106 protein-coding genes, 2 tRNA genes, 1 pseudogene and 2 riboswitches (1 of these 111 cut by a window edge) are annotated in these 113293 nt (G+C 65.8%); of the genes and pseudogenes, 48 read left to right on the top strand and 61 right to left on the bottom strand.

Annotation, left to right across the window (positions count from 1 at the left end; genetic code table 11):
• The 4 genes in view from G4Z14_RS10290 to G4Z14_RS10275 are tightly spaced (at most 1 nt apart) and all read right to left on the bottom strand, a layout consistent with a single transcriptional unit that may run on beyond the window.
• A protein-coding gene (locus G4Z14_RS10290; protein ID WP_164625378.1) for an FkbM family methyltransferase crosses the window boundary here: on the bottom strand, window positions 1–261 show its start. It extends 417 nt beyond the left edge of the window; the window shows 261 of its 678 coding nt (coding positions 1–261); the start codon lies at window positions 259–261; its stop codon lies beyond the left edge, outside the window.
• Entirely contained in the window at window positions 261–740 is a 480-nt protein-coding gene (locus G4Z14_RS10285) for a DUF6446 family protein (RefSeq protein WP_164625376.1), read from the bottom strand. The genes G4Z14_RS10290 and G4Z14_RS10285 overlap by 1 nt, the downstream gene beginning before the upstream one ends.
• A gap of 1 nt (window position 741) precedes the next feature.
• Window positions 742–1410, bottom strand: coding sequence for an FkbM family methyltransferase (locus tag G4Z14_RS10280; protein WP_164625374.1), 669 nt, complete (start codon window positions 1408–1410; stop codon window positions 742–744).
• Window positions 1407–2333 (bottom strand): glycine--tRNA ligase subunit alpha, encoded by a 927-nt coding sequence (locus G4Z14_RS10275; RefSeq protein WP_164625372.1) that lies wholly within the window; start codon window positions 2331–2333, stop codon window positions 1407–1409. The genes G4Z14_RS10280 and G4Z14_RS10275 overlap by 4 nt, the downstream gene beginning before the upstream one ends.
• Before the next feature lie 165 nt (window positions 2334–2498).
• Between G4Z14_RS10275 and G4Z14_RS10270 the strand changes: the two genes are divergently transcribed.
• Entirely contained in the window at window positions 2499–4226 is a 1728-nt protein-coding gene (locus G4Z14_RS10270; protein WP_164625370.1) for a peptidoglycan-binding protein, read from the top strand.
• Window position 4227: 1 nt separating this feature from the next.
• Here the strand turns inward: G4Z14_RS10270 and G4Z14_RS10265 are convergent, their stop codons facing one another.
• The 6 genes from G4Z14_RS10265 to G4Z14_RS10240 all read right to left on the bottom strand — a co-directional run bounded on the left by G4Z14_RS10265 (window position 4228) and on the right by G4Z14_RS10240 (window position 12541).
• Complete coding sequence (locus G4Z14_RS10265; RefSeq protein WP_164625368.1) at window positions 4228–5676, bottom strand: TrkH family potassium uptake protein; 1449 nt, start codon at window positions 5674–5676, stop codon at window positions 4228–4230.
• Window positions 5677–5865: 189 nt separating this feature from the next.
• Window positions 5866–6954, bottom strand: a complete 1089-nt coding sequence (gene folE2, locus G4Z14_RS10260) for a GTP cyclohydrolase FolE2 (protein ID WP_164625366.1) — start codon at window positions 6952–6954, stop codon at window positions 5866–5868.
• Between the two features lie 175 nt (window positions 6955–7129).
• Window positions 7130–8311, bottom strand: coding sequence for an O-succinylhomoserine sulfhydrylase (gene metZ, locus G4Z14_RS10255; RefSeq protein WP_164625364.1), 1182 nt, complete (start codon window positions 8309–8311; stop codon window positions 7130–7132).
• A 49-nt stretch (window positions 8312–8360) separates the two neighbouring features.
• Window positions 8361–8438, bottom strand: a riboswitch (SAM riboswitch).
• A 137-nt stretch (window positions 8439–8575) separates the two neighbouring features.
• Entirely contained in the window at window positions 8576–10510 is a 1935-nt protein-coding gene (locus G4Z14_RS10250; protein ID WP_164625362.1) for an ABC transporter permease, read from the bottom strand.
• The gene (locus tag G4Z14_RS10245) at window positions 10507–11520 is read right to left on the bottom strand and encodes a quaternary amine ABC transporter ATP-binding protein (RefSeq protein ID WP_164625360.1); all 1014 of its coding nucleotides are present in this window, start codon (window positions 11518–11520) and stop codon (window positions 10507–10509) included. The genes G4Z14_RS10250 and G4Z14_RS10245 overlap by 4 nt, the downstream gene beginning before the upstream one ends.
• Before the next feature lie 76 nt (window positions 11521–11596).
• Complete coding sequence (locus tag G4Z14_RS10240) at window positions 11597–12541, bottom strand: ABC transporter substrate-binding protein (RefSeq protein ID WP_164625358.1); 945 nt, start codon at window positions 12539–12541, stop codon at window positions 11597–11599.
• Between the two features lie 176 nt (window positions 12542–12717).
• Here G4Z14_RS10240 and G4Z14_RS10235 point away from each other — a divergent pair, with 176 nt between their 5' ends.
• The gene (locus tag G4Z14_RS10235; RefSeq protein ID WP_164625356.1) at window positions 12718–13422 is read left to right on the top strand and encodes a response regulator; all 705 of its coding nucleotides are present in this window, start codon (window positions 12718–12720) and stop codon (window positions 13420–13422) included.
• Here G4Z14_RS10235 and G4Z14_RS10230 read toward each other — a convergent pair.
• On the bottom strand, window positions 13403–16285 hold the full coding sequence (locus G4Z14_RS10230) for an ATP-binding protein (RefSeq protein WP_164625354.1): 2883 nt from the start codon (window positions 16283–16285) through the stop codon (window positions 13403–13405). The two genes, G4Z14_RS10235 and G4Z14_RS10230, sit on opposite strands and share 20 nt — an antisense overlap.
• A 58-nt stretch (window positions 16286–16343) precedes the next feature.
• Between G4Z14_RS10230 and torT the strand changes: the two genes are divergently transcribed.
• Window positions 16344–17402 carry a TMAO reductase system periplasmic protein TorT gene (gene torT, locus G4Z14_RS10225; RefSeq protein WP_164625352.1) on the top strand — a complete coding sequence of 353 codons (1059 nt, stop codon included), beginning with the start codon at window positions 16344–16346 and terminating at the stop codon, window positions 17400–17402.
• A gap of 152 nt (window positions 17403–17554) precedes the next feature.
• Window positions 17555–17632, bottom strand: a riboswitch (SAM riboswitch).
• A gap of 144 nt (window positions 17633–17776) precedes the next feature.
• A complete protein-coding gene (locus G4Z14_RS10220) occupies window positions 17777–18592 on the top strand; it encodes a hypothetical protein (RefSeq protein ID WP_164625350.1) in 816 nt (271 codons plus the stop codon).
• Between the two features lie 285 nt (window positions 18593–18877).
• On the opposite strand, the gene G4Z14_RS10215 is transcribed toward G4Z14_RS10220, so the two are convergent.
• The 6 genes from G4Z14_RS10215 to G4Z14_RS10190 form a co-directional block, all read right to left on the bottom strand.
• On the bottom strand, window positions 18878–20317 hold the full coding sequence (locus tag G4Z14_RS10215; protein WP_164625348.1) for an IS1182 family transposase: 1440 nt from the start codon (window positions 20315–20317) through the stop codon (window positions 18878–18880).
• A gap of 130 nt (window positions 20318–20447) precedes the next feature.
• The gene (ptsP, locus tag G4Z14_RS10210) at window positions 20448–22709 is read right to left on the bottom strand and encodes a phosphoenolpyruvate--protein phosphotransferase (RefSeq protein WP_164625346.1); all 2262 of its coding nucleotides are present in this window, start codon (window positions 22707–22709) and stop codon (window positions 20448–20450) included.
• Between the two features lie 79 nt (window positions 22710–22788).
• Window positions 22789–24693 (bottom strand): elongation factor G, encoded by a 1905-nt coding sequence (locus G4Z14_RS10205; RefSeq protein ID WP_164625344.1) that lies wholly within the window; start codon window positions 24691–24693, stop codon window positions 22789–22791.
• 157 nt (window positions 24694–24850) lie between these two features.
• Window positions 24851–26107 (bottom strand): aspartate kinase, encoded by a 1257-nt coding sequence (locus G4Z14_RS10200; protein ID WP_164625633.1) that lies wholly within the window; start codon window positions 26105–26107, stop codon window positions 24851–24853.
• 117 nt (window positions 26108–26224) lie between these two features.
• Window positions 26225–27076 carry a bestrophin family protein gene (locus G4Z14_RS10195; RefSeq protein ID WP_164625342.1) on the bottom strand — a complete coding sequence of 284 codons (852 nt, stop codon included), beginning with the start codon at window positions 27074–27076 and terminating at the stop codon, window positions 26225–26227.
• 546 nt (window positions 27077–27622) lie between these two features.
• Window positions 27623–28468, bottom strand: coding sequence for a hypothetical protein (locus tag G4Z14_RS10190; RefSeq protein ID WP_164625340.1), 846 nt, complete (start codon window positions 28466–28468; stop codon window positions 27623–27625).
• Between G4Z14_RS10190 and G4Z14_RS19225 the strand changes: the two genes are divergently transcribed.
• Window positions 28374–29036, top strand: coding sequence for a DUF6950 family protein (locus tag G4Z14_RS19225; RefSeq protein WP_407703826.1), 663 nt, complete (start codon window positions 28374–28376; stop codon window positions 29034–29036). The genes G4Z14_RS10190 and G4Z14_RS19225 overlap by 95 nt on opposite strands.
• Here G4Z14_RS19225 and G4Z14_RS10185 read toward each other — a convergent pair.
• The 3 genes and pseudogenes from G4Z14_RS10185 to nagB all read right to left on the bottom strand — a co-directional run.
• Window positions 29028–29414: pseudogene (locus G4Z14_RS10185) on the bottom strand (integrase core domain-containing protein); the annotation flags it as partial. The gene G4Z14_RS19225 and the pseudogene G4Z14_RS10185 overlap by 9 nt on opposite strands.
• Window positions 29415–29664: 250 nt before the next feature.
• Window positions 29665–30045, bottom strand: coding sequence for a putative zinc-binding protein (locus G4Z14_RS10180; protein WP_164625338.1), 381 nt, complete (start codon window positions 30043–30045; stop codon window positions 29665–29667).
• A 116-nt stretch (window positions 30046–30161) separates the two neighbouring features.
• Complete coding sequence (nagB, locus tag G4Z14_RS10175; protein ID WP_164625336.1) at window positions 30162–30944, bottom strand: glucosamine-6-phosphate deaminase; 783 nt, start codon at window positions 30942–30944, stop codon at window positions 30162–30164.
• Between the two features lie 263 nt (window positions 30945–31207).
• Here nagB and G4Z14_RS10170 point away from each other — a divergent pair, with 263 nt between their 5' ends.
• Window positions 31208–32131, top strand: coding sequence for an SMP-30/gluconolactonase/LRE family protein (locus G4Z14_RS10170; protein WP_164625334.1), 924 nt, complete (start codon window positions 31208–31210; stop codon window positions 32129–32131).
• 6 nt (window positions 32132–32137) lie between these two features.
• On the opposite strand, the gene G4Z14_RS10165 is transcribed toward G4Z14_RS10170, so the two are convergent.
• From G4Z14_RS10165 to otnK, 3 genes are read right to left on the bottom strand one after another with little or no spacing between them, the layout of a single operon-like run.
• Window positions 32138–33031, bottom strand: a complete 894-nt coding sequence (locus tag G4Z14_RS10165; RefSeq protein WP_164625332.1) for an NAD(P)-dependent oxidoreductase — start codon at window positions 33029–33031, stop codon at window positions 32138–32140.
• A gap of 21 nt (window positions 33032–33052) precedes the next feature.
• On the bottom strand, window positions 33053–33694 hold the full coding sequence (otnC, locus tag G4Z14_RS10160; RefSeq protein WP_164625330.1) for a 3-oxo-tetronate 4-phosphate decarboxylase: 642 nt from the start codon (window positions 33692–33694) through the stop codon (window positions 33053–33055).
• Complete coding sequence (otnK, locus tag G4Z14_RS10155) at window positions 33687–34970, bottom strand: 3-oxo-tetronate kinase (protein WP_164625328.1); 1284 nt, start codon at window positions 34968–34970, stop codon at window positions 33687–33689. The genes otnC and otnK overlap by 8 nt, the downstream gene beginning before the upstream one ends.
• Before the next feature lie 216 nt (window positions 34971–35186).
• On the opposite strand from otnK, the gene ltnD reads away from it, so the two are divergent.
• Complete coding sequence (gene ltnD, locus G4Z14_RS10150) at window positions 35187–36101, top strand: L-threonate dehydrogenase (RefSeq protein ID WP_164625326.1); 915 nt, start codon at window positions 35187–35189, stop codon at window positions 36099–36101.
• 2 nt (window positions 36102–36103) lie between these two features.
• Window positions 36104–36880, top strand: a complete 777-nt coding sequence (gene otnI / locus G4Z14_RS10145) for a 2-oxo-tetronate isomerase (RefSeq protein WP_164625324.1) — start codon at window positions 36104–36106, stop codon at window positions 36878–36880.
• A gap of 32 nt (window positions 36881–36912) precedes the next feature.
• Here the strand turns inward: otnI and G4Z14_RS10140 are convergent, their stop codons facing one another.
• Window positions 36913–37968 (bottom strand): aldo/keto reductase, encoded by a 1056-nt coding sequence (locus G4Z14_RS10140; protein WP_164625322.1) that lies wholly within the window; start codon window positions 37966–37968, stop codon window positions 36913–36915.
• 24 nt (window positions 37969–37992) lie between these two features.
• On the bottom strand, window positions 37993–38664 hold the full coding sequence (locus tag G4Z14_RS10135; protein ID WP_164625320.1) for an aspartate/glutamate racemase family protein: 672 nt from the start codon (window positions 38662–38664) through the stop codon (window positions 37993–37995).
• A 385-nt stretch (window positions 38665–39049) separates the two neighbouring features.
• On the opposite strand from G4Z14_RS10135, the gene G4Z14_RS10130 reads away from it, so the two are divergent.
• From G4Z14_RS10130 to G4Z14_RS10075, 12 genes are all read left to right on the top strand, one after another.
• The gene (locus G4Z14_RS10130; RefSeq protein ID WP_227751644.1) at window positions 39050–40060 is read left to right on the top strand and encodes an ABC transporter permease; all 1011 of its coding nucleotides are present in this window, start codon (window positions 39050–39052) and stop codon (window positions 40058–40060) included.
• A gap of 80 nt (window positions 40061–40140) precedes the next feature.
• A complete protein-coding gene (locus tag G4Z14_RS10125) occupies window positions 40141–41073 on the top strand; it encodes a sugar-binding protein (RefSeq protein WP_164625318.1) in 933 nt (310 codons plus the stop codon).
• Window positions 41074–41136: 63 nt separating this feature from the next.
• Window positions 41137–42639 (top strand): sugar ABC transporter ATP-binding protein, encoded by a 1503-nt coding sequence (locus tag G4Z14_RS10120; RefSeq protein ID WP_164625315.1) that lies wholly within the window; start codon window positions 41137–41139, stop codon window positions 42637–42639.
• A 42-nt stretch (window positions 42640–42681) separates the two neighbouring features.
• On the top strand, window positions 42682–43578 hold the full coding sequence (locus G4Z14_RS10115; RefSeq protein ID WP_164625313.1) for an NAD-dependent epimerase/dehydratase family protein: 897 nt from the start codon (window positions 42682–42684) through the stop codon (window positions 43576–43578).
• A gap of 56 nt (window positions 43579–43634) precedes the next feature.
• On the top strand, window positions 43635–44660 hold the full coding sequence (locus tag G4Z14_RS10110; RefSeq protein ID WP_321573022.1) for a LacI family DNA-binding transcriptional regulator: 1026 nt from the start codon (window positions 43635–43637) through the stop codon (window positions 44658–44660).
• A gap of 28 nt (window positions 44661–44688) precedes the next feature.
• Window positions 44689–45531, top strand: coding sequence for an SDR family NAD(P)-dependent oxidoreductase (locus G4Z14_RS10105; protein WP_164625311.1), 843 nt, complete (start codon window positions 44689–44691; stop codon window positions 45529–45531).
• A 24-nt stretch (window positions 45532–45555) separates the two neighbouring features.
• Window positions 45556–46692, top strand: coding sequence for a tartrate dehydrogenase (locus tag G4Z14_RS10100; protein ID WP_164625309.1), 1137 nt, complete (start codon window positions 45556–45558; stop codon window positions 46690–46692).
• A gap of 8 nt (window positions 46693–46700) precedes the next feature.
• Window positions 46701–47765 (top strand): D-TA family PLP-dependent enzyme, encoded by a 1065-nt coding sequence (locus G4Z14_RS10095; RefSeq protein ID WP_164625307.1) that lies wholly within the window; start codon window positions 46701–46703, stop codon window positions 47763–47765.
• 49 nt (window positions 47766–47814) lie between these two features.
• Window positions 47815–48216, top strand: coding sequence for a RidA family protein (locus G4Z14_RS10090; protein WP_164625305.1), 402 nt, complete (start codon window positions 47815–47817; stop codon window positions 48214–48216).
• A gap of 65 nt (window positions 48217–48281) precedes the next feature.
• Window positions 48282–49199, top strand: a complete 918-nt coding sequence (locus G4Z14_RS10085; protein ID WP_164625303.1) for a LysR substrate-binding domain-containing protein — start codon at window positions 48282–48284, stop codon at window positions 49197–49199.
• A 116-nt stretch (window positions 49200–49315) separates the two neighbouring features.
• Entirely contained in the window at window positions 49316–50461 is a 1146-nt protein-coding gene (locus G4Z14_RS10080) for an alanine racemase (RefSeq protein WP_164625301.1), read from the top strand.
• 33 nt (window positions 50462–50494) lie between these two features.
• Window positions 50495–51277: an SDR family NAD(P)-dependent oxidoreductase gene (locus tag G4Z14_RS10075; RefSeq protein ID WP_164625299.1), complete on the top strand. Its 783-nt coding sequence runs from the start codon at window positions 50495–50497 to the stop codon at window positions 51275–51277.
• A gap of 20 nt (window positions 51278–51297) precedes the next feature.
• Here the strand turns inward: G4Z14_RS10075 and G4Z14_RS10070 are convergent, their stop codons facing one another.
• Window positions 51298–52440, bottom strand: coding sequence for an amidohydrolase/deacetylase family metallohydrolase (locus G4Z14_RS10070; protein ID WP_164625297.1), 1143 nt, complete (start codon window positions 52438–52440; stop codon window positions 51298–51300).
• Window positions 52441–52470: 30 nt separating this feature from the next.
• Complete coding sequence (locus G4Z14_RS10065; protein WP_164625295.1) at window positions 52471–53916, bottom strand: aldehyde dehydrogenase family protein; 1446 nt, start codon at window positions 53914–53916, stop codon at window positions 52471–52473.
• A gap of 219 nt (window positions 53917–54135) precedes the next feature.
• On the opposite strand from G4Z14_RS10065, the gene G4Z14_RS10060 reads away from it, so the two are divergent.
• Window positions 54136–55668: a M81 family metallopeptidase gene (locus G4Z14_RS10060; RefSeq protein WP_164625294.1), complete on the top strand. Its 1533-nt coding sequence runs from the start codon at window positions 54136–54138 to the stop codon at window positions 55666–55668.
• 117 nt (window positions 55669–55785) lie between these two features.
• Here the strand turns inward: G4Z14_RS10060 and G4Z14_RS10055 are convergent, their stop codons facing one another.
• Genes G4Z14_RS10055 through G4Z14_RS10045 form a run of 3 tightly spaced genes read right to left on the bottom strand, consistent with a single transcriptional unit; the run spans window position 55786 to window position 58724 of the window.
• Window positions 55786–56754 carry an ornithine cyclodeaminase family protein gene (locus G4Z14_RS10055; protein ID WP_164625292.1) on the bottom strand — a complete coding sequence of 323 codons (969 nt, stop codon included), beginning with the start codon at window positions 56752–56754 and terminating at the stop codon, window positions 55786–55788.
• A 12-nt stretch (window positions 56755–56766) separates the two neighbouring features.
• Entirely contained in the window at window positions 56767–57564 is a 798-nt protein-coding gene (locus G4Z14_RS10050) for an SDR family NAD(P)-dependent oxidoreductase (protein ID WP_164625290.1), read from the bottom strand.
• Between the two features lie 20 nt (window positions 57565–57584).
• Window positions 57585–58724 (bottom strand): hypothetical protein, encoded by a 1140-nt coding sequence (locus tag G4Z14_RS10045; protein ID WP_164625288.1) that lies wholly within the window; start codon window positions 58722–58724, stop codon window positions 57585–57587.
• Between the two features lie 221 nt (window positions 58725–58945).
• Between G4Z14_RS10045 and G4Z14_RS10040 the strand changes: the two genes are divergently transcribed.
• The 5 genes from G4Z14_RS10040 to G4Z14_RS10020 all read left to right on the top strand — a co-directional run bounded on the left by G4Z14_RS10040 (window position 58946) and on the right by G4Z14_RS10020 (window position 64207).
• Window positions 58946–59827: an NAD-dependent epimerase/dehydratase family protein gene (locus G4Z14_RS10040; RefSeq protein ID WP_164625286.1), complete on the top strand. Its 882-nt coding sequence runs from the start codon at window positions 58946–58948 to the stop codon at window positions 59825–59827.
• A gap of 239 nt (window positions 59828–60066) precedes the next feature.
• Window positions 60067–61299, top strand: a complete 1233-nt coding sequence (locus tag G4Z14_RS10035) for an extracellular solute-binding protein (RefSeq protein ID WP_164625284.1) — start codon at window positions 60067–60069, stop codon at window positions 61297–61299.
• A gap of 87 nt (window positions 61300–61386) precedes the next feature.
• Window positions 61387–62295 (top strand): carbohydrate ABC transporter permease, encoded by a 909-nt coding sequence (locus tag G4Z14_RS10030; RefSeq protein ID WP_164625282.1) that lies wholly within the window; start codon window positions 61387–61389, stop codon window positions 62293–62295.
• Entirely contained in the window at window positions 62292–63122 is an 831-nt protein-coding gene (locus G4Z14_RS10025) for a carbohydrate ABC transporter permease (RefSeq protein WP_164625280.1), read from the top strand. The genes G4Z14_RS10030 and G4Z14_RS10025 overlap by 4 nt, the downstream gene beginning before the upstream one ends.
• Window positions 63123–63148: 26 nt before the next feature.
• Window positions 63149–64207 (top strand): ABC transporter ATP-binding protein, encoded by a 1059-nt coding sequence (locus G4Z14_RS10020; RefSeq protein ID WP_164625278.1) that lies wholly within the window; start codon window positions 63149–63151, stop codon window positions 64205–64207.
• Window positions 64208–64649: 442 nt separating this feature from the next.
• On the opposite strand, the gene purD is transcribed toward G4Z14_RS10020, so the two are convergent.
• Complete coding sequence (gene purD, locus G4Z14_RS10015) at window positions 64650–65912, bottom strand: phosphoribosylamine--glycine ligase (RefSeq protein WP_164625276.1); 1263 nt, start codon at window positions 65910–65912, stop codon at window positions 64650–64652.
• A gap of 239 nt (window positions 65913–66151) precedes the next feature.
• Here purD and G4Z14_RS10010 point away from each other — a divergent pair, with 239 nt between their 5' ends.
• Window positions 66152–66760: a glycine-rich domain-containing protein gene (locus G4Z14_RS10010; protein WP_164625274.1), complete on the top strand. Its 609-nt coding sequence runs from the start codon at window positions 66152–66154 to the stop codon at window positions 66758–66760.
• 55 nt (window positions 66761–66815) lie between these two features.
• Window positions 66816–68375 (top strand): exodeoxyribonuclease VII large subunit, encoded by a 1560-nt coding sequence (gene xseA / locus G4Z14_RS10005; RefSeq protein WP_164625272.1) that lies wholly within the window; start codon window positions 66816–66818, stop codon window positions 68373–68375.
• 19 nt (window positions 68376–68394) lie between these two features.
• On the opposite strand, the gene G4Z14_RS10000 is transcribed toward xseA, so the two are convergent.
• The 3 genes from G4Z14_RS10000 to G4Z14_RS09990 are packed head-to-tail and all read right to left on the bottom strand — an operon-like array spanning window position 68395 to window position 70207.
• The gene (locus tag G4Z14_RS10000; protein ID WP_164625270.1) at window positions 68395–68799 is read right to left on the bottom strand and encodes a hypothetical protein; all 405 of its coding nucleotides are present in this window, start codon (window positions 68797–68799) and stop codon (window positions 68395–68397) included.
• Window positions 68796–69185 (bottom strand): hypothetical protein, encoded by a 390-nt coding sequence (locus G4Z14_RS09995; RefSeq protein ID WP_164625268.1) that lies wholly within the window; start codon window positions 69183–69185, stop codon window positions 68796–68798. Before G4Z14_RS09995 ends, G4Z14_RS10000 begins: the two co-directional genes overlap by 4 nt.
• Entirely contained in the window at window positions 69182–70207 is a 1026-nt protein-coding gene (locus G4Z14_RS09990; protein ID WP_164625267.1) for an alkane 1-monooxygenase, read from the bottom strand. The genes G4Z14_RS09995 and G4Z14_RS09990 overlap by 4 nt, the downstream gene beginning before the upstream one ends.
• Window positions 70208–70387: 180 nt before the next feature.
• Between G4Z14_RS09990 and ftsY the strand changes: the two genes are divergently transcribed.
• From ftsY to G4Z14_RS09970, 4 genes are all read left to right on the top strand, one after another.
• Window positions 70388–71446 (top strand): signal recognition particle-docking protein FtsY, encoded by a 1059-nt coding sequence (gene ftsY, locus G4Z14_RS09985; protein WP_164625265.1) that lies wholly within the window; start codon window positions 70388–70390, stop codon window positions 71444–71446.
• Window positions 71447–71522: 76 nt separating this feature from the next.
• Window positions 71523–72422 (top strand): EamA family transporter, encoded by a 900-nt coding sequence (locus G4Z14_RS09980; RefSeq protein WP_164625264.1) that lies wholly within the window; start codon window positions 71523–71525, stop codon window positions 72420–72422.
• A gap of 5 nt (window positions 72423–72427) precedes the next feature.
• Window positions 72428–73039 carry an inner membrane-spanning protein YciB gene (locus G4Z14_RS09975; RefSeq protein ID WP_164625262.1) on the top strand — a complete coding sequence of 204 codons (612 nt, stop codon included), beginning with the start codon at window positions 72428–72430 and terminating at the stop codon, window positions 73037–73039.
• Between the two features lie 137 nt (window positions 73040–73176).
• Window positions 73177–73809, top strand: coding sequence for a hypothetical protein (locus G4Z14_RS09970; protein WP_164625260.1), 633 nt, complete (start codon window positions 73177–73179; stop codon window positions 73807–73809).
• A gap of 3 nt (window positions 73810–73812) precedes the next feature.
• On the opposite strand, the gene G4Z14_RS09965 is transcribed toward G4Z14_RS09970, so the two are convergent.
• From G4Z14_RS09965 to G4Z14_RS09955, 3 genes are all read right to left on the bottom strand, one after another.
• The gene (locus G4Z14_RS09965) at window positions 73813–74565 is read right to left on the bottom strand and encodes an EcsC family protein (protein ID WP_164625258.1); all 753 of its coding nucleotides are present in this window, start codon (window positions 74563–74565) and stop codon (window positions 73813–73815) included.
• Between the two features lie 54 nt (window positions 74566–74619).
• Window positions 74620–75111: a GNAT family N-acetyltransferase gene (locus G4Z14_RS09960; protein ID WP_164625256.1), complete on the bottom strand. Its 492-nt coding sequence runs from the start codon at window positions 75109–75111 to the stop codon at window positions 74620–74622.
• A 148-nt stretch (window positions 75112–75259) separates the two neighbouring features.
• Window positions 75260–76189 (bottom strand): LysR family transcriptional regulator, encoded by a 930-nt coding sequence (locus tag G4Z14_RS09955; RefSeq protein WP_164625254.1) that lies wholly within the window; start codon window positions 76187–76189, stop codon window positions 75260–75262.
• Between the two features lie 99 nt (window positions 76190–76288).
• Between G4Z14_RS09955 and speB the strand changes: the two genes are divergently transcribed.
• The 7 genes from speB to betA all read left to right on the top strand — a co-directional run bounded on the left by speB (window position 76289) and on the right by betA (window position 83077).
• Entirely contained in the window at window positions 76289–77260 is a 972-nt protein-coding gene (speB, locus tag G4Z14_RS09950) for an agmatinase (RefSeq protein WP_164625252.1), read from the top strand.
• Window positions 77261–77263: 3 nt separating this feature from the next.
• Window positions 77264–78046: an SDR family NAD(P)-dependent oxidoreductase gene (locus tag G4Z14_RS09945; protein ID WP_227751643.1), complete on the top strand. Its 783-nt coding sequence runs from the start codon at window positions 77264–77266 to the stop codon at window positions 78044–78046.
• Window positions 78043–78747, top strand: a complete 705-nt coding sequence (locus tag G4Z14_RS09940; protein WP_164625250.1) for an SDR family NAD(P)-dependent oxidoreductase — start codon at window positions 78043–78045, stop codon at window positions 78745–78747. Before G4Z14_RS09945 ends, G4Z14_RS09940 begins: the two co-directional genes overlap by 4 nt.
• A complete protein-coding gene (locus G4Z14_RS09935) occupies window positions 78744–79634 on the top strand; it encodes a polysaccharide deacetylase family protein (protein ID WP_164625248.1) in 891 nt (296 codons plus the stop codon). Before G4Z14_RS09940 ends, G4Z14_RS09935 begins: the two co-directional genes overlap by 4 nt.
• A 44-nt stretch (window positions 79635–79678) precedes the next feature.
• Window positions 79679–79849, top strand: coding sequence for a hypothetical protein (locus tag G4Z14_RS09930; protein WP_164625246.1), 171 nt, complete (start codon window positions 79679–79681; stop codon window positions 79847–79849).
• Between the two features lies 1 nt (window position 79850).
• Window positions 79851–81287: a purine-cytosine permease family protein gene (locus G4Z14_RS09925; protein WP_164625244.1), complete on the top strand. Its 1437-nt coding sequence runs from the start codon at window positions 79851–79853 to the stop codon at window positions 81285–81287.
• Window positions 81288–81382: 95 nt separating this feature from the next.
• Window positions 81383–83077 (top strand): choline dehydrogenase, encoded by a 1695-nt coding sequence (gene betA, locus G4Z14_RS09920; RefSeq protein ID WP_164625242.1) that lies wholly within the window; start codon window positions 81383–81385, stop codon window positions 83075–83077.
• Window positions 83078–83129: 52 nt separating this feature from the next.
• Here betA and G4Z14_RS09915 read toward each other — a convergent pair whose 3' ends face one another.
• Window positions 83130–84065, bottom strand: a complete 936-nt coding sequence (locus tag G4Z14_RS09915) for a capsular polysaccharide export protein, LipB/KpsS family (protein ID WP_164625240.1) — start codon at window positions 84063–84065, stop codon at window positions 83130–83132.
• A gap of 149 nt (window positions 84066–84214) precedes the next feature.
• Between G4Z14_RS09915 and G4Z14_RS09910 the strand changes: the two genes are divergently transcribed.
• Together G4Z14_RS09910 and G4Z14_RS09905 are read left to right on the top strand one after the other, a co-directional pair.
• On the top strand, window positions 84215–85387 hold the full coding sequence (locus tag G4Z14_RS09910; protein WP_164625238.1) for a cytochrome P450: 1173 nt from the start codon (window positions 84215–84217) through the stop codon (window positions 85385–85387).
• Between the two features lie 68 nt (window positions 85388–85455).
• Window positions 85456–85959 (top strand): DUF2478 domain-containing protein, encoded by a 504-nt coding sequence (locus G4Z14_RS09905; RefSeq protein WP_164625236.1) that lies wholly within the window; start codon window positions 85456–85458, stop codon window positions 85957–85959.
• Window positions 85960–86091: 132 nt separating this feature from the next.
• Here the strand turns inward: G4Z14_RS09905 and G4Z14_RS09900 are convergent, their stop codons facing one another.
• From G4Z14_RS09900 to coxB, 11 genes are all read right to left on the bottom strand, one after another.
• Complete coding sequence (locus tag G4Z14_RS09900; protein WP_164625234.1) at window positions 86092–87504, bottom strand: FAD-binding oxidoreductase; 1413 nt, start codon at window positions 87502–87504, stop codon at window positions 86092–86094.
• 84 nt (window positions 87505–87588) lie between these two features.
• Window positions 87589–88389 carry an MBL fold metallo-hydrolase gene (locus G4Z14_RS09895; RefSeq protein WP_164625232.1) on the bottom strand — a complete coding sequence of 267 codons (801 nt, stop codon included), beginning with the start codon at window positions 88387–88389 and terminating at the stop codon, window positions 87589–87591.
• 67 nt (window positions 88390–88456) lie between these two features.
• Window positions 88457–89035, bottom strand: a complete 579-nt coding sequence (locus tag G4Z14_RS09890) for a GNAT family N-acetyltransferase (RefSeq protein ID WP_164625230.1) — start codon at window positions 89033–89035, stop codon at window positions 88457–88459.
• Window positions 89035–90294, bottom strand: a complete 1260-nt coding sequence (locus G4Z14_RS09885; protein ID WP_164625228.1) for a M16 family metallopeptidase — start codon at window positions 90292–90294, stop codon at window positions 89035–89037. Before G4Z14_RS09885 ends, G4Z14_RS09890 begins: the two co-directional genes overlap by 1 nt.
• A 285-nt stretch (window positions 90295–90579) precedes the next feature.
• Window positions 90580–91965 carry a threonine synthase gene (gene thrC / locus G4Z14_RS09880; RefSeq protein WP_164625226.1) on the bottom strand — a complete coding sequence of 462 codons (1386 nt, stop codon included), beginning with the start codon at window positions 91963–91965 and terminating at the stop codon, window positions 90580–90582.
• A gap of 9 nt (window positions 91966–91974) precedes the next feature.
• Complete coding sequence (locus G4Z14_RS09875) at window positions 91975–92646, bottom strand: SURF1 family protein (RefSeq protein WP_164625224.1); 672 nt, start codon at window positions 92644–92646, stop codon at window positions 91975–91977.
• Between the two features lie 63 nt (window positions 92647–92709).
• On the bottom strand, window positions 92710–93510 hold the full coding sequence (locus tag G4Z14_RS09870) for a cytochrome c oxidase subunit 3 (RefSeq protein ID WP_164625222.1): 801 nt from the start codon (window positions 93508–93510) through the stop codon (window positions 92710–92712).
• A gap of 27 nt (window positions 93511–93537) precedes the next feature.
• Complete coding sequence (locus G4Z14_RS09865) at window positions 93538–94107, bottom strand: cytochrome c oxidase assembly protein (protein ID WP_164625220.1); 570 nt, start codon at window positions 94105–94107, stop codon at window positions 93538–93540.
• Window positions 94104–94307, bottom strand: a complete 204-nt coding sequence (locus G4Z14_RS09860; RefSeq protein WP_164625186.1) for a hypothetical protein — start codon at window positions 94305–94307, stop codon at window positions 94104–94106. The genes G4Z14_RS09865 and G4Z14_RS09860 overlap by 4 nt, the downstream gene beginning before the upstream one ends.
• A gap of 1 nt (window position 94308) precedes the next feature.
• Complete coding sequence (cyoE, locus tag G4Z14_RS09855; RefSeq protein ID WP_164625218.1) at window positions 94309–95235, bottom strand: heme o synthase; 927 nt, start codon at window positions 95233–95235, stop codon at window positions 94309–94311.
• Between the two features lie 70 nt (window positions 95236–95305).
• Window positions 95306–96142 carry a cytochrome c oxidase subunit II gene (coxB, locus tag G4Z14_RS09850; RefSeq protein ID WP_164625216.1) on the bottom strand — a complete coding sequence of 279 codons (837 nt, stop codon included), beginning with the start codon at window positions 96140–96142 and terminating at the stop codon, window positions 95306–95308.
• 182 nt (window positions 96143–96324) lie between these two features.
• On the opposite strand from coxB, the gene tldD reads away from it, so the two are divergent.
• The gene (gene tldD, locus G4Z14_RS09845; RefSeq protein WP_164625214.1) at window positions 96325–97746 is read left to right on the top strand and encodes a metalloprotease TldD; all 1422 of its coding nucleotides are present in this window, start codon (window positions 96325–96327) and stop codon (window positions 97744–97746) included.
• Between the two features lie 139 nt (window positions 97747–97885).
• Here tldD and G4Z14_RS09840 read toward each other — a convergent pair whose 3' ends face one another.
• Window positions 97886–100201: a Tex family protein gene (locus tag G4Z14_RS09840; RefSeq protein ID WP_164625212.1), complete on the bottom strand. Its 2316-nt coding sequence runs from the start codon at window positions 100199–100201 to the stop codon at window positions 97886–97888.
• A 136-nt stretch (window positions 100202–100337) separates the two neighbouring features.
• Window positions 100338–100414, bottom strand: a tRNA-His gene (locus G4Z14_RS09835).
• Window positions 100415–100590: 176 nt separating this feature from the next.
• On the opposite strand from G4Z14_RS09835, the gene G4Z14_RS09830 reads away from it, so the two are divergent.
• Window positions 100591–100803: a DUF6324 family protein gene (locus G4Z14_RS09830; protein WP_164625211.1), complete on the top strand. Its 213-nt coding sequence runs from the start codon at window positions 100591–100593 to the stop codon at window positions 100801–100803.
• A 57-nt stretch (window positions 100804–100860) separates the two neighbouring features.
• Here the strand turns inward: G4Z14_RS09830 and G4Z14_RS09825 are convergent, their stop codons facing one another.
• Entirely contained in the window at window positions 100861–101334 is a 474-nt protein-coding gene (locus G4Z14_RS09825) for an MmcB family DNA repair protein (protein ID WP_164625209.1), read from the bottom strand.
• Window positions 101335–101450: 116 nt separating this feature from the next.
• On the opposite strand from G4Z14_RS09825, the gene G4Z14_RS09820 reads away from it, so the two are divergent.
• A complete protein-coding gene (locus G4Z14_RS09820) occupies window positions 101451–101876 on the top strand; it encodes a hypothetical protein (RefSeq protein WP_164625207.1) in 426 nt (141 codons plus the stop codon).
• A gap of 297 nt (window positions 101877–102173) precedes the next feature.
• Here the strand turns inward: G4Z14_RS09820 and G4Z14_RS09815 are convergent, their stop codons facing one another.
• The 7 genes from G4Z14_RS09815 to G4Z14_RS09785 all read right to left on the bottom strand — a co-directional run bounded on the left by G4Z14_RS09815 (window position 102174) and on the right by G4Z14_RS09785 (window position 106400).
• The gene (locus tag G4Z14_RS09815) at window positions 102174–102488 is read right to left on the bottom strand and encodes a hypothetical protein (RefSeq protein WP_164625205.1); all 315 of its coding nucleotides are present in this window, start codon (window positions 102486–102488) and stop codon (window positions 102174–102176) included.
• A gap of 69 nt (window positions 102489–102557) precedes the next feature.
• On the bottom strand, window positions 102558–102971 hold the full coding sequence (locus G4Z14_RS09810; RefSeq protein WP_164625203.1) for an META domain-containing protein: 414 nt from the start codon (window positions 102969–102971) through the stop codon (window positions 102558–102560).
• Between the two features lie 92 nt (window positions 102972–103063).
• Window positions 103064–103501 carry a transcription antitermination factor NusB gene (gene nusB, locus G4Z14_RS09805; RefSeq protein WP_164625201.1) on the bottom strand — a complete coding sequence of 146 codons (438 nt, stop codon included), beginning with the start codon at window positions 103499–103501 and terminating at the stop codon, window positions 103064–103066.
• 38 nt (window positions 103502–103539) lie between these two features.
• Complete coding sequence (locus tag G4Z14_RS09800; protein WP_164625199.1) at window positions 103540–104043, bottom strand: 6,7-dimethyl-8-ribityllumazine synthase; 504 nt, start codon at window positions 104041–104043, stop codon at window positions 103540–103542.
• A gap of 3 nt (window positions 104044–104046) precedes the next feature.
• A complete protein-coding gene (gene ribB / locus G4Z14_RS09795) occupies window positions 104047–105141 on the bottom strand; it encodes a 3,4-dihydroxy-2-butanone-4-phosphate synthase (protein WP_164625197.1) in 1095 nt (364 codons plus the stop codon).
• A gap of 91 nt (window positions 105142–105232) precedes the next feature.
• Window positions 105233–105697: a hypothetical protein gene (locus G4Z14_RS09790; RefSeq protein WP_227751642.1), complete on the bottom strand. Its 465-nt coding sequence runs from the start codon at window positions 105695–105697 to the stop codon at window positions 105233–105235.
• Between the two features lie 106 nt (window positions 105698–105803).
• A complete protein-coding gene (locus tag G4Z14_RS09785) occupies window positions 105804–106400 on the bottom strand; it encodes a riboflavin synthase (protein WP_164625193.1) in 597 nt (198 codons plus the stop codon).
• Between the two features lie 165 nt (window positions 106401–106565).
• Between G4Z14_RS09785 and G4Z14_RS09780 the strand changes: the two genes are divergently transcribed.
• The 3 genes from G4Z14_RS09780 to G4Z14_RS09770 all read left to right on the top strand — a co-directional run bounded on the left by G4Z14_RS09780 (window position 106566) and on the right by G4Z14_RS09770 (window position 111172).
• Entirely contained in the window at window positions 106566–107852 is a 1287-nt protein-coding gene (locus tag G4Z14_RS09780; protein ID WP_164625192.1) for a capsule biosynthesis protein, read from the top strand.
• 102 nt (window positions 107853–107954) lie between these two features.
• A complete protein-coding gene (locus G4Z14_RS09775; RefSeq protein WP_164625190.1) occupies window positions 107955–109094 on the top strand; it encodes a polysaccharide biosynthesis/export family protein in 1140 nt (379 codons plus the stop codon).
• A gap of 8 nt (window positions 109095–109102) precedes the next feature.
• Window positions 109103–111172 carry a capsular polysaccharide biosynthesis protein gene (locus G4Z14_RS09770; protein WP_321573021.1) on the top strand — a complete coding sequence of 690 codons (2070 nt, stop codon included), beginning with the start codon at window positions 109103–109105 and terminating at the stop codon, window positions 111170–111172.
• Here G4Z14_RS09770 and G4Z14_RS09765 read toward each other — a convergent pair.
• Window positions 111169–112017 carry a hypothetical protein gene (locus tag G4Z14_RS09765; protein WP_164625188.1) on the bottom strand — a complete coding sequence of 283 codons (849 nt, stop codon included), beginning with the start codon at window positions 112015–112017 and terminating at the stop codon, window positions 111169–111171. The two genes, G4Z14_RS09770 and G4Z14_RS09765, sit on opposite strands and share 4 nt — an antisense overlap.
• Before the next feature lie 145 nt (window positions 112018–112162).
• Here G4Z14_RS09765 and G4Z14_RS09760 point away from each other — a divergent pair.
• Window positions 112163–112252: transfer RNA gene (locus tag G4Z14_RS09760), tRNA-Ser, on the top strand.
• Between the two features lie 285 nt (window positions 112253–112537).
• Here the strand turns inward: G4Z14_RS09760 and G4Z14_RS18885 are convergent.
• Complete coding sequence (locus G4Z14_RS18885) at window positions 112538–112843, bottom strand: DUF4357 domain-containing protein (protein WP_227751657.1); 306 nt, start codon at window positions 112841–112843, stop codon at window positions 112538–112540.
• Window positions 112844–113293 lie beyond the last annotated feature (450 nt).

Below are 113293 nucleotides of genomic sequence, written 5' to 3'. Positions count from 1 at the left end.
CGGGCGGCCCGCCAGCGTTTCGGACAGGCGGCCGAAGGTGTAGGGGTCGGGCTCGAAGGCATGCACCGTGGCCCCGGTCTCGGCCAGCGGGCCGGAGATGGCACCAAGGTTCGCGCCGCAGTCGATCACCACATCACCGGGTTCCAGCATCGACAGAATGCCTTGCATCAGCCCCCGGGCATGGCTTTCGCGGGCGTCCCATTCCTGCGCCTTGCGGGCGCGGCGGGCGCGCTTTTCCTCGGGGCTGTGGTGTTTGGCCATCAGTTGCCCTCCAGCGCACCGGGGCGGAACTGGTGCCAGGCATAGGCCCGGCCATCGGCAAAGACCGCAACCACGCGGTCGACATCCGGGGCGATGCCCGCCTGCGACAGGAAGGCCAGCGCCTCGCCGTTTTCCAGCGCGGCGCCGATTTCGGCAGCGTCGAAGCAATCGAACCACGAGGGCGCGTTCAGGGGCTCGGCGCCTTCATAAGCGCGGTAGGTTTCGGTCAGCATGCCTTGGGTCAGGGGCGTCTTGAAACAGGCGCGGAACCGCAGCGGACTGGAGTCCGCGTCGATGCCCTGAACATCCTCGGCCAGAATGGCCTCCGGCTGGTCGCTCTCGATCGGCGTCAGCACGATCTCGGCGCCGGGGGGGAAGGCGGCTTCGGAATAATAGGCGTATTCCTGCAGGTAATAGACGGCCGCGCCGGTCAAGAGAGCAAACATCACGATCACCACAGCGAGTATCTTGCCTGCCATGTCAGTGCCAATCCCAGTTGATGACGGGTTTGGCCCGCCCCGCGGCCAGACGCTTGAGAGCGGCGGTACGCGAGGCAAGCTGAGGCAGCATGCGTTCATGGGTTTCAACGAAGATCTGGCCGATGCGGTCGGCAACCGGATCGGCCAGCAGCCGTTCGAGAAGCGCCACTTCGGCGCCTTCGATGTCGATCTTCAGGACCGCGACATCGCGGTCAAGGTCGCGCAGGAAGGCGACAAAATCCACCACCTCGACCGTGACGGCATGCGCGGCAGAGACGTTGCGCTTGTCGGCGATCAGCGTGGAGGAGGTCGTGCGCCGGTCGGGCGAGGCAGCGAAATCACGGTGGCGATAAAGCTGAAAACTGCCCGCCTTGTCGCCTGCGGCCGCAGCCACCAGGCGGGCATTCGGCCAGGGCGCGAGCCGCACGGAAAGAAGCCCGAAGGCATGGGGGTCAGGTTCGAAGGCGATGACGTCGGCACCGCTGCGGGCCATTGCCTCGGTAAAGACCCCGACATTTGCCCCAAGATCAATGACCAGATCACCCGGGCGCAGCCCGGCAACGGCCGCATCAAAGGCTGCAAAGGCCGCCCTGCGGGCGCGGGCCTTTTCGCCTGTGAGCTTGCGCATCAGATGCGCCGCCTCGCGCCTGATCCGGGCCAAGACCATCATGCGTCGGCCCCGGCCTCGGTCAGCCGGAAGGCGTCGGCGCATTTCTTGGCCAGCGCGCGGACGCGGCCGATATAGGCCTGGCGTTCGGTGACGGAAATCACGCCGCGGGCGTCGAGCAGGTTGAAGAGGTGGCTCGCCTTGATGGTCTGGTCATAGGCGGGATGCGCCATGATGATGCGCTTGCCGGATTTCGGGTCCTCGGGCGCGAAGGCCAAAAGGCGTTCGCATTCGGCCTCGGCATCCTTGAAGTGCTGGAACAGCATCTCGGTGGTCGCGCCGTCGAAGTTGTGGCGCGAATATTCCTCTTCGGTCTGGCGGAAGATGTCGCCATAGCTCAGCGGAATCGGGCTGGCCGGATCGTTGAACGGCATGTCCATGACGTGATCGACGCCCAGCACATACATCGCCAGCCGCTCCAGCCCGTAGGTCAGCTCGCCCGAGACCGGCTTGCAGTCATGGCCGCCGACCTGCTGGAAATAGGTGAACTGGCTGACTTCCATCCCGTCGCACCAGACCTCCCAGCCTAGGCCCCAGGCGCCCAGCGTCGGGCTTTCCCAGTCATCCTCGACAAAGCGGATGTCATGCAGCGAGGCGTCGATGCCGATCTCGCGCAGGGAGCCAAGGTAAAGCTCCTGCAGGTTGGCGGGCGAGGGTTTGATGATGACCTGATACTGGTAATAGTGCTGCAGGCGGTTGGGGTTTTCGCCATAGCGCCCGTCGGTCGGGCGGCGCGAGGGCTGGACATAGGCCGCCGCCCAGGGCTTTGACCCCAGCGAGCGCAGCGTGGTGGCCGGGTGGAAGGTGCCGGCGCCAACCTCCATGTCATAGGGTTGCAGCACGGCGCAGCCCTGCGCGCCCCAGTAGTTCTGCAGCCTCAGGATGATTTCCTGAAAGGATCGCGGGGCTTTGATCGCGTCAGACATGGCCAGCCTCTTGAAATGTTGCTTCTCCATAGGCAAGAGGCGGCAAAGGGTCAATGCGCCGGGGTGGTTTTCCGCGGGCATTGGGCCTTGCATTCGGGCTTGGCTCTGCGAAAGTCAGCCGGATTTGTCGAGGGCAAGGCGCGGGTGCCGCATGCTGGGGGAATGATGGTTTTCTTTCGTTTGGTGACGGTGCGGGCGCTGACCCTGACTACGGCTCTTGTCAGCGCGACCCTTGCAGCGGCGCAGGAGCAGGCCTGGGTGCAGATCGAAAGCTACCCGTCCGAAGAAACCGCCCGCTCGCGCGCCGCGGCCTATGCCGGCGAATTCCCGAATGTGCAGGTGTTTTCCGGCGGTGCCTGGCATGCCATCGTGCTTGGCCCCTATGCCCCGGAGGAGGCCGCAGGTGCGCTGACCGAGTTGCGCCGCGCCGGTCGAGTGCCGGGCGATGCCTTCGTGACCGATGGGGCAAAGTTCGAGGCCCCGGATCTCATGGCCGCCCCTGTCGCCCCCGAGGCCACGGCAGAACCGGAGGTGGTCGTCGCCCCGACTGAGGTGGCCGACGAGACTGTGCCAGAGGCCCGCGCCTCGGAAGCCGCGCTGTCCCGGGACGACCGCATGGCACTGCAACAGGCGCTGCAGTGGTATGGCTTTTACGACAGCGCCATTGACGGCGCCTTCGGGTCCGGCACCCGCAATTCGATGGCGGCCTGGCAGGAGGCCAGCGGGTTCGAGCCGACCGGCATCCTGACCAGCCACCAGCGCGCGACGCTGGTGGCCAACCATGCCGCCGATCTGGCCGAGTTCGGCTTTGAAACCGTGACCGAGCCAGAGGCCGGCATCGAGATCACCCTGCCGCTGGCTTTGGTGGCATTTGACCATTACGAACCTCCCTTCGTGCATTTCGGCGAAAAAGATGGCTCTGGCCTGCGGGTGATGTTGATTTCCGAACCTGGCGGAGTCGAAGCGCTGGCCGGGCTTTACGACGTCCTGCAGACGCTGGAAGCGGTGCCCGAAACCGGCCCGCGCGAGCGCAAGGAAAAGTCTTTCCGCATCGAGGGTGTCTCGGACAAGGTGCAGAGCCTCGCCTTTGCCGAAACCCGCGACGGCATGGTGAAGGGTTATCTTGCGGTCTGGACTCCGGCCGATGCGGCGCAGATGGAGCGCATCCTGCCGGTGTTGCAGGCCTCGTTCCGCGCCGTGGGTGACAAGGCGCTTGATCCAGGTCTCGTACCGATGGACGAGGCCACGCGGGCCGGGATGCTGTCGGGGCTGGAGTTGCGCCAGCCCAGATCCGTCGCCTCGGGCTTTTTCGTCGATGACATGGGCCATGTGGCCACCAGCCTCGCCAATGTGGCGGGCTGCGCGCGGGTGACGCTGGGACTGGAGACCGAGGCCGAAGTTGCCGCGACGGATGACGCCGCCGGGCTTGCCCTGCTGGCCGCCAGATCGCCGATGGCGCCGCAGGCCGTGGCGCATCTGGCCAGCGCCAGCCCGGTGGCCGGCGTCGAAGTGGCGGTGGCGGGCTATTCCTATGGCGAACGCCTGCCCGCCCCGGTCCTGACTTTTGGCAGCCTTGAGGCCGCCGAGGGTCTGACGGGCGAGCCCGGTTTCCTGCGCATTGTCGCACCCCTGATGGCAGGCGACATGGGCGGGCCGGTGCTGGACGGGGCGGGCAAGGTGCTGGGGATCGCCGTTCCCGTGCCCGAAGGCAGCGCCAGATTGCTGCCGCAGGGCATGGCGCTGGCCGCAGACGGCGGACGCCTTGCCACCCTCTTGCAGGGCGCCGGGATCGTGGCGGCAACGCCGGTCGCCGAAACCGCCGCGCTGTCGCCCGACGCGCTCAACGCCGCCGCCCTTGGCATGACAGTGCAGGTCGCCTGCTGGGAAAACTGATCTAGTCGCGCCAGAATCGGAGCAGGACCAGAAGCAGGATCGTCAGGAGGCCAAGGCGTCCCATGATCATGGTGACGATCATCACCCATTTCGACGCATCGTTGAAATCGACAAAGGTTCCGGTCCGGGCGACCATTGCGCCATAGCCGTAGCCGATATTGCCGATCGAGGTCCAGATCGCAAACAGCGCCGAAACCGGATCGGAGCCGAGCAGCGAAAGCGCCACCGTCATCACCCCGATGATGAGGATATAGCTCGTGACATAGAGGATCAGCGCCCCCGTCACGTCCTGCTCGATCGCCCGTCCGTCATAGCGCACGGTCAGCACCCGGCTGGGCGTGCCGATCAGTTTGATTTGCGTCAGCAGCGTCGCCATCAGGACCTGGACGCGAAACACCGTCAGCGCGCCCGAGCTTGACCCCGAACAGCCGCCGATCACCCCCAGAACCAGCGCGACCGCCATCGAAAAGCCGCCCCAGCCCCCGAAACTGCCCGAGAAGAAGCCGGTGCCCGAGATGATCGAGGCCAGGTTGAAATAGCTTTCGCGAAACGCCGCCTCAAGCGGCATGTCCGATCGCAGGACCTGCCAGACCGTCACCATGCCGACCGAGACCGCGATGATCTTGACATAGCCCCTGACCTGCCGGTCGATCAGCGGCGCCGACAGCGAGCCGTTCAGCATCTGGACAAAGCGAATGTAGGGGAAGCTGGCGAGAACCATGAAAGTTCCCCCGATGTATTCCGGCAGGCCCTGATATTTGGTGAAGGAGATGTCGGTCGGCGAGAACCCACCCGTCGCGATGGTCGCCATGGCGTTGACCGCGGCGTCAAGCGGCTCCATGCCCACCATGCGATAGGCCGCCATGCAGACCAGCGTCAGCCCGAAATAGACGATCACCAGCTGCCGCGCGATGTCGGTGGCGCGCGGCAGGGCCTTCCCGAACGTGTCAAAGCCTTCGGTGCGGAAGTATTGCATGCCGCCAACCCGCAGCACCGGCAGGAAGATCATGGCGACAAAGGCAATGCCCAGCCCGCCAAGCGAGTTCAGCATGCCGCGCCAGAGGTTCATGCCGGGGGGCAGCGTGTCGAGCCCGACGATCACGGTCGATCCGGTGGTGGTGATGCCCGAGACCGCCTCGAAATAGGCGTCGGTGAACGAAAGATGCGGCTCGCCCAGCATGAAGGGCAGCGCGCCGAACAGCGGCACAAAGCCCCAGATCGCCGCGGTCATCAGATAGGCCTGCCGCGCGCTCAACCCAAGGCCAAGCGCGTTCGAGGTCGCCACCGACAACATCAGCCCCACCGCTCCGGTGATGATCGCCGATTGCAGGAAATCCGCGCCATTGTGCAGCCCCGCACGGGCGTCGATGACAGCCGGGGCCAGCATGAGGATGGCCAGCACCACAAGCACACGCCCGACAACGTAGAAGATTGGTCGCAGGTCAATCATGGGCAAGGCATATTGGGTTTGCGCCCGCCCGTCAAAGGGGCGGCGCGTCGAGCCCGTTGCGGGCACTCCTTGCGCGAAGGAACAACCAGCGCCCGCAACCGCCCCCCCAGCGAGGGGGCCGACAGCCCGTCACGGTAACCCGACACCACGCCCAAGCGTGGGGGCACCGCCCGCCGGCAATCGCCGGTTTCAGCCGATGTGGAACAGGCTGGCAAACAGCCGCGGGTCGAGCGAGGTCGTCGCAAAGGTCGGCCCCTCGGTCAGCACCGACACCGCGTCATGGCTGTGCAGGCTTTCCTGATGGCTGGCGACAATGCGGAAATCGCCGATCCGGTCGTCCTTCAGCAGCGTCGCGCAGAAGCTGCGGGCGGCATCCTCGACGAAGATCGGGTTGGCGGCGTTCAGCTCGGCAAAGGCCTGTTCATCCTCGCGCTTCACCATCACCTGCGTTTCGGTCGGCACCGCGTGGCGGGCGATCTCGATCAGGTCTTCGAACCACAGGCATTTCGCGCCGACCAGCTCCACCGAAATCCGCGCCACTGAACGTTGCGAATGCGGCGTGGCCAGCTGGCCGCGCGTCATCCGGGCGTGTTCGGAAAGTTCCAGCGAGCAGGGGCAAGTCGAGGAATAGACAAAATCCAGATGCATCAGATGCTTGCGCTCGCCCGCCACGTCGACGAGTTCCAGCGCGATATCGTAGTACTGCCAGCCCGACAGGCCTGAGCGCAGGCTTTCCACCCGCATCGGGAAGGAAAACCGCATCTGGATGCGGGCATCGAACGAGTCCAGATCGCGTTTGTAATCCTCCAGCGCGTGTTCGATCACGCCAAAGGAAAAATCCTTCTCCGAATGGGCATAGAAGGACCGCATGATGCGGCTCATGTTGATGCCCTTCTTCTCCGCCTCAAGGCTGACGGTGCCGGTCACGCTGGTCTCCAGCACCACCGGATCGCCGTTGCGGGTCTTGAACCGGATCGGCAGGCGGAAATTCGAGATGCCGACATGCTGGATGGTCTGGCGCGCGCCGCGGATCAGGCTTGCCGGCCCGTTCTGCAGATCGGGCAGCGTCTCCTTGTAGCCCGCGTCGGCCTCAAAGTCCTGCGGGTAGTCGCGCGACAGGACCGGATAGCCCTGCCCCACCAGAGCGCCTGCCTGCGGATCAAGCGCCACGATTTCAGCCTCTGATGCCTTGGCCGCCCAAAGCCGCAGGGTCGCAAGGGCCGCCTCGGCATCGGCGCGGCGGGGATGCGTGTCTTTGTCGGACAGATGCAGGTTCATCAGGTTGTCCTTTCGGTTCGGGCGCTGCCGCGCCGTCAATGTCAACAGGAATACGGGCGCGGGGGCGGCCCGGATCAGTCCTCTGCGGGCAGGTCCCCGCAAGACCTGTAATGTAGGGCCCCTGCCCCCCGCAAAGAAGGGGGAAAGGGACAGCTTTCGCAGCGTTTGCGACAGCTCACACCTTGTCGAGCGCCTGTTTCAGGTCGGCGATCAGGTCGCCCGCGTCCTCCAGCCCCACCGACAGCCGGATCAGGCCCGGCGTGATGCCAAGCTTGTCCTTCATCTCCGGCGCAAGGCGCTGGTGGGTCGTGGTCGCCGGATGGGTGGCGATGGTTTTCGCGTCACCCAGGTTGTTGGAGATCGTGGCGATCTGCAAAGCGTTCATGAAGCGGAAGGCCGCGTCTTTGCCGCCCTTGATGTCAAAGGCAATCAGCGTGCCGCCCGACCCCATCTGGTCCATGGCGAGCCTGTGCTGGGGGTGGCTTTCCAGCCCCGGAAAGACCACGCGCGACAGCCGCGCATCGCCTTCCAGCGCGCGGGCCACCGTCAGCGCGCTGTCGGCCATCGCCCGGCAGCGCAGGTCCAGCGTCGCCATGCCGTTCAGGTGCATCCAGGCGGTGAACGGGCTCATGGAGCCGCCGGTATGCTTCATGTAGGTTTCCACCGTCTTGCGGATGAACTCCTCTCGCCCGCAAATCACCCCACCCAGCGCCCGGCCCTGACCGTCGATGTGCTTCGTCGTGGAATAGACCACCACATCGGCGCCCTGATCGACGGCACGGGAAAAGATCGGCGTGGCAAAGACGTTGTCGACGATCACCATGGCCCCGACTGCATGGGCGATGTCGGAGACGCTGCGGATGTCCACCAGCTCCAGCGTCGGGTTCGACATGGATTCGAAGAACACCGCCTTGGTGTCCGGCGTGATGGCTTTGCGCCATTGGTCAAGGTCGGCCCCGTCGACGAAGCTGACCTTGACGCCAAAGCGGGTCAGCACGTCTTCGAGGATGTAAAGGCACGACCCGAACAGCGCCCGGCTGGAGACCACATGATCCCCGGCCTTCAGCATTGACGTGAGCGCACCATTCACCGCCGCCATGCCCGAGGCGCAGGCGAAGGCGGCCTCGGTGCCTTCCAGCGCGGCGATGCGGTCCTCGAACATCCGCACGGTCGGGTTGCCGTAGCGGGCATAGATGAACTCATCCTCCCCGGCCTTGATGAAACGCTGCTCGGCCGCCTCGGCCGACGGGTAGGCAAAGCCCTGCGTCAGGAAGATCGCCTCGGCCATCTCGCCATATTGGCTGCGGCGGATGCCGTCATGCACCAGTTTCGTGCGCGTCTTCCACTCGTTCGTCATCGCAGGCCCCCTTGGCCAAAGAAAAACCCCGAAACCAAGGGGTCCGGGGCTGCGCGCATCCGTTTCCCTTTTAGCGGTTTGTTTAACGTGGCCCGCAATCCGGTTTCAAAGCGCCACGGGGAAGGGATACGCCTGTGGCGGGGAAAGGTCAACCGGGGGGGTGGAGAGGGTGTCAACGGGTTTGCGACTGGCCGCAAGGGGCGGGAAGCGGTCGCTCGCTGCGGGCTGATTGAACGCCTTGATCGACTGCCCCGAGTTCCCCGTCTACACCCCCAAGGCCCGTTTTCTGCCTTCGGACCAACGCGTAATAAGGTGGTCGGTCATCAAACCCATGAAGGCGATGGCAAAACCCAGAACCATCCCCTTGCCAACGTCGGTCGAGGACAGGGCGCGCTGCATCTCCTGACCCAGGTCCTGCGTGCCGATGAATGCGGCGATGATTACCATGAACAGCGAAAACATCACCGACTGGTTCGCGCCAACCAGCATGGTCGGCAGCGCCATTGGCAGGCGCACATTCCAAAGGGTTTGCCGCCGGGTGGCGCCGCTCATCTCGGCGGCTTCGACCAGTTCGGATGGCACGTTGCACAGGCCCTCTATGGTATAGCGCACGATGGGAACGGCGGCGAAAACCACCACGGCGGCCACAACGGCGACGTCATTCACCCCAAAGAGCATGATGACAGGGATCAGGTAGATGAAGCTGGGGAAGGTCTGGGCGGTGTCGCAGATCAGCAGGGTTCGTTCAGCGCGGGCCGGGCTGCGCGCGGCCCAGATGCCAAGCGGCAGGCCGATCGCGGCGGCAATCAGAACTGAAATGCTGACCATGTAGACCGTGACCATCGCGCGGTCCCACCAGCCGGACAGGGCAATGAGCGCGAAATAGCTGACGCATATCAGGGCCGAGCGCAGCCCCCCGACGGCCCAGCCAAGCGCGGCCAGCAGGGTGAGAACGGCGGTGAACGGCAGCCACAGATAGGCATCACGCATCGGGATCAGCACCCATGTGATCAGGAACCAGCGCAGCCATGCGGTCAGCGGAGCGATCAGGCGGATGAGCTGATCCATCGCGGCATCGATCGGGCCTGCGACGGAAAGCGCCTGATTGCGCTCAACTTCGTGGAAGTAGGGCGCAAACCGGGCCAGCATGAAACCGACGGCGCAAAGCCCGATCCAGATGACCAGAAGGCGATTGCGCCGCAGCCACATGGCACTTGGCTCGCCATGTTCAGGCAGGCGGAAAGCCCATGCCTTGGACAACCTGTCCAGTGTGATGGCCAGAAGAACGATGGTCACGCCGATTTCCACCGACAACCCGATCTTCAGCGCCTGCAACAGTTGCAGCAGTTTTTGCCCCAGCCCCGGCATGCCGATGAAGCTGGCCAGCACCACCATTGCCAGACATTGCATGATGACCTGATTGACCCCGATCAGGATCTCGGCGCGCGCAGTGGGAATCCGCACCCGGGACAAGAGCTGCCAGCGCGTCGTGCCGGCCATTTTGCCCGCCTCGATCACCTCCTCGGGCACCTTTTTCAGGCCCAGCAGGGTCATCCGGATCATCGGCGGGACCGAGAAGATGATGGTCACGATGGCCCCGGCCTTGGGACCAACTCCGATGAAAACCACGACCGGGACCATATAGGCAAAATGCGGCAGCGATTGCGCGACGTTCAGAATGGGGTTCAAGATCCGTTCAAACCGGGGCGAGCGCCAGGCCAAAACGCCCAAGGCCAGCCCCAGAAACACCGAGAAAGGGGTCGCCACCACGATCACGGATAGCGTCTCCATTGCCCATTTCCATTGCCCCATCAGCGCAATCCAGACAAAGGTGCCACCCGACAGGGCTGCCAGCCGCCAGCCCTTCAGCGCATAGCCCGCCATGAACGCCGTGGCTGCGATCACCACCCATGGGATCGGGCCGATGTTCGGCCAGCGGCTTTTGCCGTAAAGCAGGTTCGCGGTGACATCCAGAAGCCACTCGACCACGCCGGAAAACGCGCGGGTCAGGGCCATGAGCCCGAGATCGTTCTGCAGGAAATAGAAGGCGGCGTTGATCCAGTCGGCAAAGGGTTGCACAAGCCATTCGGGCGGGCGGATCAGACCTAAAGGCAGGACGGGCTTGCCAAGGGCAAGACCCAGCGCAATGGCGAGCAGGAGCCCGGCCAGACCTATGCCACGGGCCGCGCGGGCCGTCATTTCTCGTCTCCAAGCAACACGTCCAGCGCCTCTTGACGGTTCATCCCGCCAATGACCTTGCCATCCGCGTCGGCCACCGGGATCACCTCGCGGCGCTCGGCCACAAGGCAGCGCGCCAGATCGCGAATGGTTCGGTTCGAGGCAAAGGCCTCACCCTCGGGCGCGGGTATCAGAGAGTGCACCAGCGCACCCGCGCGCACCACGCGCGCGCGGTCAATCTCGGCGGTAAACTTGGCCACATAATCGGTCGCCGGATGCAACACGATCTGGTCGGGCGTGTCGCATTGTTCGATCCGGCCATCCTTCATGATGGCAATCCGGTCGGCCAGGCGCAGGGCCTCATCGAAATCATGGGTGATGAAGATGATGGTCTTGTTCAACAGCCCCTTCAGCCGCAGAAATTCATCCTGCATCTCGCGGCGGATCAGGGGGTCAAGCGCCGAGAAGGGCTCGTCCAGAAACCAGATGTCAGGTTCAATCGCCAGAGAGCGGGCGATACCGACGCGCTGCTGCTGACCGCCCGAAAGCTCGCGCGGGAAATAGGCCTCGCGGCCCTCCAGCCCCACCAGATCCAGCACCTCGCGCGCCCGGGCATAGCGGGCGCGGCGGTCCTGGCCGCGCATTTCCAGCGGAAAGGCCACGTTGTCCAGAACGGTGCGATGCGGCAAAAGGCCAAAGCTCTGAAACACCATCCCCATCTTGCGACGGCGCAGGTCGATCAGTTCGGTTTCGGACAGGCTGGCGATGTCCTGCCCTTCAATCGACACGCTGCCCCCCGTGATCTCGATCAGGCGCGACAGGCAACGCACCAGCGTCGACTTGCCCGAGCCGGACAGGCCCATCACCACCAGCATCTCGCCGCGCCGGATATCAAGATTGACATCCCGCACCGCCTGCACATAGCCCACGGACGAGGTATTCGGATCTGCCTTCAGCCGTGCCAGGTGCCCTGCAGGGTCCGGCCCAAAGATCTTGCTGACGTCGCGGCAGGAGATGGCGGTTTCGGTCACGTCTGGCCCCGTTCTTTCGATGTGTCGACCCACCCGGTCTGAAGCCGGACAGGTCGCAGGTTGCGCCGGTGTGCGATCAGTTCAGCCAGGCTTTCCAGACGTCGGGATTGGCATCCATCCAGGACTTGGCCGCGTCCTCAGGTTCCATACCGTCGATGTCCACCAGCTTGGCCATCTCGGCGATCTGGGCGTTGGTCAGAGTGACCTTGGTCAGCGTGGCGTAGGCGGCGGGCCACTTGTCCTTCATGCCATCCCAGGCCGCGATCTTCAGATAGCCGGTAGCGGGGTTGCCACAGTCATAGGTCTTTTCGGGGAACATGCCGACCTTGGGATCTTCGTTGCAACCGGGCTCCCATTTCGGGAATTCGACGAATTCACCGGGCCAGACCGCCTCGGCAAAGTTCGGGGTCCAGTTGAACACCACGATCGGAGTCTTGGTCTTTTCGGCAGCACCCAGTTCAGCCCAGATGGCGGCCGCCGAGCCTGCGTTGACCACGGCAAAGTTCATGCCCAGGGCGTCAACCTTTTCGGCGTCATGCTTCAGCCAGTCCACCGGACCGCCAAGGAAGCGGCCCTTGTCGCCGGTTTCAGGGGTTGCAAACAGCGCCGCGCAGTCGTTCAGCGCCTTCCAGTCGGGCAGACCGGGGCAGGCTTCCTTGGTCCACATCGGATACCACCAGTCTTCGCGCGTCACGGCGTTATGCGCGCCGGCAGCGTGGATGCCGCCCTTGGCAACGGCCGCGTCGAACGAGGCGCCGAAAGCCCCTTCCCAGACTTCCAGTTCCAGCGACACGTCGCCAAGGCGGACGGCTTCATAGACTGCCTGGCTGTCGGTCGTTACATATTCCACCGCATTGCCCATTGACGCAAAGACATCGCCCACGACATGGCTCATCACGATCTGGCTGGACCAGTTGTGCAAGGGGATGATGATCGGGTCGGTCGAATCTTCGGCAAGGGCCATGGGCGCGAGCAGCGCCAGCACCGCAGTGCCGGCAAGAATTGAACTGACAGATTTCATAGTGCGTTCCCTGTTGTTGAATGGCGCCGAAGCGCAGAGCCTTGCGGAAAGTTGAAATCTTCCCTGCGACTCAAGCCTAGCCACAGGTTATGAATGCGTCAGACCTCGGCGATGAACGGACTGGCATTAATTGTAAAAAATTGTTAACAAGAGGAAACAGTCCGGATGGGGGCCGAATGTCACCAAGACCTGCGCATATCGTGATCGTCGAGGACGAACCGGTGACGCGCAGCGCGCTGGCCAGCTACCTTGAATCCTTTGGCTACAGGGTTTCGGAATGCGACAGCGCGGAAAAGGCCGAGAAGATCCTGTCGCAGGGCAACGCAGATCTTCTGATTGCCGACATCAATCTGGAGGGCAAGGACGGGCTGGAAATCACCCGCGAACAGCGGGCGCGCTCGGAGATCGGCATCATCCTGTTGACGGGCCGCACCGACGACGTTGACCGCATTGTGGGGCTCGAACTCGGGGCGGATGACTATGTCTGCAAACCGTTCAATCGGCGCGAATTGCTGGCGCGGGTCAAGAACCTGTTGCGCCGGACCTCCGCGATGCGCGCCCTGACGCGACGGGTCCTGCATTTCAACGGCTTCACCTTTGATGTCGGCTCGCGGCAAGTGTCCAATCCCGCCGGTGAGCCGATTTCCCTCACTCGGGCGGAATATGAGCTGTTGCGGGTCTTCGTGCTGAACCCCGGCACCGTGATGGACCGCGACCGCCTGATCGCGGCAATTACCCACCGTCAGGACGGCACCAACACCCGCACGATCGACGTGCTGGTGCAGCGGTTGCGCTCAAAGCTGGGTGACGACCCCAAGGCACCACGCATCTTCACGACCTCGCATGGCGAGGGCTATGTCTTCACGGCGCAGCTTGAGTAGGGCGGCGGGTCAGCAACTCCAGTGCGGCGTTGATGTCCCGCGCGGCCAGGTCCAGCGCATCCGGGAGTTCCGAAAGGCTGGCCGCAAGTTCGGTGGACGAGCCTTGTCTGGTCAGCGTCTCGATACGGGCAAGACGAGTGGTCAGGGTCTGCAACTCGAAATTCTCGGCAGCGCCTTTCAATTGGTGGGCGGCGCGCGACAGAGCGAGAGGGTCCTTTGACCGGGCCGCGGCGTCAATGGCGGCAAGGCTTTTGGGCAGGCCCTTCAGGAAAACCCGCGCCAATCCTGCAGCGCGCTCCTCCCCGATATCCTCGGCAAGCGCCTTCAAGGCGTGTTTTTGGGGAACATGCGCGCGCAGGGCGGCGTGCAGGGCTTCGGGCGACAGGGGTTTGGCCAGCACGGCCGACATTCCGGCGGAAAGGTTGTCCTTGATGTCGGCCTCTTGCACATGGGCCGAGATGCCGATGATCGGCAGCGTGGCGATGCGGGAACTCGGGTGCGCCCTGATCTGGCGCGTGGCGGCGGTTCCCGAAAGGCCGGGCAGGTTGACGTCCATCAATATCACATCAAAGCGGCCGTCCTTCAGGACGGGCATGGCCGCTTCGGCCGAGGCCACGACCGTAGCCGCGTGGCCCATGTCTTCCAGATAGGTCTGGATGACCATCTGGTTGATGTCATTGTCCTCGACCACCAACGCGCGCAGTTTTTGCGCCGCAGGTTGAACGGCAGACACAAGCGGAACGGCCGCCAGGTCGGCCAGATCGCCGCGCGCAAACTCTGCCTCCAGCGTGAAGGTGCTTCCCGCTCCGGCCCTGCTTTGCACGGCCAGCTTTGCACCCATCGCATCGGCAAAGCGCTTGCAGATCGCAAGGCCCAGCCCGGTGCCGCCGTATTGCCGCGCGGTCTGGCTGTCTTCCTGCTCGAAGGCGCCGAACACCCGGTCCTGCGCGCCCTCGGCAATGCCTTTGCCCGTGTCGCTGATGGTAAAGGTCAAACGAGGCCGGTCCTTCGGCCCATCAGCAGCAACCGTCAGCCGGATTTCGCCCTGGTCGGTGAACTTGACGGCATTGGACACAAGATTGAACAGGATCTGCCGCAGCTTGCCCATATCGCCTCTGACGGCGTCCGGGATGTCGTCAGCCACGTCCAGATGCATCACCACTCCCTTTTCCTGCGCGCTTGGCGCCATCAGCACGGCAATATCATGCAACAGATCGCCCGGGGAAAAGGTGACCTCTCGCTGCAGGTCTGCCCCGGCTTCGACCTTTGAATAATCCAGAATGTCGTTCAGAATGGTCATCAGCCCCTCGCCCGAAGCATGGGCGGCCTGCAGCTGCCGCTGCTGGCGCGCAGACAGCCCATCCCGGCCCAAAGAGCGCAACAGGCCAAGGACGCCGTTCATCGGGGTGCGGATTTCGTGGCTCATCATCGCCAGAAACTCCGACTTGGCGCGGTCGGCGGCCTCGGCTCTCTTTCGGGCCTCGGCGTGAGCGCTGACCTCGCCGCGCAATTGCTTGGTCTGTTCGGCGACCAGCAACTGCAACTCCCGTCGGTGGCGCTGCAATTCGGCAAGGTTCTGGTCACGCTCGGCGGCAAGGGCACGGTTTTCGATGCCCTGTAGGCGAAAAACCTCGACTGCCGCTTCCATGTCGGCAATCTCGTCGATCCCTTGCGGCACAATTCGGTCAACCGGCTCGCCATGCGCAAGCCGCGCCATGGTGCCCGACAGCACCCCCAGCCGCCGGGTGATATTCCCGCGCACGTAGAACCAGACTACGGCGAGCGAGATCAGCAAGGCGGCGACCGACCCCCAAGCGTATAGCCTCTGGGTCGCGCGGATCGCTCCTGTCGCCTCGTCGCCTGCCTTGACGGCGCGCGCGATGATGACATCGGCCAAGGCCTGTGCCTGCGTGTCAAGCCCCGCCGCCGCAGCACTGACTTCGCCTTGTGCCTCTGCAATCAGGCTGTCCAGATCAAGGATGCCTTTGGTCAGGTTGAACAGATCCTCGGCATTGGGCGGGGGGGCCGAACTGGGTCGGATCGCCTGCAACAGCGAAAGCGCGCGTTCGGCCCGGGTCGGATCGTTTACCGACAGAATGCGCCGGGTGACAATCTCGATGCGCCCCTCCAGAGCCGCCTGCAACTGTCCAAGCTCGGCATGGTTTTGCGCGGTCACGATCCGGTTGAGCAACAGGCCAACCTCCCCGATGTGCGAGCGCATTTCCGACATCAGCCCCTGACGGAAAAGATCCACCTCAATCAGCTTGTCCAGGGTGTTCAGGCGAGTTTCCGTGTCCAGGCCGCTGGCTTCAAGATCATAGAGGTTGGAAATGGCCGCCGCTGTGCCCATCTGGGCATTGGCTACCAGCGTGTCGGCAATCTCCAGAAGCTCGGTCGTGGCCAGCAAACCCGCCCGTAGACGGGCCGCTTGTGCATCGGTCGCGGTGATGCGGTTCTGCACCAGCCGGTCCAGCTGCTCGATGCTGCCGCGCACCTCGGCCTCTGCCCGCGCCAGGCTGCCAAGGGCCGGATTTCCCGTGACGGCATAGCGCGCGACCCGCCCTGTCAGGGCGTCAACCTGGGCAAAGAGATAGGCCGCCCGCTCGCGCCGCGCGGCTTCGGTGGTGACAGCAGCCAGTTCCGGGGCCACCGCAATGATGCGGCTGCTTTCCTCGGTAAAGCCGCGCACCTCCGAGATTGCCGGGATGGCCTCGGTGACGACCGTTGCCTGGTTGCGCGCGACTTCCTGCAACTCGAACCAGCCAAGGACACCGGAAACAGCTGGCAGTCCGGCGATGACCAGAAAGGCCATCAGCAACATGCGCCCAAGGCTTGCACGCGACAGGCTGGACTTGCGAGGCATCTTTCGTGCACCCTGACAGAGTTCTTGCGGCAGAATAGGGGGCAGTGCGGACAAAGGCATGAAGTTTCTGCAATCGCTCTTTCTGGCCGGGCTGGTGACGCTGCCTGGCGCAGTGGCCACGGCGGAAACCTGGGATCTGCAAGTGCCGTCCGTTGCCTTCGACGATGACAGCCCGACTGAAGCCCAGACTTACCAAGCTCTTGATCGTGCTGCGAAACCCTGGCGCCTTTGCGTGATCTATCCACATCTGAAAGATGCGTACTGGCTTAGCGTCAACTACGGCATGGTGGAAGAAGCGCGGCGGCTGGGCGTAACTTTTGACCTTTACGAAGCCGGGGGCTACCCGAATCTGAAGCGCCAGATCGAACAGGTTGAAACCTGTGGCAAGCGCAAGATGGACGCCCTGATCCTTGGCCCGGTGTCCTACGAGGGGCTGACCCCAAGCGTGGTCAGGATTGCCAGACAGATGCCGGTCATCGCGGCTGTGAACGACATGGACGATGCGGGCGTAACGGCGAAATCCAGTGTCTCTTGGCGCGAAATGGGCGCTGCGGCCGGGCGCGAAATTGCCAGGCGGCATCCCAAAGGCAGCGCACCGGTCAGGCTGGCCTGGTTCCCCGGCCCCAAGGGCGCCGGTTGGGTGCAGTTCGTCGATCGCGGATTTATGGAAGCCCTTGCCGAAAGTTCGGCCGAAATTGTCGCCACCCGTTTTGGCGACACCGGGCTGGAGCAACAGGTGCTTCTGGTCGAAGACGTGCTGGATCGGGTGCCCGACATTGACTACCTGGTGGGCAGCGGGCCGATGGCAGAAGCCGCCGTTTCGGTGCTGCGCGCCCGCAGGCTTGGCGGCAGGATCGGGATCGTGTCGACCTATGTCAGCCACGGCGTGTATCGCGGCATCAAACGCGGGCGCATCCTGGCAGCCCCAACCGATTTCGCCGTGCTGCAAGGCCGTCTGGCGGTTGAATTCGCCGTCCGCGCCATCGAGGGCAAACTCACGATCCGCCATGCCGGGCCGAGGATTGTCACACTGACACCCGAGAACATCGACAGCATCGGCACGGCTGAGTCGCTCGCGCCCGCTTCATTCGTGCCGGTGTTCAAGGTTGGATACTGATAGGCGAAGCCCTGCGTCAGGAAGATTGCTTCGGCCATCTCGCCAGACTGGCTGCGGCGGATGCCGTCATGCACCAGCTTGGTGCGCGTTTTCCAGTCATTCGTCATGGCCACCTCCGGCCAAAGAAAAACCCCGAAACCAAGGGGTCCGGGGCGCATCCGTCCGTGTCCCTTTTAGCGGTTTGTTTAACGTGGCCCACAATCCGGTCTCAAAGCGTCACGGGGGAGGGATACGCCTGTGGCGGGGAAAGGTCGACGGGGGGGGCATCAAGTATCCGACTGGCCGCAAGGGGCGAAAGGCGGTCGTTTGCCGCGCCTTGAACGAATGACAGAGATGTGCAGGTACTAGAAATTGCACATCAAAAGGAAATCGGGATGACCGAGCCGATGAACGAGGACCTACGGCGGGTTGTTGAAAGCAACATGGCAAAGTGGGTGCGGGAGAGGATCGAGATCCTGCCGGAAAAGGCGCGCTACCGGGCACACAACGCTGTGCGGTGTCTTTATTGGGCGGGCGGCATCGCGACACTTGAAGACACGAAGTACCGCGAAGGCGAGCGCGGGTACCGCGTGCCCGCGACCTTTATGCTGACACACGCGTTAGAGGAAGCAGTCGCTGCACTTGTGGTGAGCGCGCGAGAGAGTGGATACCGCGAGGTGGCCAGGAAAGTGCGTATCGAGGACCACTACCACAAGACCACGCTTTCTTGGCTCTGTGCCGAGGCCGTCGCAATGGTGAAGGAAAGCGGACCGGCGCTCGCATTCGATTCTGAAAACGACCAGATATTGCTGCGGGTGGAACAGGACGGAGAAACTATCGTCCAGATCGCCACGCTCGGGCTCCTAGAATGGCGCGCTCCGGATGGAACGCAACTTGGATCACTTGCCGACAAAATCATCGAGCGCCATGGGGGCGAGGGAGAGGTGGCAAAGATCGTAAAGGATAATGGGACCGGACGGAACAAACTTATGTACGCCACCGATACCGGGTTCCTTACCGGCCCCCTCGACCTTGAAAATGAGCTGCGCGAACTGGCCAAGACCACTATGGGTGTACTCTGGGCGGCGGTGGACATCGCGGAGCACAAGGGCGAACGTGCACAGATTATTGAAGTAATCCTGAGAACGACTGTCGAACTGAAGAAGGTAGCTTTTCCGCCAGCAGAGAAATGCCCCGCTGAAGCGGGATAAGTCGAGAGGTGGACGAGCAGTTAAGGCGGCAGGCAAGCCTTGCCTGAAAGACAGCAGCATTGTCCCGCAGAGCTGTCGGGCGGCCGGGAGCGGATGCCGCGCACTGGAACGACCGGCCGCTTTGGGCCGAGGCTGTGTGGAAACGCGCTGACGATGGGGGGTAAGCGAGTGGAACATGACAATTCAGACGGCAACCCGCATCGGGGTGTAAAAAGTGCTTACGACCATGCCTCTGGGTGATCTCTGACGGCTACGGTTCGGCCCGACGGCTATCCCCGTCCGTGATCAGCCCTGCATGGCCCGCATCAGCCCCCTGACGCCGAGCAGGGCGACCATTCGTTTGATGTTGTAAGCCAGAACGTTCAGCGCCATCTCGCTGCGGACGTTCTTCAGCCTGCGCGTCAGGAAATGGGTGCCGCCCATCCACGCCTTGATCGTGCCGAACGGGTGCTCGACGGTGCAGCGGCGGAGGGTCATGTAGTCCGGGTCCCGCCCAAGGCGGCCATCCATGTCATCGACCAGATCCTCGCGCTCCCAGCGTGAAATCCGCCGCTCGTTGCCGGTCGTGCAGTGGGTCCGAAGGGGGCAGGTCTTGCATCCGTTGATCCAATATCGCCGTATCGGGATGCTGCGTTCCTCGGTCGTGTAGCGGTAGGTCAGGTCTTCGCCTGCTGGGCAGACATAGACGTCCCGTTCGGCGTCATAGACGAAGTCCGCCTTCACATACATGCCCTTGGCCGCATTACCCGAGGTCGCGGGCCGCGGCACTGTCGTCGTGATCCCTGCCTCATGGCAGGCCAGGATCTCTGGCCCGCTGAAATAACCCTTGTCGGCGATGGCATGCAGGTCGTCCCGTCCAAGGGCGGTCTTGGCCGCGATGGCCATCGGGCTGAGCTGTTCGCGGTCGAAGCCCTGATTGGTGACCTCATGCGCGACGATGAGATGCGTCTCGGTATCGACGGCGCTCTGCACATTGTAGCCGACCAAGCCGCTGTTCCGCGCGCTGGTCGCCATCGCGCGGGCGTCGGGGTCCGTCAGGGAAATCTGGCCGTCCGGCGCGTCGGCCAAAGCCTTGTCCATCTCCTTGAGCCGCGCGATCTCCTGCCGGATGCCGCCATAGCGGCGGGACAGATGTTCCACTTTCTCCGCCCGCGCCGCACCTTCCTCCTGCCGGTCGATGCGAACCATCTCGGTGATGTAGCGTTCGACATCGGCTTCGAGATGGGCAATGCGGCTGGCGATCTTGCCCTTGGTGAAGTTCCTGTCTCGGTTGTTCACCGCCTTGAACTTGCTTCCGTCGATGGCGACGCAATCGCCCTTCAGCGCGCCGATCCGGCGGCAAAGCTCGACGAACTGCGCGCAGACCTTGCGGATACCAACGCCATTATCGCGCCGGAAATCCGCGATGGTCTTGTGATCCGGCACCAGCTTGCCGGTCAGCCACATGAGCTCGACATTGCGCCCCGCCTCGCGCTCCAGCCTGCGGCTCGACGGGATGCGGTTCAGGTAACCGTAGATGAACAGCTTGAGCATCACCGCAGGATGATAGCCGGGCCGTCCAGTCCTCGCGGGGGCCGAACGGGAGAAGCCAAGACGCTGCAGATCGAGCTCTTCGACGAAGAAATCAACAACGCGGACCACGCTATCTTCGCCGATCCAGTCGTCCAGCCGATCAGGAAAAAGCACCGACTGGCCGCGATCAACGCCCTCGATGAAACCCGACATGCCCGCCTCCGCCTGACCTGCCGAAGTCTATCACGGAGAGCAGTTTCCACACAGCCTCGGCCGAAAGCCCATTTCGACCCCCCGCCCCATTTTTGGCCTGCCCCCCGAACAAACCGGGGAAGGTTCCCCGTCATGGCGGCAGCAGGGGGCCCTTGCTTTGCGGTTGCGCCGCGAGCCAGTCCATCAGCCTTGGCCGCGCCGACATCTCGCCGGCCGCGCGGGCCTCTTCGATCACGGCGCGCGCCTCGGCCAGCTTCACCCGGCGCAGGAGCGCCTTGACCGGGCCGATGGAGGCCGGGCGCATCGACAGGCCGCGCAGGCCCATGGCGGCGAAGGCCAGCGCCTCGACCGGGCGGCCGGCGTCCTCGCCGCAGAACGACAGGCGCGTGCCCGAGGCGTTGCAGCGGCTCACCACCTGTTCAAGGAAGGACAGGAACGACAGGTTCAGGCTGTCATAGCGCTTGCGCACCCGTTCATTCTCGCGATCGGCCGCGAAGAAGAACTGCTTCAGGTCATTGCCGCCGATCGAGACGAAATCGGCCAGATCGAAAAACGCTTGCGGCGCATAGGCGAGGCTGGGGGTTTCCAGCATTGCGCCGATTTCCAGCTTTTCCGGCACCGGATGGCCCAACGACCGCTCGCGGTGGATTTCGCGCAGGACATGGGAGCGCGCCTCCTGAAACTCGCCATGTTCGGTGATGAAAGGGAACATGATGGTGAGCGGTCGCCCTTTCGAGGCGCGGATCAGCGCCTGCACCTGCATCCGCAAGACGCCCGGCTTGTCCAGACCCACCCGGATCGCGCGCCAGCCCATCGCCGGGTTGGGCTCATCCTGCGGCTTCATGTAGGGCAGCACCTTGTCCGAGCCGATGTCGAGGGTGCGGAACGCCACCGAGCGGCCCTTAGCGGCATCCATCACCCGGGCGTAAAGCTGCGCGAGTTCGGCGCGCTGCGGCATCTTGTTGCGGATCAGGAATTGCAGCTCGGTGCGGAACAGGCCCACCGCCTCGGCGCCCGAACCTTCAAGGCTGGGCAGATCGGCCATCAGGCCCGCGTTCATGTGCAGCGCTACCGTCACCCCGTCGCGCGTTGTGGCCGGCAGGTCGCGCAAGCTGGCATAGCGCTTCTGCGCCTCGGCCTGCATGGCGATCTTGTCACGGAAACTGCGCGAGACAGTGTCTTCGGGCCGCAGATGCACGATGCCCTGATCGCCGTCGACCAGAATGGCATCGCCGTTCAGCGCCTCGGCAGTGATGTTGCGGGCGTGAATGACCATCGGAATCGCGAGTGCGCGGGCGACGATGGCGGCGTGGCTGCCAACCGAGCCTTCCTCCAGCACCACGCCCTTCAGCTTGCGGCCATAGTCCAGCATCTCCGCCGGACCGATGTTGCGCGCCACCAGAACCGGGTTTTCCGGCATCTGTGCGCCGGTGTCCCTGCCCTGCCCGGTCAGGATGCGCAAGAGCCGGTTCGACAGGTCGTCCAGATCATGCAGGCGTTCGCGCAGATAGGCGTCTTCCACCTGCTCCAGCCGGTTGCGGGCGGCAGATTGTTCCTTTTCCACCGCGGCCTCGGCCGAGAGCCCGCGCTGGATGTCCTCTTCCATCCGGCGCAGCCAGCCGCGCGAATGGGCGAACATCCGGTAAGCCTCCAGCACCGCCTTCTGGTCTTTGTCGAGGCTTTCCGCCGCCAGCAGGTCATCGACCGAGACGCGCAGCACGCTCACCGCGTCGCGGATGCGGTCGATCTCGGTCAGGGGATCGTCGGCCACCGGATTGGTGACGACAACGCGGGGTTCGTGCAGCCAGACCCGGCCTTCGGCGGTGCCTTCCTGCCCGGTGCTGCCGCGAAACATCAGCGGCTGCTTGTGCAGCGCTTGCACGTCGTCACCGGCAAAGGCGCCAAGCTCGGTCATCTCGGCCAGCACCATGGCCACGACATCCAGCGCGTCGATCTCGTCCTCGGCATAGGTCCGCGCGGTTTTCGACTGCACCACCAGCACGCCCAGCTTTTCGCCGACCCGCTGGATCGGCACGCCAAGGAAGCTGGAGTAAATCTCTTCCCCGGTTTCCGGCATGAAGCGGAAACCCTTTTCCGATGGCGCATCCGCCGTGTTCACCGGCTGTCCGGTGCGGGCAACGCGGCCCACCAGCCCCTCGCCCAGCTTCATCCGGGTCTGGTGGACCGATTCGGGGCGCAGCCCTTCGGTGGCGCACAGCTCCAGCGTCTCGGCATCGCGGAAAAGATAGATCGAGCAGACCTCGGTCTTCATGCTGTCGGCAATCAGATGGGTGATGCGGTCCAGCCGCTCCTGCCCCTTGGCGGGGGTGGCCAGCACATCGCGCAGGCGCCGCAAAAGCTTGCGGCTGTCACTTTCGCTGCGTTCGGGCATCCCGGCCCCTCCCGTTCGAGTGGTCTTTTTTCCCTGTATAGGGGCAGGTTGCGCGAAAGGGGAAGTGGGGAAAGCCGCGTCACCCCACCGCAGAGCCCGCCAGATCCTCGCGCCGGGCTTCCTGATAGTGGTCAAAGCTGCTGGTGAACCACGCGGTGCCGCGGGTGGCGGCGGCAAGCGCGGTGAAAAGCGCATCTTCGGCGGCCATCGGCAGCATGATCTGGAACAGATCCCAGCCGGCAGCGCTGTCATGGCCCTCAAAGCCCAGGACCTGCCCTTTCAGCCCCGACACCAGAGGCACCAGCGCCCCGGAGAACACCGAAGGCACATGGATGTCGACTTTCATGATCGGCTGCAACATCACCGTGCCCACTTCTGCCAAGGCCTCGCGCACCGCGTTCTTGCCGGCGGTGCGGAAGGCGTGGTCGGAACTGTCCACCGAATGCGACTTGCCGTCCTTCAGCTCGACCGCGACATCGACGACCGGATAGCCCATCGGCCCCACCACCAGCGCCTCGCGGGCGCCCTCCTCGACCGAAGGGATATAGTTGCGCGGCACCGCCCCGCCCTTGACGGTTTCGACAAAGGCAAAGCCGGCACCGCGGGCCTGCGGGCCGACGGCTATCACCACATCGGCGAATTGCCCGGCGCCGCCCGATTGCTTGCGGTGGCGGTGATGAATTTCGGTGCCGCGCTGGATGGTCTCGCGCAGCGCGGGCGGGATGGGCGATTCGCTGACCGGCACGCCAAAATCGCTGGCCAGCCGGCCAAGGATGCGGCGCAGGTGCAGCGGGCCTTGGGTGCCCAGCACCGGGCGGCCGCTGCCCTCGTCGGAACTCACCACCAGAGCCGGATCGGTCTCGGCCAGACGGTCCAGGGCCGTCAGCAGGCGGGTGTCGTCCTTTTCATGTTCGGGCGTCAGGATGCGGCGATAGGGCGCGGCGTGCCCCTGCCCCCGCAGCGGCCCGGCGGCCTCGGGGGTAAAGACCTGCCCCGCAGCAAGCTGGTCGGATTTCACCGCAAGCCCGATCTGGCCGGGGGCAAGGCTGCCCAGCACGGTCTTGGCATCAAGATCGGTGATCGAGCCGACATCGGCCCCACCAAGCCGCGCGCCCCCCGCGACCGGTCCGCCGATCGCCCGCACCAGCACCACCTTTCCGAGATGCTTGATGACATCGGCAAGCGCCCCCACCGCCTTCGGCCCGCCCAGACGCGCGCCGGTCTCGGCAACCCCCGGCGCGTCATGGCGCAGCGATTTCATCAGCCGGGTGATGCCATGGTGCTTCAGACTGGAGCCAAAGAAGCAGGACACCAGATCATGGTGCTGCGTGGTGCGCGCGGCAATGTCGTAGACCTCGGCCAGCGGCGGCTTGCGGTCCTCGATCAGCTCTTCCATCAGGGTTTCGTCAAAATCGGCATAGCTTTCCAGAAGCTCGGCGCGGGCCTGTTCCTCGCGGTCCTTCACGCTGTCGGGCATGTCGATCAGCACTGAATGCCGCCCGTCCTGAAACTTCCACGCGCGTTCCGACACCAGATCGACAAAGCCGGTGATGGTGCTGCCCTGCCGGATCGGCACCTCGCGCAGCACCAGATGCGCCCGCGACCAGGTTTGCAGGGCCGACACCACCTCGGCGATGCGGCTTTGCGGGTTGTCGATGCGGTTGATGAACAGAAGGCAGGGCAGACCCGCCTCTTCGACCACCCGCAGGAAGGGCGCGGCCAGCACCGCGCTCTCGGCATCGGGCGGCACCGAGATCACCGCGATGTCCGAGGCCGCCAGCGCCGCCGCGGCGGCCCCGAGGTTTTCGGCCCCGCCTGCCATGTCGATCGCGGCCCAGTCCTCACCCATGAAGGCAAAGGACGTGACCGTGGCCACCCCCGGAATGTTCAGCGATTTGCCGCGTTTGTCATCCAGCCCGGCCAGGGCCTGAACGAGGGTCGTCTTGCCGGAATTCGATGGCCCCAGAACGGTGAAGACGCGCACGATAGCTCTCCTTCGCAAGTGACTGCGGAAAGTCTAGCGCGGAACCGCGCGCCGGTCTTGTGCCAAATCAAGCGCCGCTGCGGCTGCGCGCCGCAGGACCGGAAAACGAAAAAGCCCGGCGCGGGGCCGGGCTTTTGCAAAGGGTGGCGGTCAGGCCTCAGGCCTTTTCCAGCTCGAACGTGTCGTGCAGCGCCTGCACCGCGAGTTCCATGTACTTGCGGTCGATCAGCACTGAGATCTTGATTTCCGAGGTGGTGATGACCTTGATGTTCACATTCTCGGCGGCCAGTGCGGCAAACATCTTGGCCGCGACGCCAACCTGAGATCGCATGCCGATGCCCACGACCGAGATCTTGGCCACATCGGTATCGGTCACCAACTTGGCATAGGCGAACTTGCCGGCGGCGGTGGCCTCCTCGATGGCCTTCTTGGCGCGCTCCACCTGATTGGTGGGCAAGCTGAAGGTCATGTCGGTATAGGCGCGCTTGTCGGCCGGATCGTCGAGTTCCGAGATGTTCTGGACGATCATGTCCACGTTCACCCCCGCCTCGGCCAGAGGGCCGAAGATCGCGGCGGCGATGCCGGGGCGGTCCTCAACCTTGACCAGCGTCATCTTCGCTTCGTCGCGGCTGTAGGCGACGCCAGAAACAACTTTCGATTCCATGATTTCGTCCTCGTCGCAGACCAGAGTTCCGGAAGTTTCGTCGGTGTCCTCGAACGAGGACAGCACCCGCAGCCGCACCTTGTAGCGCATGGCGAGTTCGACCGAGCGGGTTTGCAGGACCTTGGCCCCCAGCGAGGCCAGCTCCAGCATTTCCTCGAAGGCGATCTTGTCCAGCTTGCGGGCTTTCGACGTGATGCGCGGGTCGGTGGTATAGACCCCGTCAACATCGGTGTAGATATCGCAGCGTTCCGCGCCAAAGGCGGCGGCAAAGGCGACGGCCGTGGTGTCCGACCCGCCGCGGCCCAGCGTGGTGATGCGGCCCTCGGCGGAAAGGCCCTGGAAGCCCGCAACCACCGCGACCTTGAAGCCCTCGGCGAACTTGGCGTCCATGTTGGCGCGCGGAATGTCGATGAAGCGGGCCGAGCCATGCGCCGAGGTGGTGTTTATCGGCACCTGCCAGCCCTGCCAGCTGCGCGCCGGTACGCCCATTTCCTGCAGGCGCAGCGCCATCAGCCCGGCGGTGACATTCTCTCCGCTCGACACCACGGCGTCATATTCGCGGGCGTCATACAGCGGCGAGGTCTTTTCCACCCAGCCGACCAGCTCGTTGGTCTTGCCCGACATGGCGCTGACGATGACGATGACGTCATAGCCGCGCTCGACTTCGCGTTGCACCTTCTGGGCGGCATTGGCGATGCGGTCGAGATCCGCCACCGACGTGCCGCCGAATTTCATCACCAGAAGCGGCATGGACATCTCCCCAGCCATAAATCCGGCGTTTCTTTAGGGCGGCAGCCCCGCGTGCGCAAGGGCGAATAAAAGGCCCGCCCCGTTGTGCGGGTTCCTTCCGCCAGCGCCGCCGAAAGCTCAATCCAGCCGGAAATCCACCGGCAAAAGCGGCGGCGGCACCGGCTCGCCCAAGGCCTCGGCCAGCGCGATGTCGCAGGTGCGGCAGATCGCGGTCAGCGGCAGCGCGTTGGCGGTGGCGCCGAAGGGATGGGCCAGTTCTTCGGTCACTTCGGCCAGGCCGAAGAACACATAGGCGACGATGGTGACAAAGACCGGCGCCATCCAGCCCGGCCCGTCCAGCAGCGCCAGCGGCAGCAAGAGGCAGTAAAGCCAGGAGGTGCGGAAGATCAGCAGCGAATAGACGTAAGGCAAGGGCGTGGCGCGGATGCGCTCGCAGCCCGCCTGCGCCAGCGTGATCGAGGCCAGCCGCCCCGACAGCGTGCGGGCGCCAAAGCCGTCAAGCCGCCCTTCCGCCCGCGCCGTGGCCAGCACCCGGTTCATCGCCTGCAACGCGGCTTCGGGCGTCGGCCCTTCGCCGGCCTCGCCGCGCAAAGCCCGCCGCAGGCCGTGCAGAAACTGCCGCTGGCCCGCCAGCAGCGCCCGGCGCTCCGCTTCGGCCTCCACAAACACCTCCGCCTCGCGGATCAGCGCCCGGGTGTCGGCCACCAGCCCGCCCCAAAGCCGCCGCGCCTCCCACCAGCGGTCATAGGCGGCGTTGTTGCGAAAGCCGAGAAACAGCGACAGCGCCACGCCGAAAACCGTGAAGGGCACCGCCGAGACATGCGGCATCGCCGTCACCCAACGGTCCAGCGCCACCAACCCCGCCGCCACCAGCGCCACCACGGCCAGAGACGGCGCAATGACCGGCAGCACCGAACCGCGCAGCGCGAACAGTAGTTCCCGAAGTCCCGGCTTGTCACGGATGATCATGCCCGCTGTCCTTGCCCAAAGGCCAAGGGCGGGTCAGGCTACCCTGTTTCCCGTTCCACCCGGCCCGCGCCCGATAGGCCGATCTCGTGCGACCTTCGTCAAGCGGAATCGCGACCCCGAAACATCTCGGTGATGACCGTTGCAGGCGAAGTGGCGCGGCTGGAAGCCGCCGGAACATCCGGAAGCGAGCCGTCCCCGATCTCGAACCGGGGATCCCGGAGGGTCGCTCCAACGCCAAGGCCCGCCGTGATCGGAGTGCGGGTCCCGCCCAGGCAGGCGTCCGTCCGCAAGCGTAAGCAGCCGCAAATCAGGCCCTCGCGGATGGCCAGCATCCCCGCGATGGGCAGCGCATGGGCGAAGACGGACAAGCCGAACCGCCGTCTCCTCCAGCTACGAGTCCCGCCTTATCGACCTCAACACGCCCAGAAGCTGGCGCTATACCCATGAAAGCCAGCAGGCGCTCCACCCCGGCGATCTCGGGTTTGAATATGTCCCGGCCATCCAGGACCGGGAGATCACCTGGGGGCGGGGATGAGGGGGCGGGCATCACCGGCTTTCTGGTGTCAGCGTCACGACATCGGTCACCGTCCGGCAGGAATTGGCGATGCCGTCCACGCATCCTGTTGTTGTCTGCTCGAGGCGCACCGTTCCGTCAGGCTGTGGCGTCGCCGTGTAGCTGCCCGTCCCGGTTCCCGTGACGCCGCTCCCCGAGAACGTGTAGGACACCCTGCCCGACGCCGTGTCGGTCGGGCTGTAGCTGAAGAGGACTGTGCCGCCCTGGAACGTGCCGGAGAGTTCGAACGGCACCTCGAGCGCGGCGACAGATCCGGTGATGTCGACGCCGGGACCTCCCCCGACGGTGCCGCCCTTGGCGGTCCAGCCCTTAGGGCAGAGTGTGTCGAGCAACTGTCGGGCGATCTCGGGCCCGAGATCGCGGATGGCGGCTTCGGCCGTAGTGCCCGTGAAGCTTTTGATCACCTGGCCGTCGGGATGAGAGCGCATCTCGACAACATAGCTTGCCAGTCCGCCCTCGATACTGGTTGCACCGGTGATCATGACCGAAGGGGCGATCAACTGTCCGGGGGTGACCCGCGTGGCCGGATCGAAGGCCTCGCCCTGCTGCAGATCGATCTCGGCCTGAACGTCCCTGCGCCGCTTCCATTCCACGACGATCGCCGGGCAATCTGCGAAAGCACCGTTGGTGTCCAGCATCTGCACGGCATCGACGAGAAGGATCTCTCCGAGACTCGCGCCGAGCACATCGCTTCCCGGATCGCCCGTGCCGGTGAATTCCCCAATGGCAATCGCGGTGGTGCCCTCGGGGGCGGGAACCTGCGCGAGCACCGGCGCCGAAACCGAAACCGACAGGGCGAGCACGGACAGTCTGACCAAGGCAGCCTCCCGGCAGAAAGATGGATCACGGTCAAGCCTAGCTTGGGCGGGCCGGAACGCAAAGCGGATACTCTGCAGCTCGACTGTCCTGCAATCCGATGGAGTACAGCAAATGTCGCACCGTAGTCCCGGCTGGGAACGGCACCTGACCGAGGCCATCGTGGCCGCGCGCGACCGTCCCTTTCGCTGGGGCCGCCACGATTGCGCGACCTTCGCCTTCGACCTGCGCCGCGCCATTGCCGGCAGCCACGACGTCGCGGCGCTCTGGCGAGGGCGCTACACGACGGGACGCAGGGCGGCGTGGGTGATGCGGCGGCTTGGCTGGTCCTCGCTTGAGGCGGCAGGCCGCGATCTTTCTGGGCGAGCCGCTCGCATCCGTCCATCTCGCCCAGCGGGGCGATCTGGTGCTGGCGGGTACCGGCCTCGGCTTCGGTGTCTGCCTCGGCACCCGGGCCGCAGGGATCGCACTCTGTGGCCTTGTCCTTGTGCCGATCACTGCCTGCGCACTGATCCGATCCCCGAGTTTGGACCGCCCGAAGGCAGAGTTTTCCGGCTTCGCTCAGGGTGACGGGCTGGTGACGCCCCCCGATTTCGTCAGCCTGATCGGGACCTTGTTGCCGATCGCGCCGTGTGGCCGTTCCTCGTTGTAGTATCTACGCCAAGCCTCCAGATTTTCTGCCGCATCCGCAAGGGTCAGGAACCAGTGCTGGTTCAGGCACTCCGCGCAGAAGCGGCCATTGAATGCCTCGATGAAGGCGTTGTCGGTGGGCTTGCCCGGTCTCGAGAAGTCGAGCACGGCGCCGCGCTGGTAGGCCCAGAGGTCCATGTCGCGCGAGACGAACTCGCTGCCTTGGTCGACGCGGATCGTCTTGGGATAGCCCGCAGTGCGGCACACCCGGTCGAGGGTCGCGACAACATCTTCCCCACGGTAGCTGTAAACCACATCCGAATTCTCCCGCTGTCCATGGCAGACGTACTCAATCGCCCAATGGCAGGGAACTTCGCGCCCGACGAAATCCTGACGCAACCTGACGCAAAGACGGCTCGTTCAGGGGCCGGAAAGCAAGATCAAGGGACAATAGAGGAAGGCGGCCACCAGCGACCGACAGGGACTCCGTCAAGACAGAACCCGCATCAAAGTTTTGAGAATACGCCGGGCTTTTGCCCGTCTACCTGCTGCGTGGACGCAGAACTGATCAGCCTTGCACCGCCCCTCCGGCAGCAAGGGCCGCGGCCATGCCGATCAACACCCGTTCCGCCTCCTCCGGGTCGAAATCCATCTGGTAACGTTTCCTGACGCCATGATCGGACAGAAGATGATAGTCCGACGGCTCGACACCGTGGCGGGCAAGGCAGTTGCGAACACAGGCCAGGGCACAGCCATCAATGCCGATGATGCGACGCCCGGATTGGGCAAGGCGGACCAGCTTGGGGACATCGCCACCGATACCGGCGATGCAGGACATTTCGGCCAGACCGCGCCGGTCCAGCGCAATCGCCAGATGGTTGGCCATTTGCGCGGCGCTGGAACAGCCAGAGCAGGAATAGACCAGGGGCAGATGATCGCGTGAGGGCATGGCGGGGCTCGGACGGGGTTTGTCCGATCCGAACACGGGTCAGGCACGTTGTCGAATGACATGACGTCGCAGCCGCCTCCCCGGCCGCGCGTCAGGCGGGCCGGCACCTCATGCGATCACTCCCAGAAGCTTGCCTCGCCAAGGGGGTGAACGTGGTGATAATAATCTGTCAGCGTCAGGTCCGATGCGGCCTCCGCATCCAGCACGGCAGTCATGGCGGGGTGCAGTTGCAGCGCGCTCGCCGGGCAGCCCGCCGATACCGGCCCCTCGATCATCGAGGCGACTGCGGCGGCCTTGGACTGTCCGGTTGCCAGCAGGATGCACTGGCGGGCATCAAGGATGGTTCCGATCCCCATGGTCAGCGCATGGCGCGGCATGGCGTCGATCACGCCGAAATGCCCGGCATTGGCCAGCCGGGTGCTGTGCGACAGGGTCTTGATCCGAGTCCGCGACCCAAGGCTCGAGGTCGGCTCATTGAATCCGATATGCCCATTCTGGCCGATGCCCAGAAGCTGCAGGTCGATCCCGCCGCTGGCCGCGATAAGGGCTTCGTAGCGCTGGCATTCGCTTGCAGGATCGGCACAGTCGCCGCGCGGCAAGTGGGTTCTGCCCAGGTCGATGTCGGTCTGGTCGAAGAATATCTCGCGCATGTAGCTGTGGTAGGAACCGGGGTGATCGGGCGCCAGACCGACATATTCGTCAAGATTGAAGGTGGTCGACTGCGCGAAACTGACAGCGCCCTGCCGGCAGGCCTCGCAGAGCTTCCGGTAAAGCGGAAGCATCGTGCCGCCGGTCGCAAGGCCAAGAACCGCATCGGGCTTTTTGCGCACCTGCGCGATGACAAGCTCGGCGGCGCGCGCAACGGCCTTTTCCGCCGTCTCACAGATCAGGACCTTCATGGGATCTCCTTTGCGTCCGCAAGCCCGTCAGATCGGCGGGAAGAAATTGATCCGGCGCTTCGCCGGAAACAGGCCCGGCGGGCAGCCTCGCGCGGCGCTGTGCGGCCGGCCTCCCCGTTGCAGGCTAGTTCACAAGCCGCCGGACCGCCAGATGGGCCGGCGGTGTTGCCCCCGGAACCGGGGACAGGGGTCGGGCTGGAATCGGCATGGCCAAGGTTCGGCGCGCACCGTAAGCTGCGCAGGCCGTTGCGGGGGATGAAAACGTGCGTCCGGACGAAGTCTTGCAGATCGAGGACCGGCGCTTTGCCGCGCTGACGATCGGCTCGGCCCGCCTTGAAGAGCTGTTCCGGGGCTGCCGGTGGGCCGAAGGCCCCGTCTGGTTCGATGATCTCAACTGCCTGCTGTGGAGCGATATTCCCAACAACCGCATCCTGCGCTGGACACCTGACCCGCTGACGGGCGGTGGCGTCTCGGTCTTTCGCCAGCTCTCGAATTTCGCCAATGGCCATAGCCGCGACTTGCAGGGGCGGCTCGTCAGTTGCGAACATGGCACCCGCCGCGTGACCCGCACCGAGGCCGACGGCCGCATCACCGTGCTGGCCGACAGGTTCGAGGGGCGGCGGCTGAATTCGCCCAATGACGTGGTGGTGGCGGGCGATGGCAGCATCTGGTTCACCGATCCGACCTATGGCATCCAGTCCGATTATGAGGGCTTTCGCGCCGATCCCGAACAACCGGTGCGCGGGGTCTACCGGATCGACGGGCATAGCGGCGCGATCCGGCGGGTGGCCGAGGATTTCTTCCAGCCGAACGGACTGGCCTTTTCGCCCGATGGCACGCGGCTTTATGTGGCCGACAGCGGCACGGGGCCGGATGGCAGCCAACCGCGCCACATTCGCGGCTTCGAGGTGCAGGGAGATGGGCTGCGCGGCGGCGGCGTGGTGGCGGTGATCGACCGCGGCGTGCCGGACGGGTTCCGTGTCGACCGGGAGGGCAACCTGTGGTCCAGCGCCGCCGACGGGGTGCAGTGCTTTGCGCCCGACGGCACGCGGCTGGGGCGCATCCTCGTGCCGCAGACGGTTTCGAACCTGACCTTCGGCGGGCCGCGGCGCAACCGGCTGTTCCTGACCGCGACCACCTCGGTCTATGCGATCTATGTACGGACCAACGGCGCACAACGGCCCTGACCGCGATCAGTCCAACCCGTTGGCGCGGGCCACGAAGTCGGACAGGTGCGGAACGAAATCGGTCGGGCCATCGCCGCCTGTCGCCATGGCAAGCGCGAAGGAATTCTTGATCGCGCTGGCCAAGGGAGTTGCCACCGTTGCCGCGTTGGCCATGGCTTCGACATAGCGCATATCCTTGTAGGCGTTGCCGATTGTGAATTTATGCGCCTCGCGGTTGCCCTCCAGCGCATAGCCCATGAAGGTCTGGTAAAAGCCGCAATCCATCCGGCCACCGCGGATCACCTTGTCGAATTCTGCCACCGGGATGCCCACCTTGCGCGACAGCGCCAGCGCCTCGGAATAAAGCGCGGCATAGCCGAGCGAAAGGAAGTTGTTCAGCAGCTTCATCTTGTGACCGTCGCCAACACCGCCGATATGCACGATCTTGGCCGCCCAGGTTGCAATCACCGGGCGAACGCGAGCAAAGATATCGGCCGTTGCGCCAACCATGCAGTCGAGCGTACCTTCCCAGGCTTCCTTTGGCGTGCGGCTGAGCGGCGCATCGACGAAATCGACACCGATTTCGGCCAGTTCGGCCGCCAGCCTCAGCGTCACCGTCGGGTCGGAGGTCGAGCAGTCAACCAGCACCGATCCCTTCGCCAGACCCGGCTTCAGCGCCGAAACGGCCGCGGCCACCTCGGGCGATCCGGTCAGGCACAGGAAGACGATGGAGCTGCCGCGCGCGAGCGCCTCCAGCGAGGCCGCTTCCGTGGCGCCGCGCGCCACCAGATCTTCGACAGGCGCGCGGTTGCGATGCGCGACAACCGCCAGGGGATACCCTTTTTCGACGATGTTCCTGGCCATCCCGTGCCCCATCAGGCCGATTCCGACGAAGCCGATCGTCTCTTTCGCAGCGGTCATGTTCTTTCTCCGGTGGGCTGTTCAGGTCAGGTTGAAGCGGCGGCGCAGGTCGGACACCTGTTCGGGCGTCAGCGTGCGCAGCGCGTGGTTTTGCAGCATGAGGAAGAGCTTGGCGGTTTCCTCCAGCTCCTCCGTGGCGAATTGGGCATTGGCCAGCGAAGTGCCGGCAACCACCGGCCCATGATTGGCCAGCAGGACCGCATGGTGCCGGCTGGCCAGCGCCCTGACCGCATGGGCCAGATCGGGATCGCCGGGCGCGAAATAGGGTACCAGCGGCAGACGCCCCACCCGCATGACGTAATAGGCGGTCAGCGCAGGCAACACATCCTGCGGGTCCACGTCGCGCAGGATGCTGACCGCAGTGGCGTGGCTGGAGTGCAGATGCACCACCGCCGCTGCATCCTTGCGCTCGCCATACATCGAGAAATGCAGGAACGCCTCCTTGGTCGGCGCGTCGCCCGAGACAAGCCGCCCCGTCGCATCGAACCGCGACAGCCGCGCGGGGTCCAGCGCGCCCATCGAGACATTGGTGGGCGTCATCAGCCAGCCGCCATCCGCCAGCCGCACCGAGATGTTGCCGCTGGCCCCCGCGGTCAGGCCCCGGTCGAACAGCGAGGCGCCGACGCGGCAGATCTCGTCCCTTGCGCGGGTTTCCTCAGACATCGACCGGCTCCGGCTCCAGCAGATCCCAGGCCTTCAGGAAGAAATCCGGCGCCCCGAAATTGCCGGACTTCAGCGCAAGGGCAAGGTCCGCGCCGCCTTCGCTGCGCGTCCACGGCACACCCGGCGCGATTTCCGGCCCGATATGCAGGGTGGTGACGCCAAGCGCCGCCACGACCGCACCCGAGGTCTCCCCGCCCGCAATCAGGAAACGGGCAAAGCCTGCGTCGCGCAGGCGGCGGGCAACCTCGGCGAGCGTGGCCTCAATCATCTGGCCTGCCTCGTGCTGACCAAGACGGTGCTGGATGCCGCGCAGCGTGTCGGGCGGGGCGCTGGAATAAATCAGCGGCGTGCTTGCGGCCGGTTGCGCGATGGCCCAGGAGGCAAGCTCTGCCGCCGTGGCACGACCGGCCGCCAGACCTTCGGCATCCACCGCCAGAAGCGGCAGGCCAGCGGCCCGCGCCTGCTCGATCTGGCCCAGTGTCGCCGCCGAGCATGACCCGGCCAGCACCACCGAGCGCCCGGCCGGCGCGGCCATCCGGCGCGGCGCCTGCCACGGCGTCACCTTGCCGGCCGCCACGAAGTTGGCCGCCAGCCCGAGCGCAATTCCCGATCCGCCCGTGACCAGAGCCATCCCCTCGCAAGCCGCGCCGATGGTGCGCAGGTCGGCCTCCGTCAGGGTGTCCACGATCAGGATGCGCTGGCCGATGGCCTGCCGGGCCGCAAACTCCTGTCGCAGCACTTCGGCACCCTGCCAGATCGTGCCGATCTGCACCAGACCGACTGACAGCGCTGTCTGTCTTTGCAGCACCCGAACCAGATTGGAATCCCGCATCGGGTTCAGCGGATGGTCCTTCAGCGGGCTGTCGGACAGCAGTTGATCCCCCACGAAAAGGTGCCCCTTGTAGGTGGTGCGCCCCGCCTCCGGGAAGGAGGGGCAGGCAATGGCAAGCGGGGCTCCGACCACATCCATCAGCGCCGCCGTGACTGGCCCGATGTTGCCCTCATCGGTAGAATCGAAGGTCGAGCAATATTTGAACAGCAGTTGCTCCGCCCCGGCATCCAGCAGAGACCGGGCCGCCGCGCAGGACATGTCGACAGCCATTTCAGCATTAATTGATCTTGATTTCAATGCTATAACGATAGCGTCCGCATCCGGCAACCTTTGGTCCGGCTCCGGCACGCCCATCACCTGCACCGTGCGGAATCCGGCGCGGGTCAGCATCAGGCACAGGTCGGTCGCGCCGGTAATGTCATCTGCAATTGCCCCGATCCGCACCCGGCATTCCTTCCGTCCGATTGAAGACCTGCCAGCCCATGGCGGCACTGTCCCGTCATTTCCTGTCCTGACCGCGCGAACGGCCTCTTGCCTTGGCCGTGGACTCTGCGGTAACGATATTAATGACAACGCTATCATTTGGATGTCGCCCTGGCAAGGCCGCGCCCCGCCAAATGCGCTGGCACAGGCAAAACACTGAAATAGCTAGGAAAAGTGATGGACGACACAATTGACATGCGCGTTTGCGTCCTTGGGTTGGGGTCGATGGGCCTTGGCATGGCGGCGTCGCTTCTGCGCCGCGGATTCACTGTGACGGGGTTTGACCCGAATCCCGACACTCTGAAACGCTTCGCCGAAATCGGCGGAGCCGGCGCGCACAGCCCGTCGGAGGCAGCGCAAGGCGCCGATGTGCTGCTCTGTGTTGTCGTCAACGCAGCCCAGACCGAAGCGGCGCTGTTCGGGCCTGATGGCGCGGTGCCCGCGATGGCAGCGGGGGGCGTCGTGGTGTCCAGCGCCACCATGGCGCCCGACGCGGCGCGCGCTCTGGCGGCGCGCTGTGGCGAACACGGGCTGGCCTATCTTGATGCTCCGATCAGCGGCGGCGCCGTGCGGGCTGCGGCGGGCGAGTTGACCATCATGGCCTCGGGCGCGCCAGAGGTGTTCCGCCGGCTGCAACCCGTGCTGGCGGCTATCGCTGCCAAGGTCTACCAACTGGGCAGCGACGCCGGCACCGGGGCAGCGTTCAAGGTTGTCAATCAGTTGCTGGCGGGCGTTCACATTGCCGCCGCCTGCGAGGCAATCACCTTCGCCAAGGCGATGAATCTCGATATTGCAAAGGTTTACGAGGTCATCACCGCCTCTGCCGGCAATTCCTGGATGTTCGAGAACCGGGTGCCGCACATTCTGGACGGCGATTATGCGCCGCGCAGCGCGATAGACATCTTTACCAAGGATCTCGGCATCGTCTCGGACATCGGCCGTGGCCTGAAGTTTCCGACGCCGATCGCGGCGACTGCGCTCCAGATGTTCGTGATGACGGCGGCGGCCGGCATGGGGCGCGACGATGACGCCTCGGTGGCCCGGATGCTTGCTGGTCTGGCTGGTCTGGACTTGCCGGGGATGAAGCGCTGACCATGCCCCGCTTTGCAGCCAACCTGACCATGATGTTCAACGAACACGGCTTCATGGATCGCTTTGCCGCGGCGGCGCGGGCCGGGTTCGAGGCGGTGGAATACCTGTTCCCCTATGAGTTTGACCCGAACACCATCGCTGCGGCCCTGCAAGCCAACCATCTGACGCAGGCGCTGTTCAATTTGCCGCCGGGCGACTGGTCGCGCGGCGATCGCGGGCTGGCCGCCCTTCCCGACCGCAAGGCAGAGTTCCGCGCCTCGGTCGGCACGGCGCTGCGCTATGCGCGCGCGACCGGGGTGCGGCGGCTTCATGTCATGAGCGGGCTGGCCGACCGGGCGGACCTGCGGGCCATGGCGGCCTATCGCGCCTCGCTCGCCTATCTGTGCGAGGCGGCGGGCGCCGAGGGCCTGCAGGTCTTGATAGAGCCGATCAACGGGCGCGACATGCCTGGGTATTTCCTGAATGATTTCAATGCGGCAGCCGATCTTGTCGGCGATCTCGGCCTGCCGAACCTACGCTTGCAATTTGACATCTATCACCGGCAGATCCTGCATGGCGACGTGTTGACCGGGCTGCGCCAGATGATGCCGATCATCGGCCATGTGCAGATTGCGGCGGTGCCGCTGCGCCATGAGCCCGGCACCGGCGAATTGGCGGATGCGGTGATCCTGGCCGAGCTGGATCGTCTTGGATATAATGGGTTTGTCGGTTGCGAATATCGCCCGGCGGGTGACACCCTGGTCGGTCTTGGCTGGATGGACGCCTGTCGCAAGGGGTGACGCGCCCCGTCCCGGGGCGCGTGCAGGTGCCGTCAGTCGGCGGTATAGTCGCCATGCAGCGCCCAGTCGGCCGGGCTGAAGCGGTCGGCGGCGAAATTGCGCTGGTGCCAATAGGGATAGATCAGCGGCACGCGGCTGATGGCGTTCAGGCTGGCCATCTCGTCAGCGGTCAGCCGCAGCGAGACCGCGCCGAAATTGTCGAGGAATTGAGCCTCACTGCGGCCGCCAACCACCAGCGAGGACACACCGGGACGCGCGAGCAGCCAGGCCAGCGCCACCTGGGCCGCGGAAACGCCCCGGGCAGCACCGATCTCGACCAGGACATCAACGATGGACCACAGCTTTTCCTCGTCGCGGATCGGCGGCTCGGTCCAGCCGGCGAACTGGCGCGAACCTTCGGGGGTGGGCTGGCCGCGGCGGTGCTTGCCGGTCAGCAATCCGGCGGCAAGCGGGCTCCAGACCAGCACGCCAAGGCCTTGATCGACCGAGATCGGCAACAGTTCGTATTCGGCTTCGCGCGCCTCAAGCGTGTAGTGGATCTGCTGCGTCACGAAGCGCGGCCGCCGGTCCCGTTCGGCGGCCATCAGGGATTTCATGACGTGCCAGCCGGAATAATTCGAGCAACCGACGTAGCGAACCTTGCCCTGCTGCACCAGCGTATCCAGCGCCGCCATCTTTTCTTCCACCGGGGTCGTGCCGTCCCATTCGTGCATGTAGTAGATGTCGATGTGCTCGGTGCGCAGGCGCTTCAGGCTGCGCTCGCATTCACGGATCAGGTGGTGGCGGCTGACCCCTTCGTCGTTGGGGCCGTCACCGATGCGCATGCGCGCCTTTGAGGTGACAAGAACCCTGTCGCGGCGCCCCTCCAGCACCTCGCCCAGAGTCTCTTCGGACAGGCCGGTCGAGTACATGTTGGCGGTGTCAAAGACGTTCACGCCATGGTCGATGCACAGGTCGACCAGCCGGCGCGCTTCGGGAACGCCTTGTTGACCGACCATTCCGAAGGCCCCCCTGCCCCCGAAGGTGAAGGTGCCCATCGTGATGACCGATACTTTCAGGCCAGATCGGCCCAGTGTTCTGTATTCCATGACTTTCTCCGTTATATCATATTGTTATTGCGCAAGCGCCTTGGCGATATGGGCCATGCCCAGCGCAGGGCTGGTCAGCACCGGCAAGGAACCGAGATGGTCCTGAACAGAGGTCAAAGCCCGTGCCATCGACGCCTGGGCGAGGACAATCACCTCCGCTTCGCTGGCCAATGCGATCAACTCTTGCGCAACGAGCCGATCATGGCCGTCCGTGTCGCCAGCCCCCAGCCGGGCAAAGGCGCCCTCAGCCAGACGCCGGATCTGGGTGAGGGGGCGCCCCTGATTGGCTGCCGTGCGGGCGATCAGGGCCGAGGTCGGATCGAGCGTCGTGGCCAGCGTGGCCAAGACACCGATGCGCCCCCCGAGGCGCACGGCTTCCTGCGCCATGCCTTCGTCGATGCGGAACAGCGGCACCGGACAGAGTGGGCGGGCGGCTTCGACCGCCGGACCAAGCGACGAGCAGGTGACGACAACCGCCTGCGCGCCGCCATCGACCGCCGAACAGACCATCGCCGCCAACCGGCGGGTCGTTTGCGTGGTCAGGCGGCCATCCCGGATCGTGTCGCCCAGCAGGCTTTCGTCCAGCATGTTCACGGCACTCCAGCCAGGAAGATGCTGCCGGGCAAGGGACTTGAAGGGGTCGATCAGCCCGGCGACGGTGTGGATCATGGCCAGGTTGCGGGGATCGGTGGTCATTGGCGGAGTTCCCGTAGGTCCGGGATTTCGGTTCTGGTCGAAGAACCGGGCCCGAAGCGGTAAAGAGATAACGGCCTGTCGATATGACAGCGCTGCCAAACTGTGTCGAACCTAGGGCGGACCGCAAGCCCGCGCACGCGCTTTTCTTCATGAAATCCGCAGTTTTCGGGCATATTTTCGTGCGTTATGCAAATTTCAGCATGACGCAATTCTGAAATTGCCATGGACAGTTGTGGCGGCAACGCAGAGTAATGACAGCGTTGTCATTTGACCCCGCCAGCGCCGGACGCGACATGCCGCGCCTTTTTTAGGGGCCACGATGAACTGGTGCTTCGGCGGTCGGGACGATTGCCATTTGCCACGCAAGATCGGGAGAGGAGCCTGAATGTCCATGTCTGGCCAGAAATCCGCCACTGCGGAACAGACCCCACAGCGCCTGTGGCACGGGCTGGCGCAGTTGCGTCATGTCCGCGAAGTCAACGTGCTGTTGGCGATGCTGATCGTCGGCGCACTGATCAGCCTCTACACGCCCTATTTCCTGACCACCAACAACCTGATGGGGGTTTTCCGGGCGTTTTCGCTGACCGCGATCATGAGCATCGGCATGGTGATGGTCATCATCACCGGCGGCATAGACCTGTCGGTCGGCTCGGCCATGGGGCTTGCCTCGCTGGTCACGGCTCTGTGCTTTGACGCAGGGTTTGGCACCTCGACCAGCATTGCGGCGGGTGTCGGGGTTGGTGTGACCTTCGGGCTGGCCAACGGGCTTCTCATCACGGCAGTCGGTCTGCCGCCCTTCATCGCCACACTCGGCACGCTGAGCATCGGGCGCGGCATGATGTACATGATTACCCACGGCGTCCCGGTCACGCCGGACACGCCCGAGGCATTCTCGGTGCTGGGTCAGGGCTATGTCGGCCCGGTTCCGGTTCCGGTTGTCATCATGCTGGCGCTGATGGTGGTCTTCGCCCTCGTGATGCGCCGTACCCGGTTCGGCCGCCACGTCTATGCCACGGGCGGCAACGAGCACGCGGCGCGGCTGAGCGGGGTCAAGACCGACCGGGTGAAGCTTGCGGTCTATGTGCTGTCCTCGACCATCGCCTCTCTGGCCGGCATCATCGGCTTTTCGCGCTACCTTTCGGCCGAGCCGGCCTCGGGGTTCGGATCTGAACTCGACGTGATTGCGGCGGCGGCGATCGGCGGCGCAAGCCTTGCCGGCGGCGTGGGCAGTGTCACCGGCGCGGTGATCGGGGCGGCTCTGGTCGGCGTGATCGCCAACGGCGTCGTGCTTTTGAACATCAACACCTATGCGCAACAGGCCATCACCGGCGGCGTGATCCTGATCGCGGTCAGCCTTGATGTGCTGCGCAGCAAACTGACGGGAGGAAACGGCTGAGGCCCGGCAAGCATCAGATCCAACGACGACTGAGACATCACAGGGAGCCCGGCCCCTCAGCCGGGAGTGGAGGAGAAACCATGAATACCCTTTTCAACACCGCGCGCGCCGCCATCGTGACTCTTGCTGCACTGGCTGGCAGCTCGGCTTTCGCACAGGACGTCACCATCGCGGTGGTGCCCAAGGTTGCAGTACCGTTCTTTGACGACTGCAACACCGGCGCCCAAGAGGCTGCCGACCGTCTGGGCGTCAGCTATCAGTGGGTAGTGCCGCAGAACACCCAGGGCGCGACCCAGGTGAAGATCATGGAAGACCTGATTGCGCGCAATGTCACCGGCATCGCGATCTCGGTCAACGAGCCGAAATCAGTCGAAGGCGTCATCCAGCAGGCCATCGACGCCGGCATCAAGGTTGTGACCTTCGACAGTGACAGCGCCGAAAGCGCCCGCAGCCTCTACATCGGCACGATCAACACCGAAGCCGGCGTAACCATGGGCAATTCCATGGCCGAGGCGCTGGGCGGCAAGGGCAAGGTGGCCATCGTGACCGGCCAACTCGGCGCATCGAACCTGAACGAGCGCATCGACGGCGTGAAGAAGGCGCTGGAAGCCTATCCCGAGATCGAGATCGTGGCCATCGAGGGAACCGAGGACGACCTGGCCAAGGCCGTTTCCGTGACCGAAGCGCTCTTGCGCGCCAATCCCGATCTGTCCGGCATCTTCGGCATGAGCCAGGTGGGCGGCCCGGCGGTCGCCAAGGTTCTGGCCCAGAAGGAATTCGCCGATCGCAAGGGCGCGCTGCAGGTCTTTGCCTTCGATGACCTGCCGGACACCGTGCAAGGCGTGAAGGACGGCTTCATCAACGGCATCATGGTGCAGCGTCCGGTGACAATGGGCCGTCTGGCGGTGGAAAGCCTCGTTGCCCAGATCAAGGGCGAGGCCGGCGAGATCAAGGACATCGACACCGGGGTGACGGTCGTCAATGCCGACAATCTGGACAGCTACACCAAGTGATCCCAGGGGTGAGGGGCGCGCGCTGTCGCGCCCCCCATTCCTTTGCGCAGCGCGAGGCCAGAAATGACGCTCTTTCTCGAAATGCACGGCATCTCGAAAACCTTTCCGGGGGTGAAGGCCCTCAACCGGGTCGATCTGCACCTGCGCCTTGGCGAGGTGCATGTTCTCGCCGGCGAAAACGGCGCGGGCAAAAGCACGCTTATGAAGATCATGACCGGGGTCTACCGGGCCGATCCCGGTGGCGCGATCCGGATCGACGGGCAGGACACCGTCATCAAGGATCCCGTCCATGCCCGCGCCTTGGGGATCAGCATCATTTATCAGGAGCTGGCGGTGGTCAACAACATGACCGTTGCCGAGAACATCTACCTGGCGCGCGAGCCGCTTGGGCGGACAGGTCTGATCGACCGGCGCAAGATGAACGCGGATGCCCGCGCGGTGCTGGCCGAACTGGATATCTCGATCGCCCCCGACACCCGGGTCGGCAACCTCAGCATCGGTCAGAAGCAGATGGTCGAGATCGCCCGCGCGATTTCCTATCGCTCGAAACTCATCATCATGGACGAGCCGACCGCCTCGCTCAGCCACCACGAGGCGACGACGCTGACCCGCATGGTCCGCAAGCTGGCGGCGCAGAACATCGGGATCGTCTACATCTCGCACCGGATGGACGAGATCTTCGAGATCGCGGACCGGATCACCGTGCTGCGCGATGGCGAAACGGTAGACAGCCGCCCGGCCGCCGACATGACGCGCGAACTGCTGGTGCGTAAGATGGTGGACCGCGAACTGTCGCAGCTGTTCGGCGCGCATCTCTCGCATGCGACGCACCAAGTGCTGATGTCGGTCCGCGGGCTTGGCCTCAAGCGGCCGACAGCACAGGGCGCACGCGTCAGCGACGTGTCCTTCGATCTGCATCGCGGCGAAATCCTCGGGTTCTTCGGTCTGGTCGGGGCGGGGCGGACCGAAGTGATGGAGATGATCTTCGGCAGCCGCTCGCACGTCGGCACGATTGCCATCGACGGAAAAGAGGTGCGGATTGAAAGCCCCTCGGACGCGATCGGCCACGGCATCGGCTTTGTCACCGAGGACCGCAAGGAACAGGGTCTGGTGCTGGGCATGTCGGTGCGCGAGAATTTCAGCCTGACCCATCTTGCGGAGTACTGCCGGCTGGATGTCGTCAACCGCCGGCGCGAAACCGAAGCCTGCCACGGCTTCGTGCGCAGCCTTGGCATCAAGACGCCGTCGACCGAACAGAAGGTGCTGAACCTTTCGGGCGGCAACCAGCAGAAGGTGGTCATCGCCAAATGGGTGGCGCGGCGGCCGCGCATCCTGATCGTCGACGAGCCCACCCGCGGCATCGACATCGGTGCCAAGGCCGAAGTGCATGCGCTTCTCAACCGGCTTACCTCCGAGGGCATGTCGATCATCGTCGTGTCCTCGGACCTGCCCGAGATTCTGGCGATCAGCGACCGTGTGATCGTCTTGAAGGAAGGCCGGATAAGCGGCATCCTCGGCCGCGATGATGCGACACAGGAACAGGTCATGCTGGCCGCGACGGGCTGACCCCACGGCGCCCTGACCACGAATATCAGACGGAGAACGACAATGACCAAGCGCATCATCTTTACTGGCGGAACGGGCAAGGCCGGGCGGCACATGCTGCCCTATCTGCTGGCCAAGGGCTATTCGATCCTGAACCTTGACCTGAAGCCCTTTGACCATCCCGGCATCAACACGCTGATTACCGACATCACCGACAGCGGGCAGGTGTTCAATGCCCTGACCACGCATTTCGGCTTTGGCGGCTATGACGAGGGCGCCCCGCCCAAGGCCCCCGATGCCATCGTGCATTTCGCCGCCGTGCCACGGGTGATGATCCAGCCCGACAACACGACCTTTGCCGCCAACGCTGTCGGCACCTATAACGTGATCGAAGCCGCGATGAAGCTGGGCGTGCGCAAGGTGATCGTCGCCAGTTCCGAAACCACCTACGGCGTCTGCTTTGCCGAAGGGGACAAGGATTATCACTCCTTCCCGCTGGAGGAGGATTACGACAGCGACCCGATGGACAGCTATGGCCTGTCCAAGGTGGTCAACGAAAAGACCGCCCGCGCCTTTGCGATGCGCTATGGCGCAGACGTCTACGCCCTGCGCATCGGCAATGTGATCGAGCCGCATGAATATGCCGCCAATTTCCCCGGCTATCTCGACAATCCGATGTCGCGCAAGCGCAATGCCTGGAGCTATATCGACGCGCGCGATCTGGGCGAGATCGTGCATCTGTGCATCCAGAAGGACGGGCTGGGCTTTCAGGTGTTCAACGCGGTTAATGACACGATCACGGCCGATCTGCCGACCGAGGAATTCCTGAAGACATACGCGCCGAACACGCCCGTCACCCGTCCGATGGGCCCGCGCGAGGCGCCGCTGTCGAACCGCAAGATCCGCGAGGTTCTGGGGTTCAAGGAAGCGCATGACTGGCGCAACTATGTGAAGCGCTGATCGCAGCGCCAGTGGGCGCGGCCGATCCGGTCGCGCCTTTGAAAAGGGGATGTCGAGTGACCAAGACCAAGCTGCGGCTGCCGGACCGGAAGATAAAGGTCACTCTGCGCGATGTGGCGCTGCGTGCGGATGTGAGCGAATCGACCGTGTCGCGCATCATGCGCGACGAAGGGCTGGTGGCCGAGGCAACGCGTGCCAAGGTCATGGAAAGCGTGCGGGCTCTGGGCTATGTGCCCAACCGGATCGCCGGCTCCCTCGCCTCGCTGGACTCGCATCTTCTGGGCGTCGTGGTGCCATCGCTGTCGAACATCGTTTTCCCGGAGGTGCTGCAAGGCATCAATGCCGCCCTGCGCGACAGCCGGTATCAGGCGGTCATCAGCGTCAGCGACTATGACATGGACCGCGAGGAAACCCTGGTCCGCGGCATTTTGGCCTGGCAACCCAAGGCCATCCTCATCACCGGCTTTGACCATACGCTCACCACACGGCGGATGCTGGACCAAAGCGGCGTCCGAGTGGTCGAGATGATGGAGATCGACAGCGCCCCCATCGACGTGGCGGTGGGCATGTCGCACCGCAAGGCGGGGTATGCCGCGGGCCGCCATCTGGTCGAGCGCGGATATCGCCGCTTCGGCTATGTTGGCCACGACTGGACTTCGGACCGCCGTGCCCGGCACCGCTATGACGGCCTGTCCGAGGCGCTGTCCGAGGCGGGGCTGTCGATCGTGGCCCATGCCATCGCCGACGGCTCCAGTTCGGTCGGCGCGGGCAAACAGCAGACCGCCCAGTTGCGGGCCATGGCCGATGTCGACGTGGCGGTGTTTTCCAACGATGACATGGCGGTTGGCGGCGTGTTTCACTGTCTGGAGGCCGGCCTATCGGTGCCCGGACAGCTGGCGATCTTCGGCTTCAACGGGCTGGAGATGGGGCGGGAACTGCCGCAACCCCTCTCGACCATCCGCTCGAACCGCTTCCTGATCGGGCAGAAGGCGATCGAGGCCATTCTCGGGGTGCCGGAGCGCCCGGCGACCAAGACCACCATCGACACCGGTTTCGAGATATTCCCGGGCGCGACCGCCTGAGGCACGACGACAGCGAAGGAGACTTGCCTTGCATCCGGCACTTGCAAAAGGCGGCGTGGCCGTCATCACCGGCGGGGCCTCCGGCATCGGTCTGGCCGCCGCCCGGCATCTGGCACGGCAGGGAATGCGTGTCTGTCTGGCCGATCTCGGGGCCGAGCGGCTGGAGGCCGCCAAGGCGGCGCTCGTGGCGCAGGGTGCTGCGCGCGACGCGGTGATGACGGTGCCGACCGACATCGGAGACCGGGCGCAGATCGTGGCGCTGGCCGACCGGGTCGGGGCGGATTGGGGGGCGGTCAACCTCGTGATGAACAATGCCGGCATGCAGCCGGGCAGCTCGATCTTCGATGCCGAGGGCAACTGGGAGCGCATCCTCAATGTGAATATGCTGGGCATCATCCGCGGCTCGCAGATCTTTGCGCCGCGGATGATCGCCAGCGGGCAGCCGGGGCTGATCGTCAACACCGGCTCCAAGCAGGGCATCACCACGCCGCCGGGCGATCCGGCCTACAATCTGTCCAAGGCGGGCGTGAAGGTCTTTACCGAGGCTCTGCAACATGCGCTGCGCAATATGCCGGATTGCGACGTCGAGGCGCGGCTGTTCATCCCGGGTTTTGTCTACACACCGCTGACCGCCGCCGGGCGCAACGAAAAGCCCGCCGAAGCATGGACGGCCGATCAGGTGGTGGATTTCCTGTTCGCCTCGGTCGGGCGCGGCGATTTCTACATCCTGTGTCCCGACAACGAGGTCGACCGCAGGACCGACGAAAAGCGCATCCTCTGGTCGGCGGGCGACATTGCCGAAAATCGTCCGCCCCTGTCGCGCTGGCACCCGGAATATGGCGAGTTGTTCAAGGAATGGCTCAAGGCCTGACCGCACCCGCCCGGAGGGAATGACATGACGAAAACCTACCGCATCGCCGCCATTCCGGGCGACGGCATCGGCGTCGAGGTGATTGGGGCCGGTCTTGCGGTGCTAGAGGTGCTGACCGGCAACAGCGGCGGGTTCCGGCTGGAGGTCACGCGGTTCGACTGGGGGTCGGAGCGCTACAGGCGGATCGGTAGCCTGATGCCCGCCGATGGCGCTGCGCAGTTGCTGGCCTTCGATGCCATTCTGTTCGGCGCGGTGGGGGCGCCCGATCTGCCCGATCACCTGACGCTCTGGGGGTTGCGACTGGCGATCTGCCAGCCGCTTGACCAGTATGCCAATGTTCGCCCGACGCGGATCCTGCCGGGCATCCGCAGCCCGCTGGCGCGCGTCGGGCCGGGCGATCTGGATTGGGTGATCGTGCGCGAGAACTCCGAGGGTGAATATGCTGGGCATGGCGGGCGCAGCCATCGCGGCAAACCGCAGGAAGTGGCGACCGAAGTGGCTATCTTCACCCGCGCCGGCGTCACCCGGATCATGCGCTTCGCCTTCGAACTGGCCCGCTCCCGCCCGCGCAAGCGGCTGACCGTGGTCACGAAGTCGAACGCGCAACGCCATGGCCTGCTGTTGTGGGACGAGATCGCCGCCGAGGTGGCACAGGGCTTTCCCGACGTGAGCTGGGACAAGATGCTGGTCGATGCCATGACAGTGCGCATGACCCTGCATCCGCAATCGCTCGATACCATCGTGGCGACGAACCTGCACGCTGACATCCTGTCGGATCTTGCCGCAGCGCTGGCGGGCTCCATCGGCATCGCCCCCACCGCCAACCTCAACCCCGACGGCAGCACGCCCTCGATGTTCGAGCCGATTCACGGCTCGGCCCATGACATTGCTGGCAAGGGCATCGCCAATCCGGTCGCCACCTTCTGGACAGCCGCGATGATGCTGGAGCATCTGGGAGAGCCCGCCGCCGCCGCGCGGCTGATGCGGGCGATCGAGCGTGTGACGGCCGATCCGACGCTGCACACCCCCGATCTCGGCGGCGCCGCCAGCACCCGGCGGGTGAAAGAAGCGGTCATTGCCGCCCTGACCTTGGCCGATCCCGAACCGCCGCCCGGCCAGATCGGCACGCCCCCCGCCCCCGGCCCGCTACCAACCGAATGAGACGCGCCATGTCCGCCCCCCTCGACAGTATCGAAACGCCGGCCTTCGTCGTGGACGAGGCCATCGCCCTGCGCAACATCCGCGCCTTTCAGGATCATTGCGACAAGGTCGGCCTGAAACTGCGCCCGCATATCAAGACCCACAAGCTGATCCGCTTCGCCAAGGCCCAGATCCGCGCCGGCGCCAACGGCATCACCTGCCAGAAGATCGGCGAGGCCGAAGTCATGGCCGACGGCGGTCTGGACGATATCCTGATTACCTACAACATCGTCGGACCGCTCAAGCTGGCGCGGTTGCGCGCCTTGGCAGGGCGCGTGTCCGCCCTTGCCGTGACGGCCGACAGCGAGGCCGTCGTGGCCGGGCTTTCGCAGGCTTTTGCCTTGGCGGCGCGCCCACTGCGCGTTCTGGTGGAATGCGACACCGGCGGCAAGCGCTGTGGCGTCCAGACCCCGGCCGAGGCGCTCGCGCTGGCCCTGCGCATCTCGACGGCACCGGGGCTGCGGTTTGGCGGGTTGATGACCTATCCGGCGGCGGGTCTGGCCGGCACGGCAACCGCCTTCCTGACGGCGGCACGCGAAGCGCTGGTGCGGGCGGGGCTGGACTGCCCGGAGGTCACCTCGGGCGGATCGCCGGACATGTGGACGTCGAACACGGGCCGCGTCCTGACGGAATACCGCGCCGGGACCTACATCTACAACGACCGCTCGCTGGTGCAGCGGGGTGTCTGCACTTGGGATGACTGCGCAGGGCAGGTTCTTGCCACTGTGGTCAGTACCCCTGCCCCGGACCGCGCCGTGATCGACGCCGGATCCAAGGTGCTGAGTTCGGACCTGCTCGGTCTGGCCGATCATGGCCATGTTCTCGGACACCCGGAACTCCGCATCACCGCGCTGAGCGAGGAACATGGCGTCCTCGCGGTCGATCCCGCCCGCCCGCTGGCGATCGGTCAGCGCCTCCGGATCGTTCCGAACCATGTCTGCGTCGTGTCGAACCTGTTCGACCGGATCTGGCTTGCGACCGAGGACGGCGGCCTTGAGCAGGTGGCCGTCGACGCGCGCGGGCGCGTCACCTGACAGGACTTGCGCCGGGATCGGACCCCGGACAACTGGGAAAGGCACGAAAATGACCATCACACGATACGGCTCGGGCGCCGCCGGCGCCGGAAAGCAACCCCTGCCCTTCGCCCGCGCCGTCGAAGCCGATGGCTGGCTTTATGTGTCGGGTCAGGTGGCGATGGAGAACGGCGAGCTTGTCGGCGGCGGCATCGTCGTCCAGTCCCGGCGGGCCATCGAAAACATGATCGCCATCCTGCACGAGGCCGGCTATGGCGTCGACGATGTCGTGAGAATTGGAGTCTGGCTGGATGATCCGCGCGACTTCTGGAGCTTCAACGGCGTCTACGTCGAGTATTTCGGCGACAACCCGCCCGCCCGCGCGGCCGTGCAGGCGCGCATGATGGTGGACTGCAAGATCGAGATCGACTGCATCGCCTTCCGCGCCGACCGCAAGGTCGCAGCACGATAGACAACCGGCCGCCACCTTGATCTACTGCCGTCGGGAGACGCGCGCGAAACCATGGAGTTATCGGGATGGAAAGCCGCTGGCTTGAAGATTTCCTGAGCCTTGTCGACACGCGAAACTTCTCGCGGTCCGCTCAGGTGCGTTACACGACGCAACCCGCCTTCAGCCGGCGGATCAAGAGCCTTGAGGAATGGGTGGGCGCGCAGCTGTTCAACCGGACGACCCAGCCCATCACCTTGACCCTGTCGGGTGAGAGGTTCCGGCCGGTTGCCGAGGATGTGCTGCGCCGGCTGTATCAGGGGCGCGAGGAGGCCCGCCGCATCGGGGACGTGTCCTCGCAGACCATCCGCTTTGCGGCGACGCACAGCCTGTCGCTGAACTTCTTTCCCGGCTGGCTGCGCACATTGGAGCTGCGCAGCCATACGTTCAACACCCGGCTCGACACCAGCCAGTTCAATGACTGCGTCCATCTGCTGCAACGGGGCGAGTGCCACTTCCTGATCACCTACACCCATCCCGTGATCTCGATGCACCTGCCGCCAGAGCATTTCACCTCGAAGATCGTGATGCTGGACAAGCTGGTGCCGGTGACATTGCCTGACACCGAGGGGCAGCCTGTGGATCGCCTGCCCGGCACCGAGGACGACCCGGTGCATTATCTCGCCTATACCGAGGCCTCGGCCATCGGCCGGGTCGTGGAGCACATGATCGCCGGATGCGAGGAACCGCTGCATCTGAACCGGGTCTTCGTCTCGCATATGGCGGCGGTGCTGAAGGCCATGAGTTCGGAAGGCCGCGGCACGGCCTGGCTGCCGGAAAGCCACCTGACGCGGGAATTTGCCGATGGTACACTGGTGCGGGCCGGTGACGAACGCTGGGACATTCCGGTCGCCGTGCGGATGATCCGGTCGCGCGACCCGCTGCCCGACACCGCCGAGGAACTCTGGTCCCTGTTGCTGGGCGAAGAGGATACCGACTGGGGCTGATGCATCAGGGGCATGACGTCTGCCGCAGCTTGCATTGGCCAGCGCGGCGATGGGCGGGCTAGCATCCGGGGAACAGCCCGCAGCTCTCGCGGGGTCATTCCTCGCCGGAGCCCGCGATGACCACTCTTGCCAGCCTTGAAACCCCGAGCCTGATCCTCGATCGGGAAAAGCTGGAGCAGAACGCAGCCCGGATGACCGCAAGGTTTGCCGCCAGCGGGCTTCGGCTTCGGCCGCACATGAAGTCGGCGAAATCCATTGACGTGGCCCGCATTGCGCTGGCCGGGAACTTTGGCGGGATCACGGTCTCTACTCTGAAGGAGGCGGAGTATTTCGCCGACCACGGCATTGACGACATCACCTATGCCGTCAGTCTGGTGCCGGAAAAGCTGCCCCGCGTCGCCCGGCTGATGCGGCGCGGCGTGCGGATCGGCGGCATTACCGACAGCCTGACCATGGCCGAGGCCATTAGCCGCCGCGCCGTTGCCGAGGGCGTCGTAGTCGATCTGATGATCGAGCTTGACTCGGGCGAGCGCCGCGGCGGCCTGACGGCGGGCAGCGCTTCCGTCGTCGATCTGGGTCGGGCGCTGCACGATCTGCCCGGCACAAGGCTGGCGGGCGTTCTGACCCATGCCGGCAATTCCTATCTCTGCCGCAGCCTCGAAGCCCTGCGCGAGGTGGCGGAGCAGGAGCGCCGTGCCGCCGTCACCGCCGCCGCGCAGTTGCGCGCGGCCGGCCTGCCCTGCGAGGTGGTCAGCGTCGGCTCCACCCCGACGGCGACACATGGCCTTTCACATGCGGACCTGACCGAAATGCGCTGTGGCGTCTACATGTTCGGCGATGTGTTCCAGCACGAGATCGGCTCGCATGGGCTTGAGGACATCGCGGTCTCGGTGCTGGCCACCGTGATCGGCCACCGCCCCGACCTTGACGCGGCCCTGATCGACGCCGGTGGGCTTGCCCTGTCGAAAGACCGCAGCACCGGCGCGCCCGGCCTGGCCGAAGACATCGGATTTGGCATGGTCATGGATGAAAGCGGCGCGCGGCGCATCGGGCGGGTGCGGGTCGGCCATGTCTATCAGGAACACGGGATGCTGGTCAGCGACGGTGCGTTCCCCTTCGATCAGTTGCCGGTGGGGGCTCGGGTGCGGGTGCTGCCCAACCACGTCTGCATGACGGCAGCGATGTATGACGGCTACCGCGTGCTTGATCCCGCCGATCCGCGGCGCGTGGGCGATTTCTGGCCGCGCGTCAACGGCTGGTAAGTCGCCCCAACCCCACTAGCAGGAGAGTCAGACATGGGCGTATTCGATCGCCTTCGCCTTGAAGGAAAGACCGCATTCATAACCGGAGGCAGCCGGGGGCTGGGGCGCGAGATCGCCCTGGCGCTGGCCGAAGCCGGGGCCGACATAACCATGGCGGCGCGCAGCGCCGAAAGCCTGGAACAGACCGCCGCCGACATCCGGACGCTGGGTCGCCGGGTGACGACCCTTGTGGCCGACATGGCCGACCCGGCCACCTGCGAGGCCGCCTGCACGCGCGCGCTGGAGGAGACCGGATGTTTCGACATTCTGGTCAACAACATCGGCGGCCGACGGGTGAACCTCGGGCTCGAGGAGATGCCGCTGGATCAGTGGCATCAGCTTCTGGATCTGAACCTGACCTCGACCTTCCTGTGCTGCAAGCACATGGGCGGCGCGATGATCCAGCGCGCAACGGGCGGCCGGATCATCAATCTCGCCTCGATCAACGCGCTGGTGGCCGGGCGCAACATCCAGGGGCGGCATTACGAAGCCGCCAAGGCGGGCGTGCTGATGCTGACCCGGTCTCTGGCCGTCGACTGGGCGAAACACGGCATCACCGTGAATGCGCTCTGCCCCGGCATCTTTGCCACCGAACCGAACCGGATCTGGGCCGAAAAGAACCCCGCGATCATCGAGGCCTATGTCCAGACCATTCCCTTGGGCAAGCTGGGCGACCCCGGCGATCTGGGGCCGTTGGCGGTCTATCTGGCCAGTGACGCCGCCCGCTACATGACTGGAGCAGGGCTGGTGATCGACGGCGGCTATACCTGCCTGTGACCGCCCCGGCGGCGGGGGAATCAACCCTCGCCGCCCTCGGACCACCATTTGCCGCGCAGCACCATGCCGCGGCTGACAAGGCCGGTTTCGGCCACGATCACCTCGCCCGACACATCCACATGTTCGAACCGACCCTCGGCCAGTTCCAGCACGGTCGCATCGCCGGGGGTGCCGGGCTTCAGGCTACCAAGCTCGGGCCGGCGCAGGGCGCGCGCGGGGTTCTGGGTGGTGGCGCGGATCACTTCGGTCAACGACATGCCCAGCGCCATGAATTTCGACATCACCGCCAGCACGTCATGTGCCGGGCCGTCGCAGCACAGCACATGCACATCGGACGAGATCACATCGGGCAGAATGCCCTCGGCCAGCATCGGGCGGGCGGACTTGAAGGCAAATCCGCCAAAGCCGTGGCCAATGTCAAAGATGATGCCGCGGCGGTGCGCCTCAAGGATGTCCTCGCGGATGCGGTTGCCACGGGTGACGGGGGCGTTGGGGAAAGGGCGGAAGCAATGGGTCAGCACATCGCCGGGGCGCAGCGCGTCCAGCACCTCTTTCCGGCCGGGCGGCGGAAAGTCGATATGGGCCATGACCGGCAGGTCCAGCTCTTCGGCCACCTCGATGGCCAGCAGGAGCGGCGCAAGGCCGGAGCTTCCTCCTGCCCGTGCGCCGACCCGGGCCTTGATCCCGACGATCAGGTCAAGATGCTGTTCCGCCAAGGCCAGACATTCGCGGCTGTCCAAGAGCCGCAGATCCTCGCATTCGCCCATCATGACGTTCTTCGAAAAGGCGAAGATGCCGGGGAACGAGATGTTCAGATAGGCGAGGATCCGCGGCGCGGCCGGCTCGACGATGAACTTGCGCAGACCGGCGAAATTGCCAGCCCCGGCGCTACCGGCATCGACAAAGGTGGTGGTGCCACTGCGTTTGGCGATGGTTTCGGCATCAACCCCCAGCGAGGTGCCGCCCCAGTAGACATGGCTGTGCATGTCGATCAGGCCAGGTGTCACGATGCGCCCGGCGACATGGCGCAGCTCGCGCGCTGCCTGTCCCAGATCGGCGCCAAGCGCCGCAACCTTGCCCCCGGCAAAGGCCACATCCATCGTTGCATCAAGGCCCTGATCCGGGTCGATCACCCGGCCGCCCTTCAGTAGCAGGTCATACATGCCATTCTCCTGTCGTCCGGTGGTGGCGTCTCAATAGCGGATGGCGACGTTCTTGGTCTGGACATAGCCCAGCAACGCCTCCTGCCCTTTCTCGCGGCCATAGCCTGACCGTTTCATGCCGCCGAACGGGGTTTCCACCCCGCCGGCCCACCATTCATTGACATAGACCTGCCCCGCCACCAGACGGTCCGCCGTCCAGTGCGCCAATCGCAGGTCGCGCGTGTAGACGCCGGCCGCCAGCCCGTAATCGGTGCCGTTGGCGATGGCGATGGCTTCCTCCGGCGTGTCAAAGGGCAGCACGACCAGCACCGGGCCAAAGAACTCGTCCTGCGCGATGCGCATGTCGGGGCGCACGTCGGCAAAGACCGTAGGCGCCATGAAATGCCCCTTCAGGCCCGGCAGCCGCGCCCCCCCCATGACCAGCGCAGCGCCTTCCGCCACGCCGACTCGGCACAGCGTCTCCACCCGGTCAAGCTGGCGGGCGTTGATGAGCGGACCCATGTCGCAACCCTCGATCCCCGGTCCGACGCTGCGCTTGGCGGCCAATTCGGTAATGCGGCCGACCAGATCATCGTGAATCGAGCGATGCACGATCAGCCGCGCCCCGGCCGAGCAGATCTGGCCGGCATGGTGGAAGATCCCGCGCGTGGCCGAGGCGGCGGTGCGCTCCAGATCGGCATCGGCATAGACGATGGCGCCGGACTTGCCGCCCAGTTCCATCACGCACGGAATCACTCGTTCGGCGGCGGCACGCAGCACGCTCTTTCCGGTTTCGACCGACCCGGTAAAGACGATGTGGTCGATGTCGCGGTGCGAAACCAGCGCGGCCCCGGCTTCGGCTCCGTAGCCGCAGACGATGCTGACCGCGCCTGCCGGCACGCCCGCGCGGTGGCAGGCCTCGGCCAGCAGGAACAGGCTGAGCGGGGAATCCTCGGGCGATTTCAGCACCACCGTGTTGCCGGTGATGATCGCGCAGGCGATCGAGCGCGCCCCGACCGGCAGCGGCCCGTTCCACGGCACGATCTGGGCCGAGACGCCATAGGGTTCGTGCAGCGTGTAATCCAGATAGTCGGCCCCGAGCGGAATCTGCCGGCCTTCCAGCTTGTCGGCAAGGCCCGAGTAATACTGAAGATACCGCTGCGTCAGCGCCACCTCGGCCCGACCGGCGGCCAAAGTCTTGCCGTTATCGCGGCATTCCACCAGCGCGATTTCGTCGGCCAGATCACCCAGATGGCGCGCGACCTCGACCATCAGGTCGCCGCGGCGATGGGGACGCAGGTCGCGCAGCACCCGGCTGTCAAAGCAGCGCCGGGCGGCAGCGACGGCCCGGTCGATGTCGGCAGCGGTGCCGCGCGCCACCTCGGCGATTGGTTCGCCCGTAGCAGGGTCGGTGACGGTGATCCGGGTGCCGTCGCTGCCGTCGGCCCAAGCCCCGCCAATGTAGTTCTGCCAGTAGGGCCGCACCTTATCCGCCATTGGACTTGCTCCTCTCCAGGCGGGAACCGCCTCCTGACCCGAGTAATACCCTGCGGCGCGGCGGTGGCGAATGCCGAAAGCCGATCATGCCATGCCGCAAACGCATGTGCGCCCCCCTTCATGCCCGCGGCGCATCGGTCTAGACCGAGCTTGCATTGGCCGGCCGGAGGGGACGCGGACTATTGTTGCTGCGAAACCAGTTGGACCGGGAATGATTGAATGCCAGAGAACGCCCCCCGCCGTGTAGCGATCCTCGGACTGATGCTGGAGAGCAACCGCTTTGCCCCCGTGATCGGCGAGGAGGATTACCTCAAACGGGTGTATCTTGCCGGGGACGAGATTCTCGAAGACCTCTACAGCCCGGACCCGAAACTGCCGACGGAAATTCGCGGTTTCCGGGCCGAGATGGACAGCCGCGGCGACTGGACGCCGGTGCCGATCCTTGTCGGGCTGGTCGAGGCGGGCGGGCCAATGGACCATGCATTCTTTGAGGCGTCGATGGAGGAAATCCGCAGCCGCCTGACCGCCGCCCTGCCGCTGGATGCCGTCTATATCTCGAACCACGGGGCGATGATCACCACGGCGAACACCGACCCGGACGGCGAAATCTTTGCGCTGGTGCGCCAGATCGTCGGGCCGGATGTCCCGGTGGTGGCGACGCTGGACCTGCATGGCAATGTCTCCGACCGGATGGTGCAAAGCGCCGACGCCATCGTGGCCTATCAGACCAACCCGCATGTCGACATGCTGGAGCGCGGGCGCGACGCGGCGGCGATCCTGCACGAGCTGTTTGCCGGCATGAAACCCGACGTGGTCTTCCTGCGCCTGCCTCTGGTGCCACCCACGGTCACGCTGCTGACTGAGGCGGGGCCCTATGCCGACATCATGAACTTCGGCCAGTCGCTTCTGGATGACAGGATCGTCAATGTCTCGATCCTTGGCGGCTTCGCCTACAGCGACACGCCGAAGAACGGGCTGGCAATCATCGTCACCTCGCGCCAGTGCGACGGCAGCGCGCGGCGGGCGGCCAATGCCATCGCCCGCTATGCCTGGAGCCAGCACGAGCGCTTCGTGCCGCGGCTGACCTCGCTGGACGAAACAGTGCGGCGGGTGCTGGAGGCGGGCGCCGATCCCGCGCGGCCCGCGGTCATACTGGCGGATGTGTCCGACAACCCGGGCGGCGGCGGCAATGGCAACACGATGTGGATACTCGAGGCGCTGCACAAGGCGGGGGCCAAGGGGGTCATCGCAGGGGTCATCACCGATCCGGCCCTTGCGCGCGAGGCGGCGACGCTGGGCCTGGGCGCGCGGTTCCGGGCGGTGTTCAACCGGGTGGAGCCTGACGAATTCTCGCGCCGGTTCGAAGCCGATGCGCGGGTGCTGGCGATCCGCGATGGCGATTGCGTCGGCCGGCGCGGCTTTTATGCCGGCCGCCGGATGAACCTTGGTCAATCGGTTCTGCTGGACCTCGGCGGCATTCAGGTGGTGGTCATTTCGATCCGCACCCAATGCGCGGACCCGATCTTCCTTGAGATGATGGGGCTGGACATCGGCGCGGCGCGGGCGGTGGTCGTCAAGTCGCGCGGGCATTTCCGCGCTGGTTTCGACGAATTCTTCGCGCCCTCGCAGGTGATCGAAGTGGATGTCCCGGGCCTGACCTCGCCAGTGCTGACGCGGTTCGATTTCCGCTCGATGCCGCGCCCGATGTTTCCGATCGACAGCCCGGTGAACTGGACCCCGCCGCAAGACTGAACCTTTCGCGCGCCGATCCGCGCCAGATCCGGCATTGAAAAGCCCCGCCTCCTTTCGGAAGCGGGGCTTTCGCCTTGGCGCCTGGGAGGAATGCGCCGTGGCCGGGCGCGGTCGGGGTCAGTAGTCGACCACGATGCCGCGCCCTGTTGCACGGGCGCGTTGCACCGCGAGATCGGCCACTGCCAGATCCTGCAACGCCACGCCGGTACCGTCGAAGAGCGTGATATCCTCCGGCGAACGCCGGCCGCCGGCCGCGCCGGTCAGCACCTGCCCAAGGGGCGTGAGCTCCGCCTCGCGGATAAGCCCGGCGGCATGGGCGTGCTGGCATTCGCCGATGCTGATGGCCTGCGCCGCCTCGTCCACGAAAATGCGCGCCGCGGCGACAAGGGCCGGATCAAGCTCCTGCTTGCCCTTGGTGTCCGCCCCCATGGCGCTGATATGCGTGCCTGGGCGCACCCAGTCACGCATCAGGATCGGCGCTTGCGACGGCGTCACCGTCACGATGATCTCGGCGGCCCGTGCCACCGCTTCGGGAGTGCTTTCGGCCACACAGTCCAACCCCATGGCGCGAACGGCATCCGCAAACCGCGCGGTGCTTGCGGGCTGCATGTCCCAGGCATGAACCCGCTTGATGCACCTGACCGCCGCCGTGGCGCGCAACTGATGCAGCGATTGCCCGCCGGTGCCGATGATGCCCAGCACCGCGGCGTTTTCCCGCGCCAGACAGCGTGTCGCCAGAGCCGAGGCCGCGCCGGTGCGGATGCCGGTCAGGTGGTTCGCGCTGACAAGCGCCGCGGCACGACCGGTCCCGGGATCGAACAGCAGGGTGGAGGACTGGTGGTTGGACAACCCCCGGCCCAGATTGTGCGGCCAGTATCCCCCGGCCTTGAGACCGAGAAACGGGGCGGAAACATCGCCGCCGGCCTTCACGCCATAGACGGCGTCGGCATGGCCCACCACTTCGCGCACCACCGGATAGTTGCGCGCCTCGCCGCGGGCCATCGCAACAAAGACGCCGGAAACGGCCTCGATCGCGTCTTCGACGCTGACCAGCGTCTGGGCGAGGGTTTCGGAAATTATCAGCATGCCGTGCAGTCCTTATTGCGATTCCAGAATAAACTCGCCGATCATGACGTTCATCCCCGCCAGCAACCCACCATCCACCGGCAGCGCGACCCCAGTGATGTAACCCGCCTCGTCCGAGCCGAGGAACGACACCGCCTTTGCGATGTCCTCCGGTTCGGCGACGCGCCCCATCGGATACCAGCGCGCAAGTTTCTGGAACACCTGCGGGTCTTTCTGCTGGCGGATCGTCCAGGTGATGTTGTCGGTGCGCACGGACCCCGGCAGCACGGCGTTGCAGCGAATGCCGTGGCGGCCGTATTCGGAAGCCACCGATTGCGTGAGGTTGATCAGCCCCGCCTTCGCAGCGCTGTAGGCCGGATTGCCGAAGTAGCGCACCCCGTTGACCGACGCGATATTGACAACCACCCCGGCACCGCGCGCCTGCATCCGCGGCAGCAGCGCGCGCAGGCAGTGATAGGTGCCATTGAGGTTGACGTCGATTTCGCGGTGCCAGGCCTCCAGGCCGATTCCCGCCAGATCTCCGGCATCGGTGAACGCGGCATTGTTGACCAGAAGCGTGATCGGGCCAAGCGCCGCTTCGCATGCGTCGATCGCCACGGCCAGCGCCTGCATGTCGGTGATGTCGGCGCGGGCGGCAAGGGCCTTGCCGCCCGCCGCTTCGATCAGGCGGGCCGTTTCGGCGACCCCGGCGGCATCAAGGTCGATCACGGCGACGGTGGCGCCCTCGCGCGCCAGATGCCGGGCGATGGCGCGGCCGATGCCATGGGCGGCGCCGGTCACAAGGGCAGCGGTGCAGTCATGTCTGGGCAAACTGTTCTCCGATCGGGCTGTCAAAGGGCCGCGGCAATCCAGTCGAGCGACCGGAGGCGCATATGGCCATAGTTGTAGAAGGAAATCCGGTCCGCCCCGGCGGATCGGGCGGAGGCGACGCAGGCTGCCAGCTCCTCCGCCCCGGCCACATGCGGCCAGGTCGGGCGCAGGATGAAGCCAAGCCGCGCGTCGGGGCCGGCCATGGCGCGCACCCCGGCAATATCGGCGGCGATGGGCTTGGGGCCGCGTTGATAAGCGGTCACGTCCAGCCGGCCGGCCGCGCGGGCAAGGGCCGCAAGATCGCTACCCTCGCGCCAGGCCAGCGCGTTGGGCGTCTGGACCGAGGGGATCACCGACACGCCGACATCGGGCGGCAAGGCGGCGCGGATCTCGGCGATCAGGCTGGTGACAGTCTCGGCGCGACAGGCCTGCAAGGCGGCCCAGTCGGCCTCGCGCTGCAGGTCGGGCAAGGTGGCGGTTTCGTCAGCCAGAAAGGCGTCAAGGCTGCGGCGGGCCTGGGCGGCCAGCGCCGCCCCGCCAAGTCCCGCCTGCCGGGCCCGGTCAAGGCAGGCGCGGCAGAAACATGTGCCAAGCAGCGTCTCGGCCGCGGCACGCAGGTCGATCAGTTCGAATTCGTGATGATGGCCGTGGCGGTAGGTCTGGAAACCGGGCGTCTCGACCGTCACCTCGCGCACGCCCGGCTGGGCGGCGGTATCAAGGCACAGCGCGATCAGGTAGCGGCGCACCTCGGGCTGCGAGGGGCAAAGCGCGTTCACAAGCACATCGCCGAACGGGGTCTGGCAGGCGAGGTCGGGATGCGCGGCCCCAAGGCGCGAATTGTGCAGCCCGACAGTCCATGCCGTCACATGCAGGCTGGCGGCGTTGCGCGCCAGACCGGCCAGCGCATCGTATTCCGCGACCATCCCCGCGGCCTTGGGTTGCAGCCGGCCATAGCGCGCAGGGTCGGGGCGGAAATAGACAGTGCCATCCTCGGGGAAGATCACGCGGCCGTTCGGCGCGTGCGGGCGCAGAAACTTGCCGGCATGATAGGCGGTGGCCAGCGCCACCGCGTTCAGCCCGGCGTCGGCCAGACGTGCCGCGACCTCGGCGGTGCCTTCGTCCTGAAGGTCCCAAGGGTAGACGAACATCGCGCGCAACATCGGTTGCCTCCCTTGCCTGAGGTTGCGCGCAATCGGTTTGCGCAGGGCGCAAGCCCCGTTTCCAGCCCCGAAGCTAAGGCGGGCGCGCGGCCGCGGCCAATGCCATGCGGGCATGGCGGCATTCGGGAAACGCATTCGCCCACCGCCCCGGCGCGCGGCTAGGGTGAGGCGTCCACGAGGCGCCCCCTGCGATGGGCAAGCCAGCAAAGGAGAGCCGCAGCATGAAGAACATTGTCGTGACCGGGGGCAGCGGCAAGGGGGGCCGGGCGGTGTGCCGGCATCTGGTCGAGCGCGGCTATACGGTGCTGAATGTCGACATGGCCGCCTCGCCCGATCCGGTCTGCCCGCTTCTGAAGGTGGATCTGACCGATTTCGGGCAGGTGATGGACGCGATGCAGTGGACCGGAGGCAAGGACCATCCGTTCCGCCAGTTTCGCACGCCCGACGCCGTGGTGCATTTTGCCGCGATCCCCGTGCCGGATACCACACCCGAGGAACTGACGTTTCGCAGCAATATCGTGTCGACCTACAATGTCTTTGACGCAGCCCTTCGCGCCGGCGTGACGCGTATCGTCTGGGCCTCGTCGGAAACCACGCTGGGCCTGCCCTTCAGCCCGGCGAACCCGCCCGCCTATGCTCCGGTAGACGAGGATCACCCGATGCGCCCCGAAAGCGCCTATTCGCTGTCCAAGGATCTGGCCGAGGAAATGGCGCGGCAGATGGCGCGCTGGAACCCGGGGACCACCTTCATCGGCCTGCGCCTGTCGAACGTGATGGAGCCGCAAGACTATGCGCGTTTCGCCGGCTGGCAGGACAGCCCGCGTTTCCGCGAATGGAACCTGTGGAGTTATATAGACGCGCGGGACGCCGCGCAGGCAGTGCGCCGGTCCTTGCATGTCGATCTGGAGGGGGCAGAGCATTTCATCATCGCCAACTCCAACACCGTGATGACGCGCGACAGCGCCGATCTTCTGGCCGAGGTTTATCCCGGCCTGCCTATGCGCAGCCCGCTTGCCGGGCGGGCCACGATGCTGAGCATCGACAAGGCCCGGCGGGTGCTTGGCTTTGCCCCCGAGCATGACTGGCCCGGGCCGAACGGCTGAGTGCAAGTCCCCCGCTTCAAGGCGCCCGGCTGCAAGGCCGGGCGCCTCCCATTTTTCGACATTCATATGAAATTTCATTCAATTACAATGCTATGCAGGGGTCACATACCCCCATGCGTTTATTCAATTTCCTTTTGCCCGCTGCCCGGCATCAGAGTGAACCCACCAAGACCGGCCGCAAGAAGCTGGCTTCGAACCCTCACCATACCACTCGCAAACCCAACAGGAGACATCTCCCAATGACCCATCCGTTCCGGACGTCCACGGCGATCCTGGCTCTGAGCCTTGGCATGTTCGGCTTCGTGCCGGCGGCGATGGCCGAGACCATCGTCGATTTCACCGTCGCCGAATACAGCTCGAAGACCGGGCCGTTCTTCCAGGAAGTCGCCGACGCCTTCCAGGCCGAAAACCCCGACATCAAGATCAACATCGAAGTCGTGCCGTGGGACACGCTGTTGCAGCGCCTGACCACCGACGTCGCCGGTGGCAGCGCGCCCGACATCTCGATCATCGGCACCCGCTGGCTCTTGGACTTCGCCTCGCAGGGCGTGGCCGAGCCGGTGGACAGCTACCTGACCCCCGAGTTCAAGAGCACCTTCATCGACACGTTCATGGCGCCGGGCGTAATCGACGGGAAGACCATGGGCCTGCCCGTCGCGGCCTCGGCCCGTGCAATGCTGGTCAACAAGGATCTCTATGACAAGGCCGGGGCCACGCCGCCCAAGACCTGGGACGAATTCTATGAAGCGTCCAAGAAACTTGCCGCCCTGCCCGACACCTTTGCCTTCGGCCTGCAAGGCAAGGAAATCGAGACGGATGCCTATTTCTACTATTCGCTCTGGACGCATGGCGGCGACATCCTGAAAGCCGATGGCACCAGCGGGCTGGACAGCCCGGAGGCGCTGGAGGCGGCAACGCTCTACAAGCGGATGATCGACGAAGGCCTGACCCAGCCCTCACCGACCAACTACACCCGCGAGGACATCTTCAACCTGTTCAAGCAGGGCAAGGTCGGCACGGTGTTCACCTTCCCGATGCTGATCCCGCAGATCAAGGCCGAAGCCCCCGACCTGCACTATGAGGTTCTGCCCTTCCCCGAAGGCAAGGCCAAGGCGACCTATGGTGTGACCGACACGATGATGATGTTCGCCGATTCCGACGCGAAAGCGGAAGCGTGGAAGTTCATCGAATTCGCCTACAAGGACGAATGGCGCGAAAAGTTCGACATGGGCGAAGGCTTCCTGCCTGTCACCAGGAACGTGGCTGCGCTGGATCACTTCACCAAGGACCCGGACGTGGCCGGCTTCGCAGCGGGTCTGCCCTATGCCAAGTTCGCCCCGATCATTGCCAACTGGGAAGAGATCGCCGACGTGACGGTGCGCACCATGCAGCAGATCTATCTGGGCGAGGTTTCGGCGGACGAAGGGCTGAAGGCCGCCGCGGCCGAGATCAACAAGATCCGCGGGCTCTGATCCTGCAGTCAGGGGAGAGCGGCTCCATGCCGCTCTCCCGTTTCCGAATGCGAATGGGTGCCCTGCCCAGGCAGGGTGTGGAGAACGATGGCGAACCGCATCCAGAAATCCGTACCGATGATGATGATCCTGCCCGGCCTTGCGCTGGCGATCGCGATCATCGGCTATCCGATCTTCGATCTGGGCTGGACCTCGATGCACGACGTCAGCCGCTTTGGCAAGCTGACCGGCTTCAACGGCGGGGAGAACTTCGCCGAGGTCTTTGTCGATCCGCTGTTCTGGGAATCGCTGTGGCGCACCGGGATCTGGACCGTCGCGGTCGTCGGCGGAACTCTGGCAATCTCGATGCCGGTGGCGATGATCCTGAACGATGATTTCCATGGCCGGGGTGTGGCGCGCGTCATCATCATGCTGCCCTGGGCCATCTCGCTGACCATGACGGCGGTGGTCTGGCGCTGGGCGCTGAACGGGCGGGCGGGGCTGCTCAATGCCACGCTGATGAATGCCGGCATCATCGACCAGCCGATCGAATGGCTGGCCACCGCCTCGACCGCCTTCGTCGTCGAAATTCTGGTCGGCATTCTGGTGTCGATCCCCTTCACCACGACCATCCTGCTTGGCGGGCTGTCGTCCATGCCGCAGGACGCCTATGAGGCGGCGGTGGTGGACGGGGCCTCGGGCTGGCACCAGTTCCGCTATATCACGCTGCCCCTGATGAAGCCCTTCATCAACATCGCCATCGTGCTGAACGTGATCTACGTCTTCAACTCGCTGCCGATCATCTGGGTGATGACCGAGGGCGGCCCGGCCAATGGCACCGACATCCTCGTGACCTATCTTTACAAGCTCGCGTTCCGCTTTGGCCAGCTGGGCAAGGCGGCGGCGATTTCGCTGGTGATGTTCTTCGTCCTGCTGGCCTTCACCATGCTTTATGTCGCGCTGGTCAGCCGCAACGACCGCGACGATGCCGCACCGGAAGAGGAGGTCAAGGAATGACCACCAAGCTGACCCGCAGCCTGATCTACTGGGCGCTCCTGTCGCCGCTGATGGTGGTGATCCTGTTCCCCTTCGGCGTGATGTTCGTCACCGCTGTGCGCCCGCGCGAAGAGCTGTTCGTCTACCCGCCCACCTGGGGCTTCAGCGAATTCCGCTGGGAGAACTTTTCCGAAATGTGGGTCAAGACCAATTTCGGCGGGGCGCTCTTGAACAGCCTTTATGTCAGCGTCGCGGCCACGGTCGTCGCGCTGGTCCTGTCGATCCCGGCCGCCTATGCCATGTCGCGCTACCGCTTTGCCGGCAAGGGCGCCTACCGCACCTTCCTGCTGATGACGCAGATGATGTCGCCCATCGTTCTGGTCCTAGGGCTGTTCCGGCTGATGATGAGCCTCGGTCTGGTCAACGACCTGAATTCGCTGGTGCTGACCTATGCCGCCTTCAACATGGCCTTCACCATCTGGATGCTGCAAAGCTACTTCAACTCCATCCCACGCGATCTGGAAGAAGCCGCCTGGATGGATGGCGCCAGCCACCTGACCAGCCTTGTGCGCATCTTCCTGCCGCTGGCGGTGCCGGCCATGGTGGTGACGGCGATCTTCACCTTCATCAACAGCTGGAACGAATTCGTGCTGGCGCTGACCATGATGCGCTCGTCCGAGGATTTCACGCTGCCGGTGCAAATCTATGCTCAGGTTGCCGGGCGCTATCAGGTGGAATGGCATCACGTGATGGCCGCCACCGTGCTAGCGACCGTTCCGGTCGCCATCATGTTCTCGTGGCTCCAGCGCTACCTCATCCGGGGCATGGCGTTGGGCGCCGTCAAATGACCAGACTGCTTTACAAGGATTGAACGATGTCCTCTGTCACCATCCGCGGGGTCAAGAAGAAATACGGCGCCATGGCCGTGCTGCACGGGATCGACCTCGAAATCCGCGACCGGGAATTCGTTGTTCTGGTCGGGCCTTCGGGCTGCGGAAAGTCGACCCTGCTGCGCATGATTGCCGGGCTCGAGTCGATTTCCTCGGGCGATATCCTGATCGGCGACCGCGTGGTCAATGACGTGCCGGCCAAGGCGCGCGACATTGCCATGGTGTTCCAGAACTACGCGCTTTACCCGCACATGTCGGTTTATGAAAACATGAGCTTCAGCCTACGCCTGAAGCGGATGGCCAAAGAGATGATCGACCGCAAGGTGCGCGAGGCGGCCGAGATCCTGAACCTGTCGACATACCTCGAGCGCTCGCCGCGGCAGTTGTCAGGCGGACAGCGGCAGCGCGTGGCCATGGGCCGCGCCCTGGTGCGCGACGCCCAGGTGTTCCTGTTCGACGAACCCCTGTCGAACCTCGACGCCAAGCTGCGCGTGGTGATGCGAACCGAGATCAAGGCGCTGCACCAGCGGCTGCAGACCACCTCCGTCTATGTGACGCACGACCAGATCGAAGCCATGACCATGGCCGATCGCATCGTGGTGATGAACGCCGGCAAGATCGAGCAGATCGGCACGCCGCTGGAACTTTACGACACGCCGGCCAACCTGTTCGTGGCCGATTTCATCGGGTCGCCCTCAATGAACTTCCTGCGCGGCACGCTGGAGCCGGGCGCGGTTGTGCTGGCCGACGGCAGCCGCGTGCCGGTGGAGACGACGGGGCGCGGCGCGGCAGGGCAGAAGGTGGTCTTCGGCATCCGCCCCGAGCATCTGTCCCTCTCCTCCGACGGCACCGGCCTTGCCGCCGAAGTCGAAGTGGTGGAACCAACCGGCGCCAATATTCAGGTCTATGCCCGCGTCGCCGGCATGCCGCTCTGCGCGGTCTTCACCGAGCGCCACGATTTCCGCCCGGGCCAGACCATCCATCTGGCATGGCCCGGCCGGAACGCCCATCTGTTCGATGCGGCGTCGGGGCAGCGGCTTTAGCCCGGCCACGCGGGCGAGGCGACCGGAAAGGTCTCTTTGGCAAACCCGGGCGATGGTTCTGGCCACCTCACCCGCGCAGGGGCCACGACATCGGACGGTAGAGCACTGGCCGGCCGCCGCCTTTTTGCCCGATCCGGTCGCCGCGTCCCGTAAGGCCGGATGCGGGACATCCCCTCAAGCACCCGGCACGCCTGTCCTGCCAACGGCGTCACAGCCCGCCGCAAACGCACGGATCGCCGCGACAACCCGGCTTGCCGCCTGTTGTCCCGGACTCGGACCAAAGCGAACCTCATCTTCCCCTTGGGACAAATACTCTCGGGGGTGAGCGCGTCAGCCCGGGGGAGGGGCAGAAGGCCCCCCTTCTTTCCGAGAAGGCTGGCCGCAGGCCAGAGGCGAGACAAGAGCCTTGCCCCGGATCGGCACGATCCGGGGCGCTGTCTGCTCAAAGCGCCCGCCAGCCGATGTCCGAGCGGCAAAAGCCCTCGGGCCAGCGCAGGTGGTCGATCATGGCATAGGCCCGGTTGCGGGCATCGGCCAGCGTGTCGCCGCGGGCGGTGATGTTCAGCACCCTGCCGCCATTGGCAATGATCGCCCCATCCTTTTCCGCCGTACCCGCGTGGAAACACATGTGGCGGCTGTCCTCGGGCAGGCGTCGCAGGCCATGGATCACGCTGCCCTTCTCGTAGGCGCCCGGATAGCCCTTGGCCGCCATCACCACAGTCAGCGCATGGTCATCGGCCCAGTTCACCCGCGCGCCCGCCAGCCGCTCCTCGGCGCAGGCGAGCATCAGATCCAGCGCCTGCGCGCCAAGCCGCATCATCAGAACCTGGGTTTCCGGGTCACCGAAGCGGGCGTTGTATTCCACCAGCCGCGCCCGGCCGTCTTCGATCATCAGGCCGGCATAAAGCACGCCCTGGTAGGGCGTGCCGCGCCGCGCCATCTCGCGGATAGTCGGCAGGACGATCTCGTCCAGCGCCTGTTGCTGGATCGCGTCGGTCAGTACCGGTGCCGGCGAATAGGCTCCCATGCCGCCGGTGTTCGGACCGGTGTCGCCTTCGCCCACCCGCTTGTGGTCCTGCGCCGTGCCGATGGGCAGGGCATGCGCCCCGTCGGTCAGCACGAAGAACGACGCCTCTTCGCCGGTCATGAACTCCTCGATCACAACCTCGGCCCCGGCCGCGCCGAACTCGCCGCCGAACATGTCGTCGATGGCCGCCAGCGCCTCGGCCTCGGTCATGGCCACGATCACGCCCTTGCCGGCGGCAAGGCCATCGGCCTTGACGACAATCGGGGCGCCTTGCGTGCGCACATGGGCCTTGGCGGCGGCGGCGGCACTGAAGCGGGCATAGCCCGCGGTCGGCGCCCCGCAGGCGTCGCAGATTTCCTTGGTGAAGCCCTTCGAGGCCTCCAGCCGCGCCGCCGCGGCACTTGGCCCGAAGGTCACGATGCCCGCCGCCCGCGTCGCATCGGCCACGCCGGCGGCCAGAGGCGCTTCGGGGCCGACGATCACGAAATCAATGGCGTTTTCCTCGCAGAAACCCACCACTGCCGCGCTGTCGAGGATGTCGAACGCCGCCACCTCGGCCAGCTGGGCAATTCCGGCATTGCCGGGCGCCACGATGAGCCGGTCGCATTTGGGGTTCTGCTTGACCGCCCAGGCCAGCGCATGTTCGCGCCCACCGCTTCCAAGGATAAGGATATTCATGGGACGACTCCGCTTGGCCTGGCTCTGGCGCTGTCATACTGTCCGGGGTCCGGACTGACAACCAAGGCCTACACGATGGCACAGGGCAAAGGCAATTTCCTCGACCGCATTCTGGAAGGGATCGTGATGGTCTGCGCAGTCTTGTTCGTCATGGGCGGCCCCGCCCGCTGATTCCGCTGTGGGAAGGGTCGGGCGCATGTTAGCCTTCGCGCAGGTTCCGTGCCCACGAGCATCGCCCCATGCCTGTCAGTGACCCTGCCCTCTGGACTCTCATCGCCGATTGGCCGCTGCCCTTTCGCAAGGACCATGACCCAAAGGCATCGCCGCCCCGCGTTTGCCAGAGGTTCGAGCACAATCTTCGCGCCGCCGGCGACTGGTCCGATGCCGCCAGCGACCGGATCACCGAGGGCTATCGGCGCTTCCTCTATCTCAAGGCCCTGTCGGACGAGCCGCTGACTCCGCCGCACTGGCTCGATGAGGCCTGGCATCTGCATCTGGGGTTTCGGGACGACTATACCGCGCTGGAACGGGCCGTTGGCCGGCCCCTCCCCCACCGCCGCACGATCCTGAAGAAAGAGGCCAACCGCGCCTATGCGCGGGGCCGCGCGCTTTGGCGGCGCGAGTTCGACGCGGACCCGCCGCCCGATCTCTGGCCCGCGCTGGGGCTGGTGGCCGCGGGAAACGCCATCAGCACGATCGGCGTGGGGCTCTGGATCATCGGTTTTGTCGCCCCGTTCACGCCATGGTCGGTTTCTCCCTGGTTGTTCGGGCTGGGGATCGTCCTGGTTCTGGCAGGCAATTTCCTGACGGGCAAATACGGCCCGCAGGTCGTATCCCGCTGCGCCTGAGCCGTTGCCCTCAGGCCCGATTGACCCCCGCGCGCCGACGTGTCAGGCAAGGCGGATGGACATGTTCGAAGACAGCCCCGCCCCGCCGGGAAACCAGCCGGAATACACCGTGTCCGAGCTTTCGGGCGCGGTGAAACGGGTGATCGAGGGCGAATTCGGCCTTGTGCGCGTGCGCGGCGAGGTGGGGCGGGTCAGCCGCCCGGCTTCGGGGCATCTTTACTTCGACCTCAAGGATGACCGCAGCGTCATTGCCGCGATTTCGTGGAAGGGTCAGGCGGCAAAGATGCAGGTCCGCCCCGAGGAGGGCATGGAGGTCGTGGCGACCGGCCGGATGACCACCTTCCCCGGCCAGTCGAAATACCAGCTCATCGTTGACGATGTCGCCCCCGCCGGCGCCGGCGCGCTGATGGCGATGCTCGAAAAGCGCCGCGCCGCGCTGCAGGCCGAGGGGCTGTTCGACCCCGCCCGCAAGCAGCCGATTCCCTATCTGCCGCAGGTGATCGGCGTCATCACCTCGCCCTCGGGTGCCGTGATCCGCGACATCCTGCACCGCCTGCGCGACCGCTTTCCGCGCCACGTGCTGATCTGGCCGGTCGCCGTGCAGGGCCAGTCCTGCGCCGCCGAAGTGGCCGCCGCCATCCGCGGCTTCAACGCGCTCGCCCCCGGCGGGCCGATCCCGCGGCCCGACCTGCTGATCGTGGCACGCGGCGGCGGCAGCCTTGAGGACCTCTGGGGCTTCAACGAGGAAATCGTGGTGCGGGCGGCGGCGGCCAGCCGCATCCCGCTGATTTCCGCCGTAGGGCACGAGACCGACACCACGCTCATCGACCACGCCGCCGACCTGCGCGCGCCCACCCCGACCGCCGCCGCCGAACTGGCAGTGCCGGTGCGGATGGAGCTTCTGGCCACATTGGACGCGCTCTCGGCCCGGCTCAGCCGCGCCATTGCGCAAGGTGCCGCCAATCGCGGCCAGCGCCTGCGCGACCTTGGCCGCGCCCTGCCCCGGCTCGACAGCCTGCTGGCGCAGCCGAGCCAGCGGCTCGACCTGTGGTCGGGCCGTCTTGGCGGCGCTCTGGGCATGGCGGCGGCGCGCAAGCGGGCCGCCTTCGAACGCGCCGCCCGGCTGCGCCCGGAAACGCTTCTGGCGCTGATCGCCGGCAAGCGCGGCGAGTTGCAGGCTCGCGCCCAGCGGCTTTCGGACCGGGCCGCGGTGGCGCTGGAGCGCAAGCACAGCCAGATGGACAAATGGGCCTCGCGGCTTGACCCGGCGCTGACGCGGCTTCTGACGACGGCCGCCCGCGACATTGCCCGCGACCGGGACCGGCTGACAGCACTCGACAGCCGCCTGCAGGCCGCGCCCGCCCGCCGGCTGGCCGATCTGGCGGCGCGGCTGGAGCAGATCGACCGCACCCGCCAGACGCTCGGCTACCGCGAGACGCTGAAACGCGGCTTTGCGGTGATGCGGGGCGACGGGCATGTGGTTACCTCGAAAGCCGCCGCCGAACGCAGCGCCACGCTGGAAGTGGAATTTGCCGATGGCCGGCTTGCACTCGGGGGGCGGCCAGCGAAAAAGGGCAGGAGCGAAGGTGGCCGGGATCAGGGCAGCCTGTTCTGACGCGACGCCTCGGGCATGCTTACGTCCCGAGCCAGTCGCAGGCCAGCACCGCATCCCCCGGCACCAGCCGCACCGCCAGACTGTCGGGGCGGCCCTGATACCAGCCCCAAAGCTCGCCCTCGACAACGTTGTAAACCCAGCAGACCGGCGCTTCGGGGGCGTCCTCGTAGCGAAAGCAGATCTGGTCGCCGACCTGTTCCCAGGTCGCCCGCGTGCAGCCCGAGGCGTCCTTCCAGATCGACCGCTGGCCAGGAAGGAATTCCTCCACCCCGTAGACCTGCGCCGGATCGTAGGTGTCCATCCGACGGCCAAGCGTGATTGCATCAAAGCCGCGCGCATCAAGCGGCGGGCCGCCGGGCAACACGCCCTCGGCAGCCGCAGAGGTGGCGGCACAGAGCGCAACCAGAAGGCCGATCCACCTCATGCGCCAAGTCCGCCGCAGACCATGCCCTTGGGCGTTTCCTCGACGACGGCGAGCATCCCGGCTTCGGGTGCAGCTTCGGACTGGGCGAAAAGCTTGCCCGACCGGTCGAAGAACCGCCAGCACGACGGATCCTGCGGCGCGTCGTCATAGGCAAAGCAGATCAGGCCCGGCTGCGGCTCCTGCCATGCGCCATATTTGCACGCCTCGCCCTCGAAGGCCCAGATCACCCGGCGGTCAGCCAGATATTGCTCGCGCCCCCAGACCGCCCCGTCCCGGGCATAGGTCATGGTGCGCCCGGTGCTGCGCGCCTCGAATTCGGCGGCCGAAAGCGGCGTCTCGGCCAGTGCCGATCCGGGCAGAAGCGCCAGGGCGACCAGCGCCCTCATGCCAGCCGCCATCTGGCCAGATGCGGCCGGATCGCGCGTTTCCACAGGGGCGGGACCAACGCCAGCGTGCAGGCCACCGGCAAGGGCCAGGGCAGATGCGGCGCCTCCTCCGGCCCCGGCAGGCGCAGCGCCGGATAGGGCCGCGTCGGGTGGGCGTGATGGTCGGAATGGCGCGGCGCGTTCAGCATCAGGCTTGACGAGAACCAATGCGGCGCATTCCAGGAATGGCGCGCGGCCACCGGCTCCAGCCGGCCATCGTCCCGCCGGGCGCGGGTCAGGCCGTAATGCTGGACATAGTCCGACAGCATCAGCTGCATCTGCGCATGCAGGGCCAGCCCGCCCCAGGCCACAACGCCCCAGCCGCCCGCAATCCAGAAAGCCACCATCAGCGCCGCCGCGGCCCCGCCAAAGTAGACCGCATAGGGATGCAGCCCGCGCCCCCCCTGCGCCCGCGCCCGCAGGGCGTTTTCCTCTTGCCAGCCCTTCACGAAACTGCCGCCCCAGGCCCGCAGGAAAAAGCGATAGAACCCCTCACCCGCCCGCGCCGAATTCGGGTCCTCGGCACTGGCAGCGTGGCGGTGATGCACCAGCCTGTGCGCGCTGGCATGGTGGCCGAAAAGCAGGCTGGCATAGACCGCCACCCCCAGGCCATAAAGACCCCGGCTTCCGCGGTGGATCAGCTCATGTGCCATCGGGTTCGACACCTGCCCGAACCACAGCCCCGCGCCCAGAAACAGCGCCACGCGGCCCCAAAGGCCAAGACCGCCGCCCCCCGCCATGCCCCAGACCACAAGGGGCAGCGCGACAAGATGGCCCAAAGCCAGACCGACAAGCAGCCCGTCGGCGGCGGGAAACTCCGCCCCCTCCGGCGCATCGCCCGGAAACAGCCCGGAGATCTGGTCCAGACAGGCCGCCAGCACCGTCATGTACAAGAGTCCGGCAAAAGCCCAGCCGCCCCCGGCCCAAAGGCCGAGCGCGAACAGCACCAGCGGACTGGCCGAGGCCAGCGCAAAGAGCACCATCGGAAGCGGGCGTGAGGTCATCTCCTGCATGGCCCAAGGCTAGCATGCGCGCGCCGCCTGAACAGCCGGGATTTTGCCGCACCGCCCCTCCGCCCCGCTATTCGGGGTCAGCCAGGGCCTGACACCTTCCCAAGCCCGCCCGAATTGACTAGGTGGTAGGAAACCGCAAGAGGCGTGGCCATGTCCTTTTTCAAGAAACTCAAGGAACGCATGTTCCGCTCTTCCGACAAGATCGGCGAGGGGCTGGACGCGCTTGTGGCCGAGGATGCAGCGCCGCGCGCCGCGACGCCCGCGGCAGAAGCCGAGACCCCGCTGCCCCTCCCCGATGCCGCCGCCGCCAATGCCGCCGCGCCCGAAAGCAAGCCCGGCCTGCTGGGCCGCCTGTTCGGCAAATCCGAAGAGCCCCGGCGCATCCTTGATGACGCGATGCTGGAAGATCTCGAAGACCTGCTCATTCAGGCCGACATGGGGGTCGATACCGCCACCCGCGTTACGGCGAACATCGCCGAAGGCCGCTTTGGCAAGAAGATCGGCGCGACCGAGCTGCGCCAGGCCCTTGCCGACGAGGTCGCCCGCATCATGGAGCCGGTCGCCCGCCCGCTGCCGATTTACCCGCAGAAACCGCAGGTGGTGCTGGTGGTCGGCGTCAACGGCTCGGGCAAGACCACGACCATCGGCAAGCTGGCCTCGCAGTTCCGCGCCGCCGGCAAGACGGTGGTGATCGCCGCCGGCGACACCTTCCGGGCCGCCGCGGTCGAACAGCTGCAGGTCTGGGGCCAGCGCGCCGGGGTGCCGGTGCTGACCGCGCCCGAAGGCTCGGACCCGGCCTCGCTGGCCTTCGACGCCCTGACCAGAGCCCAGGCCGAGGGCGCCGATCTCCTGATGATCGACACCGCGGGCCGGCTGCAAAACCGCGCCGACCTGATGGAGGAGCTGGCCAAGATCGTTCGCGTCATCCGCAAGGTCGACGCCACCGCGCCGCACAACACCTTGTTGGTCCTGGATGCCACCACCGGCCAGAACGCGGTCACGCAGGTCGAGATCTTCCGCAAGATCGCCGATGTCTCGGGCCTTGTCATGACCAAACTCGACGGCACGGCCAAGGGCGGCGTCCTCGTCAGCCTCGCCGACAAGTTCGGCCTGCCGATCCATGCCATCGGCCTTGGCGAACAGATCGACGACCTCTCGCCCTTCGATCCGCAGGATTTTGCCCGTGCGCTGGTGGGGCTGGAGCGGTGATCCTGCCTTCAATGTGGCACAAATATCCCGGGGGTCCGGGGGCTGGCCCCCGGACGAGTTGACATAAAGCGCCCCCATGTCCGACTGGCTCCTTTCCATCGAAGGCACAGAAGCCGGCCGCCATGCGGCACTGGCGCTGGCGCTCATGGCCGCGATCCTGCATGCGCTGTTCGGCGCCTTGCAGAAGGGCCGGCACGACCCCTGGCTTGCCCGCGCCGGGATCGACCTGTCCTATGGCCTGATCGCCGCCCCCTTCGCGCTTTTCGTCGTGCCCTGGCCCGAACCCCACATGTGGCCGATCTTTGCGGGCGCCTTCGCGATCCACGCTGTCTACAAGGTCCTGCAGGCCATGACCTATACGCGGGGCGCCTATACGGTCGTCTATCCCGTGGTGCGCGGCACCGGCCCGCTGTTCACCGTCGCCGCAGCCGGTCTGGTCTTTGGCGAGCGGTACGCGCCCCTGCAATGGGCCGGCGTTGCCATGCTGACGGCCGGCATCCTTGGGCTTTCCGCCCATAACCTCGCGCATCTGAGCCACGGCCGCGCCACCCTGAAACCGGCGCTTGCGCTGGCGGTCGCCACCGGGGCCATGGTCGCGGGCTATACCACCTATGACGCCTGGGGTATCCGCGCCACTGCCGATCCCTTCACCTTCCTCGCCTGGTTCTTCCTGATCGACGGCATCTTCATCCCGGCGCTGATGGCCCGCCGTCTGGTCACATTGCCGCGAACCGAAGTGCTGCCCTTGCTGAAACGGGGTGTGCTGGGCGCCTTTGTCGCCTATTTCTCTTTCGGGGCGATCATGCTGGCCACGCGGCTTGACCGGGTGGGCGAGGCGGCTGTCCTGCGCGAGACCTCGACCGTATTTGCCGCCTTGATCGGCTGGGCGGTTCTCGGCGAAAAGGTCGGGCGCGTGGCGGCGGCGCTGATGGCACTGATCGCCGCCGGCGCGGTGGTGATGGAATGGGGAGGCTGAGGCCGATGGCGGAAACGAAAAAGATCAATCCGGTTCTGAAGATGGCGCTCGAACTGGGACCGATCATCCTGTTCTTCGCGGGCTTCTCGCGGATGAAGGACCAGACCTTCCACATCGCGGGCAATGAGTATTCCGGCTTCATCGTCATGACCGGGGTGTTCATCGCGCTCATCATCGCCACCACCGGCCTTTTGTGGGCGCTGACCGGCAAACTGTCGCGGATGCAGCTGATGACGCTGATCCTTGTCGTCGTCATGGGCGGGCTGTCGGTCTGGCTGAACGACGAGCGCTTCATCAAGATGAAGCCGACGCTGCTCTATCTGGCCTTCGGCGGCATCCTCGGGGCCGGGCTCTTGCAGGGCAAGTCCTACCTGTCGTCGGTGATGGAAGAGGCCCTTCCGATGCAGCCCGAGGGCTGGATGATCCTCACCCGCCGCCTGACCGCCTTCTTCTTCGCGCTGGCGGTCGCCAATGAGGCTGTCTGGCGGCTGATGTCGACCGAGGCCTGGGTGAACTTCAAGACCTTCGGCCTGACCGCCGCGCTTTTCGGGTTCTTCATGGCGCAGAGCCGGCTTTTCGAACGCTATGGCATCAAGGACGACAGGCCCGGCACCTGAACTGGCCCGCGTCTCGGGCGGAAACCGATTGTTTCCGGATTTCCGCGGTTGAACAAAGACCCGTCACGATCTTGCCCTCGGGCGGTCGGGCTTCGCTGCCAGTTTGACTCAAATGATCGATAATCTGGGGGCATGTCATGATGGATCCGAAGTCTGGCCCGGTGGGCGGCGTGGTTGCAAGGCTTGGCCGCTTTCCGGTGATCGCACCGGAAATCCTGATGCCGGGGCTGGTATTGACGGCGCTCTGGCCCCTGTTGCGGGTGATGCTCGACAGCGAAGTCGACGCCTTCCTGCTGGCCTTTGTGGTGACGATCGCCCTCAGGCTGGCGATCAAGGCTGAAATGCTGATCCTGGCGGCCAGCTCGCGCATCGGGCGCCGGGCGACAGTTGTGGCCACGCTGGCCTTTGGTCCGGGGCTTCTGGCCTTCCTGATCCTCAACGGCGACCCGACCTGGTGCCAGCGCTTCCTGTCGGCCTATTTTCTGGTGATGGCCGCGATGTTCCTGCTGGACGTGATCGACGGCAAGGGCCACCTCGCGCGCCGGAAATGGCCCGAGATCGACCAGCCCGGCACGCAGCGGATCTTGAGCCAGCTGATGGTGATCTACCATCTTGGCATGCTTCTGGCCAACGAGGTGCTGATCAGCACCTCCGGTTTTGGCAACTGGCTGGTCTTCCTTGGCTATGCGCCGCTCATCTCGCATCTTGTCGTGCAGTCGATGCTCGCCGTGCTGCGCGACCTCGAAGCGCGGGGAGGCGGTGCGGCCTGATCCTCAGCTCTCGGTAATCTGTGGCGGCGCGCTGGCCTTGGCAAAGCGCGCCGTGACCGTTTCCGCCCCGTGCTGCACCGACAGCCGCATCAGCTGGAACCGGATGCGCGCCATTTCCCGGTAGTAGCGCAGGAAGGCCGTGTTCAGTGCCGCCCCCGAAACCGCGCCCAGAACCGGCACCGCCTGCGCGGCAAGCTTCTGGCCCAGCGTGGCAGCCAGCCGTGGCGCAACAGTGGCGATCAGCTTGTGCAGCGCCGGGCCGCTGACGGTCAGCCGCGCCGACAGGAACGAGGTGTTCACCCCGTCGTCGCCGGCCATGGGGCTGCCGGCGGCAAAAACCTCAAGGCAGGCCGCGCGGATGCCGGCTTCGGACGGGTCGAACCCCGCCCGCTTCGCCTCGGCCCGGATGGCGCGCAGGATGACGGTGATTGTCACCGGCAATTCGGCAACCGAGGTCAGCAGCCCGCCCGCCCCGCCCGCAGCGCCGGTGACCATCGCGGCCGCCAAGGTGCCGCGCCCCCCGGCCTCGCCCCCAAATCCCGCGATCCCATGGGCCGCCATCAGCGCCTGCGCCGTGACCCGCTCAAGCTCGGCCCGGACTGTGGGCGGCAGCGCCGCCATCTGCCGTTCCACCCCGCCGCCGATCCGGTTCACCAGCGCCATCACCGGGCCATTCGCCCGGCGTGCCGCCCGGGCAAGCGCGTCGATCTCGCGGTCAAGGTCGGGGGCGGCAAGGGCCGGCAGGTTTTGCGTCATCCGTCCAATGTGGCCCTGCCCTGCCTTGCGTGCAAGACCCGCCATGAGAGCAGTTCAAACCCCGGAGGCCTTGGTCACATGTCCCGCCACGCCAGCCCAGGCCCCATCCTTCAAGGCCAGCCCCAGAACCCGGTCGGGGTTCGTCGGCGGCGGCATCACCACGCCGTCCAGCTTTTCGAACCCGAAGCGGCTGTAATAAGGCGCATCGCCGACCAGAAGCACGCGCTCCCAGCCCAGACGCCGCGCCTCGGCAAGGCTTTCGGTGATGAGAAGCCCGCCCAGGCCTTCGCCCTGCCGGGTCGGGTGAACGGCCACCGGGCCAAGCAGCAAGATGTCCTCGCCCCCGACCTCGGCCGGCCAGTAGCGGATCGCGGCCGCCAGCGTGCCGTCGTCATCGCGCAGGATCAGGCACAGCGCCGCCACTGTCGGCACCCCGTCGCGCAGCCGGTAACTGGAAAGCGCCGTGCGACCGGGGGCAAAGCAGAGGTCATAAAGCGCCTCCACTTCCCACCAGTCGGCCTCGGTCTCTTCTTCCAGCTTGTACACGGGCGCGTGCTTTCCCCTGTGGAATCAATCGGGCACGGGGCTAGCATGGGGGGGCCGGGGGATCAAACGGCGATTTGGGGTCCAGCCCGGGTTTGGCAGCGGAATGAAGGCCACCGGGCAAGGCCACCCCGCGCCGCGCGGCACCGCCTCAGCCCGGCGGCCGCCCCGCACTGTCACGGCAGGTCTCGACGATGGTGGTCACCAGAAGCTCGGCTGCGCGGGTGAGACGGTTGCGCGGGTGGATCAGCAGAAAGAGATCGTCGAAGGTCACGCGCCCCGGCGCCAGCGCACGCAGGCGGCCGGCGGCGACCTCGGGGGCGGCGAAATGGTCGGGCAGAAAGCCTGTGTAGGCGCCCGACTGCAACAGGATCAGCGTGCCCTCCATATGCGCGGCCACCGCCCGGCGGTCAAAGGCGATGCCGCAGCGCGCGGCTTCGGCCATGTAGCTGCGCCCGGCAAAGGGGTGGGCGGCCAGAACATCATCGGTCAGATCGGCCTCGCGGGCGGCAAACAGCGGATGGCGCTGGCCGCAGTAAAGGTTCTGTCTTTCGCGGAACAACTCCACTGCTTCGGTATTGGCCGGGGGCTGTTCGGCGGGCAGCAGGGCCAGCTGATAGCGCCCGGTCAGCACACCGCGCGCCAGATCCTGCGGCGCGGCAATGTCGATGTAAAGCCGCACCCGCGGCGCGCGGGCCTGAAAGGCGGCGATGGCCTGACCAAGCTTCAGCACGCCGTTCGTCGCCATGGCATCCACTGTGCCAAAGTTCAGATCGCCGGTCAGCTCGCCGCGCGCATCGGCCACCGCGCCGTGAAAGCGCTGCAGCGACCCGAAAAGGTCCAGCATCGCCGAATGCACCTGACGCCCGGCCTCGGTCAGATAGAACCCGCCCCGCCCCCGTTCGCACAGCCGCAGGCCAAGCCGGTCTTCAAGGTTGCGCATGTGAACCGAGATCGTGGCCTGCGACATGCCCAGCGGCTCTTCGGCGGCGGAAAAGCCGTTGGCCTGCACGATCGCATTGAACACGCGCAAAAGCCGCAGATCGACATCGGCAAGGGATTGGGGATGGAAGCTGTTCATACATAGATCATTGCATATGTAAACATTGAAACATAGCAATTTTGCAAAGAAGGCATCCGTGTTTCCCTGATCGGGTCACCCAGAAGCGGAGCTTTCCCAATGTCGCAAAACGCCTATGACCAGGGCCGTCTGAACCTGCCCTTCGTCGGCATTTCCACCTTCGGCAAGGCGCCCTATGTCGCCGACTGGGACGCGATTTCCGCCGATGTCGCCATTCTGGGCGCGCCGTTCGACTTTGGCACCCAGTTCCGCGCCGGCGCCCGCTTTGGCCCGCGCGGCATCCGCGAGGCCTCGACCCTGTTCTCCTTCGGCCATGGCGGCGCCTATGACCACGAGGATGACGTAACCTACCTGCCCGCCGACAAGGTGCGCATGGTCGATATCGGCGACGCCGACATCGTTCACACCGACACCGTGCAAAGCCATGCCAACATTGCCTTTGGCGTGCGCAAGATTCTGGCGGCGGGCGCGATGCCGGTGGTGCTGGGGGGCGACCATTCGATCAATATTCCCTGCATCGACGCCTTCGAGGAAGATTGCGCGGCGAACGGTCCGATCCACATCGTGCAGTTCGACGCGCATCTCGATTTCGTCGACGTGCGCCACGGTGTCCGCCATGGCCATGGCAATCCGATGCGGCGCGCTTCGGAAAAGCCCTGGGTCACGGGGTTGACGCAGCTTGGCATCCGCAACGTCTCCTCGACCTCGCGCGAGGGGTATGAGGCGGCGCGTGAAGCGGGCTCTGACATCCTGTCGGTGCGCCAGATCCGCGCCCTCGGGACCGAGGGGGTGCTGGCGCGCATCCCGGCAGGCGGGCGCTATTACGTGACCATCGACATCGACGGTTTCGATCCCTCGATCGCACCGGGCACCGGCACGCCGAGCCACGGCGGCTTCAGCTATTACGAGGTGCTGGAGCTTCTGGCGGGCCTGTGCCAGCGCGGCCGGATCGTCGGCGTCGATCTGGTTGAGGTGGCGCCGGATTACGACCATTCCGGCACCACCACGATCCTTGCTGCACAGGTGCTGCTGAACCTGATCGGCCGGATCATGCACGCGCGGCAGGGCTGAGCTATGGCGCGCGTGAGCTATGATTTCACCGGCGATGCGGTGCTGGTCACAGGCGCGAGCCGCGGCATCGGCCGCGCCGTGGCCCGTGCCTTTGCCGCGGCGGGGGCGAAGGTGACGATCCTGTCCTCGGGCGCCGGCATCCACGCGGCGGCGCGCGAGATTGCCGCCGAGACTGGCCGGCCGGTTGAGGCGCTGGAATGCGACGTGACCGACAGTGCCGGGCTGGCGCGCGCCCTCGCATCGCTGGAACGGATCGACGTGCTGGTCAACAACGCCGGGCTGGAGCGGATCACGCCGCTTTGCGATCCCGACCCCGCAGTCGAGGACATCTTCCGCCGCATCACCGACATCAACGTCAATGGCACCTTTCTGGTGACGCGCCACGCCGCCCCCAAGATGGCGGCAGGCGGGCGGATCATCGTCACCGCCTCGATCTGGAGCCGGGTCGCGGTGCCGGAATTCGCCGCCTATGTCGGCTCGAAGCACGCCAATCTGGGCTTTACCCGTGTGATGGCGCAGGAACTCGGCCCGCGCGGCATCCGGGTCAACGCCGTCTGCCCCGGCTGGGTGCGGACCGAGGCCGCCATGCTCTCTCTGGCCAACATGTCGCGCCGCACCGGGCGCAGCGAGGCGGACCTGCTGGAGGAAATCGTCGGCGCGCAGGTCCTGCCCGGCCTGTTGGAGCCCGAAGATCTGGCGGCACCCTATCTGTTTCTCGCCTCGGACGGGGCGCGCGACATGACGGGACAGGCCCTGATGCTTGACCGGGGCGAGGTGATGGCATGAGCGCCCGCGTTCTGGTTACCGGGGCGGCGCGCGGCATCGGCGCCGCCTGCGCGCAGGCCTTTGCCGCCAGCGGCGCGCGGGTGGCGCGGGCCGACCTCTCCGCCCCCGCGGGCAAGGACCCGGCCTTTGCCTGTGACGTCTCGGACGCGGCCGCCGTGGCGCGGCTGGCCGGGGATCTGCGCGGGCTCTGGGGCGGGCTGGATGTGCTGGTGCATTGCGCCGGCATCATCCACGAGGCCCCGCTGCTGCAAACCCCGATTGCCGATTTCGACCGGGTGATCGCCGTCAACCTGCGTGGCAGCTTCCTTGTCGGTCAGGCGGCCCTTGGCCTCATGACCCCAGATGCCGACCGGCCGCCCCGCGTGCTGATGATCGCCTCGGACATGGCACATTACGGCCGCGAGACCTTTTCGCCCTATGTCGCCTCAAAACACGGGGTTCTGGGGCTGGTGCGCAGCTGGGCGCGGGAATTCGCTCCCGGAATTCTGGTCAATGCCATCTGCCCCGGCCCGATCGACACCGACATGCTCGGCGCCGCCAACATGAGCGCGGAATGGCGGGCCAGAGAACTGGCCATTCCGCTCGCCCGGTTCGGTCAGCCTGCCGAGATTGCCGCCACCGCGCTGTTTCTGGCCGGTGACGGCGGCCGCTATTTCACCGGACAGGCCATCGGCCCCAATGGCGGGAGTGTCATGCCATGATCGCCAATCCCATCCCCTGGCCCAACGGCGCGCGTTGTGCCGCCTCGATCACCTTCGACATGGATGCCGACAGCCTGATCCATATCGCCCATCCGCAGGACGGCCACAGCCGGGTGGCGGCGATTTCCATGCTGCAATATGGCCCGCGCGTCGCCATTCCGCGCATCGTGGAAAGCTATCGCCAACTGGGAATCCGGCAGACCTTCTTCATCCCGGCCTGGTGCATCGAGGCCTATCCCGAAGCGATCGAGGCCATCCTGAAGGGCGGGCATGAAATCGCCCATCACGGCTTCCTGCACGAACACCCGCGCGAATTGTCCGACGCGGAGGAGGCGCATTGGCTGGACCGCGGCATCGAGGTGATCCAGCGCGTCACCGGCCAGCGCCCGCGCGGCTGGCGCGCGCCGCTTTACAACTTCTCGCACCGTTCGGCCGATCTGCTGGCCGAACGCGGTTTTGCCTATGACGCCTCGCTGATGGGCGATGACCAGCCCTACCTGCTGCAAAGCGCGGCGGGCCGGCTGGTGGAGCTGCCCTCGCACTGGGGGCTGGATGACTGGCCGCAATATGTGCAGTCGATGGACCTCGACTACATGATGCCGATCCGCGCCCCCGGCGACGGCTTTCGCGCCTTTGCCGAAGAATTCGAGGCCGCCTATGCGCATGGCGGGCTCTGGGTGCCGGTGGTGCATCCCTTCGCCACGGGCCGGCTGGCGCGCTGGCAGATCGTGCATCGCTTCATCGAACAGGCGCTGGCGCGCGGCGGGGTCTGGTTCGCCCCGATGGAGGAGATCGCCGCCCATGTGCAGGCCGTCGTGGCCAGCGGTGCCTGGGTGCCGCGGGTGGACCGGCTGCCCTATTACACCGGCCCGGTCCGGGTGGCGTGAAGAAAGGCCGGCTGGACCGGCGACAACAGGAGGGAGAGGACGACATGAGTGAGACAGACAAGACCTGGGCGCAGGAATTGCGCCGCCGTATCGACGTCTATGACACGATCGAGGCAAAGGACGGCTGGCGCGGGAGCATGGGCGCCGTGGATTACTGGGGGCTTCTGGCGCTGACCGTGGCGCTGGTTGCCGGTTTCTGGCTCTGGGGGGTCTGAGATGGCAAATGCTGAAACACAAGGCGCTGGCAGCTACAGCGACGCCGCCGAGCGCGGCGACCTGCCGCTCTTGCCGACCGAGCGGCTCTGGGGTTTTTGGGAATTCACCTATGCCAATTCGGCACTGGCTATCGCCACCTGGGCCTTCCTGATCGGCGGCGCTGTCGGTCTTTTCGTCGGTCCGCGCGAGGGCATTGCGGCCATCGTGATCGGCAATATCATCGGTGTCGTGCTGGCAGCACTGCCGACCTGCGTTCCGGCCGGCAAATATGGGGTCGAGCAATTCACCATGCTGCGCAGCCAGTTCGGGGCGAACGGCAGCCGTCTGGTTTATTTTCTGGCGGTGGTGTTTCTGACGATGGGTTGGCTGGCCGTGCTGGGCATGATGTTCGGCCGGTCCATCGACGGGCTGACCTCGCTGATTTCCGGCAGCGAGGCGGCCCCGCTGGGCTCCAAGGTCACGGTGGCGGCGATCGGGGCGATCCTCTTGACCTGGTTCGTGGTGGCCAAGGGGCCGACCTCGATCAAGTTCTTCAACATGGTGATCTCGCCGGCGCTGGTTCTGTTGATGGGCTGGATGATGTATCTGATCTTCAGCCAGCATTCCTTCGACGAGCTTCTGGCGATGAACGCACTGGCGCCGCCGTTTGAAGACAAGGCGCTGAACTTCATCATCGCGGTCGAGGTCAACCTTGCAGCCGGCATTTCGTGGTGGCCCTATGTCGGCAATCTCGGCCGTTTGACGAAGAACGAGCGCACCGCCTTCTGGCCGAACATCGTCGGCATCTTCGGCGCGGCAGCAATGGGCGAGGTTGTAGGGCTTCTGGGTTCGGTGGCCCTTGGCAACAGCGACCCGACGATCTGGATGGCGCAGGTGGGCGGCCTGACGGTAGGGGTCATCGCGCTTGGTTTCGTGGCCTTCGCCAATGTTACCTCGATGGCGAATATCCTTTACACCTCGGTCGTGGGCCTGCGTCAGATCGGCACCGGGGCAATCCGGGCCATCCGCTGGGAAGTGCTTCTACTCATGTTCTGCGTCGTGCCGTTGATCCTGGTGATCTTCTATCCCACGATGTATGACGGCTTCTTCATCTTCCTGGTCTGGACTGCGGCGCTTTATGCGGCGCTGGCGGGCATCGGCATTGCCGACTACTTCCTGCTTCGCCGCCAGACGCTTGACCTGCACGCGCTGCACGGCAACCAGTTGAAGGGGCCATATCGCTATGTCGCTGGCTTCAACCCAATCGCCATCACCGCGCTGGTGGTGGGAGCGGTGGTCTATATCGCGGTCTTCAACCCCCAGACGCTGGAAAGCGCGCCGGTGTTCAAGTACCTGACCGCCTCTTTGCCGTCCTGCCTTGCAGCAGGGTTTGTCCACTATGTCCTGACCCGAATTTTCGCCAAGGGCGAGGGCTGGGGCGACTATCCGCGCCGCTAACCCTTCCGGCGGTTCACTTTTGGCGGGGGTCGCGTGGTCCCCGCCACCTTTCCCCAAACACAACCCGGGCGCTGCCGTCTCAGGGAGGATCCCCCATGTCTCAGGATTTCGACTACATCATCATCGGCGCGGGTTCCGCCGGCTGCGTGCTGGCCAACCGGCTGAGCGCCGACCCCTCCCTGCGCGTGCTGGTGCTGGAATATGGCGGGTCGGACAACTCCATCTTCATCCAGATGCCGACGGCGCTGTCGATCCCGATGAATGGCACGAAATACAACTGGCGCTACTTCACCGAGCCCGAACCGGGGCTGGATGGCCGCCGGGTGCATTGCCCGCGCGGCAAGGTCCTGGGCGGGTCGTCCTCGATCAACGGGCTGGTCTACATGCGCGGCCATGCCCGCGATTTCGACGAATGGCAGGAGCTGGGCGCGCGCGGCTGGGGATATGCCGACGTGCTGCCCTATTTCCAGCGCGCCGAGGCCTGGCAGGACGGCGCCGACCAGTGGCGCGGCGGCGAGGGGCCCTTGGCCACCAATGCCGGCAACCGCATGAAGAACCCGCTCTACCGCGCCTTTGTCGAGGCCGGGCGCGACGCGGGCTATACCACCACCGATGACCCGAACGGCCATCTGCAGGAAGGCTTTGGCCCGATGCACATGACGGTCAAGGACGGGCGGCGCTGGTCGACGGCCAATGCCTATCTGAAACCGGCGATGGGCCGGGCGAACCTGACTGTCCTGACCCATGCCCTGACGCGCCGGGTCATCCTGACCGGCAAGCGCGCGACGGGCGTGGAATACGAGCATGGCGGCGCGCGCCACACCGCCACCGCCCGGCGCGAAGTGCTGGTGGCCTGCGGCCCGATCGGGGCGCCGCATCTTCTGCAACGCTCGGGCATCGGCCCCGGTGCAGTCTTGCGCGCGGCCGGGGTCGAGGTGCTGCACGACCTGCCCGGCGTGGGCGAGAACCTGCAAGACCATTCCGAGGTCTACATCCAGTATGCCTGCAAGGAGCCCATCACGCTGAACGGCAAGATGGACCTGTTCAGCCGCTTCCTGATCGGGGCGGAATGGCTGCTGTTCAAGCGCGGGCTGTCGGTGACAAACCACTTTGAAAGCGGCGGCTTCATCCGGTCGGACGCGAGCCTGAAATGGCCCGACATCCAGTTCCATTTCCTGCCCGCCGCCATGCGCTACGACGGCAAGAAGCCGCTGAAGGGTCATGGCTTCATGGTGCTGACCGGGCCGAACAAGCCGAAAAGCCGCGGCCATGTCCGGCTGCGCAGCGCTGATCCGGCCGAGCAACCCGCGATCCTGTTCAACTATCTCGACCGCGAGGAGGATCGCGAAGGCTTCCGCCGCTGCCTGCGCCTGACGCGGGAAATCGTGGCGCAACCGGCCTTTGACCGCTTTCGCGGCGTCGAGATCGCACCGGGGCCAGAAGTGCAGCGCGACGACGAAATCGACGCCTGGGTGCGCGAGACGATGGAAAGCACCTATCACCCCTGCGGCACCTGCCGCATGGGCGAGGACGAGATGGCCGTGGTCGACAGTTCGTTGCGGGTGCGCGGACTGGATGGACTGCGGGTGATCGACAGCTCGGTCTTTCCGTCGGAACCCAACGCCAACCTGAATGCGCCGACGATCATGCTGGCCGAACGCGGCGCCGATCTGGTGCTGGGCCGCCCGCTTCTGCCGCCGTCGAACGCGCCGGTGGGAGAGGCCCCCGGTCTGGGCGTGACGCAGCGCAGCGGCACACCGAAGCGCACACTCGCGCAGCCCGCCGACTGATCCCGGCATTGGGGGCGCAGGGGGCGGCGTAGGCGCTGGGGGACGGCAGGCGCTATCCCTGCCCCATCACTGCCCGTGCCCGCCCGGCAAACTCAGGTTTGCCGGGCTCCAGCAGGTTCTGACCCAGGAACCAGTAGAGAAACCGGTCATAGCCAAAGCCGCGCATCCGGGCCGGGGCCTCGGCAATGGCGCGGGCCAGCGCCTGCGGGTCGCGGGCCTCGCAGGTGGCCTGGTGATAGTCCGACCGCGCACATGTGATGACGGGCTTCTTCTGCAACAGGGCCTCGAACCCCGCGGCCGAGTTCTGCGTCACCACCACTTCGGCGGCCGCAGCAAGATCGTGGATCGAGGCGGTGGACAGCGTGATCTGCGGCATCTGATCGGCCAGCGCGCGGACAGCGGCGGTCGTCTCGGGGCTTTGGGCGGGGTGCAGTTTCACATAGGTCGGCCCCTGACGGGCAGCGGTGCGCAGCAGGGTCAGGCTGTCGATCCAGTGTACGGGGCGTGAAAAGCGTTCGATCTCTTGCAGAAACACCGCGCAGCGTGCCGGGGGCAGGCCACCCGCTTGCCGCGCCTCTTGCGGAAACTTCGACAGGTTGCGCTTCAGGTGCCAGCCGGTGACACCGTTCCAGAACCAGCGCGCCTTGGCCGGATCCACGCCTGCGGGATCGAACCGCGCTTTCACCAGCGAGGAGTGCATGTTGACGCCCATGGGATCAAGATACCAGAAGCCGCGCAGATAGCCGGGGTGGGCGTGCCAGATGCCGGGACCAACCGGCAAACGCGGCCCGATCACCACGTTCAGATGCCGCCCCATGCCAAGCAGCCGCCCCGAGGCCCCCCGCTCGGCGCGCAGGACATAGGCGGGCAAGCCGATGGCATCGGCCAGCTTGGGAAAGAAATCGAAACGTCCGGCGACAATGGCGTCATACCAGCTTTCACCGGCATGAACGACCAGCGCCCGGCCCGACTTCAACTGGGGCGTCATCCGGTCGAACGGAGTCAGGACTGACGGGATCCGGGAGGGAGGGATCTGGGCGGGGGCGGACATGCCCCATGTTAACCCGCGCCAACGGGGCCGCAAGCTGCTTGCAAAAGTACTTCACTTGTGAAGCAATATGCCAAAGGGAGGGACTCATGCGCTATTCCGAAACCATTACCATCGAAGATCTCGATACCGATCCGTTCCCGCATTACGCCCGTCTGCGCGCCGAAGACCCGATTGCGCCGGTGCCTGCCGCGAATTGCTGGTTCGCGACCCGCTGGAAGGACATCGAGCAGATCGCCCGGCACCCGGATTTCACCGCTGTATCGGACGAGGCTCCGGTCAACGCGGCCTTCGGGCGTCCGAATGTCCTGACTTCGGAAGGGCCGACCCATGCTGCGCTGCGCGGCGGGATCGAGCCGCATTACAAGCCCCGCCGGGTAGCCGACTACATCGACGCCCTCGTGCGGCCCATCGCCGAGGCGCAGCTGGCGGCCTTCCGGGCCAGCGGATCGAATGACCTGCTGACCGAATATTTCGAGCCGATCTCCGCGCTGGCGCTGGCGCGGTCCTTCGGCTTCATGGACGTCGACACCCCGACGCTGCGCCGCTGGTTCCACGGTCTGAGTCAGGGCGCGATCAACTTTGAACGCGACCCGGCTCGCGCCGCGATCTGCGCCGCCGCGGTGCAGGAAATCGAGGCCGTCACCCTGCCGCTGCTGGAGCGGCTGGCAAAGACCCCCGACAATTCGCCACTGTCGCACATGCTGCATTCCGGCATGGAGCCGGGCCAGACCCGCCCGGTCGAGATGATCCTGCCCTCGGTCAAGGTCTCGCTCTTGGGCGGCATGCAGGAACCGGGCCACGGCGCGGCGAACCTGATGGTCGGCCTGCTGCAGAACCCCGACCAGTTCGCCGCCCTGCGCGCCGATCTTGAGACCCGCCTCGGCCCGGCCATCGACGAAGCCCTGCGCTGGATCGCGCCGATCGGCACGATGATGCGCACCGCGACGCGGGACACCGAAGTCAACGGCTTCGCCGTGCCGGAAGGCACCGCCGTTTCCTGCATCTTCGCCAGCGCCAACCGCGACGAGACGCGCTGGGACAATGCCGACGCCTTCGATATCCTCAGGCCGCAAAAGGCGCATATGGCCTTCGGTCAGGGCGTGCATTTCTGCGCCGGCAAGTGGTTTGCCAAGGCCCAGATCGAAGTCGCCATGCGGGTGCTCCTGGACGCCTTCCCGCGCCTTGCCTTTGCCGACGGCCCGCCCGAGTTCCGCGGCTGGGAATTCCGCGCGCCCAGGCATTGCCGCATCGCGCTGTAAGGCGCGGGCTTGCCGTTGCCGGGCGGACCGGGCTATCTGGGGCCGGTTCCCATGGAAGGCCAGCCCTGATGCCGATTGCCTATGTCAGCCTTGCCGGTCGCGGCGTGACCGATGCCCTGATCGCCGATGCGGTGGCTCAGGTGAAGGGCGCGCGGCTTGCCGGGACGGTGCAGCGCGATGTGATCCGCCCGGACCGGACGCTGTGCGACATGGAGCTTGTCGTCCTGCCCGACGGCCCGGTGTTCCGCATCAATCAGGACCGGGGCGAAGCGGCGCGCGGCTGCCGGCTGGACGGCGGCGCGCTGGAAGAGGCCGTGGTCGAAGTGGCGGCGCGACTTGCCGGGGCCGAGGCGCTGGTCGTCAACAAGTTCGGCAAGCTCGAGGCGCAGGGCCGCGGCTATGTCCCGCTGATCGCCGAGGCGCTCGGCCGCGACCTGCCGGTGCTGGTCGGGGTCAACCGGCTGAACCTGCATGACCTTTTGGCCTTTTGTGACGGGATGGCCACGGCGTTGCCGGCGGATGCAGGAACGGTGGCGGGCTGGCTTTCTGCCGAAATTTCCGCCCGCCGTTAACCTGCTGTTCAGGATCTTGCCTTAAGGCTGGTCTTGTCCGGCTACCCACCGGGCAGGGTGCTGCTTGCAAAGACGTACCCAAACACACCCCAAGGCCCCGTCGGCACCACCGGCGGGGCCGATCTGCGGCGCTCAGCGCAGGACCGCACCGGGATTCATGATGCCATGCGGGTCAAGCGCTGCCTTGATCGCCCGCATCGCGGCCAGCTTGGCGGGATCGCCGTAGCGCTCCAGATCGCCGACCTTGAGCCGCCCAAGCCCGTGTTCGGCAGAGACCGATCCCCCCATGTCATGCACCGTGTCATGCACCAGCGCCTTGACCGCTTCGCGCAGGGGCAGGTAATCGGCCTTGGTCCTGCCCGCCGCCGGAAAGACATTGTAATGCAGGTTGCCATCGCCAAGGTGGCCAAAGCAGTTGATGCGGAAATCGCCAAGCGCAGCCAGCGCCGCGTCGGCGCGGGGAATGAAGGCCGGCACCTCTGACAGTGGCAGCGAGATGTCATGGCTCGACACCGCGCCAACCTTGCGATTGGCCAGCGGGATCGATTCGCGCACCCGCCACAATCCGGCGCGCTGCGCCTGCGAGGCGGCGATGACGCCATCGGCAACCAGCCCCGCCTCCATCGCGGCCTCCAGAATACCGGCCATGACCGGCTCGGCCGCTTCGAAGCCGGCAGGCAGCGCCAGTTCCACCAGCACCATCCAGTCCGGCAGCGGGGACAGCGGCAGCGGCACTTCCGGCATGTGTTCGGCCAGAAACTCGGGCCCGGCGCGATTGATGAGTTCGAAGGCTGAAATCATCCCCGCCGCCCGGCCCTCGGCAAGCTCCAGCAGGGCAAGCGCCGCCGCCGGGTCCGGAACCGCCAGCAACGCCGTCGCGGTGGAGGCCGGCGCCGGGTAAAGCCGCAGCGCGGCGGCGGTGATGATGCCCAGCGTGCCTTCGGCCCCGATCAGCAGGTGGCGCAGGTCATAGCCGGTGTTGTCTTTCCTGAGCCGTTTCAGCCCGTTGAAGATGCTGCCGTCGGGCAGCACCGCCTCGATCCCCAGACAGAGATCGCGCGCATTGCCATAGCGCAGCACGTTCACCCCGCCCGCGTTGGTAGACAGAACTCCGCCAATCCGCGCCGTGCCTTCCGAAGCCAGCGACAGCGGGAAGATGCGGCCCAGCTTGGCGGCCTCGTCCTGCGCGGTGGCAAGGATCATGCCCGCTTCGACAACGGCCACGTTTTCCGCCGGATAGATCGCCCGCAGGCCCGCCATCCGCTCCAGCGAGACAATGATCGGCGCGGGACCATCGGACATTATCTGGCCGCCGACAAGCCCGGTGCCGCCGCCATAGGGCAGAACGCCGACACGCGCCGCGTGGCACTGCCGGACGATCTCGGCCACCTCCGCCGTCGATCGCGGCAGGGCCACCGCTCCGGCCTGCCCCTGCCAGCGCCCGCGCGGCTCCTCGAGATAGCGCGGCTCGGCCTCGCGCAGCGTGCCGGCGGGCAGGCTGTCGGCAAGGCGGGCAACAAAAGCGGAGTCGGCGGGGTTCAGCATGGCGCACCTTGGCAAGTCTTGCGCCCGGAGTATCGCTGCAAAACCGGGCAGACAAACAAGTTTCTCTTGTCGGTCGATCGGGGTTCAGGGGATCGGCGCAGGGCTGAGGACAAGGATGGTGGGCCGATCCGGCAAGGTTTTCCAGGAAATCTCGACTTCGGAGGCGTCGGACAGCTCGACCGCGAAACCGGGGTCCATGCGGGCAAGGAAGGCCCGCAGCCCCTCGCCGGTGAACCAGTGCATCGGCAGGACAAGGCGGGCCTTGAGGCGCGTCACCACCTCGGCCATGGCAGCCGGGTCCATGGTATAGCCGCCGTCGACCGGCACCATCAGCACATCCACCCGGCCGATGGCGGCATATTGCGCCTCCGACAGGATCTGATGCAGATGGCCAAGATGGCCGATGCACAGGCCGGTGGTCTCGAACAGGAAGATCGAATTGCCGTCCCGGCGCCCGCCCTCGCCAAAAGGGCCGCGCAGGTCAGAGGTGACGTTGCGGATGCGCAGATCGCCGGTCTCTTCGTCGATCCGGGCGGGAAGACCCAGAGGGCCCCAGCCCCGCAGCACCAGCGGAATCCGCGGGTCGGGGCTATCAGTGAAATGGGTGTCATGGGCGATGTTCATGGTGACGACATTAGGCACCACGTCGGGATTGCCGATGACCCCGGTGTAATCGGTGACGGCCAACTGCCCACCCGGCGTTTCCAGCGCGAACGAGGCGTGACCGAGGAAGCGGATGCGCAGGGTGCCCTTGTCCAGGGGCGCGCCGAACGCGGCAGGCAGGAAGCGGGCTTCGCCTGTGGCGAAGGCAAGACAGCCGCTGTCGAGTGGCCCTTCGGCAAGGGCTTGCAGCGGCAGAAGGGCAAGGATCAGGGCGGCGCGCATGAGATCACGATAGCGCGTTTCGCGGGCGTCGTCGCGCCACCTCCTCGTCGGCGGTGGCGGCCGACGATCAGCCGACGTCAGTGCGCCCGCGCCGGTCGCCGCGCAGGTTGGCGTAAAGCACATGGTTGCGCCAGCGCCCGTTGATTTGCAGATAGCTTTGCGCCACGCCTTCATATTTGAAGCCGCATTTCTCCAGCACCCCGCGCGAGGGCGTGTTTTCGGGCAGGCAGGCGGCCTCGATCCGGCTCAGGTCCATCACGGCAAAGGCGTGATGCACCGTCGCAAGGATCGCCTCGCGCATGTAACCCTGCCGGGCAAAGGGCGCGCCGATCCAGTAGCCCAGCGTCCCCGCCTGCACCGGACCGCGGCGGATGTTGTCCAGCGTGATCGCGCCCAGCAGCTGATTGTCGGCCCGGCGCACCAGCATCAACGGCAGCGCCGTGCCCTGCGTCTCGGCCCGTTGCGCCCAGTAGACCCGGTTGGTAAAGGCGCGGCGCGACAGGTGGTCATGCGCCCAGACCGGCTCCCACGGAGTCAGGTGGGCGGCCGACGCCTCGCGCAGATTGCCCCAGGCCCGCCAGTCGCCATGTTCGGGCAGACGCAGCGTCATGCGCTCGGATTCGATCCGGGGGCGGCGCCGGAACATCAGGCTGCCAGCCTTTGCCGGATCGCCTCCAGCGAAGGTGCGGCCTCGACCGGACCGTAAAGCGCCAGCGCGTTGTCCACCCCGCAGAGGCCCTCGGCATAGCGGCGGACATCGGCGGTAGTGACGGCGTCGATCTTGGCCACGGCTTCGGCCACCTCGGGCACCCGGCCGTGGATCGCCAGCAGCCGCGCGATGCGTTCGGCGCGCGACGAGGGGCTTTCCAGCCCCATCAGCATGCCGGCCTTGATCTGGGTGCGGGCGCGGGCGACCTCGGCTTCGGACATATCGTCAGCTGCTCGCTTCATCTCATCAATGGTGATGAGGCAGAGGTCGTTGATTTCCTCGGCCGAGGTGCCGGCATAGACGGTGATCTGGCCCGCATCCTCATAAGCGCCGGACTGGGCGAAGATCGAATAGCACAGGCCACGCTCCTCGCGGATCTTCTGGAACAGCCGCGAGGACATGCCGCCGCCCATCACCATCGAATAGATCTGCGCGGTGTAGACGTCGGGGTGGCGATAGCCGGGCGCATCGAAGGCCATGGCAAAATGGACCTGCTCCAGCTCCTTGACTTCGCGCCGCTCGGCCCCCTTGAAGCTCGCGGCCTGAAACGGCTGTTGCGGGCGGGACTTCAGGCCGCCGAACATCGCCTCGGCCTGACGCACGATGGCGTCATGGTCCACCCCTCCGGCGGCGGCAAGGATCATCTGGGCAGGCCCGTAGTTTTCCTTGACGAAGGATTTCAGATCGGCGCGCGAGAACTTCGCCACCTTCTCGGAAGGGCCAAGGATGGTGCGGCCAAAGCTCTGGTCGGGATAGGACACCTCTTGCAGCCAGTCGAAGATGATGTCGTCGGGCGTATCCAGCGCCTGCCCGATCTCCTGCAGGATCACATGGCGCTCGACCTCGATTTCCTTGGGGTCAAAGGCGGGGTTCAGCACGATGTCGCCGATCACGTCCAGCGCGAGCGCCACATCGCCTTGCAGGACGCGAGCGTAATAGGCGGTCATCTCGCGCGAGGTATAGGCGTTGATATAGCCGCCGACATCCTCGATCTCCTCGGCGATCTGCAGGGCCGTGCGGCGCTTGGTGCCCTTGAAGGCCATGTGTTCCAGAAAATGCGCGATGCCGTTCTGCGCCTCGGCCTCATGCCGGCCGCCGGCCATCACCCAGATCCCGGCGCTGGCCGATTGCAGCCCCGGCATGTGTTCGGTGACGATGCGCAGGCCGTTCGGCAGGGTGGTGAGGCGGGTGGTCAAGGAAACACCTGTGCTGGAAGCGGGAACCCCGTGTTCTTACATCGCGGGGCATTGTGGCGAAAGGGGTGGAAGTCGGGCGGAAAAGGAAAAGCATGGCTTTTCCCCGCCCGTGCGCGCCGGTGCCGTGGAGACCAGTCAGCCTGCGCACCGCAAGGTCAGCGCCTGCCCCGGCGGGCGAGAAGCGCCCGCCGATGGCGGGGCGGGCGCTGGCCGGGACTGAGGGTCCCGGCGGTGCAGTTTGCATCCGGATCGCGTGGCTTCGGCGATGGCCTCAGCCAGATCAGATCAGCGCCTCAACCGCTCCCGGATCAGCGCCTGAATGGCGGGCAGGTCATTTGACACCCGCGTCACCCGCTCGGGCCGCTCGAACAGATCGGCCATGCGCGGCGGCAGGCCGGGGCGGAGGCCGGTGGCGGTCTCGACCGCGTCGGGGAACTTGGCCGGATGGGCAGTGGCAAGCGTGATCATCGGCGTCTGGCCCAGATGGTCATTCGCCACTTTCACACCCACGGCGGAATGTGGGCAAAGCAGTTCACCCGTGGCTTTCAGCGTCGCGGAGATGGTCGCCGACGTTTCCGCTTCCGAGCAGCGCCCCGAGGTGAAAATGCCCTGCAACATCTGCAGCGCGCCCTGGCTGATGGTGAAGCCGCCCGATTTCATCTCGTCCATCAGGCTGGCCACCGCCTTGCCGTCGCGGCCATAGGCATCGAACAGCGCGCGTTCGAAGTTCGACGACACCTGAATGTCCATCGAGGGGCTGATGGAGGGCTTCACCCCGTTGGTGCGGTGGTCCCCGGTCGACAGCGCCCGGTGCAAGATGTCGTTCTGGTTGGTGGCGACGACCAGCTGGTCGATCGGCAAGCCCATCTTCCGGGCGATGTAGCCGGCGAAGATGTCGCCGAAATTGCCGGTCGGCACGGTGAAGCTGACCGCCCGGTGCGGCGCCCCGAGCGACACGGCCGAGGAGAAGTAATAGACCACCTGCGCCAGCACCCGCGCCCAGTTGATCGAGTTGACGCCCGCCAGCCGCACGCCGTCGCGGAAGTCGAAGTCGTTGAACATCGCCTTCACATTGGCCTGACAGTCGTCAAAGTCGCCATCGACGGCAAGCGCGTGGACATTGGACTCCGAGGGCGTCGTCATCTGCCGGCGCTGAACCTCGCTCACCCGGCCATGCGGATACATGATGAACACGTCGACATTCGCAAGGCCCTTGAAGGCCTCCATCGCCGCCGAGCCAGTGTCGCCCGAGGTCGCCCCGACAATGGTGATCCGCTCGCCGGTCTTGGCCAGCGCCGCCTGCATCATCTGGCCGATGAGCTGCATGGCGAAATCCTTGAAGGCCAAGGTCGGGCCGTGGAACAGCTCCAGCAGGAAATGGTTCGGCCCCAGCTGCACCAAGGGCGCGCGGGCAGCATGGCCGAAGCCCGTGTAGGCCTTGGCAATCAGGCCCTTCACCTCGTCATCGGCGAAAAAGCCGCCGATGAAGGGCTTCATCACCCGGAAGGCGATTTCCTCATAGGGCAGGCCGGCCAGCGCGGCGATTTCGGCCTTGTCCATGACCGGGACGGTCTCGGGGACATAAAGCCCGCCGTCACGGGCCAGACCCGTCATCATCGCCTCACCGAAGGTCAGAACCGGGGCCGCGCCCCGCGTCGAGATATAGCGCATGTCGTTCCCTTATGCCGTCCGCTGCCTGATACGCCACAGAAGGAAACCTGTCATCACCGCCCAGACGAGGGCCAGCGAAAACCAGGTGATGGCGTATCCCCAATGGTCATTGGGTATAGTCGATGTGTCGACCGGAACCGGCGTGATCCCGTCACCGGTTGGCTCACGCGCGACAATAAATGTCGCCTCCGTGTTCAGCTTGGCCGCCATGGCCGGAACATCGCGGGCAAACCACAGGCCGGTCTTGGCGTCGGGCGGCGGGGTGGAGGCGGTCGCGTCCTGCGGCCAATGCAGATTACCGGTCACGCTGGGCAGGCCCCGCACCCGCGGCAGGGGGCGCATCTCCTCGGCCACAAAACCGCGGTCCACCAGAATCCGGCGGCCATCCGTGGTTTCAAACACTTCGATGATGCGCACGCCGGGGCTGCCGCCCTTGATGCCATGCAGAACCTCGACAAACTCGCGCGTGAAGCGGCCCGTGACGATGACGGGCAGGTATTTGTCGGCCTCGGGGTCGGGCGTGGCGGGCAAGACGACCGGGGCGTCATGAATACGCGCCTCGATCTCGGCCAGAACGCCGGCCTTCCAGTGCATCCGGTTGACCTGCCAGATGCCAAGGCTGACCAGCACGGCACAGCCGACCACGCCCATCAGGATCGGAAAGAACATGCGCCGCAGCATGGGGCCCCCGCAAATGCACAACGCGGGCCAGATGGCCCGCGCTGCTGGAAGTTTCAAGAGGACTTATTGGCCCCAGACATAGACGGCGGCAAAGAGGAACAGCCAGACCACGTCGACGAAGTGCCAGTACCAGGCGGCGGCCTCAAAGCCGACGTGCTGTTCGGGCGTGAAGTGGCCCTTGTAGGCGCGGATCAGGCAGACGGTCAGGAAGATCGTGCCGATCATGACGTGGAAGCCATGGAAGCCGGTCGCCATGAAGAACGAGGCGCCATAGATGTTGCCGGCGAAGCCGAAGGCGGCGTGGCTGTATTCATAGGCCTGGAAGAAGGTGAACAGCGCGCCCAATGCAATGGCGACGATCAGCCCATGCTTCAGGTCGCGGCGGTTGTTTTCGTGGACGAGCGCATGGTGCGCCCAGGTCGCGGCGCAGCCGGACAGGAGAAGGATCAACGTGTTGATCAGCGGCAGGTGCCAAGGGTCGAAGGTCGAGATGCCTTCCGGCGGCCAGACGCCATCGGCGATCGGCGACATCGGCCCCATCGGGTAAAGCGCGTGCTTGAAGAAGGTCCAGAACCAGGCCGAGAAGAACATCACTTCCGACATGATGAACAGGATGAAGCCATAGCGCAGGCCAAGGCGGACAACCGGGGTGTGGTCGCCGGTCTGGCCTTCGTGGACGACTTCCGACCACCAGGCGAACATGACGTAAAGCACGCCCGCAAAGCCGATCAGGCCCATCCAGGGGCTGCCGCCCTTCATCCACAGCGTCGCGCCGAACAGCATGATGAAGGCCGAAACCGCGCCCATCAGGGGCCAGATCGACGGCGGCAGAATGTGGTAGTCGTGGTTCTTGGCGTGGGCCATGGTTGGTTCCCTCGTGTTTTCTTCTTGTCAGTTTTCCGCTGTGGCAGTGGGGGCGATGAGGCCCGCCTGTTGTTCCGGCAGCGGTGTTTCGTGGAAAGTATAGGACAGGGTGATTTCGGCGATCTTGCCCGCCTCGGCGTCCGCGACGATGGACGGATCGACATAGAACGACACCGGCATGACGACGCGCTCACCGGGTTGCAGCACCTGTTCGGTGAAGCAGAAGCACTCGATCTTGGTGAAATAGCCACCGGCGAGGTCGGGGGCGACGTTGTAGCTGGCGGTGCCGGCGATCGGGCGGTCGGTGGGGTTGAACGCCTCGTAGAAGGCCAGCGCGGTTTCGCCGATCTTCAGCGTCATTTCCGCCTGTTGCGGCTTGAACTCCCACGGCATGCCGGCCTCAAGCGAAGCGTCGAAACGCACGATCACGGTCTGGTCCAGCACCGTATCCGATGCGGTTTCCGAAACCGAGGTGGTGCCGGCAAAGCCGGTCATCCGGCAAAACAGATCGTAAAACGGCACGGCGGCGAAAGAGAGACCGAGCATGGTCGCCGCGATCCCCGCCAGCCACGCGCCGGTTTTGGCTTGCGGCGTCATGGCTGACTGCCCCCGCTGGCGGGCTGAACCACAGTGCCGGTGTTGGCCTTGCCGTCATCGGCATGCATGCGGTCGCCGTTCGTCACCTTGACCACCGTCAGGGCAAAGACCAGCGCGACGAAGGCGGCCAGCACAAGACCAAGCCCGACGTTGCGGCTGAAACGGCGCTGGTGCATCTCATGTTCGACCCGCAAAGCCATCTCAGAAGCCCCCCCAGGCGCGCAGGCCGGCATCGGCAAGCAGGGCGGTGAAATGCAGGAACAGATACAGCAGCGAGAAGCGGAACACCGATTTCTCGACCTTGTAGCCATCGGCCTCGGCCGCGACCTCATCGCGCTTCCAGATCGTCCAGGCCCCACGCAGGAAGCCCGCGTTCAAGACCAGCGAAGCGGCCAGATAGACATTGCCGCCGATCGGCGTAAAGCCCAGGGCCAGCGAGAACGGCACCAGCGCGACCGTATACCACCAGACATGGGCGCGGGTGACGCGGCGGCCATGGGTTTCGGTCAGCATCGGCACCTTGGCATCGCCGTAGTCGGATTTCATGAACAGCGCCAGCGCCCAGAAATGCGGCGGCGTCCACATGAAGATCAGCATGAACATCAGGAAGGCCTCGACCGAGACCGACCCGGTCGCCGCCACCCAGCCGATCATCGGCGGGAAGGCCCCGGCCGCGCCGCCAATCACGATGTTCTGCGGGGTAGAGCGCTTCAGCCACATCGAATAGACGACGACATAGAAGAAGATGGTGAAGGCCAGAAGCGCGCCCGCCATGACATTGGTGGCCAGCGCCAGCATGACGACGGAAATGCCCGAAAGCGCCAGCCCGATGGCCAGCGCCTCGCCGGGCTGCACGCGGCCCGAGGGGATCGGGCGGCCCTTGGTGCGGCGCATGATGGCGTCGATGTCGGCATCCCACCACATGTTCAGCGCCCCCGAGGCCCCGCCACCCAGCGCGATGAACAAGACGGCGGTGAAGGCCTCGACCGGGTGCAGCGACACTGGCGCCACCAGCAGGCCGACGAGCGCGGTAAAGACCACAAGCGACATCACGCGCGGCTTGAGAAGCTGCACGTAATCGCCGAACCCTGCGTCGCGGCTGTCTTCATAAGACCGGATGTCGGTCATGGCCCGTCCTGTTTTCTTGCCTTGGTCGGAAAGGGGCCGCGGCCCCCTTCCCTGCCTGAGATCAGCTGGATCAGTTCGACGCCAGCTGCACGTTGCCGGCCTTGGCGCCGACCAGCCACTTGGCATAGGCCTCCTCCGAAACGACCTTCACCGTGATCGGCATATAGGCATGGTCCTTGCCGCAGATCTCCGAGCACTGGCCAAAGTAGATGCCTTCCTTGTCGGCCTTGAACCAGGTCTGCGCCAGACGGCCCGGCACGGCATCCTGCATCACGCCGAAGGCCGGAACTTTCCACGAATGGATCACGTCGGCGCCGGTGACCTGCACCAGAACGGTCTTGCCGACCGGCACGACAACGGCCGTGTCGGTGGCCAGAAGATAGAGGCTGTCGTCATAGCCATGCGCGGCCAGCTCTTCCTTCGGCAGCAGGAAGCTGTCGAAAGCCACGCCTTCATCGGGATATTCATAGGACCAGAACCACTGGTTGCCGGTAACCTTGATGGTCAGGTCAGCCTCGACCGCGGTGAAATCCTGCTGCTTGAACAGCTGCGGCAGCGAGAAGGAGCCGATGAACACCAGCACCAGCACCGGAATCAGCGTCCATGCCACTTCCAGCGGCGTGTTGTGGGTGAAGCGCGCCGGCGTCGGGTTGGCGCGGCGGTTGTAGCGCAGGATGACGATCAGCAACAGGCCGACGACGAAAACGGTGATGACGCTGATGATGACCAGAACCATGTGATCCAGGCTTTGCAAGCCGCTCGCCACCTCGGTCGCGGGGGGCTGGAAGCCGATGCCCTCGGGCTTCGGCGCCCCGATGACTTCCAGCGACTGCGCGCTGGCCGCCGTGGACAGAAGAACACCAAGCCCCGCCAAAGCAAGACCAGCGCGAGAGATGAGCTGACGCATATTCGTTTCCCGTTTCGTCTGGCGACATTGCGCCCTATTGTTCAGGCATGCCCAAGGTTCGGGCAGAATCCCGTTGATTATGCCGATGGTGAAACCACATAAGGCGCATGATCTCAAGTGAAACCGTGCGACAAAGCGGCGCTATTTGACACAGATCAATGCTGCAGCCGCGAAAGGCCCCGATGACCGACGCCCCCTTCCGTCCCTTCGACACCAAACTCGATGAACAGGCCGCGCTTGGCGTGCTGCGACACGCCCTTTCGGGGGCCGAGGATGGCGAACTTTATCTGGAGAGGAAGCGCTCCGAGGCGATCGTGCTGGACGATGGCCGGATCAAGACCGCAAGCTATGACGCTTCCGAAGGCTTTGGCCTGCGCGCGGTCAAGGGCGAGGTGGCAGGCTATGCCCATTCCACGGAAATCAGTGAAAAAGCCTTGAAACGGGCGGCGGAGACTGCCCGCCTGGCGGTGGGCGATGGCGGCGGCGTGCTGGCCCCGGCGCCGAAAGGCACCAATGCCCGGCTTTACACCGATGCCGACCCGATGGCGGACGCGAGCTTTGCCGCCAAGATCGACGTGCTGAAAGAGCTTGACGCCTACGCCCGCGCCATGGACCGCCGGGTGGTGCAGGTCTCGGCCACCATCTCGGCGGGGTTGCAAGAGGTGGAGATTCTCCGCCCCGAAGGGCTGCGGCTGGCCGACATCCGCCCGATGGCGCGGCTGAATGTCGCAGTCATCGTCGAGGAGAACGGCCGGCGCGAACAGGGCGGCATGGGCGGCGGCGGGCGCTATGGGCTGGCACGCCTGCTGGAGCCCGGCCACTGGAAGCCCCTGCTGCACGAGGCGCTGCGGATCGCCCTTGTGAACCTTGGCGCGCAGCCGGCGCCGGCGGGCGGGCTGGACGTGGTGCTTGGCCCCGGCTGGCCGGGGATCCTGTTGCACGAGGCCATTGGTCACGGGCTGGAGGGCGATTTCAACCGCAAGAAGACCTCGGCTTTCGCCGGGCTGATGGGACAGATGATCGCCGCGCCCGGCGTCACCGTGCTGGACGACGGCACCCTGCCCGACCGGCGCGGCTCGATCTCGATTGACGACGAGGGCACGCCTTCGGCCCGCAACGTGCTGATCGAGGATGGCCGGCTGGTCGGCTACATGCAGGACCGCCAGAACGCCCGGTTGATGGGCGTTGCCCCCACCGGCAACGGCCGGCGCGAAAGCTTTGCCCACATCCCGATGCCGCGGATGACCAACACCTACATGCTGGGTGGCACGGACGACCCGGCGGGCATCGTGGCCAGCCTGAAAGACGGCATCTGGGCAGTGGGCTTCGGCGGCGGGCAGGTCGACATCACCAACGGCAAGTTCGTGTTTTCCTGCACCGAAGCCTATCGGGTTCGCAACGGCAAGGTCGGCGAGGCGGTCAAAGGCGCCACCCTGATCGGCGACGGTGCGACCGCACTGAAAGGCATCCGCGCCATCGGCAATGACATGGCGCTTGATCCCGGCATCGGCAATTGCGGCAAGGCCGGGCAATGGGTGCCAGTCGGCGTCGGCCAGCCGACGCTGCTGATCGGCGGGCTGACCGTGGGGGGACAGGGCGGCTGAGGGTTCGCCGGGCCGGACGGCAGGCTTGAATTCAAGAATGGATATTTGGGCCAGTGCGAAAGGATTTGGGCCTTTCGAAATACGCCGCAGGGGGTGAGGTCCGAATGAACCGAGGGGGGCGCGAAGCCCCCCTTTTGCGTCACCGCCCGAACTTGCCTTTCAGCGCGTCGGCAAAGGCATTGCCGCCCGCGCCAGACGGTCCGGCGCTGGTCGGCAGCGGTTTGCCCTTGTGCGGTTGCGGCTTGCCGCCCTGCACCTGCCGCTCGCGGGCATTTTCCCGCGCCTCGCCGGTGTCGCGCTTCATCGACAGGCCGATGCGCTTGCGGGCCACGTCGACCTCGACCACCCGCACCTTCACCACATCGCCGGCCTTCACCACTTCGTGCGGGTCCTTGACGAAGCTGTCGGAGAGCTGGCTGACATGCACGAGGCCGTCCTGATGCACGCCGATGTCGACAAACGCACCGAAGGCGGCGACGTTCGTCACCGTGCCTTCCAGCATCATGCCGGGGCGCAGGTCCTTGATGTCCTCGATCCCGTCGGCAAAGGTCGCGGTCTTGAAGCTGGGGCGCGGGTCGCGGCCGGGCTTTTCCAGTTCGGCCAGAATGTCGCGCACCGTGGGCAGGCCGAATTTCTCGTCGACAAAGGCGGCCGGGTTCAGCTTTTTCAGCGCCGCGCCATCGCCCATCAGGCTGCGGATGTCGCGGCCACAGGCGGCGACGATCTTGCGGGCGACCTCATAGGCCTCGGGGTGGACCGAGGAGGCATCCAAGGGCTCCTTCCCGCCGGTGATGCGCAGGAAACCCGCCGCCTGTTCAAAGGCCTTCGGCCCAAGCCGGGCGACTTTCAAGAGGTCGCGGCGCGTGGCGAAGGGGCCGTTTTCATCGCGGTGCGCGACGATGCTTTCGGCCAGCGTCGGACCAACGCCGGACACCCGGGCCAGAAGCGGGGCGGAGGCGGTGTTGAGATCGACCCCGACTGCGTTCACCGCATCTTCGACCACGGCATCAAGGCTGCGGGCAAGGCGGTGCTGGTCGACGTCATGCTGATACTGGCCGACGCCAATGGCCTTGGGCTCGATCTTGACCAGTTCGGCCAGCGGGTCTTGCAGGCGCCGCGCGATGGACACCGCCCCGCGCAGCGAGACGTCAAGCTGCGGGAATTCCTTGGCCGCAAGTTCGCTGGCCGAATAGACCGAGGCCCCGGCTTCGGAGACGATCACCTTGACCGGTTTTTCCTGCCCCGGGAAATGCGCCAGAAGGTCCGCCACCAGCTTTTCCGTCTCGCGCGAGGCGGTGCCGTTGCCGATGGCAATCAGCCGGATACCATGCTTGCCGATGAGTTGTGCCAGGGCCACCTGCGCGCCGCGCAGGTCGTTCTTGGGCTGGAAAGGATAGACGGTGTCGGTGGCCAGCACCTTGCCGGTCGCATCGACCACCGCGACCTTGACCCCGGTGCGGATGCCCGGATCAAGGCCCATCGTCGCCTTGCCGCCCGCAGGCGCGGCCAGGAGCAGGTCTTTCAGGTTGCGGGCAAAGACGTTGATCGCCTCGGCCTCGGCGCGCTCGCGCAGGTCGGACATCAGGTCCAGCGTCAGCGAGGTTTTCAGCTTCACCCGCCAGGCCCAGGCGGCTGCCTCGCGCAGCCACTGGTCGCCGGGGCCTTTGCCCATGGCGTTCAGATGCGCCGCCGCCGCGCGCTCCGCCGGGCTTTCCCCGCGCGGGGCGTCCGGGTCGATGGCGAGATCGAGGGTCAGGAAGCCTTCGTTCTGACCGCGCAGCATGGCCAGAACCCGGTGGCTCGGTGCCGAGGACCAGGGTTCGTCATGGGCGAAATAGTCGGAGAACTTGGCGCCTTCCGCCTCCTTGCCCTCGACACCTTTGGCTTGCAGCCGGCCCACCTGTTTCATGTGGCCGCGCAGCCGGCCCAACAGATCGGCGCTTTCCGAAAGCCCCTCGGCCAGAATGTCGCGCGCACCTTCCAGCGCGGATTTGGCATCCGGCACGGCTTCGGTGAGGTAGCCCGCCGCCAGCGCCGCCGGGTCAGCCATGCGCTCGGCCAGAATCGCGTCGTAAAGCGGCTGAAGCCCGTTCTCGCGGGCAATCATCGCCCGGGTGCGGCGCTTGGGCTTGTAGGGCAGGTAGATGTCTTCCAGCTCGGCCTTGGTCGCCGCCTTGACCAGCGCAACCGCCAAGGCGTCGGTCATCTTGCCCTGCTCGGTGATCGAGGCCACGATGGCGGCCCGCCGCGCCTCCATCTCGCGCAGGTAGGTCAGGCGCTCTGCCAGCGTGCGCAACTGGGTATCGTCCAGCCCGCCCGTCACCTCCTTGCGATAGCGCGCGATGAAGGGAACGGTGGCGCCTTCGTCCAGAAGGGCGATGGCGGCCGTGACCTGTGCGGGCTGGGCGCCGATCTCGGCGGCGATCACAGCGGGGATTCTTGCAGTCTGGGTCATGGGCTGGCTCCGTGCGGGAGGCGCGACCATAGGCGGGCAGCCGCGGAATGCAAGAGCCCGGACGGCGGCGTGGCGAGGTGCCGCGACAGACCCGGAAAACCGAAAAGGCGCCGCGGTGACGCAGCGCCTTTTGGGATGGTACCGACTCCCCGGCTCGAACGGGGGACCCCTAGATCCACAATCTAGTGCTCTAACCAACTGAGCTAAGTCGGCACTTGAGGGGCATTTAGCTCTCCGTCCGCCCGAGTGCAAGAGGGGAATCGGGCGGGCCGCACCAGAACCGCCGTACCGCCGCCCGGCCAGCGTCTGGCGCTGGCCGAAAGGGCCGAAGGCGCTTGCGTGACAGGGTTCAAACGCGCTAGTCCGGCACAAGAACAGCGGAGCATCCCATGGGCATCGACAAGCAAAGCGACATCGCCGCCGACATCCAGATCGGGCCGACCGATCAGGGCATGGTGCGGATCTATGTGGCGGCGGCAGGGGGCATCGAACTGCCGCTGGACTTCGATCCCGACGAGGCCGAGGAAATCGCCGAGGAATTGCGCGCCGCCGCGCAGGTGGCGCGCGAGATGGGCGACCAGCCGAAACCGAAAAAGCGCTGAGCGGCCGCTCCTCGGGCGCGGGTCGCGCTTCCCGTCGGAGGACATCCCGACGGAGAGTTACACGATCAGCCCGGCCACACCCGGATCGCGGAAGGCCTGCAACCGACTGGCGGCATGGCGGGCGAACTTCTGCACCAGGGCCTTGCGCCGCGCCGGCGCCAGCGGGGTTTCGGCCCCCATGCGGAGGATCTCGGCGTCATAGGCGTCGGCCAGTATCAACCCCTGGCCTTCGGGCAACAGCTCCACCGGGAACTCGCCGCCCACCGCCCAGAAGAAGCGGTCGCACCAGTCCAGATAACCCTGCCATTTCTGGTCGGCCCGGAAATCGGCCCGGCTGGATTTGCATTCGACGATCCAGACCTCGCCCCTTGGCCCGAGCGCCATGACATCGACGCGCAGGCCGGGCGTGGGCACAAGTTCCTCGACACAGACAAAGTCGAACTGCCGCAGCGCCCGGGACACGCCGCGCTGCAGGCGCTGACCGGGAAGCAGGCGCGACAGATCATCAAGGGGCTGGGCCGGCGTGTCCATCGCGCCAGCATGAACCAAACGGGAACACTTCGCAAGACGACACCGGTCGGTTGCCGCCGAAGGTCGGGCGCGCTACCTTTTGCCCACCCTTCCTGCGACGGGTTTCGGAGGACATCATGGGCAAGCGCATCCTTCACCACGCGGCAGGTCTGGTGGAGGTGAGCTATCGGCCGGACCTCGCCGCCGTCTATCTGAAGTGGTTCAGCGAGTATGGCGAAGGCACGCGCGTGAAAGACGCCGTTCTGGCCGCCCTTGACTGGGTGCGCGCCCACGATGTCGCCCATTGGGTCGCGGATGTCTCCACCTCGCCGCGCGCGCTTTCCGAGCGGGACTATCGCTGGGTCAGCGGCGAGGAATTCCGCGCCGCTATTCTCGATTCTCCCTTGCGGAAGTTCGTGCTTATCCCGCCGCTGCCGAACTCGGGTCAGGATGCTGGCTGGGTAGCCGACTGGGAGCAGAACACGCTGACAAGGTTTGGCGACCGGGTGCAGGCCAAGGTCTGCGACAGTATCGAGGACGCGCGGGCGTTCCTTGCCGGCTGAGGCCGGACCGGCGCGGCTACCGCGCCGCTGTCGCAGCGCCCCCGGACGCACCCCGCGCCGCCATCGCCCCTTGCCGCACCGCTTCCCCGCGCAAGCCTTGCGCCGCCGCGCTCGTGGCCCTATCTTGCAAGGTGGCGGGTGCTGCTCTTCGCGTGTGGGTCAACTTTTCCAGTGGCCGATAAGCAAGCGAACGGGGGCTGGCTCTGGCAGGATCCTGGTCCTGCTACCTGGCGCCCACCTGAGACCTCTGGCTCTCGGGAAAAACCCAGACCTCACGGCCGCTGCGGGCCCGCCACCCTAGCGCTTTTGCACGACCTTGACCGGGACGGGGATCGGACTGCCAAGGTCTGGCATCAGCCGATCGCGCAGGCCGCCCGTCGGCGGCGCGTCGGGGTCGGCCAGCATCATCACGGCAATGCCGAACTGGACGCCGGCAAAGATGATGCCCTGAAACATGAACACCATGGCGGCCGCGACAAGGCCCATGTCCGACCCGAAGATCAGATGGCGCAGGCCCGCCACGTCCTGCCACAGCATCAGCGCCAGAAACACCGCCGACAGGCCAAAGCCGATGGCGACGGAACGGATGTAAAGCGCGATGAGTTTCGGCATGGCGGCCCCCCTGGACGGAGAGGATGCTAGCACTCTGCCGCGCCGGCGAAAGGCCCAAGATGCCGCAGGTCAGTCGATCGGCTGAACAAGGCGCATCTCATGACCGCCGCCGGTCAGAATCAGCAGGCCCGGCAGCTGCTCGGCCGTTTCGATGCCCTGCAGCAGCGCAAGGAACTCGGCCTCGCCCTGCATGTGCAGGCAGGCCATTTTCGTTGCGGCGAGATTGCCCACGGTGAAGCTGTTGCCTGTCCAGACCAGCGATCCGGAATAGCGGTTGCAGGGGGCCTGGCCCGACACCTTGCCCGGTTCAACCAGATCGAGCGTGGCAGTCCAGCCCGGAGCGACGCCGTCAACTTCGGTCACCTGCCAGTCCAGCGCCGAAAGCTCGGGGGCCAGCCCGGTTTCATCGGCCCGGGCAGCGGGCGGAGCAAGGCAAGGCATGGCGACAAGTGCAAGCGCGGCGGCGAGGGTGGTCTGGTGCATCGGAAAACTCCTTTTCCGGTGTAACGCCTGCCCTCCCCTGATCCTTGGCGGGACGGGGAAAATTCCTCTGCGCGCTCCAGAACGCCGGACGGTCAGAAAGCCTCCGGCCGCGCCTCGCGCGCCATGTGGTCAAGGACGGCGTTGACGAACTTGGATTCCTTGCCATCGGGGAAGAAAGCCTTGGCGACATCGACATATTCGGTGATCGCCACTTTCGGCGGTGTCACCATGTCCACCAGTTCCGCCCCGGCGGCGCGAAAGAGCGCCCGGATTACCGGGTCGATGCGGTCGATCGGCCAGGCCGCCACCAGCGCGCGGTCGGTCATCTGGTCGATCTTGCCCTGCCAGTTGACGGCCTTTTCCACCACGGCGCGGAAGTGGTCGGCGTCGCCCTCGACGAATTCACCCTCGTCATAGGTGGCGCCGAAGCGATGGGTCTCGAACTCGCGGCAGATGGTCTGCACAGTCTGGCCCGAGCTTTCCATCTGGAAAAGCGCCTGCACGGCATAAAGCCGGGCTGCCGATCTCATCTGCTTCTTGTCAGGCCGACCTGACTCATTCTTGCCCGTCATGCGCGGAAACCGATTCCCTTGGTGTCACCGGCGGCCCAGCTACGGGCAAGCGCGACCAGATGCAAGGCGGCAGCGGCAGCACCGCCCCCCTTGTTCTGCCCCGCCACCTCGGCCCGTGCCAGCGCCTGGCCGCGGTTTTCGACCGTCAGGATGCCATTGCCGATGCAGGCGCCTTGCAGGCCCAGCAGCGTGATCGCGCGCGACGAGTCGTTGCAGACTGTCTCGTAATGCGTGGTCTCGCCGCGGATGACGCAGCCAAGGGCGACATAGCCGTCATATTTCGCCATGCGCTCGGCAAGGCCGATGGCGGTCGGAACCTCCAGCGCGCCGGGAACCTCCACAAGGTCTGCCTCGGCGCCGCAGGCGGCGGCCACGCCGCGGGCCCCGGCCACCAGCTGGTCGGTGATGTCCTTGTAATAGGGCGCCACGACGATCAGCAGCCGCACCGGCTTGGAAAAGCCCGGCAGCGGCAGGGTATAATGTTGCTCGGACGCAGCCATGGGTCAGCCCTCGATCTTGCGGGTGCCGGCGATGGTCAGGCCATAGGCCTCAAGCCCCACCACCTTGGGCGCAGCGGAGTTCGTCACCAGCGTGATGTTGTGCAGGCCAAGCGCCGACAGGATCTGCGCGCCAAGCCCGTATTGCCGCAGGGTCTGCGGGCTGGCCTCGCCGTCGGACACCATCTTCATCGAGGTGTCGCGCAGCAGCACGACGGCACCGCGCCCCTCGGCGGCGATGACCCGCATCGCGCCCTGCAAATCGCCGACATGCGCGTCGCCGATGCCCAGCACGTCCTCCATCGGATTCAGCTGATGCACGCGGGCCAGAATCGGCCCGTCGCCCGAAAGATCGCCCTTGGTCAGCACGATATGTTCCGCGCCCTGGGTCTCATCGGCAAAGACCCGCATCAGCCAGTCGCCGCCATGCACCGAATGCACCCGCTTGACCGCCTTTTCCCGCACCAGGTTGTCGTGGCGGCGGCGATAGGCGATCAGGTCCGAGATGGTGCCGATCTTCAGGTTGTGGCGCTGCGCAAAGGTGATGAGGTCAGGCAGCCGGGCCATGGTGCCGTCGTCGTTCATGATCTCGCAGATCACACCCGAGGCGTTCAGCCCCGCCAGACGGCTGACATCCACCGCCGCCTCGGTATGGCCGGCGCGCACCAGCACGCCGCCATCGCGGGCGCGCAGCGGGAAGATGTGGCCCGGCGTCGCGATGTCGGCCGCGCCCTTGGTCGGGTCGATCGCGACCGAAACGGTGCGCGCCCGGTCGGCCGCCGAAATCCCGGTGGTCACGCCTTCGCGCGCCTCGATCGACAGGGTGAAGGCGGTTTCATGGCGGCTGGAGTTCTTGGGGCTCATCAGGGGCAGGCCCAAAGCCTCGATCCGGTTGGCCGGCATGGCAAGGCAGATCAGCCCCCGGCCATGGGTCGCCATGAAGTTTATGGCCTGCGGCGTACACATCTGCGCCGGGATCACCAGATCGCCTTCGTTCTCGCGGTCCTCATGGTCGACGAGAATGAACATGCGGCCGTTGCGGGCATCTTCGATGATATCCTCGATCGAGGAAATCGCGTCCGAGTAATCGGTCTTGGTCATGGCAGGGCTCCGGCAGCTTGGGCGAGGGCAGCATTGATCCGAAGCCATAGCGCGCTCGGACCCGGAAGGCCAGAGAGAGCCGCTTGGGGTTTCATGCGGAAAAGTAATGGTCCGCCGGAACGAAGGCCGCCAGACGCCCGGCCGCACACCAGTCGCGCTCCAGCGCGCCCATGCCGACGAGAACCACGCGGTCGGCGGGGAGAGTGCCGATGGCCGCGCGCAGGCCGCGGGCGATTTCCGGGAACCGGCCCAGCGCATAGGGCGCCGGGTGGGTTTCATCCAGCTCGGGGTTCAGGCCCAGCGCGCGCGCGGAAAGCGGCGCCACGGCCAGCCCGATCCGGTTGACCGCGGCCAAGGCCGCCAGCCGCGCCGCCTCGGGCGCGGGGATGATCGGCGCCTGCGGGCTGCTGTGCAGCGCGTTCGAGGAAAACAGGAAGGCCACCACGTCATGCCCGGTCTGGGCGCGGATGCCGGCGTAGGTCTTGTAGGGCAGGCCAAGTTCCTTGGCGCGTTTCACCCGCAGGCGGACGACCTCGACCGGCAGATTGGGCAGCAAGGCCGCGCGCGCCCTGCGCCAGCAGTGGGTTTTCCACCCACCCCCGCGTTCTGGCGACGGCCCCTTGTTGTGGCCGATGCCGGTCATCCGTGTCTCCGTGTGCAGGTTACGCCCATTCCCTCAGCCGCGCGACATAGCGGGCCATGGTGTCCACTTCGAGATTGACCTTCTGGCCCACCGCCACCTCGCCCCATGTCGTGACCTTCTGGGTATGGGGGATGAAGTTGATGCCGAAATCGCGGCCTTCAACCTCGTTCACCGTCAGCGAGGTACCGTTCAGCGCAACCGACCCCTTGGGCGCGATGAACTTTGCCAGATCCACCGGGGCGCGGAAGGTGACGCGCAGGCTGTCGCCCTCGGGACGCACCGCCACCACCTCGGCCACACCATCGACATGGCCCGAGACGATATGGCCGCCCAGTTCGTCGCCCACCTTCAGCGCACGCTCGAGGTTCAGCCGCTTGCCGACCTTCCAGGCCGCGAGATTGGTTTTCGACACGGTTTCGGCGCTGATCTCGACATCGAACCAGTTGCGCGGGCTGCTGCCCAGCGCCACCACCGTCAGACAGACCCCTTCACAGGCGATGGAGGCGCCGATGTCGATGCCTGCCACATCATAGGCCGTGCCGATCCGGGCGCGCAGGTCGCCCTTTTGCTCCAGCTCCAGAACTTCGCCCATATCGGTGACAATGCCAGTGAACATGTGGTCTCTCCTTTGCCCCATGGGTAGCCCCGCCTGCCCCGCCCCGCAAGACGGCAGATTTGCCCAATATTTGTCGCGCTTCGGGGGTAACGGTTAACGGTTTGAGGAAATTTCCCCTTTACGCTGACCTCCGTTCGGCGCGATGCAGGGGAAAAAGGGCGGTTCATGCGGGTTTCGGGTCAAGATCGGCGGTTTTTGTTCCTGCAGGGTCCGCACGGCCCGTTCTTCCACCGGCTGGGGGCCATGCTGGAACGCGCGGGCGCGACCGTCTGGCGCGTCGGGTTCAACCGCGGCGACCGCGCCTTCTGGCCCGGCGCCAGCTTCATCCCCTTCCGCGGCCGGCAAGACGACTGGCCCGCGACGATCCGCACCATCCTTCAGGCCAAATCCATCACCGATGTCGTGCTTTACGGCGACACGCGGTTCATCCATGCCGAAGCGGTGCGCGCCGCCCGCGCCGCCGGGATCATGGTGCATGTCTTTGAAGAAGGCTACCTGCGCCCCTACTGGATCACCTATGAACGTGGCGGCTCGAACGGGCATTCGCGGCTGATGGACACCTCGGTGGCGCAAATGCAGGCGGCGCTGGCGCAGATGGACATGGAACTGCCCGACGCACCGGCCCGCTGGGGCGACATGCGCCAGCACATGTTCTGGGGCGCGCTTTACCACTGGTTCGTGCTGGCCGGCTTTTGGGATTTCCGCAATTTCCGTCCGCATCGCAAACTGACGGTCGGGCAGGAGTTCCTGCTGTATTGCAAGCGTCTGGCGCTTTTGCCCCTGCACCGGTGGGAGCGGATGCTGGCCACCTTCCGCATCAAGCATGGCGGCTTTCCCTATCATCTTGTGCTCTTGCAACTGGAACATGACTCCAGCTTCCAGATGCATTCGCCTTTCAGGACCATGGCAGAATTCCTGTCCGTGGTGATGGAGGGCTTTGCCAAGGGCGCGGCGCCGCATCATCACATCGTGTTCAAGGCCCATCCGCTGGAGGATGGCCGAGCGCCGGTAGCACGCGAGATCAGGCGTCTGGCGCGCGAACACGGGGTCGAGGGGCGGGTGCATTTCGTGCGCGGCGGCAAGCTGGCGCAGCTTCTGAACCATGCCCGCAGCGCGGTGACGGTGAATTCCACAGCCGGCCAACAGGTGCTGTGGCGCGGCCTGCCGCTGAAAACCTTTGGCGCAGCGGTCTATGGCAAGCCGGAATTCGTCTCGACGCGGCCCCTGCCCGAGTTCTTCAGCCTGCCCACCCGCCCCGACAGCCGCGCCTACCGCGACTACCGGCATTACCTGCTGGAAACCTCGCAGATCGCCGGCGGCTTCTATTCCGCGCGGGGCCGGCGCGAGTTGCTGCGGCAGCTTGTCGACATGATGCTGCAAGCCGAAGACCCCTATGACGCCTTGACCGAAGGCAAAGCGGCACCGCGGCAACAGTTGCGACTGGTGACGTAGGATTGTCGCCGGCCGGACGGAATTCGATTTGGAATTTCTGGCACCTTTCTGTAGGGTTGTCGGCAAAACTTGAGGCAAACTCCAAATAAAGGAGCCCGAGCAGTGAAATTTCTGAGATCAAGGGGGGCGAAAGCCCTGGCCCTTGTCACACTTGTTGGTGCGGTTGGCGCCTGCGGGTTGCCCCGGTCCGGGCCGAACAAGGCCGAAATCTACAAGGGCTCGGTGCTGAAGGATGGCGATGCCTTCATCGTCAGCGTGAACAGCCGCGTCACCCGCGCCACCGCCGTCACCCCGGCCTTCGGCTTTTCCGACAGCTTCCGCAATGCCGGCAAGGTTGGGTCCGACAGCATCTCGCCCGGCGACGTGCTTGGCATCACGGTGTTCGAAAACGTCAAGGATGACCCGCTTCTCGGCAATACCGGGCAGCGCGTTTCTGCGCTTACTGAAATTCAGGTTGATGGGCAGGGCTACATCTTCGTGCCCTACGCCGGCAAGATCAAGGCGGCAGGACAGTCGCCTGACGGGCTGCGCCAGATCATCACCAAAAAGCTCGACACCCAGACGCCCGACCCGCAGGTGCAGGTGCAGCGGCTGGCGGGCGATGGCTCCACCGTCACCGTTTCGGGCTTTGCCGGTGCGCAGGGGGTGTTCCCGATCGAACGCCCGACCCGCACGCTGACCGCGATGCTGGCCAAGGCCGGCGGCGTGTCGATCGAACCGGAGACCGCGATCATCCGGGTGACACGCGGCGGCACGACGGGTCAGGTCTGGGCGATGGATCTTTACGCCAACCCCGCGCTCGACATCGCGCTGCGCCCCGGGGACATCATCACCGTCGAACGCGACACCCGCGCCTTTACCGCGCTTGGCGCCACCGGCAACCAAAGCCGCGTGCCGTTCGAAACCGAGAACCTTTCGGCGATCGAGGCAATTGCCATTGTCGGCGGGCTGAACACCTCGACCGCCGATCCGACCGGGGTTTTCGTCTTCCGCAACGAACCCGCCGAAATCGCCAATACCGTACTGGGCCGGAACGACCTGATAGGCGATCAGCGCATGATCTATGTGCTGGACCTGACCCAGCCCACCGGCATGTTCGAGGCGCGCGATTTCCTCGTGCGCGACGGCGACACCGTCTATGTCACCGAAGCGCCCTTCGTGCAGTGGTCCAAGACGCTGTCGGCGATCACCGGCACCAGTGGCGCGGCAGATTCCCTGGCATCCGCCACAAGCGGCAATTGATTCCCGCTGTGGCGGGCCTGGACCTTTCCGGCAAAGCCGCCGGGGGCGCAATCCCCCGGCGGCTTTGCTATTACAACGCCGGCTTCCTGCGCCAGTCCCGGCTGCGGCGCATCCTGACGCTGGCAGGCCATGATCTGCGACTGGGCCGACCGGGACCCGAGGACGGGATCGTGGTCTGGGGTCGCTCGCCCTATGCCGCGCGCGGCGAGGCGGTGGCGGCGCGCACCGGTCTGCCGCTTGTCAGGGTCGAGGATGCCTTCCTGCGCTCCCTGCGTCCGGGCCGGCTGGGCGATGCGCCTTTGGGTCTGATGATCGACGGGCTTGGCGTGCATTTCGACAGCAGCTGCCCCTCGGCGCTGGAGCGCATCTTGCTGCGCCACCCCTTTGACGATTCGAACCTCATGACCCGCGCGCGCGACGGAATAGCCCGGTTGCAGGCGCTAGACTTGTCAAAATACAACCTTCATCAGGCGGATGCCCCCCTGCCGAAACCCGGCTATGTGCTGGTGGTGGACCAGACGCGCGGCGATGCCTCCATTGCCCATGCCGCGGCCGGCCCCCAGACCTTTGCCGAGATGCTGATCGCGGCGCTGGACGAAAATCCGGGCGCGCGCATTGTCGTGAAGATCCACCCCGAAACCGCCCTGGGCCTGAGGGCCGGGCATTTCGGACCGGAGACCCTGTCGGACCGTATCAGCCTGTGCAGCGATCCGGTTTCGCCCTGGGCTTTGCTGGATGGCGCGGTGGCCGTCTACACCGTGTCCTCGCAACTCGGGTTCGAGGCAATCCTTGCCGGACACCGCCCCAAGGTCTTTGGCCAACCCTTCTACATTGGCTGGGGCCTGACCGAAGACCGCAACCCGGTGGGGCGCCGCGGTCGCGTCCTGTCGCGCGCCCAGCTGTTTGCCGGCGCGATGATCGAGGCTCCGACATGGTACGATCCCTGCCGCGACCGCCTTTGTACATTTGAACAGGTGGTCGACCAACTGGCGGCCGAAACCTGGCAATGGCGTGAAGATCGCGCGGGCCATGTGGCGTTTGGCATGCGGCTCTGGAAGCGCGGGCGGCTGCAAGAGGTGTTCGGCCGCACAAAACCCCTTGTGTTCAGCAACCACCCCGCCGCCGCACAGGCGCGGGCACAGAAAACCGGACGGGGCCTTCTGGTCTGGGCCGGCAGGGAGCCCGCAGAACTGGCCGCCCCCGGACTTTGCCGTCGGGTGGAGGACGGCTTCCTGCGCTCGCGCGGGCTTGGCGCCGAGCTGGTGCCGCCCCTGTCGCTGGTGACGGATGATCTGGGTATCTACTACGACCCCGGCCGCGAAAGCCGGCTGGAGCGGCTGATCCTGTCACCCTTGCCGCCCGGCGGCCGGGCGCGGGCCGAGCGGCTTCTGGCGCGGCTGTTGGCGACCGGGGTGACAAAATACAACCTGCTCGGCGCGGCGCTGCCCGATCTTGGCCCGGGGCGGCGGGTGCTGGTGGTGGGGCAGGTCGAGGATGATGCCTCGATCCGGCTTGGGGCGGGGGCCGTGCAGACCAACCTCGGCCTTCTGACGGCGGCGGCATCGGCCAATCCCGGCGCGCGGCTGATCTACAAGCCGCACCCCGATGTCGAAGCGGGCCTGCGCCCCGGCGCCATCGCCGCCGCGGAACTGACCGGGCTTGCCGATCACGTGGCCACCGGGGCGGACCCGCTCGCCCTGATCGCCGCGTGCGATGAGGTCTGGACCATGACCTCGCTCCTGGGGTTCGAAGCGCTGCTCAGGGCCAAACCCGTCACCTGCCTTGGGGTGCCCTTCTATGCCGGCTGGGGCCTGACCCGCGACCTTGGCCCCGTGCCCGAGCGTCGCCGCCGCGCGCCCGATGGCCACCCCCTGCCGTGGCCCGACCTTGTGCACCTCGTCCATGCCGCGCTGATCGGCTATCCGCGCTATTACGACCCCGTCAGCCGCCGCCCCTGCCCGCCCGAAGTGGCCATAGACCGGCTGGCCGCCGGCGATCTGCCGCACCCCGGCCCTGGCCTGCGCCTCATGTCCAAGCTGCAGGGGCGCCTGGCGAGCCACGCCCATCTCTGGCGCTAGATATCGTCGCCCTGCAGGGACCGGCCAAAGCCGCGTCCCAGATCGCGCGACACCGCATTCAGCATCACGTCAAAGGCCTTGAACATCGCCGCATTCAGCCGCCGCCCCGCAGGGCTTTCGGAGAAGACGACATAGGTTGTCAGGTCGGCATCGCTCATCGGCTGGTAGGCCATGGCGAGAAAGGGAAAGAGCCAGCCCACGGTCTCGGCCCTTGTCTCGGCCTCGGTGCCCCAGACCTGCGCCAGCATGTCGGCCTCGCTTGGCGCAAAGCCGTCCCCGCCCGCATCTGCAAGGCCGCGCAGGAAGGCGAGATTGGCATTCATCGCCCCCATGACATTCGAATCCACCAGATCATTGGCCCGCACGAACCGGTCGATCAGTGCCTGTCGGGCAGGGTCCTCGCTGGCCAGGCGGCCATAGGCCAGCCCCGCCGCCGCCTCGACTGTCTTGTCCAGCAGCGCCCGGCGGGCGGAGAGCTCCAGCAACAGCGCCCGCCGACCCGGCTCCGTGCCAAAGAAGGCGGTCGCGGCGGCAACGGTTTCGCCATCCTCGGCCAGCGCCACGGCGAAGGCCTGATCGAACAGCGACAGCATGCGGGCCGGGTCATAGACCCGGTCCAGCGCCTCGCCCCACAGCGAGCCCCGACGACCGGGCGGCATCTCACCGCCAAGCTCGCGGCCATTGGCAAGCCCCTCCGCGCGCAGGATTTCCATCGTCTCGGGGATCATGAGCGCCCGGCTCAACGCCATCACATCGGCCGAAACCTGCGTCGGGGTCTCGGCACGGGCCGGGACCGCCACCACGGGCAAAAGCGACAAGACCACAGCCAAGACCCACCGCGCCACGCACCTGCCTCCCCGGGTTTTCCGCAAGGCTAGGCCAGCCTCCTGCCCTTGCCAACCGCCCCGACGCCCCGGTCGCGAATTTTCCGCCGAATGGGCTTGCAAGCGCCGAAAGACCCCGCTAAATCCCCGCCACGATCCCTACCGCGGAGAGGTGGCAGAGTGGTCGAATGCGGCGGTCTCGAAAACCGTTGTCGGTTTGCGCCGACCCAGGGTTCGAATCCCTGTCTCTCCGCCACTTGCACCCGCGAAAGCGTTCTCCCGATCCGGCTGCGGCTGGATTTTTCCGTTGTTTTCGAGGGTTATGCGGGAAGGGCTGAGCACTGGCCCCTGCGCCAGGAGGCCCGGAAGCGGTCTCTCAGGGCCGAAATTCTCTGGACCTGATGACTGCGCGGTTATGGTGAATTTCTTGCAAGTAACTGAAAGCGGATAACTTTTTGAGAGCGTCCGCTACGCGGTTCGACGTGGGTGGCGTTAGCGAGATGGAACAGAAATCCAACTTGCTACCGCCTTTTGAGCGGCCTCACTCGGAGGCGCGGTCTGACATGCCTTGAGAGGCTTCCCAGTCGGCGTAATTGCGTCCGTCTGGGAGCTTCCAAAGGATCCGGCCATTGGCGCTCGCACCAATGACGGCCGCAGCTGCGGCAGAGGCAGACGTGAAGCTGTAGGCGCTTGCAAAGACAAGAAAATCGCCTTCCTCGCGGAGGACGCCTTTCTCGACAAGGGTGTTCCGGAGCGTGACCGTCCCTCTCGGTATCGTCCCCGTCGTCCGGACCCTTGCCTTCGAACCTGGTGTGACGACGAAATCCCCGGAGGGCCCAATCTCCATCTCTGCCGCGAAGCCCTCGCCTCGGAAGAAGAACCGAGGGCTTTCATGGATTTCAGCCGCTGGCAGTTCTCGCCCTGCGATCTGCTCAGCCGCTCGACCGCGGACTTCTCGGAAGAGATCCCAGCCGAGGGCTCCGACCAGCGTTTTCGTCTGATCCACGAACTCGTCCATGGCCGCGCGGTCGGGGAGCGGTAGCTTGCCCGCGTCGTCGGAGGGCGTGCGAGTGTTGGGCAGGGTCCAGCGGGGATTGCTAACGACGCCCCGGATTAGGCAGGCCTCCACATAACGCGCGTGGCTCTTGGTCAGGTTCTCGTCCTTGCTGATGACCTGCCCCCCGGTCGTCCCTCGTTCATAACGAGAGTCCTTGGGGTTGATAGGCATCGGTTTCAGGTCTGGCAAGCGCGCCGGGCGCGTTGCCATCAAGTAGCTCAAGCGTCCGGCGCGCTTCTG

It is taken from the genome of Tabrizicola oligotrophica (genome assembly GCF_011008935.1).
Taxonomy (GTDB): Bacteria; Pseudomonadota; Alphaproteobacteria; order Rhodobacterales; family Rhodobacteraceae; genus Tabrizicola_A; species Tabrizicola_A oligotrophica.
Note: the sequence above shows the minus strand (reverse complement) of the source record. Positions and strands in the feature narration are given on the sequence as shown.

Bases quoted from the DNA above. Each gene is read 5' to 3' on its own strand.
- G4Z14_RS10285 (WP_164625376.1), bottom strand. From the start codon at position 740: ATGGCAGGCAAGATACTCGCTGTGGTGATCGTGATGTTTGCTCTCTTG.
- G4Z14_RS10280 (WP_164625374.1), bottom strand. From the start codon at position 1,410: ATGATGGTCTTGGCCCGGATCAGGCGCGAGGCGGCGCATCTGATGCGC.
- G4Z14_RS10275 (WP_164625372.1), bottom strand. From the start codon at position 2,333: ATGTCTGACGCGATCAAAGCCCCGCGATCCTTTCAGGAAATCATCCTG.
- G4Z14_RS10270 (WP_164625370.1), top strand. From the start codon at position 2,499: ATGGTTTTCTTTCGTTTGGTGACGGTGCGGGCGCTGACCCTGACTACG.
- G4Z14_RS10265 (WP_164625368.1), bottom strand. From the start codon at position 5,676: ATGATTGACCTGCGACCAATCTTCTACGTTGTCGGGCGTGTGCTTGTG.
- folE2 (WP_164625366.1), bottom strand. From the start codon at position 6,954: ATGAACCTGCATCTGTCCGACAAAGACACGCATCCCCGCCGCGCCGAT.
- metZ (WP_164625364.1), bottom strand. From the start codon at position 8,311: ATGACGAACGAGTGGAAGACGCGCACGAAACTGGTGCATGACGGCATC.
- G4Z14_RS10250 (WP_164625362.1), bottom strand. From the start codon at position 10,510: ATGACGGCCCGCGCGGCCCGTGGCATAGGTCTGGCCGGGCTCCTGCTC.
- G4Z14_RS10240 (WP_164625358.1), bottom strand. From the start codon at position 12,541: ATGAAATCTGTCAGTTCAATTCTTGCCGGCACTGCGGTGCTGGCGCTG.
- G4Z14_RS10235 (WP_164625356.1), top strand. From the start codon at position 12,718: ATGTCACCAAGACCTGCGCATATCGTGATCGTCGAGGACGAACCGGTG.
- G4Z14_RS10230 (WP_164625354.1), bottom strand. From the start codon at position 16,285: ATGCCTCGCAAGTCCAGCCTGTCGCGTGCAAGCCTTGGGCGCATGTTG.
- torT (WP_164625352.1), top strand. From the start codon at position 16,344: ATGAAGTTTCTGCAATCGCTCTTTCTGGCCGGGCTGGTGACGCTGCCT.
- G4Z14_RS10220 (WP_164625350.1), top strand. From the start codon at position 17,777: ATGACCGAGCCGATGAACGAGGACCTACGGCGGGTTGTTGAAAGCAAC.
- G4Z14_RS10215 (WP_164625348.1), bottom strand. From the start codon at position 20,317: ATGTCGGGTTTCATCGAGGGCGTTGATCGCGGCCAGTCGGTGCTTTTT.
- ptsP (WP_164625346.1), bottom strand. From the start codon at position 22,709: ATGCCCGAACGCAGCGAAAGTGACAGCCGCAAGCTTTTGCGGCGCCTG.
- G4Z14_RS10200 (WP_164625633.1), bottom strand. From the start codon at position 26,107: ATGCCGCTTCTGGTGATGAAATTCGGCGGCACGTCGGTGGCGGATCTC.
- G4Z14_RS10195 (WP_164625342.1), bottom strand. From the start codon at position 27,076: ATGATCATCCGTGACAAGCCGGGACTTCGGGAACTACTGTTCGCGCTG.
- G4Z14_RS19225 (WP_407703826.1), top strand. From the start codon at position 28,374: ATGGCAATCGCGGTGGTGCCCTCGGGGGCGGGAACCTGCGCGAGCACC.
- G4Z14_RS10180 (WP_164625338.1), bottom strand. From the start codon at position 30,045: ATGCCCTCACGCGATCATCTGCCCCTGGTCTATTCCTGCTCTGGCTGT.
- nagB (WP_164625336.1), bottom strand. From the start codon at position 30,944: ATGAAGGTCCTGATCTGTGAGACGGCGGAAAAGGCCGTTGCGCGCGCC.
- G4Z14_RS10165 (WP_164625332.1), bottom strand. From the start codon at position 33,031: ATGACCGCTGCGAAAGAGACGATCGGCTTCGTCGGAATCGGCCTGATG.
- otnC (WP_164625330.1), bottom strand. From the start codon at position 33,694: ATGTCTGAGGAAACCCGCGCAAGGGACGAGATCTGCCGCGTCGGCGCC.
- ltnD (WP_164625326.1), top strand. From the start codon at position 35,187: ATGGACGACACAATTGACATGCGCGTTTGCGTCCTTGGGTTGGGGTCG.
- otnI (WP_164625324.1), top strand. From the start codon at position 36,104: ATGCCCCGCTTTGCAGCCAACCTGACCATGATGTTCAACGAACACGGC.
- G4Z14_RS10140 (WP_164625322.1), bottom strand. From the start codon at position 37,968: ATGGAATACAGAACACTGGGCCGATCTGGCCTGAAAGTATCGGTCATC.
- G4Z14_RS10135 (WP_164625320.1), bottom strand. From the start codon at position 38,664: ATGACCACCGATCCCCGCAACCTGGCCATGATCCACACCGTCGCCGGG.
- G4Z14_RS10130 (WP_227751644.1), top strand. From the start codon at position 39,050: ATGTCCATGTCTGGCCAGAAATCCGCCACTGCGGAACAGACCCCACAG.
- G4Z14_RS10125 (WP_164625318.1), top strand. From the start codon at position 40,141: ATGAATACCCTTTTCAACACCGCGCGCGCCGCCATCGTGACTCTTGCT.
- G4Z14_RS10120 (WP_164625315.1), top strand. From the start codon at position 41,137: ATGACGCTCTTTCTCGAAATGCACGGCATCTCGAAAACCTTTCCGGGG.
- G4Z14_RS10115 (WP_164625313.1), top strand. From the start codon at position 42,682: ATGACCAAGCGCATCATCTTTACTGGCGGAACGGGCAAGGCCGGGCGG.
- G4Z14_RS10100 (WP_164625309.1), top strand. From the start codon at position 45,556: ATGACGAAAACCTACCGCATCGCCGCCATTCCGGGCGACGGCATCGGC.
- G4Z14_RS10095 (WP_164625307.1), top strand. From the start codon at position 46,701: ATGTCCGCCCCCCTCGACAGTATCGAAACGCCGGCCTTCGTCGTGGAC.
- G4Z14_RS10090 (WP_164625305.1), top strand. From the start codon at position 47,815: ATGACCATCACACGATACGGCTCGGGCGCCGCCGGCGCCGGAAAGCAA.
- G4Z14_RS10085 (WP_164625303.1), top strand. From the start codon at position 48,282: ATGGAAAGCCGCTGGCTTGAAGATTTCCTGAGCCTTGTCGACACGCGA.
- G4Z14_RS10080 (WP_164625301.1), top strand. From the start codon at position 49,316: ATGACCACTCTTGCCAGCCTTGAAACCCCGAGCCTGATCCTCGATCGG.
- G4Z14_RS10075 (WP_164625299.1), top strand. From the start codon at position 50,495: ATGGGCGTATTCGATCGCCTTCGCCTTGAAGGAAAGACCGCATTCATA.
- G4Z14_RS10070 (WP_164625297.1), bottom strand. From the start codon at position 52,440: ATGTATGACCTGCTACTGAAGGGCGGCCGGGTGATCGACCCGGATCAG.
- G4Z14_RS10065 (WP_164625295.1), bottom strand. From the start codon at position 53,916: ATGGCGGATAAGGTGCGGCCCTACTGGCAGAACTACATTGGCGGGGCT.
- G4Z14_RS10060 (WP_164625294.1), top strand. From the start codon at position 54,136: ATGCCAGAGAACGCCCCCCGCCGTGTAGCGATCCTCGGACTGATGCTG.
- G4Z14_RS10055 (WP_164625292.1), bottom strand. From the start codon at position 56,754: ATGCTGATAATTTCCGAAACCCTCGCCCAGACGCTGGTCAGCGTCGAA.
- G4Z14_RS10045 (WP_164625288.1), bottom strand. From the start codon at position 58,724: ATGTTGCGCGCGATGTTCGTCTACCCTTGGGACCTTCAGGACGAAGGC.
- G4Z14_RS10040 (WP_164625286.1), top strand. From the start codon at position 58,946: ATGAAGAACATTGTCGTGACCGGGGGCAGCGGCAAGGGGGGCCGGGCG.
- G4Z14_RS10035 (WP_164625284.1), top strand. From the start codon at position 60,067: ATGACCCATCCGTTCCGGACGTCCACGGCGATCCTGGCTCTGAGCCTT.
- G4Z14_RS10030 (WP_164625282.1), top strand. From the start codon at position 61,387: ATGGCGAACCGCATCCAGAAATCCGTACCGATGATGATGATCCTGCCC.
- G4Z14_RS10025 (WP_164625280.1), top strand. From the start codon at position 62,292: ATGACCACCAAGCTGACCCGCAGCCTGATCTACTGGGCGCTCCTGTCG.
- G4Z14_RS10020 (WP_164625278.1), top strand. From the start codon at position 63,149: ATGTCCTCTGTCACCATCCGCGGGGTCAAGAAGAAATACGGCGCCATG.
- purD (WP_164625276.1), bottom strand. From the start codon at position 65,912: ATGAATATCCTTATCCTTGGAAGCGGTGGGCGCGAACATGCGCTGGCC.
- G4Z14_RS10010 (WP_164625274.1), top strand. From the start codon at position 66,152: ATGCCTGTCAGTGACCCTGCCCTCTGGACTCTCATCGCCGATTGGCCG.
- xseA (WP_164625272.1), top strand. From the start codon at position 66,816: ATGGACATGTTCGAAGACAGCCCCGCCCCGCCGGGAAACCAGCCGGAA.
- G4Z14_RS10000 (WP_164625270.1), bottom strand. From the start codon at position 68,799: ATGAGGTGGATCGGCCTTCTGGTTGCGCTCTGTGCCGCCACCTCTGCG.
- G4Z14_RS09995 (WP_164625268.1), bottom strand. From the start codon at position 69,185: ATGAGGGCGCTGGTCGCCCTGGCGCTTCTGCCCGGATCGGCACTGGCC.
- G4Z14_RS09990 (WP_164625267.1), bottom strand. From the start codon at position 70,207: ATGGTGCTCTTTGCGCTGGCCTCGGCCAGTCCGCTGGTGCTGTTCGCG.
- ftsY (WP_164625265.1), top strand. From the start codon at position 70,388: ATGTCCTTTTTCAAGAAACTCAAGGAACGCATGTTCCGCTCTTCCGAC.
- G4Z14_RS09980 (WP_164625264.1), top strand. From the start codon at position 71,523: ATGTCCGACTGGCTCCTTTCCATCGAAGGCACAGAAGCCGGCCGCCAT.
- G4Z14_RS09975 (WP_164625262.1), top strand. From the start codon at position 72,428: ATGGCGGAAACGAAAAAGATCAATCCGGTTCTGAAGATGGCGCTCGAA.
- G4Z14_RS09970 (WP_164625260.1), top strand. From the start codon at position 73,177: ATGATGGATCCGAAGTCTGGCCCGGTGGGCGGCGTGGTTGCAAGGCTT.
- G4Z14_RS09965 (WP_164625258.1), bottom strand. From the start codon at position 74,565: ATGACGCAAAACCTGCCGGCCCTTGCCGCCCCCGACCTTGACCGCGAG.
- G4Z14_RS09955 (WP_164625254.1), bottom strand. From the start codon at position 76,189: ATGAACAGCTTCCATCCCCAATCCCTTGCCGATGTCGATCTGCGGCTT.
- speB (WP_164625252.1), top strand. From the start codon at position 76,289: ATGTCGCAAAACGCCTATGACCAGGGCCGTCTGAACCTGCCCTTCGTC.
- G4Z14_RS09945 (WP_227751643.1), top strand. From the start codon at position 77,264: ATGGCGCGCGTGAGCTATGATTTCACCGGCGATGCGGTGCTGGTCACA.
- G4Z14_RS09940 (WP_164625250.1), top strand. From the start codon at position 78,043: ATGAGCGCCCGCGTTCTGGTTACCGGGGCGGCGCGCGGCATCGGCGCC.
- G4Z14_RS09935 (WP_164625248.1), top strand. From the start codon at position 78,744: ATGATCGCCAATCCCATCCCCTGGCCCAACGGCGCGCGTTGTGCCGCC.
- G4Z14_RS09930 (WP_164625246.1), top strand. From the start codon at position 79,679: ATGAGTGAGACAGACAAGACCTGGGCGCAGGAATTGCGCCGCCGTATC.
- G4Z14_RS09925 (WP_164625244.1), top strand. From the start codon at position 79,851: ATGGCAAATGCTGAAACACAAGGCGCTGGCAGCTACAGCGACGCCGCC.
- betA (WP_164625242.1), top strand. From the start codon at position 81,383: ATGTCTCAGGATTTCGACTACATCATCATCGGCGCGGGTTCCGCCGGC.
- G4Z14_RS09915 (WP_164625240.1), bottom strand. From the start codon at position 84,065: ATGACGCCCCAGTTGAAGTCGGGCCGGGCGCTGGTCGTTCATGCCGGT.
- G4Z14_RS09910 (WP_164625238.1), top strand. From the start codon at position 84,215: ATGCGCTATTCCGAAACCATTACCATCGAAGATCTCGATACCGATCCG.
- G4Z14_RS09905 (WP_164625236.1), top strand. From the start codon at position 85,456: ATGCCGATTGCCTATGTCAGCCTTGCCGGTCGCGGCGTGACCGATGCC.
- G4Z14_RS09900 (WP_164625234.1), bottom strand. From the start codon at position 87,504: ATGCTGAACCCCGCCGACTCCGCTTTTGTTGCCCGCCTTGCCGACAGC.
- G4Z14_RS09895 (WP_164625232.1), bottom strand. From the start codon at position 88,389: ATGCGCGCCGCCCTGATCCTTGCCCTTCTGCCGCTGCAAGCCCTTGCC.
- G4Z14_RS09890 (WP_164625230.1), bottom strand. From the start codon at position 89,035: ATGTTCCGGCGCCGCCCCCGGATCGAATCCGAGCGCATGACGCTGCGT.
- thrC (WP_164625226.1), bottom strand. From the start codon at position 91,965: ATGCGCTATATCTCGACGCGGGGCGCGGCCCCGGTTCTGACCTTCGGT.
- G4Z14_RS09875 (WP_164625224.1), bottom strand. From the start codon at position 92,646: ATGCTGCGGCGCATGTTCTTTCCGATCCTGATGGGCGTGGTCGGCTGT.
- G4Z14_RS09870 (WP_164625222.1), bottom strand. From the start codon at position 93,510: ATGGCCCACGCCAAGAACCACGACTACCACATTCTGCCGCCGTCGATC.
- G4Z14_RS09865 (WP_164625220.1), bottom strand. From the start codon at position 94,107: ATGACGCCGCAAGCCAAAACCGGCGCGTGGCTGGCGGGGATCGCGGCG.
- G4Z14_RS09860 (WP_164625186.1), bottom strand. From the start codon at position 94,307: ATGGCTTTGCGGGTCGAACATGAGATGCACCAGCGCCGTTTCAGCCGC.
- cyoE (WP_164625218.1), bottom strand. From the start codon at position 95,235: ATGACCGACATCCGGTCTTATGAAGACAGCCGCGACGCAGGGTTCGGC.
- coxB (WP_164625216.1), bottom strand. From the start codon at position 96,142: ATGCGTCAGCTCATCTCTCGCGCTGGTCTTGCTTTGGCGGGGCTTGGT.
- tldD (WP_164625214.1), top strand. From the start codon at position 96,325: ATGACCGACGCCCCCTTCCGTCCCTTCGACACCAAACTCGATGAACAG.
- G4Z14_RS09840 (WP_164625212.1), bottom strand. From the start codon at position 100,201: ATGACCCAGACTGCAAGAATCCCCGCTGTGATCGCCGCCGAGATCGGC.
- G4Z14_RS09830 (WP_164625211.1), top strand. From the start codon at position 100,591: ATGGGCATCGACAAGCAAAGCGACATCGCCGCCGACATCCAGATCGGG.
- G4Z14_RS09825 (WP_164625209.1), bottom strand. From the start codon at position 101,334: ATGGACACGCCGGCCCAGCCCCTTGATGATCTGTCGCGCCTGCTTCCC.
- G4Z14_RS09820 (WP_164625207.1), top strand. From the start codon at position 101,451: ATGGGCAAGCGCATCCTTCACCACGCGGCAGGTCTGGTGGAGGTGAGC.
- G4Z14_RS09815 (WP_164625205.1), bottom strand. From the start codon at position 102,488: ATGCCGAAACTCATCGCGCTTTACATCCGTTCCGTCGCCATCGGCTTT.
- G4Z14_RS09810 (WP_164625203.1), bottom strand. From the start codon at position 102,971: ATGCACCAGACCACCCTCGCCGCCGCGCTTGCACTTGTCGCCATGCCT.
- nusB (WP_164625201.1), bottom strand. From the start codon at position 103,501: ATGAGATCGGCAGCCCGGCTTTATGCCGTGCAGGCGCTTTTCCAGATG.
- G4Z14_RS09800 (WP_164625199.1), bottom strand. From the start codon at position 104,043: ATGGCTGCGTCCGAGCAACATTATACCCTGCCGCTGCCGGGCTTTTCC.
- ribB (WP_164625197.1), bottom strand. From the start codon at position 105,141: ATGACCAAGACCGATTACTCGGACGCGATTTCCTCGATCGAGGATATC.
- G4Z14_RS09785 (WP_164625193.1), bottom strand. From the start codon at position 106,400: ATGTTCACTGGCATTGTCACCGATATGGGCGAAGTTCTGGAGCTGGAG.
- G4Z14_RS09780 (WP_164625192.1), top strand. From the start codon at position 106,566: ATGCGGGTTTCGGGTCAAGATCGGCGGTTTTTGTTCCTGCAGGGTCCG.
- G4Z14_RS18885 (WP_227751657.1), bottom strand. From the start codon at position 112,843: ATGGAGATTGGGCCCTCCGGGGATTTCGTCGTCACACCAGGTTCGAAG.